This window comes from Streptomyces sp. NPDC088915 (assembly GCF_044749825.1).
In the GTDB taxonomy this organism is placed as follows: Bacteria; Actinomycetota; Actinomycetes; order Streptomycetales; family Streptomycetaceae; genus Streptomyces.
The window spans coordinates 224,412-339,754 of record NZ_JBIVIR010000002.1; the positions used below are offsets into that span (position 1 = coordinate 224,412).

90 protein-coding genes, 1 tRNA gene and 3 pseudogenes (2 of these 94 cut by a window edge) are annotated in these 115,343 nt (G+C 73.4%); 61 read left to right on the forward strand and 33 right to left on the reverse strand.

All coding sequences use genetic code 11. The features are described 5' to 3' along the window. The 4 genes from ACIP5O_RS04665 to ACIP5O_RS04680 all read left to right on the forward strand — a co-directional run. Positions 1-1,075 carry the 3' portion of an ATP/GTP-binding protein gene (locus ACIP5O_RS04665; protein WP_401288566.1) on the forward strand. 185 nt of this gene lie to the left of the window's left edge, so the window shows 1,075 of its 1,260 coding nt (coding positions 186-1,260); the start codon falls outside the window, past its left edge; it ends in the stop codon at positions 1,073-1,075. After that, positions 1,075-1,734, forward strand: a complete 660-nt coding sequence (locus tag ACIP5O_RS04670) for an RloB family protein (protein WP_401288568.1) — start codon at positions 1,075-1,077, stop codon at positions 1,732-1,734. The genes ACIP5O_RS04665 and ACIP5O_RS04670 overlap by 1 nt, the downstream gene beginning before the upstream one ends. Positions 1,735-1,826: 92 nt before the next feature. After that, positions 1,827-4,427: an N-6 DNA methylase gene (locus ACIP5O_RS04675; protein ID WP_401288570.1), complete on the forward strand. Its 2,601-nt coding sequence runs from the start codon at positions 1,827-1,829 to the stop codon at positions 4,425-4,427. Further along, the gene (locus ACIP5O_RS04680; RefSeq protein WP_401288572.1) at positions 4,417-5,631 is read left to right on the forward strand and encodes a restriction endonuclease subunit S; all 1,215 of its coding nucleotides are present in this window, start codon (positions 4,417-4,419) and stop codon (positions 5,629-5,631) included. Before ACIP5O_RS04675 ends, ACIP5O_RS04680 begins: the two co-directional genes overlap by 11 nt. On the opposite strand, the gene ACIP5O_RS04685 is transcribed toward ACIP5O_RS04680, so the two are convergent. Both ACIP5O_RS04685 and ACIP5O_RS04690 read right to left on the reverse strand, forming a co-directional pair. Continuing rightward, a complete protein-coding gene (locus ACIP5O_RS04685; protein ID WP_401288575.1) occupies positions 5,615-5,827 on the reverse strand; it encodes a DUF397 domain-containing protein in 213 nt (70 codons plus the stop codon). The genes ACIP5O_RS04680 and ACIP5O_RS04685 overlap by 17 nt on opposite strands. Further along, complete coding sequence (locus ACIP5O_RS04690) at positions 5,820-6,614, reverse strand: Scr1 family TA system antitoxin-like transcriptional regulator (protein ID WP_401288577.1); 795 nt, start codon at positions 6,612-6,614, stop codon at positions 5,820-5,822. Before ACIP5O_RS04690 ends, ACIP5O_RS04685 begins: the two co-directional genes overlap by 8 nt. A 171-nt stretch (positions 6,615-6,785) precedes the next feature. Between ACIP5O_RS04690 and ACIP5O_RS04695 the strand changes: the two genes are divergently transcribed. The 4 genes from ACIP5O_RS04695 to ACIP5O_RS04710 all read left to right on the forward strand — a co-directional run bounded on the left by ACIP5O_RS04695 (position 6,786) and on the right by ACIP5O_RS04710 (position 11,905). Continuing rightward, positions 6,786-7,139, forward strand: a complete 354-nt coding sequence (locus ACIP5O_RS04695) for a hypothetical protein (RefSeq protein ID WP_401288580.1) — start codon at positions 6,786-6,788, stop codon at positions 7,137-7,139. After that, complete coding sequence (locus ACIP5O_RS04700) at positions 7,136-7,450, forward strand: hypothetical protein (RefSeq protein WP_401288582.1); 315 nt, start codon at positions 7,136-7,138, stop codon at positions 7,448-7,450. Before ACIP5O_RS04695 ends, ACIP5O_RS04700 begins: the two co-directional genes overlap by 4 nt. A gap of 100 nt (positions 7,451-7,550) precedes the next feature. After that, complete coding sequence (locus ACIP5O_RS04705) at positions 7,551-11,114, forward strand: type I restriction endonuclease subunit R (RefSeq protein ID WP_401288585.1); 3,564 nt, start codon at positions 7,551-7,553, stop codon at positions 11,112-11,114. Between the two features lie 5 nt (positions 11,115-11,119). After that, positions 11,120-11,905, forward strand: a complete 786-nt coding sequence (locus tag ACIP5O_RS04710) for a M48 family metallopeptidase (protein ID WP_401288587.1) — start codon at positions 11,120-11,122, stop codon at positions 11,903-11,905. Positions 11,906-11,929: 24 nt separating this feature from the next. On the opposite strand, the gene ACIP5O_RS04715 is transcribed toward ACIP5O_RS04710, so the two are convergent. Continuing rightward, positions 11,930-13,498: a PucR family transcriptional regulator ligand-binding domain-containing protein gene (locus tag ACIP5O_RS04715; RefSeq protein ID WP_401288590.1), complete on the reverse strand. Its 1,569-nt coding sequence runs from the start codon at positions 13,496-13,498 to the stop codon at positions 11,930-11,932. Positions 13,499-13,637: 139 nt separating this feature from the next. Here ACIP5O_RS04715 and speB point away from each other — a divergent pair, with 139 nt between their 5' ends. The 3 genes from speB to ACIP5O_RS04730 all read left to right on the forward strand — a co-directional run bounded on the left by speB (position 13,638) and on the right by ACIP5O_RS04730 (position 16,783). Next, the gene (speB, locus tag ACIP5O_RS04720) at positions 13,638-14,615 is read left to right on the forward strand and encodes an agmatinase (RefSeq protein WP_376231595.1); all 978 of its coding nucleotides are present in this window, start codon (positions 13,638-13,640) and stop codon (positions 14,613-14,615) included. 90 nt (positions 14,616-14,705) lie between these two features. Continuing rightward, positions 14,706-16,388 carry a thiamine pyrophosphate-binding protein gene (locus ACIP5O_RS04725; RefSeq protein WP_401288593.1) on the forward strand — a complete coding sequence of 561 codons (1,683 nt, stop codon included), beginning with the start codon at positions 14,706-14,708 and terminating at the stop codon, positions 16,386-16,388. A 95-nt stretch (positions 16,389-16,483) separates the two neighbouring features. Further along, positions 16,484-16,783 (forward strand): lysine transporter LysE, encoded by a 300-nt coding sequence (locus ACIP5O_RS04730; RefSeq protein WP_401288595.1) that lies wholly within the window; start codon positions 16,484-16,486, stop codon positions 16,781-16,783. A gap of 25 nt (positions 16,784-16,808) precedes the next feature. On the opposite strand, the gene ACIP5O_RS04735 is transcribed toward ACIP5O_RS04730, so the two are convergent. Continuing rightward, positions 16,809-17,180, reverse strand: a complete 372-nt coding sequence (locus ACIP5O_RS04735) for a hypothetical protein (RefSeq protein WP_401288598.1) — start codon at positions 17,178-17,180, stop codon at positions 16,809-16,811. A 214-nt stretch (positions 17,181-17,394) separates the two neighbouring features. Here ACIP5O_RS04735 and ACIP5O_RS04740 point away from each other — a divergent pair, with 214 nt between their 5' ends. The 3 genes from ACIP5O_RS04740 (at position 17,395) to ACIP5O_RS04750 (ending at position 23,242) form a co-directional block, all read left to right on the forward strand. Further along, positions 17,395-21,114 (forward strand): ABC transporter ATP-binding protein, encoded by a 3,720-nt coding sequence (locus ACIP5O_RS04740; protein ID WP_401288600.1) that lies wholly within the window; start codon positions 17,395-17,397, stop codon positions 21,112-21,114. Positions 21,115-21,198: 84 nt separating this feature from the next. Then, entirely contained in the window at positions 21,199-21,621 is a 423-nt protein-coding gene (locus tag ACIP5O_RS04745) for a hypothetical protein (protein WP_401288603.1), read from the forward strand. 139 nt (positions 21,622-21,760) lie between these two features. Next, positions 21,761-23,242 carry an aminopeptidase gene (locus ACIP5O_RS04750; protein ID WP_401288605.1) on the forward strand — a complete coding sequence of 494 codons (1,482 nt, stop codon included), beginning with the start codon at positions 21,761-21,763 and terminating at the stop codon, positions 23,240-23,242. Between the two features lie 57 nt (positions 23,243-23,299). Here the strand turns inward: ACIP5O_RS04750 and ACIP5O_RS04755 are convergent, their stop codons facing one another. Beyond that, entirely contained in the window at positions 23,300-25,162 is a 1,863-nt protein-coding gene (locus tag ACIP5O_RS04755; RefSeq protein ID WP_401288607.1) for a glycoside hydrolase family 3 protein, read from the reverse strand. Between the two features lie 181 nt (positions 25,163-25,343). Beyond that, complete coding sequence (locus ACIP5O_RS04760; RefSeq protein ID WP_125663089.1) at positions 25,344-26,255, reverse strand: LysR family transcriptional regulator; 912 nt, start codon at positions 26,253-26,255, stop codon at positions 25,344-25,346. A gap of 130 nt (positions 26,256-26,385) precedes the next feature. Between ACIP5O_RS04760 and ACIP5O_RS04765 the strand changes: the two genes are divergently transcribed. Continuing rightward, the gene (locus tag ACIP5O_RS04765) at positions 26,386-27,330 is read left to right on the forward strand and encodes an EamA family transporter (RefSeq protein WP_401288609.1); all 945 of its coding nucleotides are present in this window, start codon (positions 26,386-26,388) and stop codon (positions 27,328-27,330) included. 34 nt (positions 27,331-27,364) lie between these two features. Here ACIP5O_RS04765 and ACIP5O_RS04770 read toward each other — a convergent pair whose 3' ends face one another. Next, a complete protein-coding gene (locus tag ACIP5O_RS04770) occupies positions 27,365-28,333 on the reverse strand; it encodes a LuxR C-terminal-related transcriptional regulator (RefSeq protein ID WP_401288611.1) in 969 nt (322 codons plus the stop codon). A 409-nt stretch (positions 28,334-28,742) separates the two neighbouring features. Here ACIP5O_RS04770 and ACIP5O_RS04775 point away from each other — a divergent pair, with 409 nt between their 5' ends. The 14 genes from ACIP5O_RS04775 to ACIP5O_RS04840 all read left to right on the forward strand — a co-directional run bounded on the left by ACIP5O_RS04775 (position 28,743) and on the right by ACIP5O_RS04840 (position 46,554). Further along, on the forward strand, positions 28,743-29,543 hold the full coding sequence (locus ACIP5O_RS04775; RefSeq protein ID WP_356540944.1) for a hypothetical protein: 801 nt from the start codon (positions 28,743-28,745) through the stop codon (positions 29,541-29,543). Between the two features lie 205 nt (positions 29,544-29,748). Further along, the gene (locus tag ACIP5O_RS04780) at positions 29,749-30,336 is read left to right on the forward strand and encodes a GNAT family N-acetyltransferase (protein WP_401288613.1); all 588 of its coding nucleotides are present in this window, start codon (positions 29,749-29,751) and stop codon (positions 30,334-30,336) included. A gap of 244 nt (positions 30,337-30,580) precedes the next feature. Further along, entirely contained in the window at positions 30,581-31,165 is a 585-nt protein-coding gene (locus tag ACIP5O_RS04785; protein ID WP_121828143.1) for a cysteine hydrolase family protein, read from the forward strand. A 29-nt stretch (positions 31,166-31,194) separates the two neighbouring features. After that, a complete protein-coding gene (gene hypE / locus ACIP5O_RS04790; RefSeq protein ID WP_401288615.1) occupies positions 31,195-32,223 on the forward strand; it encodes a hydrogenase expression/formation protein HypE in 1,029 nt (342 codons plus the stop codon). Between the two features lie 31 nt (positions 32,224-32,254). Beyond that, positions 32,255-34,642 carry a carbamoyltransferase HypF gene (gene hypF / locus ACIP5O_RS04795; RefSeq protein ID WP_401288618.1) on the forward strand — a complete coding sequence of 796 codons (2,388 nt, stop codon included), beginning with the start codon at positions 32,255-32,257 and terminating at the stop codon, positions 34,640-34,642. 4 nt (positions 34,643-34,646) lie between these two features. Then, entirely contained in the window at positions 34,647-36,011 is a 1,365-nt protein-coding gene (locus ACIP5O_RS04800; protein WP_401288621.1) for a diaminobutyrate--2-oxoglutarate transaminase family protein, read from the forward strand. Positions 36,012-36,085: 74 nt separating this feature from the next. Then, the gene (locus ACIP5O_RS04805; RefSeq protein WP_401288624.1) at positions 36,086-36,793 is read left to right on the forward strand and encodes a hypothetical protein; all 708 of its coding nucleotides are present in this window, start codon (positions 36,086-36,088) and stop codon (positions 36,791-36,793) included. Then, positions 36,790-38,163, forward strand: a complete 1,374-nt coding sequence (locus tag ACIP5O_RS04810; RefSeq protein WP_401288626.1) for an MFS transporter — start codon at positions 36,790-36,792, stop codon at positions 38,161-38,163. Before ACIP5O_RS04805 ends, ACIP5O_RS04810 begins: the two co-directional genes overlap by 4 nt. A 7-nt stretch (positions 38,164-38,170) precedes the next feature. After that, positions 38,171-39,460: an amidohydrolase gene (locus tag ACIP5O_RS04815; protein WP_401288629.1), complete on the forward strand. Its 1,290-nt coding sequence runs from the start codon at positions 38,171-38,173 to the stop codon at positions 39,458-39,460. After that, positions 39,457-40,707, forward strand: coding sequence for an acetyl-CoA carboxylase biotin carboxylase subunit family protein (locus tag ACIP5O_RS04820; protein ID WP_401288631.1), 1,251 nt, complete (start codon positions 39,457-39,459; stop codon positions 40,705-40,707). Before ACIP5O_RS04815 ends, ACIP5O_RS04820 begins: the two co-directional genes overlap by 4 nt. A gap of 118 nt (positions 40,708-40,825) precedes the next feature. Next, entirely contained in the window at positions 40,826-43,438 is a 2,613-nt protein-coding gene (locus ACIP5O_RS04825; protein WP_401288634.1) for an ATP-grasp domain-containing protein, read from the forward strand. Further along, complete coding sequence (locus ACIP5O_RS04830; protein ID WP_401288637.1) at positions 43,435-44,844, forward strand: MFS transporter; 1,410 nt, start codon at positions 43,435-43,437, stop codon at positions 44,842-44,844. The genes ACIP5O_RS04825 and ACIP5O_RS04830 overlap by 4 nt, the downstream gene beginning before the upstream one ends. After that, on the forward strand, positions 44,841-46,055 hold the full coding sequence (locus tag ACIP5O_RS04835; protein WP_401288639.1) for a PLP-dependent aminotransferase family protein: 1,215 nt from the start codon (positions 44,841-44,843) through the stop codon (positions 46,053-46,055). Before ACIP5O_RS04830 ends, ACIP5O_RS04835 begins: the two co-directional genes overlap by 4 nt. 124 nt (positions 46,056-46,179) lie before the next feature. Then, positions 46,180-46,554, forward strand: coding sequence for a nuclear transport factor 2 family protein (locus ACIP5O_RS04840; RefSeq protein ID WP_121828153.1), 375 nt, complete (start codon positions 46,180-46,182; stop codon positions 46,552-46,554). A gap of 36 nt (positions 46,555-46,590) precedes the next feature. Here the strand turns inward: ACIP5O_RS04840 and ACIP5O_RS04845 are convergent, their stop codons facing one another. The 5 genes from ACIP5O_RS04845 to ACIP5O_RS04865 form a co-directional block, all read right to left on the reverse strand. Then, the gene (locus ACIP5O_RS04845; protein WP_401288642.1) at positions 46,591-47,265 is read right to left on the reverse strand and encodes a response regulator; all 675 of its coding nucleotides are present in this window, start codon (positions 47,263-47,265) and stop codon (positions 46,591-46,593) included. After that, positions 47,262-48,614, reverse strand: a complete 1,353-nt coding sequence (locus ACIP5O_RS04850) for a sensor histidine kinase (RefSeq protein WP_401288645.1) — start codon at positions 48,612-48,614, stop codon at positions 47,262-47,264. The genes ACIP5O_RS04845 and ACIP5O_RS04850 overlap by 4 nt, the downstream gene beginning before the upstream one ends. A 40-nt stretch (positions 48,615-48,654) precedes the next feature. Further along, the gene (locus ACIP5O_RS04855) at positions 48,655-49,797 is read right to left on the reverse strand and encodes an acyltransferase (RefSeq protein WP_401289330.1); all 1,143 of its coding nucleotides are present in this window, start codon (positions 49,795-49,797) and stop codon (positions 48,655-48,657) included. A 43-nt stretch (positions 49,798-49,840) separates the two neighbouring features. After that, on the reverse strand, positions 49,841-50,818 hold the full coding sequence (locus tag ACIP5O_RS04860) for an alpha/beta hydrolase (RefSeq protein ID WP_401288648.1): 978 nt from the start codon (positions 50,816-50,818) through the stop codon (positions 49,841-49,843). Between the two features lie 198 nt (positions 50,819-51,016). After that, a complete protein-coding gene (locus tag ACIP5O_RS04865; protein WP_401288650.1) occupies positions 51,017-52,063 on the reverse strand; it encodes a LacI family DNA-binding transcriptional regulator in 1,047 nt (348 codons plus the stop codon). A 225-nt stretch (positions 52,064-52,288) separates the two neighbouring features. Between ACIP5O_RS04865 and ACIP5O_RS04870 the strand changes: the two genes are divergently transcribed. The 3 genes from ACIP5O_RS04870 (at position 52,289) to ACIP5O_RS04880 (ending at position 55,690) form a co-directional block, all read left to right on the forward strand. Beyond that, on the forward strand, positions 52,289-53,440 hold the full coding sequence (locus ACIP5O_RS04870; protein WP_401288652.1) for a Gfo/Idh/MocA family protein: 1,152 nt from the start codon (positions 52,289-52,291) through the stop codon (positions 53,438-53,440). Between the two features lie 298 nt (positions 53,441-53,738). Next, on the forward strand, positions 53,739-54,890 hold the full coding sequence (locus tag ACIP5O_RS04875; RefSeq protein WP_401288655.1) for a dihydrodipicolinate synthase family protein: 1,152 nt from the start codon (positions 53,739-53,741) through the stop codon (positions 54,888-54,890). A 26-nt stretch (positions 54,891-54,916) separates the two neighbouring features. After that, complete coding sequence (locus ACIP5O_RS04880) at positions 54,917-55,690, forward strand: sugar phosphate isomerase/epimerase family protein (RefSeq protein ID WP_401289333.1); 774 nt, start codon at positions 54,917-54,919, stop codon at positions 55,688-55,690. Positions 55,691-55,728: 38 nt separating this feature from the next. Here the strand turns inward: ACIP5O_RS04880 and ACIP5O_RS04885 are convergent, their stop codons facing one another. Continuing rightward, on the reverse strand, positions 55,729-56,208 hold the full coding sequence (locus ACIP5O_RS04885; RefSeq protein WP_401288657.1) for a DUF937 domain-containing protein: 480 nt from the start codon (positions 56,206-56,208) through the stop codon (positions 55,729-55,731). Between the two features lie 149 nt (positions 56,209-56,357). Here ACIP5O_RS04885 and ACIP5O_RS04890 point away from each other — a divergent pair, with 149 nt between their 5' ends. From ACIP5O_RS04890 to ACIP5O_RS04900, 3 genes are all read left to right on the forward strand, one after another. Beyond that, a complete protein-coding gene (locus ACIP5O_RS04890; protein WP_401288660.1) occupies positions 56,358-56,696 on the forward strand; it encodes a hypothetical protein in 339 nt (112 codons plus the stop codon). A gap of 100 nt (positions 56,697-56,796) precedes the next feature. Then, positions 56,797-59,022, forward strand: a complete 2,226-nt coding sequence (locus ACIP5O_RS04895) for an ATP-dependent RecD-like DNA helicase (RefSeq protein WP_401288663.1) — start codon at positions 56,797-56,799, stop codon at positions 59,020-59,022. Positions 59,023-59,201: 179 nt separating this feature from the next. Then, positions 59,202-60,491 (forward strand): citrate synthase, encoded by a 1,290-nt coding sequence (locus ACIP5O_RS04900; protein ID WP_125666997.1) that lies wholly within the window; start codon positions 59,202-59,204, stop codon positions 60,489-60,491. Positions 60,492-61,171: 680 nt separating this feature from the next. Here ACIP5O_RS04900 and ACIP5O_RS04905 read toward each other — a convergent pair. Together ACIP5O_RS04905 and ACIP5O_RS04910 are read right to left on the reverse strand one after the other, a co-directional pair. Beyond that, a pseudogene (locus ACIP5O_RS04905) lies at positions 61,172-61,306 on the reverse strand (cation transporter); the annotation flags it as partial. A gap of 83 nt (positions 61,307-61,389) precedes the next feature. Beyond that, a complete protein-coding gene (locus tag ACIP5O_RS04910) occupies positions 61,390-61,614 on the reverse strand; it encodes a heavy-metal-associated domain-containing protein (RefSeq protein WP_125666999.1) in 225 nt (74 codons plus the stop codon). Positions 61,615-61,743: 129 nt separating this feature from the next. Here ACIP5O_RS04910 and ACIP5O_RS04915 point away from each other — a divergent pair, with 129 nt between their 5' ends. Further along, positions 61,744-62,970 (forward strand): cation:proton antiporter, encoded by a 1,227-nt coding sequence (locus ACIP5O_RS04915; RefSeq protein ID WP_401288666.1) that lies wholly within the window; start codon positions 61,744-61,746, stop codon positions 62,968-62,970. Here ACIP5O_RS04915 and ACIP5O_RS04920 read toward each other — a convergent pair. Next, a complete protein-coding gene (locus ACIP5O_RS04920; RefSeq protein WP_401288669.1) occupies positions 62,948-63,634 on the reverse strand; it encodes a TetR/AcrR family transcriptional regulator in 687 nt (228 codons plus the stop codon). The two genes, ACIP5O_RS04915 and ACIP5O_RS04920, sit on opposite strands and share 23 nt — an antisense overlap. A 165-nt stretch (positions 63,635-63,799) precedes the next feature. Between ACIP5O_RS04920 and ACIP5O_RS04925 the strand changes: the two genes are divergently transcribed. After that, the gene (locus ACIP5O_RS04925) at positions 63,800-66,151 is read left to right on the forward strand and encodes an MMPL family transporter (RefSeq protein ID WP_401288671.1); all 2,352 of its coding nucleotides are present in this window, start codon (positions 63,800-63,802) and stop codon (positions 66,149-66,151) included. Between the two features lie 72 nt (positions 66,152-66,223). Here the strand turns inward: ACIP5O_RS04925 and ACIP5O_RS04930 are convergent, their stop codons facing one another. Together ACIP5O_RS04930 and ACIP5O_RS04935 are read right to left on the reverse strand one after the other, a co-directional pair. Then, positions 66,224-66,421: an AlpA family transcriptional regulator gene (locus tag ACIP5O_RS04930; RefSeq protein WP_030210480.1), complete on the reverse strand. Its 198-nt coding sequence runs from the start codon at positions 66,419-66,421 to the stop codon at positions 66,224-66,226. A 274-nt stretch (positions 66,422-66,695) separates the two neighbouring features. Then, the gene (locus ACIP5O_RS04935) at positions 66,696-67,646 is read right to left on the reverse strand and encodes a sugar phosphate isomerase/epimerase family protein (protein WP_401288675.1); all 951 of its coding nucleotides are present in this window, start codon (positions 67,644-67,646) and stop codon (positions 66,696-66,698) included. 159 nt (positions 67,647-67,805) lie between these two features. Between ACIP5O_RS04935 and iolC the strand changes: the two genes are divergently transcribed. The 4 genes from iolC (at position 67,806) to mmsA (ending at position 73,105) form a co-directional block, all read left to right on the forward strand. Continuing rightward, on the forward strand, positions 67,806-68,807 hold the full coding sequence (gene iolC, locus ACIP5O_RS04940; RefSeq protein ID WP_401289336.1) for a 5-dehydro-2-deoxygluconokinase: 1,002 nt from the start codon (positions 67,806-67,808) through the stop codon (positions 68,805-68,807). 2 nt (positions 68,808-68,809) lie between these two features. After that, on the forward strand, positions 68,810-69,649 hold the full coding sequence (iolB, locus tag ACIP5O_RS04945; protein ID WP_401288678.1) for a 5-deoxy-glucuronate isomerase: 840 nt from the start codon (positions 68,810-68,812) through the stop codon (positions 69,647-69,649). Positions 69,650-69,713: 64 nt separating this feature from the next. Further along, positions 69,714-71,579, forward strand: a complete 1,866-nt coding sequence (gene iolD, locus ACIP5O_RS04950) for a 3D-(3,5/4)-trihydroxycyclohexane-1,2-dione acylhydrolase (decyclizing) (protein WP_401288680.1) — start codon at positions 69,714-69,716, stop codon at positions 71,577-71,579. Between the two features lie 14 nt (positions 71,580-71,593). Then, positions 71,594-73,105 (forward strand): CoA-acylating methylmalonate-semialdehyde dehydrogenase, encoded by a 1,512-nt coding sequence (mmsA, locus tag ACIP5O_RS04955; protein WP_401288682.1) that lies wholly within the window; start codon positions 71,594-71,596, stop codon positions 73,103-73,105. A gap of 60 nt (positions 73,106-73,165) precedes the next feature. On the opposite strand, the gene ACIP5O_RS04960 is transcribed toward mmsA, so the two are convergent. Beyond that, a complete protein-coding gene (locus ACIP5O_RS04960; protein ID WP_401289338.1) occupies positions 73,166-73,582 on the reverse strand; it encodes a GNAT family N-acetyltransferase in 417 nt (138 codons plus the stop codon). Between the two features lie 130 nt (positions 73,583-73,712). On the opposite strand from ACIP5O_RS04960, the gene ACIP5O_RS04965 reads away from it, so the two are divergent. Continuing rightward, on the forward strand, positions 73,713-76,454 hold the full coding sequence (locus ACIP5O_RS04965; RefSeq protein WP_401288684.1) for an alpha/beta fold hydrolase: 2,742 nt from the start codon (positions 73,713-73,715) through the stop codon (positions 76,452-76,454). Beyond that, positions 76,451-77,347, forward strand: coding sequence for an ABC transporter permease (locus ACIP5O_RS04970; protein WP_401288687.1), 897 nt, complete (start codon positions 76,451-76,453; stop codon positions 77,345-77,347). Before ACIP5O_RS04965 ends, ACIP5O_RS04970 begins: the two co-directional genes overlap by 4 nt. A gap of 15 nt (positions 77,348-77,362) precedes the next feature. Here ACIP5O_RS04970 and ACIP5O_RS04975 read toward each other — a convergent pair whose 3' ends face one another. Continuing rightward, on the reverse strand, positions 77,363-78,088 hold the full coding sequence (locus ACIP5O_RS04975; RefSeq protein ID WP_401288690.1) for a DNA-binding response regulator: 726 nt from the start codon (positions 78,086-78,088) through the stop codon (positions 77,363-77,365). Between the two features lie 215 nt (positions 78,089-78,303). Between ACIP5O_RS04975 and ACIP5O_RS04980 the strand changes: the two genes are divergently transcribed. The 4 genes from ACIP5O_RS04980 to ACIP5O_RS04995 all read left to right on the forward strand — a co-directional run bounded on the left by ACIP5O_RS04980 (position 78,304) and on the right by ACIP5O_RS04995 (position 84,068). Beyond that, entirely contained in the window at positions 78,304-79,914 is a 1,611-nt protein-coding gene (locus tag ACIP5O_RS04980; protein ID WP_401288692.1) for a von Willebrand factor type A domain-containing protein, read from the forward strand. Positions 79,915-80,146: 232 nt separating this feature from the next. Then, complete coding sequence (locus tag ACIP5O_RS04985; protein ID WP_401288695.1) at positions 80,147-80,611, forward strand: DUF1772 domain-containing protein; 465 nt, start codon at positions 80,147-80,149, stop codon at positions 80,609-80,611. Positions 80,612-80,930: 319 nt separating this feature from the next. Beyond that, complete coding sequence (locus tag ACIP5O_RS04990; RefSeq protein ID WP_401288697.1) at positions 80,931-81,812, forward strand: BTAD domain-containing putative transcriptional regulator; 882 nt, start codon at positions 80,931-80,933, stop codon at positions 81,810-81,812. A 225-nt stretch (positions 81,813-82,037) separates the two neighbouring features. Beyond that, on the forward strand, positions 82,038-84,068 hold the full coding sequence (locus ACIP5O_RS04995) for a helix-turn-helix domain-containing protein (protein ID WP_401288700.1): 2,031 nt from the start codon (positions 82,038-82,040) through the stop codon (positions 84,066-84,068). Positions 84,069-84,134: 66 nt separating this feature from the next. Here ACIP5O_RS04995 and ACIP5O_RS05000 read toward each other — a convergent pair whose 3' ends face one another. Together ACIP5O_RS05000 and pucL are read right to left on the reverse strand one after the other, a co-directional pair. Continuing rightward, entirely contained in the window at positions 84,135-85,436 is a 1,302-nt protein-coding gene (locus ACIP5O_RS05000) for an IS701 family transposase (RefSeq protein ID WP_401288703.1), read from the reverse strand. Between the two features lie 351 nt (positions 85,437-85,787). Then, complete coding sequence (pucL, locus tag ACIP5O_RS05005; RefSeq protein WP_401288706.1) at positions 85,788-86,705, reverse strand: factor-independent urate hydroxylase; 918 nt, start codon at positions 86,703-86,705, stop codon at positions 85,788-85,790. A gap of 472 nt (positions 86,706-87,177) precedes the next feature. On the opposite strand from pucL, the gene kdpF reads away from it, so the two are divergent. Genes kdpF through ACIP5O_RS05025 form a run of 4 tightly spaced genes read left to right on the forward strand, consistent with a single transcriptional unit; the run spans position 87,178 to position 91,828 of the window. Then, complete coding sequence (kdpF, locus tag ACIP5O_RS05010; RefSeq protein ID WP_125664953.1) at positions 87,178-87,267, forward strand: K(+)-transporting ATPase subunit F; 90 nt, start codon at positions 87,178-87,180, stop codon at positions 87,265-87,267. Between the two features lie 14 nt (positions 87,268-87,281). After that, complete coding sequence (kdpA, locus tag ACIP5O_RS05015; RefSeq protein WP_401288709.1) at positions 87,282-88,985, forward strand: potassium-transporting ATPase subunit KdpA; 1,704 nt, start codon at positions 87,282-87,284, stop codon at positions 88,983-88,985. Further along, a complete protein-coding gene (kdpB, locus tag ACIP5O_RS05020) occupies positions 88,982-91,150 on the forward strand; it encodes a potassium-transporting ATPase subunit KdpB (RefSeq protein ID WP_401288712.1) in 2,169 nt (722 codons plus the stop codon). The genes kdpA and kdpB overlap by 4 nt, the downstream gene beginning before the upstream one ends. 6 nt (positions 91,151-91,156) lie before the next feature. Continuing rightward, positions 91,157-91,828: a potassium-transporting ATPase subunit C gene (locus ACIP5O_RS05025; RefSeq protein WP_401288714.1), complete on the forward strand. Its 672-nt coding sequence runs from the start codon at positions 91,157-91,159 to the stop codon at positions 91,826-91,828. Positions 91,829-91,841: 13 nt separating this feature from the next. On the opposite strand, the gene ACIP5O_RS05030 is transcribed toward ACIP5O_RS05025, so the two are convergent. Then, positions 91,842-92,990, reverse strand: coding sequence for a winged helix DNA-binding domain-containing protein (locus tag ACIP5O_RS05030; protein ID WP_401288716.1), 1,149 nt, complete (start codon positions 92,988-92,990; stop codon positions 91,842-91,844). A gap of 138 nt (positions 92,991-93,128) precedes the next feature. Here ACIP5O_RS05030 and ACIP5O_RS05035 point away from each other — a divergent pair, with 138 nt between their 5' ends. Then, entirely contained in the window at positions 93,129-93,995 is an 867-nt protein-coding gene (locus ACIP5O_RS05035) for a hypothetical protein (protein ID WP_401288719.1), read from the forward strand. Positions 93,996-94,159: 164 nt separating this feature from the next. Next, positions 94,160-95,509 (forward strand): esterase-like activity of phytase family protein, encoded by a 1,350-nt coding sequence (locus ACIP5O_RS05040; RefSeq protein WP_401288721.1) that lies wholly within the window; start codon positions 94,160-94,162, stop codon positions 95,507-95,509. 21 nt (positions 95,510-95,530) lie between these two features. Here ACIP5O_RS05040 and ACIP5O_RS05045 read toward each other — a convergent pair whose 3' ends face one another. The 4 genes from ACIP5O_RS05045 to ACIP5O_RS05060 all read right to left on the reverse strand — a co-directional run bounded on the left by ACIP5O_RS05045 (position 95,531) and on the right by ACIP5O_RS05060 (position 100,005). After that, on the reverse strand, positions 95,531-96,517 hold the full coding sequence (locus tag ACIP5O_RS05045; RefSeq protein WP_401289341.1) for an RNA polymerase sigma-70 factor: 987 nt from the start codon (positions 96,515-96,517) through the stop codon (positions 95,531-95,533). Positions 96,518-96,587: 70 nt separating this feature from the next. After that, a complete protein-coding gene (locus ACIP5O_RS05050; RefSeq protein ID WP_401288724.1) occupies positions 96,588-97,823 on the reverse strand; it encodes an NAD(P)/FAD-dependent oxidoreductase in 1,236 nt (411 codons plus the stop codon). Positions 97,824-98,008: 185 nt separating this feature from the next. Next, positions 98,009-99,088: an alpha/beta hydrolase family protein gene (locus tag ACIP5O_RS05055; protein WP_401288726.1), complete on the reverse strand. Its 1,080-nt coding sequence runs from the start codon at positions 99,086-99,088 to the stop codon at positions 98,009-98,011. Continuing rightward, positions 99,085-100,005, reverse strand: coding sequence for a zinc-binding dehydrogenase (locus tag ACIP5O_RS05060; protein ID WP_401288729.1), 921 nt, complete (start codon positions 100,003-100,005; stop codon positions 99,085-99,087). The genes ACIP5O_RS05055 and ACIP5O_RS05060 overlap by 4 nt, the downstream gene beginning before the upstream one ends. 88 nt (positions 100,006-100,093) lie before the next feature. Between ACIP5O_RS05060 and ACIP5O_RS05065 the strand changes: the two genes are divergently transcribed. After that, entirely contained in the window at positions 100,094-101,092 is a 999-nt protein-coding gene (locus tag ACIP5O_RS05065; protein WP_401288731.1) for a LysR family transcriptional regulator, read from the forward strand. Between the two features lie 161 nt (positions 101,093-101,253). Here ACIP5O_RS05065 and ACIP5O_RS05070 read toward each other — a convergent pair whose 3' ends face one another. The 5 genes and pseudogenes from ACIP5O_RS05070 to ACIP5O_RS05090 form a co-directional block, all read right to left on the reverse strand. Next, positions 101,254-101,817 (reverse strand): hypothetical protein, encoded by a 564-nt coding sequence (locus tag ACIP5O_RS05070; RefSeq protein WP_401288734.1) that lies wholly within the window; start codon positions 101,815-101,817, stop codon positions 101,254-101,256. Continuing rightward, positions 101,814-104,054 carry a DUF6571 family protein gene (locus tag ACIP5O_RS05075; protein WP_401288736.1) on the reverse strand — a complete coding sequence of 747 codons (2,241 nt, stop codon included), beginning with the start codon at positions 104,052-104,054 and terminating at the stop codon, positions 101,814-101,816. Before ACIP5O_RS05075 ends, ACIP5O_RS05070 begins: the two co-directional genes overlap by 4 nt. A 13-nt stretch (positions 104,055-104,067) precedes the next feature. Continuing rightward, complete coding sequence (locus tag ACIP5O_RS05080; RefSeq protein ID WP_401288739.1) at positions 104,068-104,523, reverse strand: hypothetical protein; 456 nt, start codon at positions 104,521-104,523, stop codon at positions 104,068-104,070. A gap of 452 nt (positions 104,524-104,975) precedes the next feature. Then, a pseudogene (locus tag ACIP5O_RS05085) lies at positions 104,976-105,407 on the reverse strand (exonuclease domain-containing protein); the annotation flags it as partial. 255 nt (positions 105,408-105,662) lie between these two features. Continuing rightward, positions 105,663-105,735, reverse strand: a tRNA-Arg gene (locus ACIP5O_RS05090). Between the two features lie 302 nt (positions 105,736-106,037). On the opposite strand from ACIP5O_RS05090, the gene ACIP5O_RS05095 reads away from it, so the two are divergent. The 7 genes and pseudogenes from ACIP5O_RS05095 (at position 106,038) to ACIP5O_RS05125 (ending at position 115,139) form a co-directional block, all read left to right on the forward strand. After that, positions 106,038-107,648, forward strand: coding sequence for a dynamin family protein (locus tag ACIP5O_RS05095; protein WP_401289343.1), 1,611 nt, complete (start codon positions 106,038-106,040; stop codon positions 107,646-107,648). 148 nt (positions 107,649-107,796) lie between these two features. Further along, positions 107,797-109,569 (forward strand): GTPase, encoded by a 1,773-nt coding sequence (locus tag ACIP5O_RS05100; protein ID WP_401289345.1) that lies wholly within the window; start codon positions 107,797-107,799, stop codon positions 109,567-109,569. 157 nt (positions 109,570-109,726) lie between these two features. Continuing rightward, positions 109,727-110,099, forward strand: a pseudogene (locus tag ACIP5O_RS05105) (single-stranded DNA-binding protein); the annotation flags it as partial. 479 nt (positions 110,100-110,578) lie between these two features. After that, positions 110,579-112,048, forward strand: a complete 1,470-nt coding sequence (locus tag ACIP5O_RS05110) for a Cys-Gln thioester bond-forming surface protein (protein ID WP_401288740.1) — start codon at positions 110,579-110,581, stop codon at positions 112,046-112,048. Between the two features lie 325 nt (positions 112,049-112,373). After that, positions 112,374-114,038: an energy-dependent translational throttle protein EttA gene (ettA, locus tag ACIP5O_RS05115; protein ID WP_125667080.1), complete on the forward strand. Its 1,665-nt coding sequence runs from the start codon at positions 112,374-112,376 to the stop codon at positions 114,036-114,038. A gap of 7 nt (positions 114,039-114,045) precedes the next feature. Continuing rightward, positions 114,046-114,471, forward strand: coding sequence for a thioesterase family protein (locus ACIP5O_RS05120; RefSeq protein ID WP_356541044.1), 426 nt, complete (start codon positions 114,046-114,048; stop codon positions 114,469-114,471). Continuing rightward, positions 114,468-115,139: a hypothetical protein gene (locus ACIP5O_RS05125; RefSeq protein ID WP_401288744.1), complete on the forward strand. Its 672-nt coding sequence runs from the start codon at positions 114,468-114,470 to the stop codon at positions 115,137-115,139. Before ACIP5O_RS05120 ends, ACIP5O_RS05125 begins: the two co-directional genes overlap by 4 nt. A 21-nt stretch (positions 115,140-115,160) precedes the next feature. On the opposite strand, the gene ACIP5O_RS05130 is transcribed toward ACIP5O_RS05125, so the two are convergent. Continuing rightward, a protein-coding gene (locus tag ACIP5O_RS05130) for an ABC transporter ATP-binding protein (protein ID WP_401289347.1) crosses the window boundary here: on the reverse strand, positions 115,161-115,343 show its final stretch. 807 nt of this gene lie beyond the right edge of the window; only the last 183 of its 990 coding nucleotides appear in the window; the start codon falls outside the window, past its right edge; its stop codon occupies positions 115,161-115,163.

A 115,343-nucleotide genomic window follows, 5' to 3' on the forward strand; every position in this document is an offset into this window, starting at 1 on the left:
CGCCGCGATGACGGACATGAGCAGCGCGGTGCAGAACTCCTACGCGCGCTGGGCCTCGTACGACGGCACGGACCGCGTCCCCTTCGCCCTGGACGCCAAGGGGACCGAGGAGTCGAGTTTCTACGAGGTGGACCTCGTCCTCGACGGGATCCGCTGGACGTACGGCTTCGAGCTGGGCTCCGAGCGGGTCGAGGCCGAGTGGCTGCACAGCTACCCCCGCGGTCACCGGCAGGTGTGGCTGGACCGGGATGCCTCTCGGCCCAAGGTCTACGACTGGCCGGGTGCCCGGGTGAAGGACCGCGCCGGCCTGGAGCGGCGCACCCGGCCGAACGCCCTGGTGCTCTCCACGGCCGGCACGGACAACCATCCGCAGCTCACCCCCTTGTTCCACTGGTTCCGCCGGAACCTCTGGCTGATCGACCCCGAGGTCGAGCGCCAGGAACGGGAGACGTTCACGACGCGCCAGCTGTCGGGCGCCCGGGCGCGCCGCATCAACGAACTGCTGCAGGTCGCGGACCTCGGCATCACCGGCGCGGAGACGGTCGAGGGCGGCAAGGGACGTCCGGAGGTACGCCTCACGCACCGGTCCGCCGCGGGGGACGTCTCCCTCGACTGGCGCCACGAGTCGTACGGCACCCGCTCGTGGTTCGCTCTGCTCGGCCCGCTGCTGCTGGCGCTGGACGAAGGCGCTGTACTCCTCGTCGACGAGCTCGACGCCAGCCTGCACCCGCGCTTCGCGGCCGAGGTCGTCAGGCTCTTCCACGACCCCCAGGCCAATCCCAAGGGCGCGCAGCTCGTCTTCACCTCGCACGACCCGTCCGTCCTCACCACACCGAGCGGGGGCCGTCTCCTTGAGCCCGCGCAGGTGTGGCTCACGGAGAAGGACGAGGACGGGGCGACCCAGCTCTACCCGCTGACCGCCGCCTCCCCCGGGGAGGAAGAGGACCTGATGAAGTCCTACCTGGCCGGGGCGTTCGGAGCCGTTCCCGCCTTGCTGGAGGGGCAGATCGCGCGGCGGCTGCTGGCGGCGAACGAGCGGGAACGTGAGTACGAGGCGGAGCGGAGCGGCAGCTGATGGCGCGTACGAGGGGGAAGGACTCGCTGGGGCCCGCGAGCAAGGGGCAGCGGCGGAACAAGATCGTCCACGTCTTCACCGAGGGCCGGGTGACCGAGCCCCAGTACATCGAGATCGTGCGAGACCGGGCCGGTGCGAACGGCATCGAGGTCCGGATTGCCAACGCGACCGCACCCGGTTCGCAGCGCAAGCCCATCACCTTGGTCGACGCGGCGGCGCGGCTGATGCGTGACGAGACACGGGCCGCGAAGAAGGCGAAGCTGGCGGAGAAGTTCTGGCCCGAGGTCTGGTGCCTCTTCGACAGGGATCAACACGAGCAGATTCCTGACGCCTTCAAGCTGGCGAAAGAGGAAGGCGTGCGGATCGCCTTCTCGCACCCCTGCTTCGAGCTCTGGCGACTGCTCCACCACAAGCCGGTCCAGAGCACCTTCGGCGGTGTCTGCGGGGAAGCGGTGAAACTCCTCCCCTTCGCGAACGACGCCGAGAACATCAAGAGCGTCCTGCCCGAGCAGATCCCGAAGGGCAGTTTCGCCCTGGCGAAGAAGCGGGCCCAGGAGATCAACGCCCAGCATCCTGCCCACAAGGCCAAGGACCTGCGAGACCCGTACACGGACGTGTACGAGTTCGTCGAGGAGGGTCTCGGCATCACCGCGTACTGACGGAGGGTGACGGCCCGGGCCCGGGTTATCACCCCGGCCCCGAATCACCGTAGGGTTCCCTGGTCGTATCGGCTCGCAGGGAAGACGGTGACGTGGCCAAGCTCACGCTCGCGCAGTTGGAGCGGCATCTCTTCGCCGCCGCGGACATCCTCCGCGGCACGATGGACGCCTCCGAGTACAAGGACTACATCTTCGGCCTGCTGTTCCTGAAGCGGGCCAACGACGAGTTCGAGGCGGCGCGCGAGCGGATCAAGGAGAACGCTCCGAAGGGCCTGACCGGGGAGCATCTGGAGGGCTGGCTGGAGAAGCCGACCCCTTACATCCTCGACAAAGTCCTCTTCGTCCCGGAGGAGGCCCGCTGGGCCAGGATCTCGTCCGCCACCCACAACATCAACGAGGATTTCCTGCGGCCCGCACTCCAAGCCCTCGAAAGGCAGAACGCCAAGCTCAAGGGCCTCTTCGACCAGCTCGACTTCAACCGCATCGGCGGCGCGGGGGCCACGGCCGGCGCGGCGAAGCTCGCCGACCAGCGGCTGAGGCTGCTGATCGCCCACTTCGGCCGGGTGCGCCTGCGGACGGACGACTTCGAGTTCCCGGACCTGATCGGTGCCGCGTACGAGTACCTGATCAAGGAGTTCGCCGACTCCGCCGGCCGGAAGGGCGGCGAGTTCTACACCCCGCGCGCCGTGGTCCGGATGATGGTCGAGTTGCTCGATCCCAAGGACGGCACGCGGATCTACGACCCCTGCGTCGGCTCGGGCGGCATGCTGATCCACGCCAAGGAGTACGTGGAGGAGCACGGCGGCGACACCACGAACATGTTCTTCGCGGGCCAGGACGCCAACAGTGGCTCCTGGATCATGTCCACGATGAACATGGTGCTGCACGGAGTCGACACCCGCTTCGACCTGCGGACCGGCGACACCCTGTCGGAACCGGCGCACGTCCCAACGTCGGACGACCAGCGTTACGACGGAGTGCTGAGCAATCCGCCGTTCTCCATGGACTACTCGTACGAGAGCTACCCGCACAAGGCGGAGCGGGCGAAGTACGGCGCGACGAGCGAGCGCGGCAAGGCCGACCTGATGTTCCTCCAGCACATGCTCTGGATGACCAAGCAGGAGGGGCCCGGCGGCATGGTCATCACGGTCATGCCGCACGGAGTGCTGTTCCGGGGCGGCGGCGAGCGGGACATCCGAGCCGAGCTGATCGAGAAGGACGCGATCGAGGCGGTCATCGGACTCGCCCCGAACCTCTTCTACGGCACGGGCATCCCCGCCTGCATCCTGGTCCTCCGCCCGCCCGGCAAGAAGGACCGCGACCGGGAGGACCGGGTCCTCTTCATCAACGCGGACCGCGAGTACCACGCGGAGCGGGCGCAGAACGTCCTCCTCCCCGAGCACGCGGAGAAGATCGTCACCACGTTCCGCGCGCGGGAGGACGTGCCCGGCTTCGCCCGGTGGGTCGACCGCGAGGAGCTGCGGGAGAACGATTACAACCTCAACATCCGCCGGTACGTCGACAACACGCCCCCGCCGGAGCCGCAGGACGTGCGGGCCCACCTGACGGGCGGGATGCCGCGCGCCGAGGTCGACGCGAAGCGGGAGCTGCTCGACGCGTACGGGATCCGCCTTGAGGACCTGTTCGCGGAGCGGGACCCGGTGGACCCGGAGTACGTCGACTTCCTCCCGGAGGACGAGCGCCCGGACGCGACCCGGCTGGCGGAGCTGGCGCGCCCCCGCGAGGAGGCCCTGCGGACGGCCTTCGCCAAGTGGTGGGACGAGGAGGCCCGCCACCTGGAGGCCGTCGCCGCCACGGACGAGCGCCTGGCCGGCCTGACCGCCTCGGAGCGCAAGGCGGCGCTCATGGCCGTACGGGGTTCGCTGATCGAGTCCTTCGTGAAGCGGCTCGGCGGGATCGGCCTGCTCGACCGGTACGCGCTCGCGGGCGCGGTGGCCGGCTGGTGGTACGAGGCCAAGTACGACCTGCTGGCCCTCTCGGAGAACGGCTTCGCCGGAGTCCTCGACGGCTGGGTCGAGAACGTCGAGACGATGCTGGCGCCCGAGCAGGACCCGAAGACGCGAAAGCTGCGCAAGCGCACGGCGGCGGAGCGTCGCCAGGCGTACGACCACAAGGTGGTCGCGGCGATCGTCCCCGAGTTCCTGACGGAACTGGCGGAGGCGGACGCCCGCAAGGCTGAGCTGGACGCGCGCTGGAAGGAACTCAACGCGGAGCCGTCGGAGTCGGGGGAGGACGGCGAGACCGAAGGTGACGAGGACGCTGTCACACGGGAGCGGGTCGAGCTGAGCGTGGAGCAGCTGGCGGAGCTGGCGCACGTGAAGAAGGAGCGCACGAAGGCGGCGGCGCGGGTCAAGAAGCTAGAGGCGGAGTTCTGGTTCACCCCGTGGCCGGACCCCGACAAGCTGGCGGAGGACCCGCCGAGGCTGACTGCGGCGCGGCAGCGGTTGGCGGAGGACCCGGAGGGGGAGCGCCGGGTGGTGCTCGAACTACTGCGGGACGATCTGGCGGGGAAGCTGGAGGGGCATGTGGTGCGACGGCGGCGGGAGTTGGTCGACGCGTACGGGGTGTGGGCGGACAAGTACGCGGTTTCGCTACGGGAGATCCGCGCGGAGCGCGAGCGCGCGGCGGCGACGCTGGACGGGTTCCTGAAGGAGCTGGGCTATGTCGGCTGATGCCGAGATCCGCTGGGTTCCCGTACGGGAGGCCGGTGAGGTCCGTATGGGCAAGCAGCTTTCGCCGAGCAGCCGAGAGGCGGCGGAGCAACATCCTTACCTGAGAGTCGCGAACGTCTACGAGGGGCGGATCGACCTGTCTGACGTCAAGACGATGGGCTTTTCGTCGGCGGAGCGTGAGGCATACGGGCTACGTCCGGGGGACATTCTTCTCAATGAAGGCCAGGAGAACCTTCGAATGGTGGGAAGGAGTGCCATCTATACGGGTGAGCCGGGGACGTTCTGTTTTCAGAACACGCTCATTAGGTTCCGTCCTGGTGGTGAGGTTCTTCCAGAGTACGCGCAAGCGGTGTTCGTGCGATGGCGGGCGCAGGGAGTTTTCGCCAGCATTGCGGAGAAGACCAGCATCTCGCACCTTGGCGGAAACCGGTTCGGGTCTCTGTATTTCCCGCTGAGGTCCCTGTCTGAGCAGCGGCGGATCATCGAGGTGATCGACGAGGTTGCGGCACAGGAGCGTGCGATCGAGGCCTCGATCGCGAAGCATCAGGTGGCTCGGGAAGCCACGGCTCAGCAGTACCTCGGTGCTGTTGGGCGGGAGATCCTGCTGGAGAAGGCCCTAGTCTCGCTGGAGGTCGGAGTTGCTTCAGTGGGGCCAGAGGCCATTCCGGCTGCTGGTGAATGGGGCGTTATCAGGCTTGGAGCGGTGACCAGTGGGAAATTCAATTCAATGCAGACGAAAAGACTGCCTGATGGGATTAAATCACGCCCGGAGTATGAGATTCGAAACGAAGACATCCTGATGGTACGCGTCAACGGCTCCGTGGACCTCGTCGGATCGGTATGCGTGGCCGAGAACGTCCCTCCTCGGCTCATGTTGTCGGATCTTGTTTTTCGGCTGACGCCGAAGGCGGACGTTTTCACCGGACGTTACCTGAGCGAAGTGCTGACGGCTCCGTTGGTTCGACGGCGGATTGTAGGCCGTTTTCGGGGTACCAGCGGGCAGTTCCAGCTGCCGAAGTCTGAGCTGAGAACTCTCCCTGTACCCTTTCCGGGTTTGGAGGTCCAGCGGGAGATCTGCCGTGTGCTCGATGGGTTTGACGCCGTGATCGCTCGCGAGGCAGCCGAGCTGGTTAAAACGGGACGGATGAAGCAGGCGCTGGTGGACAAGATGCTCGTGGGGGACGGGGTTACCGTCCGGTCTTGAACGTGGTGATAAAAGAGGACCAGCCAGCCGCAGTGAAGACAAGGACGGGGCCGTGGGGGTTCTTTGAGTCGCGGATCGGAACGCCCGATGGGTAGCCGTCCAGGACCTCGACGCAGCTGCCGCCCTCGGGGCCACTGTGTGACGACTTGCGCCAGCCGTGCAGGGCGGAACTATCGGGGACGGTGTGGTCAGTCACGATCTTCGTAGCCCTTTGCCGTTGCCTTCAGTAGGGCGAGCGATTCCTGGAGCGGAAGCGCGTCGCTCAGCGCAAGATCGTAGGCACCTTGGAGTCGGGTGACCAGCGCGGGTGAGTCGTGGACCGTGCCCACGCTGTTCCCTTCCGAGTACGCAAGGGGCGGCTGGTCCTCGAACCACATCAGGCTCAGCATGCCCTGGAGCAGCTGGTACGCGCCGACGCCGAACGGCAGCACGTGGGCGCGGATGCGCCCCGACTCCACCAGGTCGACCACGTGCGTGATCTGCTCCGCCATGATCTCCCTGCTGCCTACGACCCGCCGCAGCACCGCCTCATCGATCAGCGCCCACACCACCGGTGTTACCGGATCCATCAGCACCTTCGCGCGCTGGAGGCGTGTGACGACGAGCCTGTCACATTCCGCTTCACTCACAGGAGGGTACGACGTGCTCAGAACCGCACGTGCGTACCTATCCGTCTGGAGGATGCCCGGAACGAACGACAAGGCGAACTCGCGGATCACCGTCGCCTGCTGCTCAAGCTCCAGCGCCGCCGCGAAGTAGTCCGCGACCGCTACGTCCTGCTTCGGCAGGAAGCTCTGCAACACATCCCCCGTGTCCAGCGCCCTGTCCAGCCTCCGCGCGTCCTCCGTCGACGGGATCCGGCGACCCGCCTCGATGTGGGCGATGTGCGAGCGCGTCATGATCGCGATGTCGGCCAGCTCCTGCTGCGTGAGGCCGGCCGCCCCGCGCTGCGCCTTCAGCCACTCGCCGTACACGTTGGTCATCGTCAACTCCCTTGTGACAAACACGGCGTCACGCCGAACCCCCTGTTCAGGGTAGCCATGCCGGTCTCACGCTGTGAGGGAATCGCTACAGAGTGCAGTTCCGGCGGGCGGACGAGCCCGGCGGAGCCGCACACGCGAGACCCCCGCGACCGACGCGAACGGTCCGGGGGCGTGGCCCTCAACTACATCGGAGTTGACGACGTGCTGCACGCTATCGCCCGGATGCTCGACCCGCTGCTGCGGCTCCTGTGGCCTCCGCCACCCGGACGCCACCGCCCGCCGCGCGCCCACACCCTCCCCGTACACCCCCTGTCTGAACTCGGACCCAGGCCCGTTCCCATCCCCGAGCCGTATCTCCGGGGAGAGGACAGCCCCCTCGTCCGGCCCTACTTCCTCGCCCACGAGCGCCGCCAGGCTGAGGCCGAGGCCCGGCGGCAGCGAGGCCGCCGCCGGGCGCTCTGGTTCGCCGTGCACGGCGTCGACATCGGCCCCCGCGTCATCCACGGAAGGGAGGTCGCGGCATGATCCGGCACACCACGCAGGCCGCCCGGCTGCTCCCCTGGACCGGTGACGAAGGGAAGCCCTGTTATCTCCTTGGTGACGGGGAGGGCTACGTTTCCCGCGTCGCCGACAACATCGAGAGCGTGCAGCTCGGCATGGCCGCCGACCTCCTCGGGCACGTCGAGGACCTGCTGAGTGACCGGTCGGCGACGCCCGAGCAGCTCCGCTACGTCGTCGCCCGTCTGTCGGAGTCCCTGCGCGAGGTCCACCGCGTCGCCCGGAGCCGAGGAGCCCGTCTGGTCGGGGAAGCGGTTCGCGTCGATCATCCCGAATAGTCGGGACCGCCCGGCGACCTGAACTCTCGCCCGTCCCCAGCCCGTCACGCAGAATGGATCGCCTGCACGGGTGTGGTGGGCGGGCGAGAGGCGTGGGGGAATGGCGACGATGCAGTCCGAGCGGGACGAGGTGGAGCGGCCGACCGTCGCGCAGCTGCGGGCGATGGGCTGGACGCACCTCCCCGGCAAGGACGTCGGCACGCTCGACGTCGACGCGCCGTTCCTCGAAGACCAGCTCACCGAGGCGCTGCGCCGCATCAACGTCCGGGCCGACGACGACCGGCCGTGGATGGACCTGACAGACATCAGGCGGTCGATCTCCGAACTCGCCTTGGTCTCCCTCGGCCACCTCGGCCAGGGTGTCGACAAGGCCAATTTCGCCGCCACCGACCTTCTCCTCAGCGGTCTACTGCTCCCCGGACCGTCCTCCGCGCACGGCGGGCCGTCCGCCACCGTCCAGTACGTCGAGTGGCACGAGGAACGCGCCGACCGGAACGAGTTCACCGTCGTCGACCAGCTCCGTGTACGGAACCGGTCCGGTGACGTGTCGGTCCTCGACGTCGTCCTCTTCGTGAACGGCATTCCGCTCGTCGCCGTCGAGTGCAAGAGCCCCGACCTCGCCGACCCGATCCGCAGCGCGGTCCTCGATCTGCGGCACTACGCCGGATCGCCCCTCCCCGACGACGAGCGGGACCCCGCCGGGCTGCTGCCCGCGGGAGTCCCGGAACTCTTCCGCACGGTGCAGCTGCTCGTGGCCGCGACGGCGGAGACCGCCTACCTCGGCACGATCACCTCCACCCCGGAGCACTTCCACCCGTGGCGGAGCGTCGAGCCGGAGGACCCGGCGGCGCTCATCGCCGAGCTTCCCGACGGCGTCGACCAGCTCAACGAGCGCCACAAGCTGGTGGGCGTCGTCCTGCGCCCGGCGGCGCTGCTCAGGATCGTCCGGCACTACGTCATCCCGATGACCGTCCCGACCGAGTCGGGCGGCGCCCGGACGGTCAAGGCCGTCGCGCGGCACCAGCAGTACCGGGCCGCCGAGAAGGCGGTCCGCAAGCTGCTCACGGGCAAGGCGCGCGGCGGACCGGTGCTCGACGACGAGCGCGGGGGTGTCATCTGGCACACCCAGGGCTCCGGCAAGAGCCTCACCATGACGTTCCTCGTGCGCCGGATGCATCTGCACCACCGGCTCAGCGAGTTCATGGTGGTCGTTGTCACCGACCGGACGCAGTTGCAGGAACAGCTCGCCGCCACCCTGCGGCTGAGCGAGTCCGAGGTGGAGACCGCCAGGAACGCGGCCCAGATGGAGGGGCTGCTGCGGGACGGCGGCCGGCGGGTCGTGTTCGCGATGATCCAGAAGTACGGGGCCGGCGGCTTCACCTTCGCCGGCGAGGCGGAGGAGGACGGCGACGAAAGGGACTTCGCCGCCGAGTACGCCGAGGCGGAGAAGGCCCGGCGGGAGCGGCGCGCGGCGAAACTGCCGCCGGTGCCGAACTTCCCCGAGTGCAACACGTGCCCCAACATCCTCGTCCTCGTCGACGAGGCGCACCGGTCCCACACCAGCTTGCTCCACGCCGCCCTGCGCAAGGCGATCCCCAACGCGGCGAAGATCGGTTTCACCGGCACCCCCATCATGACCGGCAAGGCCGAGGACACCCGCCGGATCTTCAGCGGCGGCCCCGACCGGGGGTTCCTGGACGAGTACCGCATGGCGGACGCCGAGCACGACGGCGTGGTCGTCCGCATCCGCTACGAGGGCCGCACCGGCGAGGGCACGGTTTTCGACCAGGACGGCCTGGACCGGCGCTTCGAGGACCTCATCAAGGACCGCAGCGAGGAGGAGCGGCGCGAGCTGCTCCACCGGTGGCCCACGGAGAGGGACGTCGCCGAGTCGACGCCGATGATCCGTGCCAAGGCCGAGGACATGCTGGAGCACTGGGTGATCACGGTGCTCTCGGGCGGCGGCTTCAAGGCGCAGGTCGCGGCGGTGAGCCGGAAGGCGGCCGTCGAGTACCACCACGCGCTGCGGGCGGCGCGGGACGCCCTGCTGGCCGAGCTGGCCGAGTTCCGTCCGGAGTCGTTCGCCGGGACGCCGATCGAGGAGATGGACCGGCGAACCCGGTACCTCTTCCAGGCGCACCCGTTCCGTTCGCTGCTGCGGCGGATCGACTTCGTGCCGGTCGTCTCGCCCGGCGACGAGCGCAAGCGGCGCGAGTGGCTGCACTGGACGGACTCGGCGCGGCAGGCCGCGTACATCGAGCGGTTCCACAAGGCCTTCCCCGTGCTGCCGTCGGAACCCGACTGGGTCGTCACCACGCCCTTCCACGCCCCGGCGAACGAGAGCCAGGCCCCGGTGGAGACCGGCGGCAACCCGTGGTCGCAGGAGGGCATGGACAAGGCCGGGAAGCCGGCCGCCGAGCCCGACCCCGTGCACCCCGAGAGCCCCATCGCCTTCCTGATCGTCAAGTCCATGCTCCTCACGGGCTTCGACGCCCCGCGCGAGCAGGCGCTCTACCTGGACCGGCCGATCCGGGACGCTGAACTGCTCCAGGCGGTGGCCCGGGTGAACCGGCCCATGCCGGGCAAGGAGATCGGGTACGTCGTCGACTACTACGGAGTCTTCGAGCATCTGACCGAGGCACTTGCCGACTACAAGGCGGCCGACGTCGCCGACACGATGCGCAGCATGTCCGTGGAGGTCGAAGCCCTGAAACCTGAGGCGGAGAAGGTGCGCCGGTACCTCCGCGACCACGCCGGTGTCATCGACGCCGACCTCGTCGACTTCGCCGCCGTGCGGTCCGCCGCCCTGGCCTTCGACGACGAGACCGTCCGCCAGGGCTTCGACCAGGTCCTGCATGAGTTCCTCGCCACGCTGGAGCGGGTCCTTCCGCACGAGCGCGGCCTGGACTACGTGGGCGAGGCCCGCCGCTGGGGGCTGTTGCAGAAGCGGATCCGGACCCTCTACCGCGACGCGGCGGGCGGCGCCTTCACGATGCGCATGTACGGGCGCAAGGTGCGCGCGCTGGTCGCCGAGCACCTGGAAGGCCCGGAGATCGACCAGGTGATCGCCCCCGTGTCGCTGGCGTCGCCGCTGTTCGACGAGAGGGTGCGGGCCATGCCCGCGCGCGAGGCGGCGGCCGAGATGGGCCATGCCCTGCGCTTCCACCTGGAGGAGCGGGTGAAGCGGGAGGACCCGGAGAAGTACGTGAGACTCTCGCAGCGGCTGGAGGAGATCCTGCGGGAGATGCCCGGCCGGTTCGAGGACCAGATCCAGGAGTTCGGGCCGCTCTTCGAGCAGGTGCGCCGGGAAGCCGAGGAGGATCCGAGGCTGGCGGGACTCACTCCGCTGGAGCAGGTGGTGTACCGCCTTCTGGACAAGGACGCGGTGGAGAACCCGGCCATCGACACGAGCAAGGTGGCGGACCTGCGGGACGCAACCCGAGCGGTGTGCGAGACGGCGTCCCGAACCATGGCCAAGGCGTCCTACCAGGAGCAGGATCAGGACGTCCATCTTCTCGCCGGCAAGATCGAGACCACGCTTCTCGACCACGGGATACTGCCGGGCGGTTCGGGATGGGGTCCGTTCAACGCGCTCGCTCAGGGACTCGCGGCGCACGCCAACGACAACCGGGAAAAATTCCTGAAGAGGCTGCGAGGACAATAGGTGGAGTGACCGCCTCCACCGTCGACTCCGCCTCACCGGTCGCCCTCACTGAGGGCGACCGGCTAGCCGTCGACGGCCTCGTGCTGGCCGTACGCGTCAGCCCCCGGCGCAAGCGGTTCGCGCTCACCGTGGAACTGGACGCCGAGGTCACCCTGCACGCACCGCAAGGGCGTCCCGCGGCCGACGCGGCGGACTTCGTCCGGGCACACCGGTCCTGGCTGGTGGGCAAGCAGGCGCTGCGCGAACGTACACGCCCGTTGACTCCGTCCAAGCGGCTCGCCGAAGGGGAGGTGTTCCGGTACCTGGGACGCACCTATCGGCTGACCGTCGACGCCGACCAACCGGACGACGGCACCGTGCGGCTCGTCGCCGGACGCCTGGTCCTCAGTGCCGCACAGGCCGGCGACCCGGCCCGAGGCCGGTCGGCGCTCGTCGGCTGGTACTGCCGGGTCGGCCGCGAGTGGGCCGGTGGGCGCATCCAGCCGTGGGCGGCGCGGATGGGGGTCGCCGAGCCGATGCTGGACGTGGCGGACCTCGGTGGTCGCTGGGGCAGCTACCTTCCGCCAGGAGACGAGGGCGGAGTCGGTCGCATGCGTCTGGGGTGGCCGCTGTTCCAGCTGCCCATGCACCTCGTCGACTACGTGATCGCCCACGAGCTCGCCCACGTGCGGGTGGCCGGACACGGGTCGGACTTCTGGCGACTCCTCGGACGGGCCCTGCCCGAGTACGAGGAGAGGCGGGCCGAGCTGGACGAACTCGGGCGGCGCATGTGGATGGGCGACATCGCGTGACCGGAGACCGTGCGCCAGGTCAGGTCATGGAACACGCAGCGCGAACCACAGCTCCATCCGTACGTCCGGATCGTCCAGGTCCCGGTCGAGGAGCGCCGCGCAGCGGGTGATGCGCTGGCGGACCGTGTTGCGGTGGACGTCCAGGGCCACCGCCGTCCGGTCCCAACTGCCGTGGAGGGAGAGCCAGGCGCGGAGGGTCTCCCTGAGCGGTTCGTTCAGTGGGGCGAGGAGGGTCCGGGCGTGGGCGGCGGCCTCGTCGGGGTCCACGAGGGACGCGAGGCCGCCCGGTCGGTGGCGCACGAGCGGTGACCGGGTGGCCTCCGCGCGGCGCAGGGCCCGGGCCGCCTGTCGGTCGGCGGCGGGGAGGTCTCCGGCCCCGGCCGGGGCGGAGACGCCGAGAAACCAGCCGGATCGGGCGGTGACGGCGGAAGATGCGGGCAGAAGGAGTCGTACGGAGGCGGGGGCCGCCCCGGAGACACGGGCCGCTCCTGCCTCCCCAAGGGCCTTTCCCGGGGCTGCCGTCCCGTCCGTCTCCCCGGTGCCGGTGGCTCCCTCCGTCTCCACCAGCGCCGTCCCCAGCGACGCCGCCAGGTCCGCCGTCGCGAACGGGGTGCCGTCGCCGCCCCGCGCGTGGACCACCGTCCACGGGCCCGGGTCCAGGGCGGCCGCCGCCTCCGCCGGGGAGGCGCCCAGGAGCAGCCGGACCAGGGCCCCGTCCCGGGCCGCCGCGTCCGCGCCCCGGTGCGGGGCCGTCAGGAGCGAGAGCAGGACCACCGCGACGCCCGCGATCGTGTGGTCGCCGGGGTCCCGCCGGTCCGTCGCCACCCCCAGGGTCAGGCCCTCGCCGCCCCCGAGGACGTACGCCGCCAGGCGCAGGCCGCCGCTCTCCCCGCTCGCCGAGGCCGGGCCGCCGGGGCGTGGACCTCCGCCCTCGCTGCCCGCCGACGCCGGGCCGCCGGGGCGCGGGCCCAGGACCCCCGCCAGCTCCCGCAGGGCCCGGGACGCCTCCGGCGGGACCTCGCGGCCGGCCGACGCCGACTCCGTGCCGTCCGGGGCGAGGAGGACCGCCCGGCCGCCGAGCCGGGCGGCGAGCGCGCCGAGGACCGCCGGGACCGGGGCCGGGCGCGCCGCCGCCGTCGCCAGGGACTGCTGGGCCTCCGTCACCCGGCGCAGCTCGTGCAGCCGGGCCTCCGCCATCAGCCGCCACACGGCCCGCGCCACCGCCGTGAACGGGGTCCGCGGCGGCACTTCGAGGAGCGGGAGGCCCCGGCGCGCGCAGGCCTCGACCAGGGCCGCCGGGACCGTGTCGTACACCGGCGTCACCCCGAAGGCGAGCGCCGCCGCCCCCGCCTCCACCACCCGCTCCACGTACCGCGCCGGATCGGCGAGCTGCACGCCCGCCGTCATCAGGAGCTCGCCGCCGAGCAGGTACGGGTACGGGTCGGCCATCTCCGAGGTGTGCACCCAGTGCAGGGAGGCGTCCCCGGGCCCGGCGAGCAGCCGCAGGCCCAGGTCCCGGCGGGCGAGCAGCGCGGCGAGCGAGACCGGCGGGGCCGGGGGAGTGGAGGCGGGGGGCGCGGGGCGCGTCGTCATGGACCCTTCGTACATCATCGGCTCGCGGAGTGGAGGGAACGTACACTTCTGTGGTGCTTTTCCGGCGCCTACCGTCGTGCCGGAGAACCAAGCCGGAGAACCACGCCGGAAAACCCCTCGCCCCCCGGAGGACCCGACCATGAGCAGCAGCGACCAGAACGCCTTCCGCGGCCCGATCGACTCGTCCCGCGTCCCGCGGTACGCCGGTCCCGCGACGTTCGCCCGGCTGCCGCGGCTCGACGAGGTCGGCACCGCCGACGTCGCCGTGGTCGGCGTCCCCTTCGACAGCGGCGTCTCCTACCGGCCCGGCGCCCGCTTCGGCGGCAACGCCATCCGCGAGGCCTCCCGCCTGCTCCGCCCGTACAACCCGGCGCAGGACGCCTCCCCGTTCGCCCTCGCGCAGGTCGCGGACGCCGGTGACATCGCCGCCAACCCGTTCAACATCAACGAGGCCGTCGAGACCGTCGAGGCCGCCGCCGACGAACTCCTCGGCACCGGCGCCCGCATGATGACCCTCGGCGGCGACCACACCATCGCGCTGCCGCTGCTCCGCTCGGTCGCCAAGAAGCACGGCCCGGTCGCCCTGCTCCACTTCGACGCGCACCTCGACACCTGGGACACGTACTTCGGCGCCGAGTACACCCACGGCACCCCGTTCCGCCGGGCCGTCGAGGAGGGCATCCTCGACACCGAGGCGCTGTCGCACGTCGGCACCCGCGGCCCGCTGTACGGCAAGCAGGACCTGACCGACGACGAGAAGATGGGCTTCGGCATCGTCACCTCCGCCGACGTCTACCGGCGCGGCGCCGACGAGGTCGCCGACCAGCTCCGCCAGCGCATCGGGAACCGCCCGCTCTACATCTCCATCGACATCGACTGCCTCGACCCGGCCCACGCGCCCGGCACCGGCACTCCCGAGGCGGGCGGCATGACCTCCCGCGAGCTCCTGGAGATCCTGCGCGGCCTGTCCTCCTGCAACCTGGTCTCCGCCGACGTCGTCGAGGTCGCCCCGGCCTACGACCACGCCGAGATCACCGCCGTCGCCGCCTCCCACACGGCGTACGAGCTGACGACGATCATGTCCCGCCAGATCGCGGCGGGCCGCGCGGCGAAGTGAGCGACGGCTCCGCGCGACACTGGTGACCGCCGGGTGCGGCCGCTCCCGGCCGCACCCGCCCCGCCCCGCCACCGCCCCGAGGGACCCGCCATGACCCACGACCACGACCTGGTCCTGCGCCCCACGCCCGCCCAGATCGAGGCGGCCCTGAACCCGCCCCCGGGGCGGACCGGCGGGGACCTCGTCGTCGAGACCCTCTCCGGGCTCGGCGCGACCACCGTCTTCGGCCTCCCCGGGCAGCACGCGCTCGGGATGTTCGACGCGCTGCGCCGCTCCCCGCTGCGGTACGTGGGCCTGCGCGTCGAGAACAACGCGGGCTTCGCCGCCGACGCGTACGGCCGGATCACCGGCGAGGCGGCGCCGCTGCTGCTCTCCACCGGGCCCGGCGCGCTCCTGTCGCTCGCCGCGCTCCAGGAGGCGGCCGCCGCCTCGGCGCCGGTCGTCGCGATCGCCAGCCAGGTCCCGGCGGCCGGACTCGGCGGCGGCCGGCACGGCCACCTGCACGAGCTGCGCGACCAGCAGGCCTCCTTCCGGGACGTGGTGAAGTCCGTCCACACGGCCCGCACGCCGTCCCAGATCCCCTCCGCGATCGCCGCCGCCTGGGAGTCGGCGCTCACCGCCCCGCACGGGCCCGTCTGGGTGGAGATCCCGCAGGACGTGCTCACGGCGGAGACGACGCTGCCGGTGGTCACCGCGATGGACGCCACCCCCGAGGACGTCGTCCCGCGCCCCGAGCTGACGGCGGTGGCCGCCCACCTCCTCGCGGGCGCCGAGCGGCCGGTGATCATCGCGGGCGGCGGGGTCGTCCGCTCCGACGCGTCCGGAAAGCTGCGGGCCCTGGCCGAGCGGATCGACGCGCCCGTGGTCACCACCTTCGGCGGCAAGGGCGCCTTCCCCTGGAAGCACCCGCTGTCCCTCCAGTCCTGGCTGGAGGACCGGCACACCACCGACTTCCTGGAGGACGCCGACGTCCTCCTCGTCGTCGGCTCCGGGCTCGGCGAGCTGTCCTCGAACTACCACACCTTCGCCCCGCGCGGCCGGGTCGTCCAGATCGAGGCGGACGCGGGGAAGCTGGAGTCCAACCACCCGGCGCTCGGCATCCACGCCGACGCCCGGCTCGCGCTCCAGGCGATCCTGGAGACGGTCGGGGAGCGCACCGACCCGACCGCCCCCGAGCGGGTCGCGGCGGTCCTCGGCCGGGTCCGGGACCGGATCGACGCCCAGGACCTCGACCTGGAGCGGCGGGTCGTCGCCGCCGTGCGCGAGGCGCTCCCGGCCCGGGCGCCGAGCTTCTGGGACATGACGATCCTCGCGTACTGGGCGTGGTCGGCCTTCGACGCCCGGCACCCGAACACCATGCACTCCGCCCAGGGCGCCGGCGGCCTCGGCTACGCCTTCCCCTCCGCCCTCGGCGCGGCCGTCGCGGACCCCTCCCGGCCGGTCCTGGCGGTCTCCGGCGACGGCGGCGCGATGTACTCGCTCGCGGAGCTGGCCACGGCGAAGCAGTACGGGCTCGACGTGACGTGGCTGATCGTGGACGACGGGGGCTACGGCATCCTGCGGGAGTACATGACGGACGCGTACGGCGAGGCCACCGGCACCGAGCTGACCCGCCCGGACTTCGTCGCCCTCGCCGAGTCCTTCGGCGTCCCCGGCGTCCTCACCACCCCCGACACCCTGGCCGCCGACCTCGCGAAGTCCCTCGCCACCCCCGGCCCCTCGGTGGTCGTCCTCCCGGCCCTCCTGAGGATGTTCGAGCCGACGCACCTGTAGGACGGGCCCCGGGGCAACCCTTCCGGCTCCGCGCGGGTCCTTCCCGCCGACGGTCCGTGACGGGTGCGCGAGGGGGAGTCGTGGCGGGAAGGGTCGTGGGGTTCCTGAAGGGAACGGCGGAGGAGATCGTCGAGGCCGTGGGCGAGGTGGTGGTGCAGGCCCTGGCGTGTGCGCTTCTCATCGGCCTGGCGGTCCTCGCCGTGTGGGGCTGGAGCGTGAGCCCCGTCCTGACCGGCGCCGGGGGCGGGCTCTTCGCCCTCTTCACGGGGTACGGCCTCTGGGAGATGTTCCGGGGCTCCGAGCGGCACCGCAAGGGACGCCTGGCGAGCGCCGCCGTCGTCACCGCCGGCTGCGTCCTCCTCTTCGCGTACTTCGCGAGCGGCTGCTCCTGCTGACGCCCCGGCACCCCGCCGTCCCGCCTCAGGGCACCAGCGCGCCCCACTTCTCGCGGTAGAGCCCGATCTGGTGCTCGTACCCCTGCCGGAACTCGCCGATCTCCCGGGGGGTCAGGTTGCTGCCGCGCATCCGCTCCGGGGCCACCAGCCTCGCTATGTCCCCGAAGACCACCGCGGCGGCCCCGGCGTGGGCGCCGCCCCTCTCCCGGGCGAGGAGCAGATGGTCCCCCGCCTTCGCCAGGAGCCGCCTGAAGTTGTTCCGGGGGGTGTCCGTCGTCTCCTTCACCGCCGAGGCCGCCCCGAGGACTGTCCGCCCCTCCGCCAGTCCCTCCAGGACCTGCAACGCCGCGTGCAGCCGCCCCCACCCGTACGGCCTGCCGTCCTCGACCCGTCCCACGCGGTCCCCCTCCGGTCCGTCCACGACGCCGCCGGTACGGCGGCTCCGGGCTTCCCTACCCATCCCGCGCCGCCGCGACCCGTTCACCCGGACGGCCCGGGACCAGGGACCGAGTCCCCCTCCGTCCGCGGTCGGATCTTTGTTGCGGCGGGATGAAATCGCACGTCGGCCGCGTTGGGCCTTCCGGTAGAGCAGGACGTACGGGAGGTCACACGTGGCGGTCGGGGAGAAACAACAGAGCTGGGCGCGCAGGCTCGCCGGGTACGCCTGGCGGTACAAGGCCAACACGCTCCTGGCGCTCGGGTCGTCCCTCCTCGGGATGGGGGTCCTCGCCCTCGTGCCGCTCTTCACCAAGGTGATCATCGACGACGTCATCGGGACGAAGACCCGGGACCTCGCCACCTGGACCGGGCTCCTGATCGGGGCCGCCGTCCTCGTCTACGCCCTCACCTACGTCCGCCGCTACTACGGCGGACGCCTGGCGCTCGACGTGCAGCACGACCTGCGCACCGACATGTACGGCACGATCACCCGGCTCGACGGGCGGCGGCAGGACGAGCTGTCCACCGGGCAGGTCGTCGGGCGGGCCACCAGCGACCTCCAGCTCATCCAGGGCCTGCTCTTCATGCTCCCGATGACCGTCGGGAACGTCCTGCTCTTCCTGATCTCGCTGGGCGTCATGGCGTGGCTCTCCCCGCCGCTGACCCTCGTCGCCCTCGCCGTCGCCCCCGCCCTCTGGTACATCGCCCGGCGCAGCCGCACCCGCCTCCACCCCGCCACCTGGCACGCCCAGCAGCAGGCCGCCCTGGTCGCCGGGGTCGTCGACGGGGCCGTGTCCGGCGTCCGGGTCGTCAAGGGCTTCGGCCAGGAGGACCAGGAGACCGGAAAGATCCGCGAGGCAGGGCGGAAGCTCTTCGCCGGCCGGCTGCGGACGGTCCGGCTCAACGCCAGGTACACCCCCGCCCTCCAGGCCGTGCCCGCCCTCGGGCAGGTCGCCGTCCTCGCCCTCGGCGGCTGGCTCGCCTACCGGGGGCAGATCACCCTCGGCACCTTCGTCGCCTTCTCCTCCTACCTGGCCTCCCTCGTCGGCCCGGTCCGCATGCTCGCCATGGTCCTCACCGTCGGCCAGCAGGCCCGCGCCGGCGTCGAGCGCGTCCTCGACCTCGTCGACACCGAGCCGGTCGTGAAGGACGGCACCAAGGAGCTGCCGGCCGACGCGCCCGCGACCGTCGAGTTCGACGACGTGAGCTTCGGCTACGAGGACGGGCGGCCCGTGCTCGACGGGTTCTCCCTGGAGATCCGGCCCGGCGAGACCGTCGCCGTCGTCGGCGCCTCCGGCTCCGGCAAGTCGACCGTCTCGCTGCTCCTGCCCCGCTTCTACGACGTCTCCCGGGGCGCCGTCCTCGTCGGCGGCCACGACGTGCGCGAGCTGACCCTCGACTCGCTGCGCGCCGCCGTCGGCCTCGTCCCCGAGGACTCCTTCCTCTTCTCCGACACGGTCCGCGCCAACATCGCGTACGGCGTGCCCGACGCCACCGACGAGCAGGTCGAGGCCGCCGCCCGCGCCGCCCGGGCCGACCGGTTCATCGCCGAGCTGCCCGAGGGGTACGGCACCAAGGTCGGCGAGCACGGACTGACCCTCTCCGGCGGCCAGCGCCAGCGCGTCGCGCTCGCCCGCGCGATCCTGGCCGACCCCCGGCTGCTCCTCCTCGACGACGCCACCTCCGCCGTGGACGCCCGCGTCGAGCACGAGATCCACGAGGCCCTGAAGTCGGTGATGGCGGGCCGTACGACCCTGCTCATCGCCCACCGCCGCTCCACCCTCAACCTCGCCGACCGCATCGCCGTCCTCGACGGCGGGCGCCTCGCCGACATCGGCACCCAGGAGGAGCTGGAGGAGCGCTCCCCGCTCTTCCGGCGCCTGCTCACCGACCCCGAGGAGCTGGGCGCCGTCTCGCCCGGCCGCCTGCCCCCGGCCGGGCCCGCCGAGGACGACCGCGCGCTGCGGGACGAGCTGGACGCCGAGTTCGACGCCGAGCGGGGCATCACCCCCGCCCTGTGGGTGCGGGACGGGGACGCGGGCCGGGAGAGCCCCGTGCCCGGGGCCACCCCCGAGCTGCTCGCCGCCGTCGCGGCCCTGCCGCCCGCCACCGACGTCCCCGACGTCGACGAGGCCCGGGCCGTGGCACCCGAGGACTCCTACGGCCTGCGCCGGCTGCTCCGGGGCTTCGGGATCCCCCTGCTCATCAGCCTCGGCCTGGTCGCCCTCGACGCCGGCACCGGCCTCCTGCTGCCCGTCCTGATCCGGCACGGCATCGACGAGGGCGTGAACCGGCTCGCGATCGGCGCCGTCTGGGCGGCCTCCGCGCTCGCCCTGGTCACCGTGCTCGTGCAGTGGGTCGCGCAGACCGCCGAGACCCGGATGACCGGCCGCACCGGCGAGCGGGTCCTCTACGCCCTGCGCCTGAAGATCTTCTCCCAGCTCCAGCGGCTCGGCCTGGACTACTACGAGCGCGAGCTGACCGGCCGGATCATGACCCGGATGACCACGGACGTGGACGCCCTGTCCACCTTCCTCCAGACGGGCCTGGTCACCGCCTTCGTCTCCGTCGTGACCTTCTTCGGGATCATGGTCGCGCTGCTCGTGCTCGACCTCCAGCTCGCCCTGGTGGTCTTCGCGACCCTGCCGGTCCTCGCGGTGGCCACGTACTACTTCCGGCGCTCCAGTGTGAAGGCGTACGAGCTGGCGCGCGAGCGGATCAGCGTCGTCAACGCCGACCTCCAGGAGTCGGTGGCCGGGCTGCGGATCGTGCAGGCCTTCCGCCGCGAGCGCTCCGGCGCCGAGCGGTTCGCGGAGCGCAGCGACTCCTACCGGCAGGCCCGCGTCCGGGGCCAGTGGCTGATCTCGATCTACTTCCCGTTCGTCACGCTGCTCTCCTCGGCCGCCGCCGCGGCCGTCATGGTCGTCGGCGCCAACCGCATCGAGGCCGGGACGCTCACCACCGGCGCCCTCGTCGCCTACCTCCTCTACATCGACCTGTTCTTCGCGCCCGTGCAGCAGCTCTCGCAGGTCTTCGACGGCTACCAGCAGGCCGCCGTCTCCCTGAAGCGGATGCAGGAGCTGCTCCGGGAGCCCACGTCGACGGCCGCCGCCGACGCGCCCCTGGACGTGCTCTCGCTGCGCGGCGAGATCGCCTTCGAGGACGTGTCCTTCGCGTACGGGGGCGAGGAGGAAGCGCTCAGCGGGGTCGACCTGCGGATCCCCGCCGGGCAGACCGTCGCCTTCGTCGGCGAGACCGGCGCCGGGAAGTCCACCCTGGTCAAGCTGGTCGCGCGGTTCTACGACCCCACGGGCGGCCGGGTCACCGCCGACGGCACCGACCTGCGGGACCTCGACCTCACCGCGTACCGGCACCGGCTCGGGGTCGTCCCCCAGGAGGCGTACCTCTTCGCCGGGACGGTCCGCGACGCCATCGCCTACGGGCGGCCCGAGGCGACCGACGCCGAGGTGGAGGCGGCGGCCCGCGCGGTCGGCGCGCACGACATGATCGCCACGCTCGACGGGGGCTACCTGCACGAGGTGGCCGAGCGCGGCCGGAACCTCTCCGCCGGGCAGCGCCAGCTCATCGCCCTGGCCCGCGCCGAACTCGTCGACCCGGACGTCCTGCTCCTGGACGAGGCGACGGCGGCCCTGGACCTGGCCACCGAGGCCCAGGTCAACCAGGCCACCGACCGGATCGCGGGCCGCCGCACCACCCTCGTCGTCGCCCACCGCCTGACCACGGCCGCCCGCGCCGACCGGGTGGTGGTCATGGACCACGGGCGGGTCGCGGAGGACGGCACCCACGACGAGCTGCTCGCCCGGGGCGGCCACTACGCGAAGCTGTGGAGCACCTTCATCGGGGAGGCGGAGCCGGCGCGGGTCGAGGCCTGAGGGAGGGCGGAGGCAACCGTTCGGGGCCCCGGCGCGTCGTAGACCCGTACACCCGTACGGCGCATCACCCGGGAGGGGACCCGCATGGCCACGGACGACACGACGACCGCCCGGGGCGGTCGGCGGGCCTTCGCCCGTGTCCTCGTACCGTTCCTCACCGCCCTCGCGCTGCTCCTGCTGCCCTTCCCCGGCGGGCCGGGCGCCGGGACCGCCGACGCCGTCTCCGTCTGCCGGGGGCGGCCCGCCCGGACGATCGCCTTCTCCACCGGTGAGCTGCGCCTCTACCGGACCCGGCAGTACGTCTGCGCCGTCACCGTCGCCAAGGGCCCGGCGGGCCGCAGGACCATGTCCGTCTCCCTCCAGCCGCGCGGCGGCCGGCCCGCCGTCAGGACCGGCAGGTTCGACCGCCAGGCCGGGCCCCTCACCGTCCACGCCCTCCACCGCTGCGTCCGGGCGTCGGGCGCGGTGGCCGGGAAGGGGACGTCCACCGGCTGGATCCTGTGCTGACCGGTCGGATTCCGTGCTGACGGGCCGGATCCTGTGCTGACGCACAGGAAAGTCCAAGGGTAAGGACCAACTGGGTCTGGCGGTCCACACGTTGCCCCCGCTAGGTTCACGACACCGTTGTGAATCATGGGGAGGGTGCATGCGCACGTCGCTCAGGCTGCTGCTGTCGCTCTCGGTGCTCATAGGCACCGTGGGCTCGACCGGCGTGGCCACCGCCGCGGACACGGACACCGACAGCGCGTCCGTCGCCGACTCGCGGGGCGAGACCGCCGGCAAGGGCGCCGACAAGGCCGCCGCCGAGGACATCAAGGACCGTCTCCTGGCGATCCCGGGAATGACCCTGATCGAGGAGAAGCCCTACGCCGGCTACCGCTTCTTCGTCCTGAACTACGAACAGCCGATCGACCACGCGCGCCCGTGGAAGGGCACGTTCCAGCAGCGGATCTCCGTCCTGCACAAGGACACGGACCGCCCCACCGTCTTCCGCACCAGCGGATACAACCTGAGCACCACGCCGAGCCGGGCCGAGCCGACCCGGATCGTCGACGGCAACCAGATCTCCATGGAGTACCGCTTCTTCACCCCGTCCCGGCCGCAGCCGGCCGACTGGTCGAAGCTGGACATCTGGCAGGCCGCCAGCGACCAGCACCGGATCTTCGCCGCCCTGAAGAGGATCTACGGCAAGAAGTGGCTCTCCACCGGCGCCTCCAAGGGCGGCATGACCGCCACCTACTACGAGCGCTTCTACCCGCGCGACATGGACGGCGTCGTCGCCTACGTCGCCCCGAACGACGTGGTGAACGACGAGGACTCGGCCTACGACCGCTTCTTCGCCACCGTCGGGACCAAGGAGTGCCGCGACCGCCTGAACGACCTCCAGCGCGAGGCGCTCCTGCGGCGCGGGCCCCTGGAGGCCAAGTACAAGGCGTGGGCCGAGGCCGAGGGCGCCACCTTCAACACGGTCGGCACGCTCGACAAGGCCTTCGAGGCCGTCGTCCTCGACTTCGTGTGGGGCTTCTGGCAGTACTACGGCCAGGACGTCTGCGACCAGATCCCGGTCGCGAAGACGGCGACCGACGACGAGGTGTACGACACGATCGACGCCTACTCCGGCTGGTCCGCCTACACCGACCAGGGCCTGGAGACCTACACGCCGTACTACTACCAGGCGGCGACCCAGCTCGGCTCGCCCTCCATCAAGCAGCCGCACCTCAAGGGCCTCAGCCGCTACGGCTACCAGCCCGCCCGCAACTTCGTGCCCCGCGAGATCCCGATGAAGTTCGACCCGCGGGCCATGAAGGACGTGGACGGCTGGGTCCGCAACAACGCGAACCACATGCTGTTCGTCTACGGCGGCAACGACCCGTGGGGCTCCGAGAAGTTCCGCCTGGGCAGGGGCGCGCGCGACAGCTACGTGTACGTGGCCCCGGGCGCCAACCACGGCGCGAACGTGGAGGGCCTGGTCGAGGCCGAGCGCACGAAGGCCACCGCCCGCATCCTCGCCTGGGCGGGCGTCCCCGCCCCGGCCGAGCGGGCGGCGCAGCCGCTGGCCCGCTTCGACGCCCGCCTGGACCGGGCGGTCGACGAGGAGGCGACGCGGGAGCACGGCCTGCGGCCGTAGTCCGCGGCGAAGCGGGAGGGGGCGCGTCCGGGCGGGCGCGCCCCCTCTCCGCGTCCGTCAGCGGTACGAGAGGCCGTACCCGACCGGGTACAGCACCCGGTCCGGGTCGTCGGCGCTCTGCACCGGGACCGGGAGCCGGCCCCGGGGCTCCGCCCGCCCGGCCAGGACCCGGACGGCGGCCCGGAGTTCGACGTCGGTCCAGGAGTACGCGGCGAGGGTCGCCCGCTGGCCCGTCAGGTGCGCGACGTCGTACGGGTTGCGGATCGCGATCGTCACCACGGGCACCCCGGTCGCCGCGAGCCGCGCCACCAGGGTGCGCTGGGTGCTGGTCGCGGTGACGTTGTACGTGCCGACGACCACCACGTCCCTGCCGGCCGCGGCGGCCACCGCCTCCTCGATCCTCGCGGCCGTCGGGGCGGTCCCGGTGGAGAGCGCCGTCGCGCCGAACCCCAGCTCCCGCAGGGCCGTCGCCAGGGTGGCGGTGGGCGGGCCGGTGGTGCCGGACGGGGAGGCGGGGTCGGCGCCGACGACCAGGACCGAGCGGTGGCGGGAGGGGCGCAGGGGCAGGAACCCGCCCTCGTCGAGGAGCAGGGTCGTGGTCCCCTCGGCGATCCGGTCGGCCTGCGCGAGGTGGGCCTCCGAGCCGACCACCCGCTCGACGCCCGCCCGGGTCACGTACGCCTGCCGGAACAGGCCCAGCTTCGCCTTCAGCCGCAGGACGCGCAGGATCGATTCGTCGAGCCGGGCCTCCGTCAGCTCGCCGTCGCGGACGGCCTTCAGGACCGCGTTCCAGGCGACGTCGAGCTTCGGCGGGTTGAGGAGCTGGTCCACGCCGGCCCGGAGCGCGAGGACCGGGACGCGCTCGTCGCCGTACTTGGTGCGCACGCCCTCCATGCCGAGCGCGTCGGTGACCACCACGCCGTCGTAGCCGAGCCGTTCGCGCAGGATGCCGGTGAGGATGGGCCGGGAGAGGGTCGCCGGGTCCTCGCTGGGGTCGAGGGCCGGGACCACGATGTGCGCGGTCATGATCGAGTCGATCCCGGCGGCGATCGCGGCCCGGAACGGCGGGGCGTCCAGCTCCTCCCACTGCTCCCGGGTGTGGGTGATCGTCGGCAGGCCGTAGTGGCTGTCCACGGCGGTGTCGCCGTGGCCCGGGAAGTGCTTGGAGGTGGCCGCGACCCCGGCCCGCCGGTACCCCTCCACCTGGGCGGTGACCAGGCCGGCGACCGCGCGCGGGTCGGAGCCGAAGGAGCGGACGCCGATGACCGGGTTGGCCGGGTTGACGTTGACGTCGGCGACCGGGGCGTAGTTCTGGCGGATGCCGAGCGCGGCGAGTTCGGCGCCCGCGATCCGGGCGGCCCGGCGGGCGTCGGCGTGCGAGCGGCCGGCGCCGAGGGCCATCGCGCCGGGCAGCAGGGTGGCGGGCTCGCCGACCCGGCAGACGATGCCGTGCTCCTGGTCGGTGGAGATGAGCACCGGGACCGGGTTGGGCCGGGCGAGGGCCGCCCGCTGGATGCCGTTGGAGAGGTCGGCGATCTGCTGCGGGTCGCGGGTGTTGTGGGCCCAGGAGAAGTAGATGATCCCGCCGACGTGGTAGCGCGCGATCAGCTCGGCGGCCGTGCGGACCCCGATCTCGGCGAGGTTGGCGTCGACGTCGGCCTGGTCCGGGGCGGTCGCGGAGTGCCCGTACACCCGCATCACGAAGAGCTGGCCGACCTTCTCCTCCAGGGACATGCGGTCGACGATCCGCCGGAGCTGCCGGTCGTCGTACCGCTCGGGCGCGGCCTGGGCGGGGGCGCCCGTCCCGGTGACGGCGGCGACCGCGGCGGCGGCGGTCACCGCGAGGAGGGTGCGGCGGGAGGGGGAAGGGGAGGGGACGGGGGAGGGGGTGGGAGCGGAGGCGGGGGCGCGGTGGTGCACTGGTGCTCCTTCCGGCCGTGCGGGGATGAAGGAAACTTCCAAGGGGACACGGATAGCCGGAAAGTAACTGCCAGGTCAAGGACCCGCGCGGGAATCGCCCGGCGGCGGGGCCGGGTGGAGGTGCGGCGGCGCCCGGCGTCGGGACCGGTCCGGGGCGGGGCCGTGACGGGGCGGCGGCGGGTCAGACCGAGGACGCTATGGCCGGCCAGAGGTCCTGGAGGGTGCGGACCGTCTCGCGGATCGCCGGGCGGCGGGCCGCGCCCGTGCGCCACATCGCGTGCAGCAGGCGCTTCGGCATCGGGTCCAGGCGGATCGGCGCCACCTCGGGCGGCAGCGCCCCGCGCCCCAGACGGGGGACCAGGGCGATGCCCAGACCGGCCGCCACCAGCGCCACCTGCGTGTGGTTCTCGCCCGCCTGATGGACGATCAGCGGCTCGTACCCCGTCGCCCGCAGCGTCCGTACGAGCCAGTCGTGGCAGACCGACCCCGGCGGCTGCGAGATCCACCGCTCGCCCGCCAGCTCCTCCCGGCGCACCGAGTCCCGGGCCGCCAGCGGATGGTCCCGGGGGACGAGGATGTCGCACAGGTCGGCGCCGATGACCACCTGCTCGACCCCCGGCGGTGCCGGCAGCGGCGCGATGTCCCAGTCGTGCGCCACGGCCAGGTCGATCACGCCCCGCGCCACCAGGTCGATCGACAGGTGCGTGTCCACCTCCGAGAGCCGGGCGTCCAGGTCGGGGTGGCGCCGGGTCAGCTCCGCGAGCGCCCGGGGCATCAGGCCGCGCGCCGCGCTCGGGAAGCAGCCGATCGTGAGCCGCCCGGAGGGCTTGCCTCGCCGCTCCTCCAGACGCACCTCCGCCTCCTCCATCAGGGCGAGGAGCCGGCTCGTCGTGGCGGCGAGCTGGTGGGCCTCGTCGGTGAGCCGGATGCCCCGGCCCTGCCGTTCGAGCAGGGTGGTGCCGGTCTCCCGCTCCAGCTTGGTGATCTGCTGGGAGATCGCGGACGGGGTGTACCCGAGGGCCTCGGCGGCGGCGCCCACCGTCTTGTGGACGGAGACGGCGTGCAGGGCCCGCAGCCGGCCGATGTCCAGCACGGTGACCACCTCGGAGGCTTCGGAGGAGCGGGGGAGCGAGCGGCAGGGCGTAAGGAATGAAGCGTCGCTACATCCAATCATGTAGCAATCCGTGCTGGTGCTACACGGTCGCCGCGGGGATCCTCGGAGCATGCGCCCCGCACACATCGCCCTGGCAGCGCTGGTCGCCGCTGTCTGGGGAGTCAATTTCGTCGTCATCGAGATCGGCCTCGGCCACTTCCCGCCGCTCCTCTTCTCGGCCCTCCGGTTCCTCGCCGCCGCCCTGCCCGCCGTCTTCTTCGTCGGCCGCCCCAAGGTGGCCTGGAAGTGGATCGTGGGCGTCGGACTCGCCCTGGGCGTGGCCAAGTTCGGCCTGCTCTTCGTCGGCATGGACCTGGGGGCCCCGGCCGGGCTCTCCTCGCTGGTCCTCCAGATCCAGGCGGTCTTCACGGCCCTGTTCGCCTTCGTCGCCCTCGGCGAGCGGCCGGGCCGCGTCAAGGTGGCCGGCATGGCGGTCGCCCTCGCGGGCATCGCGGTCGCGGCGGTCGACGAGGGCACCTCGGGGCCCCTGGTCGGCTTCCTCCTGGTGATCGGCGCGGCGGTCTGCTGGGGCGTCTCCAACGTCCTGACCCGCAAGGCCTCCCCGCCCGACGCGCTCAACTTCATGGTCTGGGTCAGCACCGTGCCCGTCCTGCCGCTGCTCGCCCTCTCGCTCCTCGTGGAGGGGCCCGAGCGGGACCTCGCCGCGCTGCGCGCCCTCGACCGGACCGGCATCGCCGTCATCGTCTACGTCGCCTGGGTCGTCACCATCTTCGGCTTCGGCGCGTGGGGCTGGCTCCTGCGCCGCTACCCGGCCTCCTCCGTGGCGCCGTTCTCCCTCCTCGTCCCGGTCTTCGGGATGTCCTCGGCGGCGCTGTTCCTGGGGGAGGGCGTGAGCGGGCTGCGCTGGTGCGCTGCGGCGCTGCTCGTCGGCGGCGTGGCGCTGACGTCGCTGTGGCGGGGGACGCCGCCCCCCGCGCCGCGGGCGGTGGTGCCCGCGGAACGGGAGACGGCCTCCCCGGACCCGCTGCTCAGCGGCAGCCCGTCCAGGGGGTGAACCGGCCCTCGGGGCCCGTCCGCCGGACGGGCCCTCAATGACCGCCGAACGGCTCCTTGCTCAGCAGGTAACCGGCGTGCAGCCGGTTACGGGCGCCGATGCTTTTCATGATGTGGGAGATGTGCCGTTGGCAATTCCGCAGGGAAATTCCCACGACCTGGGCTATTCGTTTGTCCGATTCCCCCTGGGTGAGCAGCGAGATAATGGCGTGCTGAATCTCGGACGTGGCCGCCACCCGGTCGGACCTGCGCTCCTCGGGAGAGAGATCGGAAGCGATGGTCCAGACCCGGTCGAAGGCCTCCGCCACGAAAGCGACGACCTGCGGGTCCCGTACGATCACGGCTCCTTTCGAGTCGTCCGGGAGCGGCAGGATGCCGATCTTCCGGTCGAATATGATGCAGCGCGGAAATCCGCCCGCGAGCGTACGCACCTGGGCGCCGAGGGGGGTCACCCGGTCGACGTACGAGAGGGTCGCGGGGCTGAAGCGCGCGGTGTGCTGGTAGAGGGTCCGCATCCTGACCCCGCGGCCGAGCAGCCTGGTCGTACGGTCCATACTGTCGACGAGCACCTCCTCCACGCGGGCACCGCCGGGCTGCGAGGAGAGCGCCTCGTCGCAGCACTCGTCGGCGAAGCCGGTGATCAGCCGGCGCACGTCGGACAGCTCGTGGACGACCTCCAGCGAGCAGTGGGCGTGCTGGGAGCGCGGAGTGCGCAGTTCCAGCTGGTCCAGGCTGCTCCGGAGCTCGTCGACGAGCGCCTGGGAGTGGTTCACCTGCCGCTGGAGCGGGTTGAGGACCTTCACGCGGGCGAAGTCCACGGGATGCGGGACCAGCGGTTCCGAGCCGGTGGCACCGGGGTCGTCGGCGTCGGCGGCACGGGTGCCGTCGACGGCGCAGGTGCCGGTCGTGCCGGTCGTGCCAACCGTGCCGGTCGTGCCGGCCGTGCTCAGGAGTCCCAGTTCGCGCAGGTCCCGCACGGCCTCCCCGGCCTCCCTCCGGTCCATGCCCAGAGCCCCCGCCGCGGTTTCGACGGTGCACCTGGGCGATTCCGAAACGAATCGGTACAAACGGTCCGCCGATTCGCGGAGCGGCGGCGGGTTAATCGCACCGCTTCTGCCGTTTTCATCCAATGTATCCCCCTGTCATGTTTCCGCCAGGAGCAACATGATCCCAGAGGGGACTGGTCTAGAAACGGCTTTCCGCCGGAGGATGAGCGAAGCGCTGACGACCTCAACGCTCATCCGAAAGGTAGGGGTTTTCCATGGCACGTGCAGCGAGAAACATTCTCGCCATCACGGCTTCCGCGGCTCTGTCCTTCCTTCTCGTCCAGGGGACCGGTGCCCAGGAAGAGCGCGCATTCCTCGCCGGAACCGGCCAGAGCAAAGTGATCAACGACCTCGGGTGGGGATGACCATGCCTCGTAGCAAGTCGTACAACACGTACTCCAGCCTCCAGCGTCCTGAGTTCCGCAAGCGCGTGGACGAGCTCCTCCTGAAGTTCGAGCGTGACTTCTACGAGAAGAGCAAGGGCGCGGAGGGCATGCTCGACGCGAACAAGTTCGACCTGGAGCTCTACAAGCGCCACAACGTGGAGACCATGATCCGGATCGGTCTCAAGCGCGCCGTGGACCCGCTGGTCGCCAACTACTGGGCCACCCGCGACCCCCAGCTCTCCAAGGAGTGGGGCCTGTACGGCGCCGAGGAGGGCCGCCACGACCGCATGTTCGCCGGCGACCTGCACAAGGTGGGCATGACGGACGAGGAGATCTACGCGATCCGTCCGACCTTCGCCACCGAGCTGCTCAACGGCTACTTCTACTACACGCTCGCCACCGAGGGCCCCCTCGCCTCGATGATCAGCGGCTTCTACCTCGAGTACATCGCGGGCAAGACCCAGCCCGACTGGCTCGACATCATGGAGCAGCACGTCGGCGCCAACAACACCAAGGGCGCCCGCGCGCACCTCGCCCTCGACGAGGACGACGACCACGTCGACATGGTCTGGAACATGATCATGCGGGTGATCAAGACCGAGGAGGACGAGGAGCGCTTCGTCGAGCACCTCACGAAGATCAACTCCCTCTTCGTCTCCTACTTCGTCGAGGTCTACGCCGCCACGGTCCTGGGCCTCGGGTCCGACCCGTCGCAGCTCACGCAGGCCTCGCCCGCCGCCGCGGTGCAGACCAACCTGCAGGCCCGGGTCGCCGCGGTCTGACGCTCCGGGTCCCGGCCCCGGGAGCGGCGACGCCCCGGAGCGCGCCGCGGACCCCTCCGGCACCCGAACACCCCCCTGGCGACACCGGACACCGCGTACCCACACCCCCGCCCCACGCCGCCCGCCGCGGCGCCGGGCGGCGCGGGCGGCGGTGTCCGGTGTCCCTGCGGGCTGCCCACCGTCCGGCAAACCCACAGGAAGACCCATGCGATACGAATGGCCGCGCGAACTGTCCGAGAAGGACATGCGCGAAATGATCGAGCTGATGGACGCCGTCGCGGTCAAGGAACAGACCCTCGGCTTCTACGAGCCCGTCGGCCCGGAGAAGGGCCTGCCGCTGATGCGGGCCTTCGACGCCGACCTGCGCAAGGGCGCGATCGACGTCCTCGCGGTCCGCGACGAGGAGGACGACCGGATCGTCGGCATGGTGACCCTCGCCCGGGCCCCGCTGCCGGCCCGCCGCCACATCGTCGACATGCGGCGCTGCGTCATCGCCCCCGACCGCCGGGGCCAGTTCCTCCTGGAGGGCTGGTCCGAGGCCCTGCACAAGGCGCGCGACATGGGCTGCGAGGTCATCACCCTCGAAGTCCGCAGCGACGGCCCCGTGGGCCTCTGGGAGCGGCTCGGCTTCCGCGAGTACGGGCGGCTGCCCGACTACGCCCGCCTCGACGGGCGCGAGGCCGTCACCGGCCACTACCTCTACGCGCGGATCGCCGACGTCCTGGCCCACTTCGAGGCCACCGGCACCTGGCTGCACGAGCCGCAGCAGGAGAGCGCCGCCCTCGCGGGCTGACCCCGCGCTCCCGCACCACCCGCACCACCCTTCTTCCCGTACCGCCGCCCCCGTCCCTCCGGACGCCCCCCGGCGCGTACGCCCCACCTCCCTCCCGGACCCGCCCGCGTCCCGCGGGCCGGCCCCGCCGTGCCCGCACCCGGGCCGGCGCGCCGCCGTGCGTCCCGGAGCGCCCTCCCGCCGGCGCGCCCTTCCGCGCGCCCGGCGCCCACACACCCGCACGGCCACACCGAAGGGCACACCCATGTCCAAGATCGCCGTCCTCACCAACGACCTCCAGTACGAGCTCGTGGAGAAGAACCCCGAGCGCGTCGCGGCCGTCGCCGCCGCCACCCCGCACTTCACCGGCTTCCTCGACGAGATCCGCCGCCGCGGCCACCACGTCTTCCACCTCCAGCTCGTCAACGACCCCGACGACCCGAACGCCGAGCGCTACGACGGTCACCTCCCGGTCCAGCGCGGCACCCGCGGCGCCGAGATCCTGGAGGAGTTCCTCGCCCCCGAGGACGTCGTCATGGAGAAGAGCAAGGACTCCGGCTTCTACGAGACGGACCTGCACGAGCGCCTCCAGGCCCTCGGCGTCGACACCGTCCTCATCACCGGCATGCAGACCCAGATCTGCGTCCAGACCACCGCCGCCGACGCCTTCTTCCGCGGCTACAACATCTGGGTCCCCTCCGACTGCGTCGTCTCCGCCCGCCAGGAGGACAAGGACCGCGCCCTGGAGTGGCTGGACGGCTACTGCGCCACCGTCTCCGACTCCGCCGAGGTCATCAGCGTCCTCGACGCCGAGGGCACCCTGCCCCGCAAGAACATCAAGACCCCGTGACCGCGACCCTCCCCGACCCAGGAGCAGCCATGACCGCGAGCACGGCCGGCAGCAGCGACGAGATCCTGCTCGACCACGGCACCGGGGCGAAGCTGAGCCAGGAACTGGTCCAGCTGATCGCCGAGACCCTCGGCGACGTCTACGTCGGCATCATGGAGGACAGCGCGATCCTCCCGGTCGAGACCGGACGCATCGCCATGACGACGGACTCCTTCGTCGTCGACCCGCCCTTCTTCGGCAACGGCGACATCGGCAAGATCGCCGTCTGCGGCACGGTCAACGACCTCGCCGTGGCCGGATCCCGCCCCAAGTACCTCACCCTGGGCCTGATCCTGGAGACCGGCCTGCCGATCGACCGCCTCAAGCAGGTCCTCGTGTCGATCCGCGAGACGGCCCGCGAGGCCGGCGTGCAGATCGTCGGCGGCGACACCAAGGTGGTCCGCAAGGGCGAGGCCGACCAGCTCTACCTCAACACCGCGGGCGTCGGCGTCTTCGAGCGCGAGCCGCTCTCCATGACCGACGTGCGCCCCGGCGACAAGGTGATCCTCAGCGGCCCCATCGGCAACCACACCGTCCACCTGCTCTCCATCCGCGAGGGCCTCGGCTTCGAGCAGCGCGTGGACAGCGACTGCGCCCCGCTGAACAACCTGATCGACGGGGTCCTCGACCGGGTGCCGGCCGGTGCCGTCCGCTCGATGCGCGACGTCACCCGCGGCGGCCTGACCGCCGTCCTCCACGAGTACGCCGGGAAGCTCGGCCGCACGATCCGGGTCGACACCCCCAGCCTGCCGATCCAGCACGAGACCGCCATGGCGGCCGACATGCTCGGCATCAACCCGCTGCACTGCGCCAACGAGGGCTGCCTCGCCGTCTTCGTGGACCCCGCCGCCGAGGCGGACGTCCTGGCGGCGCTGCGCTCGCTCCAGTACGGCGAGCACGCCGTCACCATCGGCGAGATCTCCGAGGACCCCGAGGCCCTGGTGCTGCTGCGGGACGCCGACGGCCGGGAGACGCAGCTGGAAGAACTCCTCGGGGCCGAGCTGCCCCGGCTCTGCTGAGGACCCGACCCAGGAAACGAGGGGGATCACCATGAGCACCGTGACGTCTCCACCGGCCACCGCGACCTCCCCGCCCGGCACCGAAGGGTGGCGGCTGCGGGTCACCGGAGTGGTGCAGGGCGTCGGCTACCGGCCGTTCGTCTACAAGCTGGCCCGTGAACTGGGCCTCTCCGGCTGGGTCCGCAACGACCCCGAAGGGGTCCTCGTGGAGGCGTCCGGACCGGACGCCGCCCTGGCCGCGTTCGCCGCCGGTCTGCAGGACCGCGCGCCCGAACTCGCCCGCGTCGACGGTGTCGTGGTGACCCGGGGGCTCCCCGCGGGCAGCGTGCCCGCGGGCCCCTTCACCATCGTCCACAGCGCGCACTCCGGCATCCGCACCGCCCTGCTCCCCGCCGACACCCACGTCTGCGGCGACTGCCAGGGCGAGCTGCGGGACCCGAACGACCGGCGCCACCGCTACCCGTTCATCAACTGCACCAACTGCGGGCCGCGCTACTCCATCATCCAGGACCTGCCCTACGACCGGCCGGCCACCACCATGGCGTCCTTCACCATGTGCGCCGCCTGCAAGGCCGAGTACGAGGACCCGCTCGACCGGCGCTACCACGCCCAGCCCAACGCCTGTCCCGACTGCGGGCCCCGGCTCCTCCTCACCGACCGGGAGGGCCGCACCACCGAGGGCGACACCGCCCTGCGCGGCGCCGCCGAGGTCCTCGCCGACGGCGGGATCGTCGCCGTCAAGAGCGTCGGCGGCTTCCACCTCGCCGTGGACGCCACCCAGCCCGAGGCCGTCGCCCTGCTGCGCCGCCGCAAGCGCCGCGACTCCAAGCCGTTCGCGGTGATGGTCCGCGACCTGGCCACCGCCCAGCGCCTCGCCGTCCTCTCCGAGGACGAGATCGACGTCCTGCGCTCCCCGGCCCGCCCCATCCTGCTCGCCCGCAAGCAGCCCGACGCCCTGCCCGAGTCGGTCGCGCCCCGCAACCCCAACCTCGGGATCATGCTGCCCTCGGCGCCCCACCACCACCTGCTCCTGGACGAACCCGGCCTGGAAGCACTGGTGATGACCAGCGGCAACATCTCCGGCTACCCCATCGCGTACCGCAACGAAGAGGCCCTGGAACAGCTCTTCGAGATCGCGGACGTCATCCTCTACCACGACCGCGACATCGAGATCCGCGTCGACGACTCCGTCGTCCGCCTCTCCGTCCACGACGAACTCGACGCGCCCCTGCTCCAGTTCATCAGGCGGGCCCGCGGCTACGCCCCGTACCCCGTGGACGTGGGCCGCGAGGTGGCGCCCGCCGTCGCGCTCGGCGCCGAGCTGAAGACCACGGTCGCCCTGTCGCACGGCAGCAAGGTCTTCCTCAGCCAGCACATCGGCGACCTCAAGAACGACGAGACCTTCGCCTCCCACCGGCGCACCGCCCGCCACCTCGCCCGGCTCTACGCCCTGGAGCCGCGCCTGACCGCGCACGACCTGCACCCGCAGTTCCGCTCCACCCGGGCGGCGCTCGACGAGGACGGAGAAGGGGCCGGCGCCGGCCGGACCGTCGTCGAGGTGCAGCACCACCACGCCCACATGGCCTCCTGCATGGCCGAGAACCACGTCACCGGCACCACCCTCGGCGTGATCTTCGACGGCTTCGGCTACGGCGAGGACGGCACCGTCTGGGGCGGCGAGTTCCTCCTCGGCGACTACGCCGCCTACCGGCGCGTCGGACGCCTCCGCAGGCTGCCCCTCATCGGCGGCGACCAGGCCGTCCGCGAACCCGTCCGCACCGGCTACGCCCTCGCCCTCGACGCCTTCGACGGCGACCGGGAGAAGGCAGTCGCCGCCTTCCCCGCCCTCGCGGAACTCGACGAGCAGCAGCGGCACGTGTACGCCACCATGGCCGCCCGGGGCATCAACTCCCCGGCCACCTCCAGCATGGGCCGCCTCTTCGACGGCGCCGCCGCGCTCGCCGGGGTCTGCTCCCGGGCCGAGTACGAGGCCCAGGGCCCCATCGAGCTGGAGGGCCTGCTCGCCCGCGACTCCGCCCCGGAGACCGCCTACCGCTTCGACGCCCACGCGCCCGACGCGGACGGCCCCGTCGAGGTCGACCCCCGGCCCGTGATCCGGGCCATGGCCGCCGACCTCGCGGCCGGCCTGTCCGCCGACCGCATCAGCCGCCGCTTCCACACCGCCGTCGTGGAGATGGTCCGCGACCGCTGCCGGGCCTTCCGCGAGGAGACCGGCGTGCGGCAGGTCGTCCTCTCCGGCGGCGTGTTCCTCAACGAGTTCCTGCTGCTCAACTGTCTGACCGGGCTGACCGCCGACGGTTTCGACACCTACGTCCACCGACAGGTCCCGACCAACGACGGGGGCATCGCCCTCGGCCAGGTCATGGTCGCGGACGCCCGTACATCCCCTGGGAAGTGATGACGTGACCACCCGCGCGACCGCCCCCACACCGGACACCGCCCCCACACCGGACGAGATCTACGCGTACGTCCGGGCCCGCGAATCCGGCGCCCGCACCTACGCCACCGCTTTCGGCCAGGTCCTCCAGGACGGGCACGGCGCCCGCGTCCGCGACGGCCACGGCACCGAGTACCTCGACTGCCTGGCCGCCGCCGGCACCCTCGCCCTCGGCCACAACCACCCCGAGATCCTGCGCCGGGTGGGCGAGTACCTGGAATCCGGCCAGGTGCAGCAGGCCCTCGACCTGACCACCCCCGCCAAGTACGCCTTCCTGTCGGCGCTCTACGCGCACCTGCCCGGCACGATGGCGGACACCTTCCGCACCCAGTTCTGCGGGCCCGCCGGGGCGGACGCCACCGAGGCCGCGATCAAGCTCTTCAAGACCGCCACCGGCCGCCGCACGGTCCTCTCCTTCCACGGCGCCTACCACGGCATGACGGCCGGCTCGCTGGCCCTCACCGGCAACCTGGGCGCCAAGGAGGCCGTGCCCTCCCTCATGCCGGACGTGCACCACCTGCCGTACCCCTACGACTACCGCTGCCCCTTCGGGCTCGGCGGCGACCAGGGCGTCCGGGTCGGCCTCACCTACATCGAGCGGCTGCTCACCGACCCCGAGAGCGGCATCACCAAGCCCGCCGCCGTCTTCGTGGAGGCCGTGCAGGGCGAGGGCGGCGTGATCGCCGCGCCCCCCGAGTGGCTGCGCGGGCTGCGCGAGATCACCGCCCGCCTCGACATCCCGCTCGTCCTCGACGAGATCCAGGCCGGCTGGGGCCGCACCGGCACCATGTGGGCCTTCGAGGGGTCCGGCATCGAACCCGACGCCGTCCTCGTCTCCAAGGCGGTCGGCGGCGGCTTCCCGCTCGCCCTGATGCTTTACCACGGCAAGTACGACGCCTGGCGGCCCGGCGCCCACGCGGGCACCTTCCGCGGCAACCAGATCGCCCTGGTGGCGGGCGCCGCCGCCCTGGAGGTCTTGGCCGAAGAAGGACTCGTGGAGAAGGCCGCCGTCAAGGGAGAGTTGCTCGGCGGCCTGCTGCGGCGCCTCGCCCTCACCCGTCCGGAGATCGGCGACGTCCGCGGCAGGGGCCTGATGTGGGGCGTCGAGCTCGTCGACCCGGACGGCGAGGCCGACGCCCTGGGCGCCCGGCCCGCCGACGGCGACCGCGCCCGCCGCGTCAAGAAGGCCTGCCTGGAACACGGACTGCTCCTGGAGAGCGGCGGTCGGCACGGCGCCGTGCTCCGGCTCCTTCCGCCCCTCACCATCACGGAGGAAGAGATCCACGAGGTGGTCGGCGCCCTGGAGAAGGCCCTCATCGACTGCGCCTGAGGGCGCGCCCGAGGGCCCGCTCCCGGGAGCGGGGCACCTCGCGAACAACGCGACGACGTGAAGGAACGAAGCACATGACGACGGCAACCGGTGCCGGGCAGTGGCGGGTCGACTTCGACGCCGAGGTGGTCTTCAGCAACGGCGGCTCCCTGCGGACCGAGGGCTTCCGCCTCGACATCCCCGGTGACGACATCGACGACGCCGCCCTGGGCGAACTCCTCGTGCGCCACCTGGGGCTGCTGATGGTCGGCGGCACCACCATCAGCCGCAAGGAGCTGATCCGGGAGCCGCACAAGGGCTCGCGGAACACCGGGACGGAGGACGGCGCCCCCGTCCGCCGCACGGTCGACCTGACCGGGCCCGGCACCCTCCTCGACCGGCCCGCCGGGGCGCCGGAGGGCATCGAGGGCCTGGTCGACCTGCCCGTCGCCCTGGTCCGGCTCGTGGGCGTCGCCGAACCGGTCGCCGACCGGCTCGCGCTCGCCCCCTTCGAGCCGGCCGGGCACGCCGTCGTCGTCCACACCGGCCGCCCGGACGGTCCCTTCCTCACCCCGGACGCCGTCGCGCTCCTCGCCGGGCGCGGCGCCGCCCTGGTCGCCACCGACAGCGCCGAGCGCGACGACCCGGCGGCCAAGGCCCTCGCCGAGGCCGGCATCCCGGTCCTCACGGGCCTGACCGGCCTGGCGGACCTCCCGGCCGTCGGCGCCCGCCTGCACGCGGTCCCGCACCCGGCCGGACACGGCGACGGGGACGGCGTACGGGCGTACGGGGTGGCCGAATGAGCACCTCGGAGATAGGCACGGGGGCGGTGCCCCCGGCCGGGACGACGGTCCCGGCGGCACCGGCCGAAGGCACCGCCCCCGCACCCGGCACCACCCCCGCCCGCAAGCCCCGCCGCGAGCTGCTCGCCGCCAGTGTCGGGTCCGTCGTGGAGGCGTACGACTGGACGATCTACGGCGTGCTCGCGCCGTACTTCGCCGAGCAGTTGTTCCCCGGCTCCTCGCCCACCGCCCGGCTGATCGCCGCCTACCTCGGCTTCGCGCTCGGCTTCCTCGTGCGCCCGCTCGGCAGCGTCGTCATCGGGCGGCTCACCGACACCCGGGGGCGCCGCTTCGGACTCACCCTCACCGTCGGCCTGATCGCGGCCGGTTCGCTGCTCCTGGCGGTGATTCCCGGCCACGCGTCGATCGGCCTCGCGGCCCCGCTCCTCGTGGTCGCCGCCCGGCTCGTGCAGGGCCTGTCCGTCGGGGCCGAGAACCCGAGCGCCGCCGCGTACGTCACCGAGACGGCCCCCGGCCGCAGCCGGTACTTCTACAGCGCCGTCTCCTACGGCGGCGTGGTCCTCGGCAGCGCCCTGTCGTTCGTCGTGCTCAGCGTCCTGCTCGGCGTGTTCGGGGAGGCGGGCGTCGAGGACGGCGCCTGGCGCCTCGCCTTCGTCTTCGGCGCCCTGCTCGGCCTGACGGCCCTGTGGATCCGGCGCGGCGCGGCCGAGAGCGAGGTCTTCACCCAGGACGCCCGCGAACGGAAGCGCGCGCCCGCCGCCGCGAGCCCCTGGCCCGTCCTGCGGGCCCACCTCGGGCCGCTCTCCGTCGTGTTCGCGATCACCTCCGGCGCCACCACCGTCTTCTACTTCCTCACGGTCGACTTCCCGGCGTACGCCGCCGACGCGGGCGCCGCCACCAAGGAGGAGGCCTCCGGGGCCCTGCTCCTCGGCATGGTGGCCCTCCTCGCCGGCATGCTCGCCGCCGGGAGGGCGGCCGACCGGTTCGGGGCCCTGCCCGTCCTGCGCACCGGCTTCGCCGGGCTCGCGCTCGGCTCCGTACCGCTGCTCGCCGGCATGGTCGCGGGCCGCGTGCCCGTCCCGGTCGTCACGGTGGTGCTGCTCTTCCTGCTCGCCCTGCCCCTCGCCGTCAGCAACGTCTTCGCGGGGCAGCTCTTCCCGCCCGCCGTCCGCGCGGTCGCCGTCGGCCTGCCCGCCGCCCTCGCGATCAGCCTCTTCGGCGGCACCTTCCCGGCCCTCGCCGAGTGGCTGCGCTCCACCGGCCACGGCGGCTGGGTGCCGTGGTGGCCGGCGGTCACCTGCGCGGCGGCGCTGCTCGCCTCCTGGGGCGTGCGCGAGCACCCCCTTCCCGACACCCCCGTCTCCGAGTGAGGACGCCATGGACTCCCTGACCGCAGTGCTCGACGCGCTGGAACCGCTGTTCCCCGCCCTGGAGGCCGACTACCAGGACCTGCACGCCCACCCCGAGCTCGCCTTCCAGGAGAAGCGGACGGCGGCCCTGGTCGCGGAGCGGCTCGCGGCGCAGGGCGGCTGGGAGGTCACCACCGGCGTGGGCCGCACCGGCGTGGTCGCCGTCCTGCGCAACGGCGAGGGCCCCGTGGTCATGCTCCGCGCCGACATGGACGCCCTGCCGGTCAAGGAGGCCACGGGCCTGCCGTACGCGAGCACCGCGACCGCCACCGACGACTCCGGCGCCGAGGTCCCGGTGATGCACGCCTGCGGCCACGACCTGCACGTGGCCGCCCTGCTCGGGGCGTGCGCGCTGCTCTCCTCCCGCACGGACCACTGGAAGGGCACGGTCGTGGCCGTCTTCCAGCCCGGCGAGGAGAGCGGCTACGGCGCCCGCTCGATGGTCGACGACGGCCTGTTCGAGCGCTTCCCGAAGCCGGACGTCATCCTCGGCCAGCACGTGGGCCCCGGCCCCGTCGGGCTCATCGCCACCTGCCCCGGCACCGTCATGGGCGCCACGGACTCGATCACGGTCAAGCTCTTCGGGCGCGGCGGCCACGGCTCCAAGCCGGAGTCGGCCGTGGACCCGGTCCTCATGGCCGCCTCCCTGGTCCTGCGGCTCCAGACCATCGTGTCCCGCGAGACCCCCGCCCAGGAACCGGTGGTGGTCACCGTCGGCAAGCTCCACGCGGGCACCACGGCCGCGGTCATCCCGGACACGGCCGAGCTCGGCATCAACGTCCGCACCAGCTCGGCCCCCGTCCGCGACAAGGTCCTCGCCGCCATCGAGCGCCTGGCCAAGGCGGAGTCCGACGCGGCCGGCGCGACCGCAGAGCCGGAGATCACCTCCGTCTACCACCTGCCGATGACGGTCAACGACACGGCCGCCGCCGAGCGGGTCGCCGACGCGCACCGGAAGGCCTTCGGCGACGGGGCCGTGATGACGATGGGCCCGACCACGGCCAGCGAGGACTTCGGCATCCTGGCCACGGCGGCGCGGGTGCCGTCCGTGTACTGGTTCTGGGGCGGCCTCGACCCGGAGGTGTTCACGGCCGCGTTCGCCGCCGGCCGCCTGGACGAGGACATCCCGCAGAACCACGCCCCCACCTTCGCCCCGCAGTCCGGGCCCGCCCTGCTCGTCGGCGTCCGCTCGATGGTGGCCGCCGCCCTGTCCTGGCTGTCCGGCACCCCGGCGGACGCGGAGGGGACGGAGTCATGACCAGGACCCGCCCGCACGTGACGGTCCTGCACCGCTGGCGGGACACCCACGCGCTCTACGCCGACTACGTCGACCACGGCACCCACCGGGTCACGTACATCAGCACCGAACTCGGCCGGACCTCCGTGCCCGGGGACGCCGAGGCCGTCGTCACCGTCGGCCTCACCGACGACCTGCCCGCCGTACGGGCGGCCCTCACCGTGCTGATCGAGCGGTACGGCCCGCCGGAGGCGCTGCTCGCCCTCAACGAGGGCGACCTCGACACGGCGGCCCTGGTCCGCGAGGAGTTCGGGATCGCCGGGCAGACCCCGGAGGAGCTGGCGGTCTTCCGCGACAAGCTCCTGATGTGCACGACGGTGGCCGCCGCCGGCATCCCGGTGCCGGAGCTCGCCCACGTCCCCGACACCGACGCCGTACGGGAGTTCGGGCGGGCGCACGGCTGGCCGCTGGTCTGCAAGCCCCACCGGGGCACCGCCAGCAGGGGAGTGGTCCGGCTCGACTCCGGGGCCGACCTGGACGCGCACCCGGAGCTGGCCGCCGACCTCGCGGCCGAGCCGTTCCTCGCCCAGGCGTACGTCGACGCCCCGATCCTGCACATCGACGGCCTCTGGGAGGGCGACCGGCTCGGCGGCTGGACCGCCTCCCGCTACGTGGGCGGCACCTGCGCCGACTTCACCCAGGGCAACTGGCTGGGCTCGGTCGAGGAGGACGACCCGGTGCTGCTCGCCGCCGTGGAGCCGTTCGCCGCCGCCGTCGGGGCCGCCCTCGGCGGGGGCCGGCCGTGGGTCTTCCACCTGGAGGCGTTCGTCACCCGGGGCGCGGACGGCGGACCCGCCCTGGTCTTCCTGGAGTGCGGGGCCCGGGTCGGTGGCGGCGAGATCCCCTTCACCTGGCGGGACGTCCACGGTGCCGACCTGATGGCCGCGGCGGCCGACATCCAGCTCGGCCGGGTGCCGGTCCTGCCCGCCCTGAAGACCGGCGAGGTCGGGGGCTACCTGCTCCTGCCGCTGCCCGTCCCCGCGCCCTGCCTCGTCGAGCGCGCCGACTGGACCGCGCCGCCCGCCGAGGAGCGCAAGCCGTACGCGGTGCTGCACGTGCCCGTCGGCCAGCGGGTGCCCCCGATCAGCGGATACGAGCACGTCGGCACCCGCTTCCGCTTCCGCGGCCCGTCCACCGCCGCCGTGGAGGACGCCATCGAGACCTCCGCGAACGGCTTCCGGCTCACCTGCACCCCTCTGGACACGTAACCGGCCCGAGTCCCAGCACCGGTCCGCACCCGCACTCGCACCACCGGGGTCCCAGCACCACCCGCACCGCCTGCCCCACCCCGCACCGCATCGGAAAGGAACACCCACCGTGTCCGTCATGACCACCGAACGCCCGCGCGTCATCCTGGTCGGCAGCCGCATCCGCCAGTACCGGGAGTACGCGCTCGCCTCCCTCGCCGCGCGGTACGAGGTCACCCTGATCGCCCCCGAGGCGCCCAGCTGGCAGGCGAAGTACGTCGACACCCACCGGATCGCCGACACGACGGACGCGCACAAGCTGTTCCCCTCCGTCGCCGACCTGCGCGGCGAGGTCGCCGAGGCCGCGATCGTCACCTGGGACGAGTGGTCGCTCGCCGCCGTCTCCTCGGTGGCCGCGCGCCTCGGCCTGCGGGCCATGGACCCGGCCGCCGCCAGGATCTGCCGCGACAAGTACGCCACCCGCCAGGCCCTGGAGGCCGCCGGGATGGCGGCCGTCCGCCACGCCCCGGCCGCCAGCGAGGACGAGGCCGTCGCCGCCGCCGAGGCCATCGGCTTCCCCGTCGTCGTCAAGCCCCGCACCCTCGGCGGCAGCTTCGGCGTCATGGTGGCCCGCGACGCCGACGGCCTGCGCCAGGCCTACCGGCTCGCCGCCGCCAGCCGCCTCCAGGGCGCCGGCACCGCCGACACCGTCCTCGTCGAGGAGTACGTCGAGGGCCCCGAACTGAGCGTCGACAGCACCGTCGTGGACGGCGTCGTCACCCCCGTCTGCGTCGCCCGCAAGCGCCTCGGCCCCCAGCCGTACTTCGAGGAGGTCGGCCACCTGGTCACCGGCTGGAAGGACGAGCCCTGGGCCGAGGCCGTCGTCGAGCTGGTCAGGGACTCCCACCGGGCCGTCGGCGTCGACTACGGCGTCACCCACACCGAGCTGCGCGTCAGCGCCGACGGGCCGCGCCTGATCGAGCTGAACGGACGCCTGGGCGGCGACCTCATCCCGCACGTCCACCGGCTCGCCACCGGCATCGACCTGGCGGTCGCCGCCGCCGAGATCGCCTTCGAGCGCGTCCCCGACCTCACCCCGACCCGCGCGCTCAGCGGCGAGATCCGCTTCCTCTACCCCTCGTACGACGGCACCATCGACCGGGTCGTCCTGCCCGACCCCTCCGAGGTCGACGGCCTGGTCGAGGCCGTGGCCCTCGTCGAGCCCGGCGACGAGCTCCAGCTCCCGCCGCGCGGCCTCACCCCGCGCTCGGCCGCCCTCATCGCCGTCGGCGAGGACCCGGTCGAGACCCGCCGCGCCCTGGACCGGGCCGAGGGCCTCTCCCGCACCGAGGTGACCGGCGCGAGCACCCACAAGCTCGGCGCCCGCGTCGAGAACGCCGTCACCCGCCGCTTCTTCGACCACGAGCGCACCGCCGCCCGCATGACGGTCTCCGGCGTCCGGGGCGTCGAGTGGTTCCGCTACGGCGCCGGCGGCGGCGAGGGCCTCAACCGCCCCGTCTTCCTCAGCGCCGAGGACGTCGCCGGCCTCGAACACGACCTCAACGGCCTCTTCGAGCTCCTGAAGTCCGTCCCCGAGCGCCTCTTCGGCGGCGACCTGCGCGCCTTCGCCAAGGCCGTCGGCATGAGCGACACCCAGGCCGACCTGGTCCTGCGCGGCGCGGTCGACGAGATCCCGCCGCTGTCCCGCGCCGACCTCTACCGCGAGACCGGCGGCTTCCGCCTCATGGAGCTGAACACCGGCACCTCGCTCGGCGGCTGGCAGATGGGCGAGTTCGCCCGCGCCCTGATCAAGGACGAGGAGTTCGCGGCCTTCGCCGCCGCCGAGGACCTGGTCTACCCCGACCCGCTGGCCCGCATCACCGACGTGCTGCGCCGCCAGGCCCCCTCCCTCGCCGGGACCGAGCGCCCGCTGCTCGCCATCACCGACTGGCCCGACGGCTTCGAGAAGTCCAAGTGCTGGATGGAGTTCGTCGTCCCCGCCTTCAAGGACCTCGGCTTCGAACCGGTCGTCTGCCACCTCGGGGACTTCACCTACGAGGAAGGCAAGGTCGTGTACGACGGGCGGCGCGTCGACGTCGTCTACCGCCTGTTCCTGCCCGGCGAGATGCCGGACGAGCCGCGCACGTACGACCTCGTCAACCCGCTCCTGGACGCCGCCGAGGCCGGGCAGGTCGAGCTGTTCGCCTCGCTCGACTGCGAGCTGTACGGCAACAAGGGCAGCCTCGCGATGCTCAGCGACGAGCGCAACCGGGCCGCCCTCACCGAGGAGGAGCGCGCCCTCGTCGACCGGATCCTGCCCTGGACCCGCTTCGTGCGCGACGAGAAGGTCACCTTCGAGGGCGAGAAGATCGACCTCCTGCCGTACGCCGTCGCCAACAAGGACCTCCTGGTCCTCAAGCCCACGCTGCTCTACGGCGGCGTCGGCGTCACCCCCGGCTGGACCACCGACCAGAAGGAGTGGGTGGAGAAGCTCCACCAGGCCGTCGGCGGCCCCTTCGTCCTCCAGCGCCGCCTGCTCCCGACCACCGAGCGCTTCCTCTCCGAGGACGGCGTCACCACCGAGGACATGGCCGTCGCCTACGGCACCCTCATGGTCGACGGGAAGTACGCCGGAACCCTGGCCCGGGGCGTCACCGACCCGGCCGTCGGCATCGTCAGCATGCTGCGCGGCGCCCAGATCGGCTGCGCCTTCCACGTGGCCGACCCGGCCTCCGGCGAGGGGGAAGCGTGACCGGGTCGACCGACTCGCACGACCCGAACGGCTCGCACGGCCCGACGGAACCGGCCGACCCCACCGGGTCGGCCGGCCCGGCGGCCCCCGGCGACGGCGCACCCGCCGCCGCCGGGGGCCGCGAGCGCGGCGCGCTGTGGCGCGACGCCGAGTTCATGAAGTTCTGGACGGGCGAGGGCATCTCCCAGATCGGCGCCCAGGTCACCACCCTGGCGCTGCCCCTGACCGCGGTGCTCACCCTGGACGCGTCCTCCTCCCAGGTCGGCCTGGTGAACGCCGCCTCCTACGCCCCGTTCCTGCTCGTCACCCTGCTCGTCGGGGTCTGGGTCGACCGCGTCCGCCGCCGCCCGCTGATGATCACGGCGAACGTGGGACGCGCGCTGCTCGTCACGGCGGTCCCCCTGCTCGCCGTGACGGACCTGCTGCGCATCGAGTTCGTGTACGTGGCCGCGCTCCTCATCGGGGTGCTCACCGTCGTCTTCGACGTCGCCTACCAGTCGTACCTGCCGACCCTCATCGGCAAGGAACACCTGGTGGAGGGCAACAGCAAGCTCCAGGGCACCAGTTCCCTCGCGCAGATCGGCGGCCCCGGCCTCGCCGGTCTGCTCATCGGCTGGGTCACGGCGCCGTACGCCCTGCTCATCAACGGCGCCTCGTACCTGGTCTCGGTGGCCACGCTGCTCGCGGTCCGCCGGCCCGAGCCGCCGCCGGTCGTGCCCGAGCGGCCCGCCGGCCTGTGGAAGAGCGTCGGCGACGGCATCCGCATCATCTGGCACAACGCCCACCTGCGGGCCTGCGCCCTCCAGTCCGGGCTCTACAACTTCTGCTGGATGTCGCTCCAGACCGTCTTCGTGCTCTACGCGGCCCGGCGCCTGGACCTCTCCCCGGGGACGATCGGCCTGCTGCTCGGCACCGGCGCGGTCGGCTCGCTCGGCGGCTCCCTGGTGGCCCGGAGCCTGAAGCGGACGATGGGGCTCGGCCCCGCGATCCTGACGGCGCTCGTGCTGTGCTGCGCCGCCCCGGTGATCATCCCGCTGGCCCCGGCGAACGACGGGATCCTCACCCTCGTCCTGTTCGTCGCCGCGTTCGCGCTGATCGGCGCGGGCGGCACGATGGCCAACATCCACATCATCAGCCTGCGCCAGTCCATCACCCCGGACGAGCTGCTCGGCCGGATGAACGCCGGCTACCGCTTCGTGTCCTGGGGGATGCTCCCGCTCGGCGCGCTCGTCGGCGGCCGGCTCGGCGACCTGATCGGGCTGCGCGAGACGCTCTTCGTGACCGCCGGGGCCTTCCTCTCGGCGGTCCTCGTGGTGCTGCTCTCCCCGGTCTGGCGGCTGAAGGAGTTCCCGCCGCAGATCGGCGCGGAGCCGGGGGCGACGGAGAAGACGGCGGTGACGTCATGACGGAAGACTCCTCCGGGGACTTCTCCGGCCTCCTGGCCCGGCGCACCTCCTGGGGCCGCTCGGACGCCATCGACCGCATCCTGTCGGCCGCGAACGCGCCGGGCGTCCTGTCGATGGCCGGGGGCATCCCGGCCCCCGACAGCTTCCCCGTCGCCCGCCTCGCCGAGGTGACGGACCGGGTCCTCTCCCGGTCGGGCGCCTCGGCCCTCCAGTACGCCCCGACGGCCGGCACCGCGCCGATGCGCGAGGCGGTGGCCCGGCGCGCGGGCGAGACCGGCGCGGCGGTCGGCCCGGAGCGGGCGATGGTCACCGGCGGCAGCCAGCAGGGCCTGGACCTGGTGGCCCGGACCCTCCTCGACGAGGGCGACCTGGTGGCCCTGGACGACCCCAGCTACCTGGGCGCCGTCCAGTCCTTCCGGGGCGCCGGGGCCCGGCTCCTGCCGCTCCCCACGGACCGCGACGGGATGCGCGTCGACGTCCTCGCGGAGCGGCTCGCCACCGGCGCCCGGCCCAAACTGGTCTACGTCGTCCCGCACTTCCACAACCCCACCGGCGGCGTGCTCACCACGGAGCGCCGCCGGGAGCTGGCGGCCCTGGCCGACCGGTACGGCTTCCTGATCGTCGAGGACGACCCGTACGGCGACCTGGCGTTCGACGGGGAGCGGCTGCCGTCCACGGACGTGCACGGCGACCGGGTGATCCGGCTGATGAGCCTGTCGAAGACGCTCTGCCCGGGGTTCCGGGTGGCCGGCCTGACCGCCCCGGCGGGCCTGCTCGGCGAACTGGTGGCGGCCAAGCAGAGCAGCGACCTCCAGACGAACACCTTCGGGCAGCACGTCCTCGCCGAACTCCTCGGCGACCCGGCGTTCCTGCCCGCCCACCTCGCCCGGCTGCGCACCCTGTACGGGGACAAGGCGCGGGCGACGGCGGCGCTGCTGCGCGAGCGGCTGCCGTGGCTCGTCTTCGACGACCCGCGCGGCGGCCTGTTCTTCTGGTGCTCCGTGGACGACCCCCGGGTCACCTCGGACCTGCTGTACGCACACGCCCTGGCCCAGGGGCTCGCGCTCGTGCCCGGAGCGCCGTTCTGCATCGAGCAGGACGGCTCCCGGCTGCTGCGGCTCTCCTTCGCGACCCTCGACGAGGAGCAGCGGAGGGAGGGCGTCTCCCGCCTTGCGACGGCCTTCGACAAGGCCAGGGCCGACGCGTACTGAACCACCCCTTCCCGAGGGCCGCACCCGCCCCACCGCACCCGCCCCACCGGTGCGCGCCGAACCACCCTCCCGGCGCGCACCGCCCCGCCCTTCCGACGACGACACGCAACGAAGGAGCACGGTCATGACGGCACGCACACACCCCCCGGTGACCGCCGACTCGCTGGTGGCCCGGCTGTTCCAGGTGGTCGACTCCCGCTCGTGGGACGACCTCGGCGAGGTCTTCGCCGACGACGCGGTCTACGAGCGCCCGGGCTACCCGGCCCTGGAGGGCCTGGACCGGATCCGCCACTTCTACGAGCACGAGCGGATCATCGCCTCGGGCGCCCACGAGGTCGACCAGGTCACCGGCGGCCTCGCCGCGGCGGCCTGCTGGGGCCGCTTCCGGGGCGCGAGCCGCGACGGCACCGCCCTGGACGAGGGCTTCGCCGACACGTACCTGGTCCGGGACGGCAAGATCGCGTACCGGAGGACGTACTTCTACCGCGCGGCGATCTGACGCGGGGCCGGGCCCCGGACGTGGCCCGGGGCCCGGTCACCGTCCGCCGGGGCGGACCAGGCCGCTCTCGTACGCGTGGACGGCGGCCTGGGTCCGGTCGCGCAGGGACAGCTTGGTGAGGATGCGGCTCACGTAGGTCTTCACCGTCTGCTCGGCGACGACGATCCGGTCCGCGATCTCGGCGTTGGACAACCCCTGCGCGATGAGCGCCAGGACCTCGGTCTCGCGCTCCGACAGACCGCCCAGGCGCTCCGCGGGCCGCACGTGCGGGGCGGGGCTGAGCCGGGCGAACTCCGCGATCAGCCGCTTGGTCAGCCGGGGCGCGAGCAGGGCGTCGCCGCGCGCCACGACCCGTATCGCCTCGGCGAGTTCCTCGGCCGACGCGTCCTTGAGGAGGAAGCCGGACGCACCGGCGCGCAGCGCCTCGTACACGTACTCGTCCAGGTCGAAGGTGGTCAGCACGAGCACCTTGACGGTGGCGTCGGCGGGGGCGGTGAGCAGCCGGGTGGCCTCGATGCCGCCGGTGCCGGGCATCCGGACGTCCATGAGGACGACGTCGGGGGCGAGCGCCGCGACCTGGGCGACGGCGTCGGCGCCGTCGACGGCCTGGCCGACCACCTCGATGCCGGGTTCGGCGTTCAGCAGGACGGTGAAGCCCTGCCGCACCATGACCTGGTCGTCCGCGACGAGGACCCTGATGACGTCGTTCATGAACCGTCCTTCGTGGAGGTGGGCCCGGCCCCCGGGGCGTCGGCGGGCAGGACGGCCGTGACCTCCCAGCCGCCGTCGGCGGTGGGTCCCACGGCGAGTTCGCCGCCCAGCATGGCGGTGCGCTCCCGCATGCCGAGCAGTCCGTGACCGGGCTCCCGGGCGGGACCGGCGGGCGCGCGGCCGGCCGGCCGGGCGGCGGCGGTGTTGGTGACCCGGACGGTCAGCCCGGCCGGGTGGTGGTGGACCGACACCGAGACCCGGGCGCCGGGCGCGTGCCGCACGGCGTTGCTCAGCGCCTCCTGGACGATGCGGTACGCGGACAGCTCGGTGCCCGGGGAGAGCGGCCGGGGCGTGCCCCGGGTCCCGGCGGCGACGTCGAGCCCGGCGGCCCGGACGTTGGCGAGGAGGTCGTCCAGCCGGTCGAGCGTGGGCTGCGGGGCGTGCCGCACCCCGGCGGCGGCGTCGCCCGGGTCGCCGTCGCCGCGCAGGACGCCGAGGACGCGCCGGAGTTCGGTGAGGGCGTCCACGGCGTTCTGCCGGATGCCCGCCAGGTTCTCGCGGAGCTCGGGGGAGGGGTCGGCCACCAGGTGCGGGGCGACCTGGGCCTGGATCGAGATGACGGACATGTGGTGGGCGACGACGTCGTGGAGCTCGCGGGCGATGCGCCCGCGCTCCTCCAGGAGGGCGCGCCGGGCCCGTTCCCCGGCGGTCAGCTCCTCCTGCTCGACGAGGCGGCTGCGGGAGACGCGGGTCGCGCGCAGCGAGGTCCCGAGGACGACGGCGAGGGCGAGGGCGACGGCGCCCTGCACGAGGGTGTGGGGCCCCGGGACGTGGTGCGGGGCCGCGGCGCCGATCCCGGTCAGCAGGGAGACTCCGAGGGCGGCGGCGGAGGCGGCGGGGCGCACGCGGAGGGCGAGCAGGAGCAGCACGAGGGTGTGCAGCGCGATGCCCGGGGCGCTCCAGGGCCACGCGGCGCCGAAGACCGCCGAGGTCAGGGTGGCGAGGAGGGTGAGCGCGGCGACGGAGACCCACAGGGCGGCGGCGGGCCGGGAGAGGGCCAGGACGGGCGCGGCGCTCTGCAGGACGACGAGCAGCGGGACGGCGCCGGTGACGGGCTGCATGAAGCTCTCGTGGAGGTTCGCGTTCCAGACGCCCATGAGCACGCAGAACAGCACGACGTGCCCGTGGGCCAGCCGGCCGAGGTGGCGGTGGCGGGGCAGCGGGTCGCGGCGCCCCGGCCGCAGGTCGGCGCGCAGGACGCCCGGGACCGCGCGCAGGACGTCCGGGATTGCGCGCCGGGCATCCGGAACCGCGCGCAGCGCGCCCTCCCGCCGTGCCGTGTCCCCCAACGCGCTTCCCCCGCCCGTCCGTTCGTTCCTCCGCCACAGCCTATGCACGGGGTGCCTCCGTCGTGGTGCCGGGCCGCCGCGCGGGGGCCGGGGCGGTGCGTTCGTACGCGTGGAAGGCGGCGCCGCAGACCAGCAGCGCGCCCGCGAAGAGGGGGAGCCGGCCGAGCCGGGCGAGGACCCAGGCGTGGCCGTCGGGGACGGTGTGCAGACCGGCGAGCGGTCCGTGGCCGAGCAGGTCCGCGGTGAGGAGGCCGCCGGCGGTGACGGCGATCATCGCGGTCTGGTGCCAGAGGAAGACCGTCATGGCGCCGAGGTTGAGCAGGGCCACGGCCGTCCAGGCGGCGGGCCGGCGCAGGGCGCGCCGGAGCGGCCCGAGGAGCAGGAGCGCGCCGCCGCACTGGGCGAGGCCGAAGGTGACGGCGGCGAGCGTGGGCGGGTCGAGGTTCGAGACCGGCGCGCCGGGGACGCCCACCATGGAGGCCGGGTAGCCGGCGAGGGCGACGAGCAGGCCGGTCGCGGCCCCGCCGCCGAGGAGCAGCGTCCAGGCGGTGGCCGGGGCGAGCGGGCCGCGGCGGGCGAGGAGCGCGCCGAGGCAGTACGGGACGAGCCAGCCCGCGGGCAGGTTGAGCCAGCCGGTCGCGCCGGGCCCGTCGAGGCCGAAGCGGACCAGGTCGACGTGGAGGACGACGGCGAACGGCCACAGCGGGTGGACGCGCGCGACCAGCGGGGTGGCGGCGGTGAGGGCCGCCAGGACCAGGAGGAACCACAGCGGGGAGAGCACGAGCTTCCCGAGCGCCTGGACCGTCCGCCAGGGGACGCCGCAGGCGAGCATCCCGGCCGTGGCGGCGAGCCAGACCGCGAGCAGCGGGACGACGGGCCGGAACAGCCGGCGCAGCCGGGCGGCGGTCCAGCGTCCGCTGCCCTCGCCGCGGGCGCGGGCGGCGGCGTGGCCGCGGGCGGCGACGTACCCGCCGACCAGGAAGAACACCGCGAGGGTCTGGAACGCCCAGGAGACCGGGGTGAATTCGGGCAGGTGGCTCAGGGGGCTCTCGACGCGCAGGGTGCCGCTGTCGGCGACGAGGGCGGTGACGAGCCAGTGGCCGAGGACCACGCCGAGGACGGCGAGGGCGCGGTCGCGCTCGGGCGGGGTGGCGGCGACGGTCCGGCGGACGAGCGCCCGCACGGCCCCCCTCGGTCCGGTGGTCGGAGTGGTCACGGGGGTGGTCTCAGGCACGGTCCGGCTCCCTTCCGTCGACGATCCGGGCGAGGTTGCGCAGGGGTACGGAGCCGGGGACCAGGTAGTCGCTGTGGCCGCCGTCGCCGGCGGCGAACCGGCGGGCCCCGAACCCCGGCTCCACGGGATCGGCCCCGAAGCCGAGTTCGCCGCCCGCGGGGAGGGGGACGCGCCGGTGGGGCACGTCGGCGATCCAGTCGCCGTCGGCCCGCCCGGCCCAGACGATGGCGTCCGTGCGCAGGTCGGCGGCGCGGTCGGAGCCGGTGCCCGGGCTCCCGTAGAGGACGAGGGCGGCGACGGGCAGCCCGGCGGCGGCGCGGGCGCACACCACGGAGCCGTACGAGTGCCCGAGCAGGGTGATCCGGGCGCCGGGCCGCAGCCGCGCCAGCTCCCCGACGAACGAGCGGAGGGCGGGCGCCGCCCGGTCGGCGCGGCCGGGGGTGAGGGAGGCGGCGCTGCCGGTGGCGGGGGTGCGGTAGCCGAGCCAGGCGACGACGGCGGCCCGGGCGCCGAACTCCTCCCGGAGGGTGCGCCGGAGGGCGACGGCGCCGGCCCGGAAGCGCGCGTAGGCGTCGAGGCCGGTGTCGGCGCCGGGCACGAGGACCGCGATCCGCTCGGCCCGCGCGAGGTCCCCGACCACCTCCGCGCTCCGCCCGCCGTCCCGCCCGTCGAACTCCAGGAACCGCCGGTCCGCCCCGGCCATCGCCCGCAGCGACGCGGCCCTCAGCCGCGCCCCGTGCTCCTCCGCCGTCCGCGCGGCCTCCCCCAGCGCCGTCCGCTCCGCCGCGTAACGCGCTTCGAGCGCCGCGGCGAGCGCGTCCGGCCCGCCGTCCGCCCGCAGCGGCGCGACGGCGGGAGGCACGGGGGCCGGCACGTCGGCGGGCCGCGCGGCCCCGGCGACCGGCAGGGCGACGGCGGTGGTGACGACCGCGGCGAGCAGGGCGCGACGGAGGCGGGGGAGGGGCGCCATGGGGGTCCTTCCGTACGGGGGTGCGTTCCGTTACGGAAGGTAGGGAGCCGCCGCTGTGGTCGGCGTCCCGCCAGGGAGCCGACTCGGGTTGTAGCTCTCGGGTATGACGGGGATACGGGGCGGGGCACGGGGCCCGCGCCGGGCGGGTGCGCTGCCGGAGGGGGTGCGCTGCCGGAGGGGGCGGCCCCGCCGGCGGCCCTACCCCCGTACCGCCCCCGTCGACCCCCGCACCACCAGCTCCGCCGGGATCGTCGTGAGGCCGCCCGGCGGGGGGTCCTCCGAGGACGTCGCCAGGCGGCCCGCGCGGGCGCCCGTCTCGTGCAGCGGGAGGTGGACGGTCGTCAGGGCCGGGACCGCGTCCAGGGCGGACGGCAGGTCGTCGAAGCCCGCCACGGACACGTCGCCGGGGACGTCCAGACCGCGTTCCCTGAGGGCGGCGCAGACGCCGAGGGCCACCGTGTCGTTGCAGGCGACGACCGCGGTCAGGTCCGGGTCGCGGGCGAGGAGTCCGGCCACCGCGGCCTGCCCGGAGGCCCGTTCGTACGGGCCGTGGACCGTCGGCCCCTCCGCGACGCCCGCCGCCGCGAGCGCCTCCCGGTGCCCCTCCAGGCGGTGCCGGGTCGTGGTCCGGTCGGCCGGCCCCGCCACGTAACCGATCCGCCGGTGGCCGAGGCCGAGCAGGTGCTCGGTGAGGCGGCGCGCGCCGGTCCGGTGGTCGAAGACGAGGGCCGCCGCGTGCGCGTCCCCCTCCACCGGCGGCCGCCCGCACAGCACGACCCGGGTTCCCGCGTCCGCCAGCCTGGACAGTTTGGCGGCCGTCGCCGCCAGCCGCTTCCGGTCCTCCAGGGAGCCGCCCATGAGGATGACGGCGGCGGCCCGCTGTTGCTGGAGCAGCGTGAGGTAGGTCAGCTCGCGCTCGGGGGAGCCGCCCGTGTTGCAGACGACGGCGAGCTTCTCGCCCCCGCCCCGCCCGGACGCGCCCGCGCCGATCGCGGTCTGCGCCGCGCTCGCCATGATCCCGAAGAAGGGGTCCGCGATGTCGTTGACCAGCACGCCGACCAGATCGGACGTGGCGGCGGCGAGGGAGCTGGCGGGGCCGTTGAGGACGTAGTCGAGGTCGGCCACGGCCCGCAGCACCCGCTCCCGGGTGGACTCGGCCACCGGGTAGTTGCCGTTGAGGACGCGGGAGACGGTGGCGGGGGAGACCCGAGCGCGGGCGGCCACGTCCGCCAGGGTGACGGTCATCGCGTGCGTACCTCCGGGGCCTTGTGGGGGGCGTTGTCCGCAGGCTAGCGTTCCCACGTGTAGAAAGCGCTTTCTATCGCGCGTGAGGAACCGGGGAGACCGCGCGCGGAGCACCAGGGCAATCGCACACAGAGCACCAGGGCAATCACGCGCGGAGCACCCGGGCAATCGCACGCGGAGCACCCGGGCGACCGCGCGCGGGGCCCCGAGGGAGAGGAACCTTCCGTGACACGCAGGACCGTCCGCATCGCCATGAACGGCGTCACCGGCCGCATGGGCCACCGCCAGCACCTGGTCCGCTCGATCCTCGCCCTGCGCGAGCAGGGCGGCCTCGACCTCGGGAACGGCGAGACCCTCTGGCCCGAGCCCGTCCTCGTCGGCCGCCGCGAGCCCGCCCTGCGCGCCCTCGCCGAGCGCCACGGCCTCACCGAGTGGTCCACCGACCTCGACGCGGTCCTCGCGGACGGGACGGTCGACGTCTACTTCGACGCGCAGGTCACCTCGGCCCGCGCCGACGCGATCCGCCGGGCCGTGGCGGCGGGCAAGCACGTCTACACCGAGAAGCCGACGGCCGGGGACCTCGCCGAAGCCCTCGACCTCGCCCGGCTCGCCACCGAGCGGGGGATCAAGCACGGCGTCGTCCAGGACAAGCTGTTCCTGCCGGGCCTGCTCAAGCTCAAGCGCCTGATCGACGGCGGCTTCTTCGGCGAGATCCTGTCCGTACGGGGGGAGTTCGGCTACTGGGTCTTCGAGGGCGACTGGCAGGAGGCCCAGCGCCCGAGCTGGAACTACCGCGCGCAGGACGGCGGCGGGATCGTCGTCGACATGTTCCCGCACTGGGAGTACGTGCTCCACGAGCTCTTCGGCCGGGTCACCTCCGTCAGCGCCCACGTCGCCACCCACGTCCCGCGCCGCTGGGACGAGCACGGCAAGCCCTACGAGGCCACCGCCGACGACGCCGCGTACGGGATCTTCGAGCTGGAGGGCGGGGCCGTCGCCCAGATCAACTCGTCCTGGGCGGTCCGCGTCCACCGCGACGAACTGGTGGAGTTCCAGGTCGACGGCACGCACGGCTCGGCCGTCGCCGGGCTGCGCGGCTGCCGCGTCCAGCACCGCTCGGCCACCCCGAAGCCGGTCTGGAACCCCGACGTCCCCGTGACCGAGCCCTTCCGCGACCAGTGGCAGGAGGTCCCGGACAACGCCGACTTCGACAACGGCTTCAAGGCCCAGTGGGAGCTGTTCCTGCGCCACGTCGTCCTCGACGAGCCCTACCACTGGGACCTCCTCGCGGGCGCCCGCGGCGTCCAGCTCGCGGAACTGGGCCTGCGCTCGGCGACGGAGGGCCGCCGCCTGGAGGTCCCGGAGGTGACGCCGTGACGACGGCGCGGCACCGGGCGAACCGCCCCTCCGGACCCACCCCCGGGACCACCGGCGGTCCCGCCACCCCGGAGGGCCCGGCACCGACCCGCGGTCCCGCCATCCCGGAGGGCCCGGCACCGACCCGCGGTCCCGCCATCCCGGAGGGCCCTGCGCGAGCCCACCACCCCGCCACCCCGGAGGGCCCTGCGCGAGCCCACCACCCCGCCACCCCGGAGGGCCCTGCGCGGACCCGCCCCATCAACCCCCAGGAGGACCCCGTGCCGACCCACCGCCCCGCCGCCCCGGAGCCCACCCCGTGACGATCCGCCTCCCCACCCCCGACGGCGGAGTACGGCAGTACGAGCCCCGCACCGACCCCCTGGCGCTCGCTCCGGCCGGCCCCCCTGCCTCCCGTACCGTCTTCTCCGCCGCGCACGTCGTCGCCGACCCGTACGCCGACACCACCCCCGACGGCCCCGCAGCCGTCGACTGGGACGCCACCCTCGCCTTCCGCCGCCACCTCTGGTCCCACGGCCTCGGGGTCGCCGAGGCCATGGACACCGCCCAGCGCGGCATGGGCCTCGACTGGGCGGGCGCGGCCGAACTGATCCGGCGCTCGGCCGCCGAGGCGAGGGCCGTCGGCGGCCGGATCGCCTGCGGCGCGGGCACCGACCACCTGCCCCAGGGCACGCTGCCGCGGATCCGCGCCGCGTACGAGGAACAGCTCGCGGTGGTCGAGGAGTCGGGCGCGCAGGCGATCCTGATGGCGTCCCGCGCCCTCGCGGCCGCCGCGACGGGCCCCGACGACTACCTCGACGTCTACGGCCACCTCCTGCGCCAGGCGAGCGAGCCGGTGATCCTGCACTGGCTGGGCCCGATGTTCGACCCGGCGCTCGACGGCTACTGGGGCTCGGCCGACCTCGACGCGGCGACGGAGACCTTCCTCGCCGTGATCGCGGCCCACCCGGACAAGGTCGAAGGCGTCAAGGTCTCCCTCCTGGACGCCCGGCGCGAGGTGGAGCTGCGCCGCCGCCTCCCCAAGGGCGTCCGCTGCTACACGGGCGACGACTTCCACTACCCGGAGCTGATCGAGGGCGACGAACAGGGCTTCAGCCACGCCCTGCTCGGCGTCTTCGACCCGCTGGGCCCGCTGGCGGCGGAAGCGGTCCGCACCCTGGACACGGGCGACACAACGACCTTCCGCAAGCTCCTGGACCCCACGGTGGACCTCTCCCGCCACCTCTTCCAGCCACCCACCCGCTACTACAAAACAGGCGTCGTCCTCCTGGCCTGGCTGGCCGGCCACCAGGACCACTTCACGATGGTCGGCGGCCTCCAGTCCGCCCGCTCCCTCCCGCACCTCGCGCGCGCGTACGAACTGGCCGACGGACTCGGCCTGTTCCCCGACCCGTCCCTGGCGGAGTCCCGGATGAAGTCCCTCCTCACGGTCCACGGAGTCCCGCGGTGAACCCCGAGCGCTTCTCGATCAACCAGATGACGGTCAGGCAGCTCCCCCTCCCCGACCTCGTCGCCCACTGCGTCCGCCTGGGGATCCGGGGCGTCGGCCTGTGGCGCGAACCCGTCCGGGAGTACGGGGTGGAGGCGGCGGCCCGGCTCGTACGGGAGGCGGGCCTGGCGGTCACCACCCTCTGCCGGGGCGGCTTCTTCACCTCGGACGACCGGCTCGCCTCCAACCGCGCGGCGGTCGACGAGGCGGCGGCCCTCGGCACGGACACCCTGGTCCTGGTCTCCGGCGGCCTCACCCCCGCCTTCCCGGACCTCCCGGCCGCCCGCGCCCGCATCGCCGACGCGATCGGCGAACTGGCCCCGTACGCCGCGGAACACGGCGTCCGCCTCGCCGTCGAACCCCTCCACCCGATGTACGCGGCGGACCGCTGCGCGGTCTCCACCTTGGACCAGGCCCTGGAGATCGCCGAGCGCTTCCCGCCTTCGCAGGTGGGCGTGGTGGTCGACACGTACCACCTCTGGTGGGACGACCGGGCCCCGGCGGCGGTGGAACGCGCGGCCGCGACCGGCCGCGTCCACTCCTTCCAGCTCGCCGACTGGACCACCCCCCTCCCGGCCGGCGTCCTCAACGGCCGCGGCCAACTGGGCACGGGCACGATCGACCTCCGCGCCTGGACGACCCTCCTGGAGAAGGCCGGCTACACGGGCCCGGTGGAGGTGGAACTCTTCAACGACGAACTGTGGACCCGGGACGGCGCGGAACTCCTGGAGGAGACGCTGGAACGCTTCGTGGCGATCTGAGAACCGCTTCCCGGCGATCCGAGGACCGCTTCCCGGCGCTACCGCTTCGGACCGCCCAGCAGATCCCCGAGCCCACCCCCCGCTCCGCCCTTCTTCGCGGCGCGCTTGGTGAGGGCCGCGACGACGACGGGGACGAGGAGTTCGACCGCGCGGTTCGCGGTGGCCGGCGGGATGCCGGTGCGCTTCGCGACGGCGTTCGCCGCCGGCTTCGCCAGCTTGGCGAGCACCCCGGCCATCAGGCCGCCGCTCACCAGGCCGCCGAAGGCGGCGACGCCCTGGAGTGGAGGTTCGGGGGAGGCGACTTCGTCGACGGCGGCGCGCACCTCGTCCGCGCTGCCGGGCTCGGCGGCGGCCTGCCGCAGCCCGCCGGAGAGCTCCGCCACCGAGCTGCCCACGACCTCCTGGGCCCCGGCCGTGTCCGTACCGAGCAGCCCGGCGATCTCGTGGAGCCGGTCGGCGCCCAGCTCGTTCAGGACATCGTCCTGGAAGGAAGGATCCTGGAAGGAAGGTTCACTCATGCCGGAAACGCTAGGGTCCGGGCCCTGGATCGGCATGTCGGAAACGCCGATCGGTGTCCGGCGTCCCGCTCCTGGTCGTCGAGCGGCTGTGTGTGCCGGTCCGCCCTCATGCCGCTTGTCCGCCGCTGCTCTATCGCCTGCCGTAGGCCGTGAGCGACAATGCCCGCACGACCGGTGGCGGAGGCAGTGTGGATCGGGTTGCCGCACGTGTGTGGTGGGAAGGGCTTGCTCGGCGGGTGACTGTCGCCGTGCTGGTGTCGGTCGTGCTCTCGCTCCTCATCTCGGCCTTTCTCTTCGGCCTTCCTCATGGCTGGAATACGGCCCTGTCCTTGGCCGACATCACACTGCGCACGTCATGGATCGCCGGTTTCCTCGTCCCGGCCACCATCGTCACGCACCTGGCGGTCCACGTCGGTCGCCGCAGGCGGTCGCGCCCCCACGGCCGCTACCGGCCCCGGTCCTTCGAGAAGGGCGGTCGGCACCGCTGACCCGGCACCGAGGCCGGCGGCCGCGACCCGCGACGGCCCGGCCACGATTACAGGCACCCGCTGTGAGCGTCCTGTCCGACCCCTTCGCTACGGTCGACACATGTCCAACGAGGGTCGCGGTCCGGCAGTGGTCGAAGGGGTCCTGGAGCGGATCACCTACGCCAACGAGGAGACGGGGTACACGGTCGCCCGGGTCGACACCGGGCGCGGTGCCGGTGACCTCCTGACGGTGGTCGGCGCGCTGCTCGGCGCCCAGCCGGGGGAGTCGCTGCGGATGGAGGGCCGCTGGGGGTCCCACCCCCAGTACGGCAAGCAGTTCACCGTCGAGAACTACACGACCGTCCTGCCCGCCACCATCCAGGGCATCCGCCGCTACCTCGGCTCCGGCCTGGTCAAGGGCATCGGCCCGGTCTTCGCCGACCGCATCACGCAGCACTTCGGGCTCGACACCCTCGACATCCTCGAAGACGCCCCGGGGCGGCTGATCGAGGTCCCGGGGCTCGGGCCCAAGCGGACCAGGAACATCACCGCCGCCTGGGAGGAGCAGAAGGCGATCAAGGAGGTGATGGTCTTCCTCCAGGAGGTCGGCGTCTCCACCTCCATCGCGGTGCGGATCTACAAGCAGTACGGGGACGCCTCGATCTCCGTCGTGAGGAACCAGCCGTACCGGCTCGCCTCCGACGTGTGGGGCATCGGCTTCCTCACCGCCGACCGGATCGCGCAGTCCGTCGGCATCCCGCACGACAGCCCCGACCGGGTGAAGGCCGGCCTCCAGTACGCCCTGTCGCAGTCCAGCGACCAGGGGCACTGCTTCCTGCCCGAGGAGCGGCTGATCGCGGACTCGGTGAAGCTCCTCCAGGTCGACACCGGGCTCGTCATCGAGTGCCTGGGCGAGCTGGCCGAGGACCCCGAGGGGGTCGTGCGGGAGACCGTGCCGGGGCCCGAGGGGACGCCCGTCACCGCCGTGTACCTCATCCCGTTCCACCGGGCCGAGCTGTCCCTCGCCGGGCAGCTCCGGCGGCTGCTGCGGGCCGAGGAGGACCGGATGCCGGCCTTCCGCGACGTGCCCTGGGACAAGGCCCTGGCCTGGCTCGCCACCCGCACCGGGGCCTCGCTCGCGCCCGAGCAGGAGGAGGCCGTGCGGCTCGCCCTGACCCGCAAGGTCGCGGTCCTCACCGGCGGCCCCGGCTGCGGCAAGTCCTTCACGGTCCGCTCCATCGTGGAGCTGGCCCGCGCCAAGAAGGCCAAGGTGGTGCTCGCCGCCCCCACCGGCCGGGCCGCCAAGCGGCTCGCGGAGCTGACCGGCGCCGAGGCGTCCACCGTCCACCGGCTCCTGGAGCTCAAGCCCGGCGGGGACGCCGCCTACGACCGGGACCGGCCCCTGGACGCGGACCTGGTCGTCGTCGACGAGGCCTCCATGCTGGACCTGCTCCTGGCGAACAAGCTGGTGAAGGCGGTGGCCCCGGGCGCCCACCTGCTGCTCGTGGGGGACGTGGACCAGCTCCCCTCGGTCGGCGCGGGCGAGGTCCTCGGCGACCTGCTCGCCCCGGGCAGCCCCGTGCCGGCGGTCCGGCTGACCCGGATCTTCCGGCAGGCCCAGCAGTCCGGCGTGGTGGTCAACGCACACCGGATCAACGCCGGCACGCCCCCGCGCACGGACGGCCTGCCGGACTTCTTCCTCTTCGCCGAGGAGGAGACCGAGGACGCGGCCCGGGTCGCCGTGGAGGTCGCGGCCCGCCGCATCCCGGCCAAGTTCGGCCTCGACCCGCGCCGGGACGTGCAGGTCCTGGCCCCGATGCACCGGGGCCCGGCGGGCGCGGGCGCGCTCAACGGACTGCTCCAGCAGGCCATCACCCCGGCCCGCCCCGACCTCCCGGAGAAGCGGTTCGGCGGGCGCGTCTTCCGGGTGGGTGACAAAGTGACCCAGATCCGTAACAACTACGACAAGGGGGCCAACGGCGTCTTCAACGGCACCGTCGGCGTCGTCACCGCCCTGGACCCCGTCGAGCAGCGCCTGACCGTGCGGACGGACGAGGACGAGGAGGTGCCGTACGACTTCGACGAGCTGGACGAACTCGCCCACGCGTACGCGGTCACCATCCACCGCTCGCAGGGCAGCGAGTATCCGGCGGTGGTGATCCCGGTCACCATGAGCGCCTGGATGATGCTCCAGCGGAACCTGCTCTACACGGCCGTCACCCGGGCCCGGAAGCTGGTCGTCCTGGTCGGCTCCCGCCGGGCCATCGCCCAGGCGGTCCGCACGGTCTCGGCGGGCCGCCGCTTTACCGCACTCGCCCACCGGCTCACAGGGTCCGCCCTCGTGTGAAAGATCACGGAGGGGTACCGGAACCGGGGCGAAGGGGGCAGGATATGAAGGTTGGCGGCACTCAGTGCCGCCGATTGGCCCAATGGTCGACCCCGAGTGCACTCTCCTGAGCCAAATGGGGGATGGTAGAGACAGTCAGGGCACCTCGAAGAAGAGGCACTACGTCGGTGAGGGATGACGTGAGCGACAACTCTGTAGTACTGCGGTACGCGGACGGTGAATACACCTACCCGGTGGTCGAGAGCACCGTCGGTGACAAGGGCTTCGACATCGGGAAACTCCGAGCCCAGACCGGTCTGGTCACCCTGGACAGCGGATACGGCAACACCGCCGCCTACAAATCCGCGATCACCTACCTCGACGGTGAGCAGGGCATTCTGCGGTACCGCGGCTACCCCATCGAGCAGCTGGCGGAGCGCTCCACCTTCCTCGAGGTGGCGTACCTGCTGATCAACGGTGAGCTGCCCAAGGTCGACGAGCTCGCGACCTTCAAGAACGAGATCACGCAGCACACGCTGGTCCACGAGGACGTCAAGAACTTCTTCCGCGGCTTCCCGCGGGACGCCCACCCGATGGCGATGCTGTCCTCGGTGGTCTCCGCGCTGTCCACCTTCTACCAGGACAGCCACAACCCGTTCGACGAGGAGCAGCGGCACCTCTCCACGATCCGGCTGCTCGCCAAGCTGCCGACGATCGCGGCGTACGCGTACAAGAAGTCGATCGGCCACCCGTTCGTCTACCCGCGCAACGACCTCGGGTACGTCGAGAACTTCCTGCGCATGACCTTCTCGGTCCCGGCCCAGGAGTACGAGCTCGACCCGGTCGTCGTCTCGGCGCTCGACAAGCTGCTCATCCTGCACGCGGACCACGAGCAGAACTGCTCGACCTCCACCGTGCGCCTGGTCGGCTCCTCGCAGGCGAACATGTTCGCCTCGATCTCCGCCGGCATCTCGGCCCTGTGGGGCCCCCTGCACGGCGGCGCCAACCAGTCGGTCCTGGAGATGCTGGAGGGCATCAAGGCCAACGGCGGCGACGTCGACTCCTTCATCCGCAAGGTGAAGAACAAGGAGGACGGCGTCCGCCTGATGGGCTTCGGCCACCGGGTGTACAAGTCCTTCGACCCGCGCGCCAAGATCATCAAGGCGGCGGCGCACGACGTCCTCTCCGCGCTCGGCAAGTCCGACGAGCTCCTGGACATCGCGCTCAAGCTGGAGGAGCACGCGCTCTCGGACGACTACTTCGTCTCGCGCAACCTCTACCCGAACGTGGACTTCTACACGGGTCTGATCTACCGCGCGATGGGCTTCCCGACCGAGATGTTCACCGTGCTCTTCGCGCTCGGCCGCCTTCCCGGCTGGATCGCCCAGTGGCACGAGATGATCAAGGAGCCGGGTTCCCGCATCGGCCGCCCGCGCCAGATCTACACGGGCGAGGTCCTGCGCGACTTCGTCCCGGTCGAGGGCCGCTGAGCCGGGACCCCGCCGGGTCCGTACGAAAGCGAGAAGCGCCCCGCCGCCGATCCCCCCACGGGTCGGCGAGCGGGGCGCTTCCCATATCCCCGGTGCGGATTCCCCCCACGGGATCCGGGCCGGGCGTCTGCCGGCGCCAGCCGGTGGCTGCGCGGATCGGGCGCGACGCGGTATGCCGGGGTACGCGTACGGGAGGGCCGCTCAAAGCTCCCCGGTGCACGTGCCCCGGCCAAACGCTTGCCTGGAACGTCCCCCAAGACATCCCATGAACGTCCCCCAAGACGTTCTCGGCATCGCCCACTTAGACTCACGAACAGCCCAGATGGTTACCCCACAATATCTGTGATCTAGGTCTCGGTGTGAAGGTCCTGTGCATCACGTGTAGGTGAACTCACGTGAACCGTCGGAGCCGCAGGCTGTTGGACACGACGAACACGGACGAAAAGGCCATCGCGAGCCCCGCGATCATCGGATCGAGCAGTCCGGCCGCCGCGAGCGGCAGCGCGGCCACGTCGGAGCCGAAGGCCCGGCCGAGGTTCCCCCTGATCGTGGCCGGGGCCCTCGGGCGCCTCTTCCGCGCGCACGGGCTCGGGGTGCGGGGGCGGAGGCTCCCCGGCGGTGCGGCCGGCCCTGACGACGGTGGCGATCAGTGCGTCGACCGGGAGGTCCGACGGGTGCTCGACCCGTGCCTTCTCGGTGGCGTGGTCGACCGTCGCGGTCACCCCGTCCATCCGGTTGGGCTTCCTCTCGACGCGGGCGGCGCGGGAGGCGCAGGTCATGCCATCGATCGTCGGCTCGGTGATCGTGGACGTCATCGGCGGTTCCGAACGGGAGCGGGGCCGTACCCGGTAACGGTACGACCCCGCGAGGTGCCGACGGTTCGGACGGCGTCCGGCGGTCAGACCAGCTCGTAACCGGCCTCGTCCACGGCGGCGCGCACGGCCTCGCGGTCGAGCGGGGCCCCGGAGACGACGGTGACCTCGCCGGTCTTGGCGACGGCCGTGACGGAGGTGACGCCGGGGAGTGCGGAGATCTCGCCGGAGACGGCGCCCTCGCAGTGCCCGCAGGTCATGCCCTTGACCTGGTAGACGGTGGTGAGTTCGGTCTGCGTCTCTGCGGCCATGGCGTTCTCCTCTTGGGTTGCGAAGCCTTACGGAGATCGAGCTTATACCCCTGGGGGGTATGAATTCCAGTCGCGGCCGCGCCGCGCCGAATGAGGGATCCGGGCCACGGCCCATGGTAGATACCCGACATGTCACCTTCGGGGAGCTCCCTGATCCTCATCATGACGATCGCCGTCCTGGCGCCCCTGCTCGCCTACGCCGTGGGCCGCAGGCTCCCGGTCCCGCTCGTCGTCTTCGAGATCCTGCTCGGCGTCCTCGTCGGCCCCGACGTCCTCGACTGGGCCCGTACGGACGCCCTGGTCGACGGCCTCTCCCAGCTCGGCCTCACCATGCTGATCTTCCTCGCGGGGTACGAGATCGAGTTCGGCGAGGTCCGCGGCGACACCCTCCGGCGCGCCCTGTGGGCCTGGGTCGCCGCCCTCGCCCTCGGCCTCGGCGCCGGGGTCCTGCTCGGCGGCGGTTACGCCAAGGGGGTCTTCATCGGGGTGGCCCTGACCAGCACGGCCCTCGGCACCGTCCTGCCGGTGCTGCGGGACGCGGGCGACCTCCACGGGCGGTTCGGCTCGGTCGTCATGGCCTTCGGCTCGGTCGGCGAGTTCGGGCCGGTCATCGCGATGGCCCTGCTGCTCAGCGGGCGGGGCGCGGGCGAGTCCACGGTGCTCCTCGCGGTCTTCGCGGCGCTCACGGCCCTGGCCGTCCTGTGGGCGCTCCGTCCGCGCCCGCCGTGGTTCTCGCGGGTCGTCGTCAGGACCCTGGACACCAGCGGCCAGTTCGCGGTCCGCTTCGTCTTCCTGCTGCTCGCCCTGATGCTGGGGGCCTCGCAGGCGCTCGGGCTCGACGTGCTGCTCGGCGCCTTCGCGGCCGGACTGATCACCCGGCTCGTGCTGGCCGGGGTCGCGCCCGAGTCCGGCCCGCGGATCCTGGAGAAGGTCGAGGGCGTCGGGTTCGGCTTCCTCGTCCCGGTCTTCTTCGTCGTCACCGGGATCGAGTTCGACCTGTCCGCGCTCCTCGACGGCGGCCGGAACCTGCTCCTGCTGCCGGTCTTCCTGCTGCTCTTCCTGGTCGTGCGCGGCGGACCCGTGTGGTTCCTCGCCCCGCGCGACCTCGGCCGCGGGGACCGGCGGGGCCTCGTGCTCTACAGCTCCACGGCGCTGCCGCTCATCGTCGCGATCACCGCCATCGGCGTGGAGGGCGGCGAGCTGGCGGCGGGCGAGTCGGCGGCGCTGGTCGGGGCCGGCATGGTCTCGGTGCTCGTCCTCCCGCTGCTCGCGACGCGGCTGCGGGGGCGGGGGCGGGGGAGGGCCGGGGGGAAGGCGCCGTCCTCCGACCCGGTCAGCGGCTCGGAGACGTGGTGACCGGGGCCTCCGCCGACTTTCCCCGGCCCTCCGCCGACTCCTCGACCAGCGGGGAGAGGTAGCGCAGGAGGAGGGTCTTCAGCTCGGCGACCGTGGCGTCCCGCTCGGGGCCCTCGGGCGCGGCGAGGACGAGGTCCAGGCCCCCCTTGAAGGCGGCGAAGGTCATCCCGGAGGTCCGGCTCCGGTCGGCGGCGGACAACGCGGGCGCGTAGTGGGCGATGACCTCCTCCACCCGGGTGAGCAGGGTCGCGTGCAGCTCGTCGTGCTCCTCGGCGATCCGGCCGGGGACGTCGGAGCCGTGCATCAGGGCGAGGAAGGCCGGGTTGGCGCAGTTGAACTCGATCAGCGGGTCCACGACGGCGTCGAGCAGCTCGGGCAGGGGCAGGGCGAGGTTCTCCGCCGTGAACGCCTGGCCGTGCGCCTCCCGCATGTCGTGCAGCAGGCGCTCGCCCAGCTCGATCGCGATGGCCTCCTTGTTCGGGAAGTACTGGTAGAGCGTGCCGGGCGAGACGTGCGCCTCGCGGGCGATCGCGTTGGTGCTGGTCGCCGTGTAGCCGTTCGCGCAGAAGACGTTCGCGGCGGCCTGGAGCAACTGCGCGATGCGGCGCTCGCCCCGGGCCTGGCGGCGGCGCGGCTTCGGTTCTTCGGACGTGTCTCCGGACATGACTGTCCCCAGCTCTTCTCGACCCGTTTGACAAACACGAGAGGTCGCTCGCATTCTTGGAAAACGCGAGTGATCGCTCGTGTTTGCCAGTCTATGGCAATGGGTGACCCGCGCGTCCTGCCGGGAAGCGTGTGCGCACGGGTCAGGTGAAGGGGACACCGCGTCATGGCCGAAGTCAAGAAAACAACCCCCGGCGCGGCCGGCACCGGGGGAGGAACCCCAGGTGGGGGCGGGGGCGGCGGGGGGCCGGCGGCCCGGCGCGGGGCCGGGAGCGGCAGGGAGCCGGGCGTCGGCGTCGGGTCCCGGGTCGGAGGCTGGACGCGGTTCGTGACCGCGCGGCCCCGGCTCACCCTGCTCGTGGCCCTCGTGCTCACCGCCCTCGCCGTCCTGGCCGGCGGCGGGGTCGCGGACCGCATGGGCAGCGGCGGCTGGGAGGACCCGGCCGCCGAGTCCACGTACGCCTCCGAGGCCCTGGAGCGGCACTTCCCGGGCTCCCGGCCGAACCTGCTCCTCCTCGTCGACTCCGGCACCGCCGGGACCGACGCCCCGGCCGTCGCCGCCGAGGCCCGCCGCCTCGCCGAGCGGCTCGACGCCGAACCGGGCGTCGAGGGCGTCGGCTCCTACTGGTCCACCGGCTCGCCCGCCCTCCGCTCCGAGGACGGCCGCAAGGCCGTGATCGCCGCCCGGATCACCGGTGAGGAGAAGGAGGCCGCGGCCGTCCTCGACCGGATCGCCCCCGCCTACCGGGGCGCCCACGGCCCCGTGGAGGTCTCGCTCGGCGGCGAGCTCGCCGTCCGCCACGAGATGCAGACGCTCATCGAGGAGGACCTGCTGCGGGCCGAGCTCATCGCCCTGCCCCTCACCCTCGTCCTGCTCGTCATGGTCTTCGGCAGCGCCGTCGCCGCCCTGCTGCCCCTCGGCGTCGGCATCGTCGCCATCCTCGGCACCAACGCGATCCTGCGCGGCCTCACCGAGTTCACCGACGTCTCCGTCTTCGCGCAGAACCTGACCACCGCGCTCGGCCTCGGACTCGCCATCGACTACGCCCTGTTCGTCGTCCGCCGCTACCGCGAGGAGCTCGCCGCCGGCGCCGACACGCACACCGCCGTCCGCACCACCCTGCGCACCGCCGGGCGGACCGTGCTCTTCTCCGCCCTGACCGTCGCCGTCTCGCTCGCCGCGATGCTGGTCTTCCCGCAGTACTTCCTGCGCTCCTTCGCGTACGCCGGGATCGCGGTCGTCCTGCTCGCCGCCACCGCCGCCCTCACCCTGCTCCCCGCGGCCCTCGTGCTGCTCGGCCACCGGGTCAACGCCCTGGACCTGCGGCGCCCGGTCCGGCGCGGCCGGGAGCCCCGGAAGGACGCCTCCGGCGCGGGCTGGGCGCGCGCCGCCGGCCTGGTGATGCGCAGGGCGCCCGTCTTCGCCGTCCTCACCACCGCCGGACTCGTCCTCCTCGGACTTCCCTTCCTCGGTGTGGAGTTCGGTACGGCGGACGACCGCCAGCTCCCCGTCACCGCCTCCTCGCGGATCGTCCAGGACGAGCTGCGGGACGGCTTCCCGGGCGACCCCGGCGGCGGGATCACCGTCCTCGCCGAGGGACCGGCCACCCCCGAGCAGTACGCGGCCTACCGCGAGCGGATCGAGGCCCTCGACGGCGTCGGCCGGGCCGACGGGCCGGTCACCGCGGGCGGCGGCGCCCCCGCCTACTTCACCGTCGTGCCCGACGGCGAGGCCGTCGGCGCCGGGGCCCAGCGGGTCGTCGGCGAACTGCGCGCCGCCGAGGCCCCCTTCGACACCTCCGTCACCGGACCGGCCGCCGTCCTGGTCGACTCCAAGGACGCCATAGGCGAGCGGCTGCCCCGGGCGGCGGGGATCATCGTCCTCGTCACCCTGCTCCTGGTCTTCCTGCTCACCGGCAGCGTCCTCGTCCCGATCCAGGCCGTCGTCCTCAACGCCCTGAGCCTCACCGCCATGTTCGGCGCCGTCGTGTGGGTCTTCCAGGAGGGCCACCTCTCCGGCCTCCTCGGCTTCACCCCCACCGGCGACATCGAGACCACCCTGCCCGTGCTCATGTTCTGCGTGGCCTTCGGACTCTCCATGGACTACGGGGTGTTCCTGCTCTCCCGGATCAAGGAGGAGTACGACGCCACCGGCGACCACGAGCACTCCGTCCGCTTCGGCCTGAGCCGCACCGGCGGCCTGATCACCGCCGCGGCCGTCATCCTCGCCGTCGTCATGGTCGCCATCGGCACCGCCCGCGTCACCAACACCAAGATGCTCGGCCTCGGGGTCGCCCTCGCCGTCCTCATGGACGCGATGGTGGTCCGCAGCCTCCTCGTCCCCGCCGTGATGAAGCTGACCGGCCGCCTCACCTGGTGGGCCCCGGGACCGCTGCGCCGCTTCCACGACCGCTTCGGCGTCAGCGAGTCGGACGCCCCGGCCCGGCCCCCGGCCGCCCCCGCCGCCGCGGAGGAGACCGCCGACGGCAGGGACAAGGAGTACAGCGCCGCCCGCTGACCCCGTCACGACAGGACGCCGGGTCCCGGAGGGGATCCGGGACCCGGCGTCGGGCGTGTGCGGGGGACGGGGTCAGTCGCGGCGGGCCCGGTTGCCGGGGCGGCTCGCGACCCAGGCGCGGATCGTGTCCGCGTACCAGAAGGGCTTGCCCGACTCGACGTGGTCGGGTGGCGGGAGCAGCCCGTGCTTCCGGTAGGAGCGGACGGTGTCCGGCTGCACCCGGATGTGCGCCGCGATGTCCTTGTACGACCAGAGCCTCTTGTCCGTCATGCCTGGTACCTCCCTGCGCACCGCGCAGCGGCGGCGGGGGTGCCGTTCGGGGGCGCTGCGGGTGGGCGTTGGCGATCACTGAGCCTGTGCCCCCTGCAACGACCCCTTCAGACGGAAGGGGAGCGGCTGTCACGCGCCTGTGACGGGAAACCCGCGTAACGGAGAAGAGCGTGACGAGGACGGGACGCACGTGACGGAAGTGACGCATCGGGCCGCCGGTGTGTCCCCGTGCGCCACCCCGGGCCGAGGCGGTAGGGGAGCGGTACGGACCCGGTCACACCCCGCAGGAGCGCAGGAAGCCCCGGGTCCGCAGCGCGATCGGGTACGGGACGTCCGGGTCGCACGGGTACATGTCCTGCTCGACGATCGCGAAGAGGTCCACGTCCAGGGCGCGGGCGGCGGCGAGCACCGGCTCCAGGGCGGGCACCCCGGACGGCGGCTCGCACATCACGCCCCGCGCCACCGCGGGACCGAACGGCGTCCCCTCGGCGACCACCTCCGCCAGGACCGCCGGATCGACCTGCTTCAGGTGCAGATAGCCGATCCGCTCCCCGTAGGCCTCGATCAGCCCGACGCTGTCCCCGCCGGCGTACGCGTAGTGCCCGGTGTCCAGACAGAGCGCGACGGCCTCCGGGTCGGTGGCGTCGAGGAAGCGCGTCACGCTCTCCTCGCCGTCCAGGTGCGTGTCGGCGTGCGGGTGGACCACGATCCGCAGCCCGTACCGCTCGCGCACCTCCCGCCCCAGACGCTCCGTCAGGCGGGTCAGGTCCCGCCACTGACCGGCGGTCAGGACCGGGTCCTCCAGGACCTCGCCCGTCCGGTCGTCCCGCCAGAACGACGGGATGACGACCAGGTGGCCCGCCCCCATCGCCTGCGCCAGGGCCGCGTTCTCGGCGACGTGCGCCCAGGTCCGCTCCCAGACGTCCGGGCCGTGGTGCAGGCCGGTGAAGACCGTCCCCGCCGAGACCCGCAGGCCGCGCCGGGCGGTCTCCTCCGCGAGGACCGCCGGATCGGTGGGCAGATAGCCGTACGGACCGAGCTCGATCCACTCGTACCCCGCGCCCGCCACCTCGTCGAGGAAGCGCTGCCAGGGCACCTGCCGGGGATCGTCGGGGAACCACACGCCCCACGAGTCCGGGGCGGAACCGACGCGGATCCTGGACGGCGCCGACGGTATCGAGGGCGTGGAGTTCGGGGACGACGACTGCGGGGACGGCTTCGTCATGACAGCCACCCTGACCCCGGCCGGGAGCACCGTCAAGCGCGCCGCTGGTCCGTATGTCCGGACATGTCGTTGACACCCCCAGGGTAGGGAGTTAGACCTGAGGACGGGGCCGAGGGCGAAAGGTGGCACGTGGAGACGGAGCCGTACGACCTGATCACCATGGGGCGCCTCGGCGTGGACCTCTACCCGCTCCAGACCGGCGTCGGGCTCGACCGGGTCGAGAGCTTCGGCAAGTTCCTCGGCGGCTCCCCGGCCAACGTCGCCGTCGCCGCCGCCCGGCTCGGCCGCCGCACCGCGCTCGTCTCCCGCACCGGCGCCGACCCCTTCGGCACCTTCCTGCACCGGGAGCTGAAGGGCTTCGGCGTGGACGACCGCTGGGTGACGGAGGCCGCCGCGCACCCCACCCCCGTCACCTTCTGCGAGGTCTTCCCGCCCGACGACTTCCCGCTCTACTTCTACCGGCTGCCCAAGGCCCCCGACCTGGAGATCCACCCGCACGAGCTGGACCTCGACGCGATCCGCGCCGCCCGGGTCTTCTGGGCCACCGGCACCGGCCTGTGCGCCGAGCCGAGCCGCACCGCGACCCTGGAGGCGCTGCGGGCCAGGTCGGGCCACGGGGGTGGAGGCGGGGACGGCGGGACCGGCCGGGAGGCCACCGTCTTCGACCTGGACTGGCGGCCGATGTTCTGGACGGACCCGGCCGAGGCCCGCCCGTACTACGCCGAGGCCCTGCGCCACGCCACCGTCGCCGTCGGCAACCTCGACGAGTGCGAGGTCGCGACCGGGGAGCGCGATCCGGAGGCCGCCGCCCGCGCCCTGCTCGCCTCCGACGGCGGCGCCGTCCGGCTCGCCGTCGTCAAGCAGGGCCCGAAGGGCGTCCTGGCGCTCGCCGCCGACGGCACCCGCGCCGAGGTGCCACCGCTGCCGGTGGAGGTCGTCAACGGCCTGGGCGCGGGCGACGCGTTCGGCGGGGCGCTCGTCCACGGCCTCCTCGCCGGCTGGGACCTCGAACGGACCCTGCGCCACGCCAACGCCGCCGGCGCGATCGTCGCGGGCCGGCTCGCCTGCTCCTCCGCCATGCCGGACCCGGCGGAGATCGCGGAGGCCCTGGCCGGGGGCACGGGAACGATCCGTACGGGAACGCCTCCGGAAAGGGGGTAGGCATGACCGTCATGAGCCCGCGTCCCGATCACCCCGCATCCCTCCACCTCCCCGCCGGGACCGCCGCCCGGGGGCCGTACGCGGTCGACGTCGACCCCGCGCGGGCCGGATGGACGTACTCCGCGCTCCGCGTCCTCACCCTCGGGCCGGGGGAGACCCACTCCTTCGGGAGCGGGGATTCCGAATGGACCGTGCTTCCCCTCGCCGGTGCCTGTAGCGTGCGCGTCGACGGCGAGGTCTTCGAACTCCGGGGCCGCGCGAGCGTGTTCGACGGGGTGACCGACTTCGCCTACGTACCGCGCGACGCCCACGCCCAGATCGCCTCCGGCGCGGGGGGCCGCTTCGCTTTGGCAGGAGCGAAGTGCGAGCGACGACTCCCCGCCCGCTACGGTCCCGCGCCGGAGGTTCCCGTCGAGACCCGGGGCAGCGGCGACCGCGCCCGCGAGGTGCGGAACTTCGCCTCCGCCGACGCCTTCGCCTGCGACCGGCTCATCGCCGTCGAGGTCGTCACGCCCGGCGGCCACTGGTCCTCCTACCCGCCGCACAAGCACGACGAGCACCGCCCCGGCGCCGAGGCCGTCCTGGAGGAGATCTACTACTACGAGGTCCAGGGCCCGCACGGCCTCGCCTACCAGCGGATCTCGCCCTCCCGGCCCGGCGGCGCCGACCTGCTCGCCGAGGTCCGCGACGGCGACGCGGTCCTCGTCCCCGACGGCTGGCACGGCCCCTCGATCGCCCAGCCGGACCACGACCTCTACTACCTCAACGTCATGGCGGGCCCCGGACCCGAACGCGAGTGGAGGATCAGCTTCCACCCGGACCACACGGAGGGGTACGCGTGAACAAAGACGAAGGCGCACGCATGAGCGATCCCCGGCCGTCCCCGGAACACTCGCGGAGGCCCGCATGAGCACCGTCCGCCTCACCACCGCCCAGGCCCTCGTCCGCTTCCTCGCCGCCCAGTACACCGAGCGCGACGGCGAGCGCCACCGCCTGATCGCCGCCACCTGGGGGATCTTCGGCCACGGGAACGTCGCCGGGATCGGGCAGGCGCTCGTCGAGCACCCGGCGCTCATGCCCTTCCACCAGGGCCGCAACGAACAGGCCATGGTCCACGCCGCCGTCGGCTACGCCCGCCAGTCCCGCCGCCTCTCCGCGCACGCCGTCACCACCTCCATCGGCCCCGGCGCCACCAACCTCGTCACCGGCGCCGCCCTCGCCACGATCAACCACCTGCCCGTCCTGCTCCTCCCCGGCGACACCTTCGCGACCCGGCCCGCCGACCCCGTCCTCCAGCAGCTCCAGCTCCCGTACGCGGGGGACGTGTCCGTCAACGACTGCCTGCGGCCCGTCTCCGTGTACTTCGACCGGGTCGGCCGCCCCGAGGCCCTGGTCCCGGCCGCCCTGGAAGCCGTACGGGTCCTCGCCGACCCCGCCGCGACCGGCGCCGTGACCCTCGCCCTGCCCCAGGACGTGCAGGCGGAGGCGTACGACTGGCCGGAGGAGTTCTTCGCCGAGCGGACCTGGCGCGTCCGCCGCCCCCGCCCCGACCGGGACGAACTCGACGCCGCCGTGCGGGCCGTGCGCTCCGCCGAACGGCCCCTGGTCGTCGCGGGCGGCGGGGTGCGGCACAGCGGCGCCGAGGACGCCCTGCGGACCTTCGCCGAGCGGACCGGCCTGCCCGTCGCCACCACCCAGGCCGGCAAGGGCGTCCTGCCGTACGACCACCCCTGCGACGTGGGCGGCGTCGGCCACACCGGTACGGAGACCGCCGCCGCCCTGGCCCGCGCCGCCGACCTCGTCATCGGCGTCGGCACCCGCTACACCGACTTCACCACCGCCTCCGGCACGCTCTTCCCCGAGGGCGCCCGCTTCCTCAACCTCAACGTCACCGGCTTCGACGCCCACAAGCAGGCCGCGCTTCCGCTCGTCGCCGACGCCCGCGAGGGGCTGACCGCGCTCACCGGCGCCCTCGACGGCCACCGGTCGCGGGACCCGGAGGAGTGGGCCGCCGCCAAGCGGGACCGGGAGCGCCGGGTCGACACCGCGTACGCCGTCCCCGACGAGGACGCCCGCCCCACCCAGACCCAGGTCCTCGGCGCACTCGACACCCTGGTCGACGCGAGCGACATCCTGATCAACGCGGCCGGGTCGCTCCCGGGCGACCTCCACAAGCTGTGGCGGCCCCGCTCGGCCGACCAGTACCACGTCGAGTACGGCTACTCCTGCATGGGATACGAGATCCCCGCCGCGATCGGCGTCCTCCTCGCCGCCCCCGGCCGGCCCGTCTGGGCGCTCGTCGGGGACGGGACGTACCTGATGAATCCCACCGAGATCGTCACCGCCGTGCAGGAGCGCCTGCCGCTGCGGCTCGTCGTCCTCCAGAACCACGGGTACGCCTCCATCGGCGGCCTCTCGGAGGCCGTCGGGGCCGAGCGGTACGGCACCGACTACCGGTACCGGGACGCGGACGGCGGCTTCACCGGACCGCCGCTCCCCGTCGACCTCGGCGCCAACGCCGCCTCCCTCGGCATGCGGGTGCTGCGCCCCCGCACCGTCCGTGACCTGCGAGAAGCCCTCGGGGAGGCGCGGGCGGCGACGGTTCCCACATGTGTCTACGTCGAGACCGAAACGCCCGACACAGTGTCGGGCCCGCCCCCGGCCCCGGCGTGGTGGGATGTGCCCGTGGCCGAGACCGCGACCCGCGAGGCGGCGGTCGAGGCCCGGGAGGAGTACGACCGGCACGTCACCGCCCGACGCCGCCATCTCTGAAGGAGCATTTCGTCATGACGAACACCGTCAAGACCGTCGACCACTGGATCGGTGGCAAGACCGTCGAGGGCACGTCGGGCAATTGGGGTCCGGTCACCGACCCGGCCACCGGCGCCGTGACCACCCGGGTCGCGCTCGCCTCCGTCGAGGAGGTCGACGCGGCGGTGGCCGCCGCCAAGGCCGCCTTCGCCACCTGGGGCACCTCCTCGCTGGCCCAGCGCACCACGATCCTCTTCAAGTTCCGCGCGCTGCTCGACGCGAACCGCGACGCCATCGCCGAGCTGATCGTCGCCGAGCACGGCAAGGTGCACTCGGACGCGCTCGGCGAGGTCGCCCGCGGCCTGGAGATCGTCGACCTGGCCTGCGGCATCACCACCCAGCTCAAGGGCGAGCTCTCCACCCAGGTGTCGAACCGCGTGGACGTGGCGTCCATCCGCCAGCCCGTCGGCGTCGTCGCCGGCATCACGCCCTTCAACTTCCCGGCCATGGTGCCGATGTGGATGTTCCCGATCGCCATCGCGACCGGCAACACCTTCATCCTCAAGCCGAGCGAGAAGGACCCCTCCCCGTCCCTGAAGATCGCCGAACTGCTCGCCGAGGCCGGTCTGCCGGACGGCGTCTTCAACGTCCTGCACGGCGACAAGGTGTCCGTGGACCGGCTCCTGGAGCACCCGGACGTGGCGGCGATCTCCTTCGTGGGCTCGACCCCGATCGCGCGGCACATCCACACCACCGCCTCCGCCAACGGCAAGCGCGTCCAGGCGCTCGGCGGCGCCAAGAACCACATGCTGGTCCTCCCGGACGCCGACCTCGACGCGGCGGCCGACGCGGCCGTCTCGGCGGCGTACGGCTCCGCGGGCGAGCGCTGCATGGCGATCTCGGCGGTCGTCGCCGTCGGCTCCATCGGCGACGAGCTGGTGGACAAGATCCGCGAGCGCGCCGAGAAGATCAAGATCGGCCCCGGCAACGACCCGACCTCCGAGATGGGCCCGCTCATCACGGCCGTCCACCGCGACAAGGTCGCCTCCTACGTCCACGGCGCGGCGGACGAGGGCTGCGAGGTCGTCCTCGACGGCACCGGCCACACGGTGGAGGGCCACGAGGACGGGCACTGGATCGGCCTCTCCCTCCTCGACCGCGTCCCCACCACGGCCAAGGCCTACCAGGACGAGATCTTCGGCCCGGTCCTGTGCGTGCTGCGCGCCGAGACGTACGAGGAGGGCCTCGCCCTCATCAACGCCTCGCCGTTCGGCAACGGCACCGCGATCTTCACCCGCGACGGCGGCGCGGCCCGCCGCTTCCAGCTGGAGGTCGAGGCCGGCATGGTCGGCGTCAACGTCCCGATCCCGGTCCCGGTGGGCTACCACTCCTTCGGCGGCTGGAAGGACTCCCTCTTCGGCGACCACCACGTCTACGGCAACGACGGCGTGCACTTCTACACCCGCGGCAAGGTCGTCACCACCCGCTGGCCCGACCCCTCCGACGCCCCGGCCGGCGTCGACCTGGGCTTCCCGCGCAACCACTGACGCGGACGGACGCCCGGGGCCCCGGAGCGCGGCAACCGCGCTCCGGGGCCCCGGGCCTCCTCACTCCGGGAGCTCCCAGCCCAGCATCGCGAACACCCCCTCGTCCGCCGCCCCCGCCGCGCGGTAGGTCGCGAGGGCGGGGGCGTTGTCCGTGTCCGCGCCCACCCAGGCGCCGTGGCAGCCGCGGTCCCGGGCGGCCGTGAGGAGGGCCTCCGTCAGGGCGCGGCCCGTGCCGCGGCGGCGGTGCGCCTCGTCCACGGACAGTTCGTAGAGGCACATCTCGGTGCCCTTGTCCGGGTGGGTCATCTCGACCCCGGACACGAAGCCGGCCGGGAAGCCGTCCTCCGTGTAGGCGATCAGCATCAGGTGCCCCGGCGCCGCCAGGAAGCGGGCCGCCCACTCCTCCCGCGCCGGGCCGTCGTAGAGGTGCTCCGCCGCGACCAGCTCGGCCACCGTCGTCGCCCGCCGGACCTCGATCACGTTTCCTCCCCGGATCCTCGTACCGCGCCCGCGGTACGCGGACCGTACTCCGTACGACCCCAGGAGGTGCGGGACCTCCGCCTTTCGGGAGCCGTGGTCCGCGGCGGGCCCGCTTAGGCTCGGGGCCATGCGACTCCGACTTCCCCGGTGGGCCGCGGTCACCGCCGCGCTCACCGTCCTCGCGGGTGCCGGCACCTGGACCGCCGTCGCCTCGGACGATCCACCGCCCGTGCACCGCGCGGACCGGACGCTCGACGTCGACGGCGTACGGCTCGACACCTCGTACTTCACCGGCGACGGCGACGGGCGCAGGCCCGCCGTCCTGCTCGGCCACGGCTTCGGCGGCTCCAAGGACGACGTCCGCGCCCAGGCCGAGGGCCTCGCCCGCGACGGGTACGCCGTCCTCACCTGGTCCGCCCGCGGCTTCGGCGCCTCCACCGGGGAGATCGGCCTCAACGACCCCGACCGCGAGGTGAAGGACGTCAGCCGGCTGATCGACTGGCTCGCCGGCCGGCCCGAGGTCCTCCTCGACGGGGCGGGCGACCCGCGCGTCGGCGTCAGCGGCGCCTCCTACGGCGGCGCGATCTCCCTGCTCGCCGCCGGACACGACCCGCGCGTCGACGCGATCGCCCCCCGGATCACGTACTGGAACCTCGCCGACGCCCTCTTCCCGGACGGCGTCTTCAAGAAGCTCTGGGCCGGGATCTTCTTCTCCGCCGGCAACGGGGTCGGGAACGGGGCGGGGAACGGGGCGGGGGACGGGCCGGCCACCGGAGAGGTCCCGGCCGCCGGGGCCGGGAAGGCCGCCGCCGGGAAGGCCCCCGCCTGCGGGCGTTTCAGCGCCGAGCTGTGCGCGCTCTACCAGCGCGTCGCCGTCTCCGGGAAGCCCGACGCCGCCGCCCGCGCGCTCCTCGAAGCCCGCAGCCCCTCGGCCGTCGGCGGCCGGATCAAGGTGCCCGCGCTCCTCGTGCAGGGCCAGTCCGACTCGCTGTTCACCCTGGCCCAGTCCGACGCCACGGCCCGGACCCTCGCCGCCAACGGCGCCCCCGTCGCCGTCGACTGGACCTCCGGCGGCCACGACGGCGGCGACCAGGAGACCGAGCGCGTCGAGCGGCGCGTCGGCGCCTGGTTCGACCGCTGGCTGAAGCGGGACGCCTCCGCCGACACCGGCCCCGCCTTCCGCGTCAGCCGCACCGGCGGCGTCGACTCCACCAACGGCCGGGCGACCCTGCGCGCCGCGACCGCCGACCGCTACCCGGGCCTCGCCTCCGGCACCACGGCCCTGGCCCTCGGCGGCGCCCCGCAGACCTTCGCCAACCCGCCGGGCGGCGCCCCGCCCGCCGTCTCCGCCGTCCCCGGCCTCGGCGGCGGCCTCTCCGGCCTCTCCTCCCTCGGCGTCGGCCTCTCCCTCGACTTCCCCGGCCAGCACGCCCGCTTCGACGCGAAGCCGCAGACCGGGGCGCTGCGGATCACCGGCGCGCCGACCGTCCGCGTCAAGGTCACCTCGACCGCCGCCGACGGCTCCGCCGTCCTCTTCGCCAAGGTGTACGACGTCGGCCCCGACGGCCGGCAGCAGGTGCTGCCCGCCCAGCTCGTCGCCCCCGTCCGCGTCGAGGACGCCCGGGCGGGCCGCGACGTCACCCTGACGCTGCCCGCGATCGACCACGAGGTGGAGGCCGGGCACCGGCTGCGGCTCGTCGTCGCCGCCACCGACCTCGGCTACGCCTCCCCGGCCGCCCCCGCCGCCTACACCGTCGCCGTGCAGGGGCCGCTGACCGTCCCCACCGCGCCCGGCCTCGCCACCCAGGGCGCCGCCCTGCCCTGGTGGGTGTGGGGCCTGCCGCTGATCGGCCTGGCCGTCGCCGCCGCCCTGCTGCTCACGGCCCGCCGCAGGACCGCCGCGCCCGCGCCGGACCCCGGGCTCGTCTCCGTACCGCTCCGGATCACCGGCCTGTCCAAGAAGTACAAGGGCGGCGAGCGGTACAGCGTCAAGGACCTCTCCTTCCAGGTCGAACAGGGCCAGGTCCTCGGCCTCCTCGGCCCGAACGGCGCCGGCAAGACCACCACCCTGCGCATGCTGATGGGCCTCATCGCCCCCGACGAGGGCGAGATCCGGGTCTTCGGCCAGGCCATCCGGCCCGGCGCCCCGGTCCTCTCCCGCGTCGGCGCCTTCGTCGAGGGCGCCGGGTTCCTGCCGCACCTGTCGGGCCGGGAGAACCTCGACCTGTACTGGAAGGCCACCGGCCGCCCCGCCGAGGACGCCCACGTCGACGAGGCCCTGCGGATCGCGAACCTGGGCGGCGCCCTGGAACGCGCCGTGCGCACCTACTCGCAGGGCATGCGCCAGCGCCTCGCCCTCGCCCAGGCCATGCTCGGCCTGCCGGACCTGCTGATCCTCGACGAGCCGACCAACGGCCTCGACCCGCCGCAGATCCGCGAGATGCGCGAGGTGATGATCCGGTACGCGGCCGAGGGCCGCACCGTCATCGTCTCCAGCCACCTCCTGGCGGAGGTCGAGCAGTCCTGCACCCACCTCGTCGTCATGGACCGGGGGCAGCTGGTGCAGGCCGGGCCGGTCGCGGAGATCACCGGCTCCGGCGACACCCTCCTCGTCACCCTCGCCGAACGCACCCCCGACGGCACCCCCGTCCCGCCCGTCCCCGACGCCCTCGTCGAGAAGATCGGCGCCCTGCCGGGCGTCGGCTCGGCCGCCCGCACCGACGGCGGACTCCTGGTCCGGCTCGACGGCGCCGACGCGACCGCCCTCATCGGCGAACTCGTCCGCCTGGACGTGCCGCTGACCGGGGTCGGGCCGCACCGGCGCCTGGAGGACGCGTTCCTGACCCTGATCGGAGGAGGAGCCGCATGAGCAGCACCACCCCCAGCACCCTGCCGTCCGAGGGGCCCGCCGGCGTGCCGGAGTCCGCCCCCGGCTACCGCCCGGGACGCACCCTGCCCCTGCGCGTCGAGGCCCTGCGCCAGTGGAAGCGGCGCCGCACCCTGGTGATGGGCGGCATCCTGGTCGCCCTGCCGTTCGTCCTGATCGCGGCCTTCGCGATCGGCGGCACCGGGGACGGCGACCGCGAGGGCCGCGTCACCCTGATCGACACGGCGACGACCTCGGGCGCCAACTTCGCGGCCACCTGCCTCTTCGTCTCGGCCGGCTTCCTCCTCGTCGTCCCCGTGGCGCTGTTCTGCGGGGACACGGTCGCCTCCGAGGCGAGCTGGTCCTCGCTGCGGTACCTGCTCGCCGCGCCCGTGCCCCGCTCCCGGCTCCTCGCCTCCAAGCTGGCGGTCGCGCTCGCCTACAGCGCGGCCGCGATGGTCCTCCTCCCGCTGGTGGCCCTGGCGGCGGGCACGGTCGCCTACGGCTGGGGGCCGCTCCAGCTGCCGACCGGCGGCTCGGTGCCGGCCGGAGAAGCCCTGCTCAGGATCGGGATCGCCACCGCCTTCGTCTTCGCCTCCCAACTGGTCACCGCCGGGCTCGCCTTCTGGCTGTCCACCCGCACCGACGCCCCGCTCGGCGCGGTGGGCGGCGCCGTCGGCCTCACCATCGTCGGCAACGTCCTGGACGCCGTCACCGCCCTCGGCGCCTGGCGCGACTTCCTGCCCGCGCACTGGCAGTTCGCCTGGATCGACGCCCTCCAGCCCCAGCTGGAATGGGGCGGCATGGTGAAGGGCACGGCGGTCTCCCTGACGTACGCCCTGGTCCTCTTCGCCCTCGCCTTCCGGGGCTTCGCCCGCAAGGACATCGTGTCCTGACCGGGTGAACGGCCCTCACAACCACCCCCTTCGAGCCGCTTCCGCGCCCGCGCGGAAGCGGCTCGTCGTGCCGAGGGCCGCCATCAGCTCGCCGACCCGGCGGCTGTAGGTCCGCGCGGACATGCCGAGCCGGGCCGCCGCCGTCTCGTCCGTGAGCCCCGCGACGAGGGCGTCGAGCACCGGCCGCAGGAGGGGCGGCAGGTCGTCCGGCGGCGGGGACGGGGACGGCACCGTGTACGCCGCCGGGTCCTCGGCCAGCGCCCAGCAGACCTGGTGGGCCCGGACGAGGGCCTGGACCACCACCGGGTCCCGGATCAGCAGCAGCCCGTTGTAGAGCAGCTCCAGGTCGAGCGGGACCGCCGCCACCGTCCGGTCGACCAGGATCATCTTGAACGGGATCGACTCCGCCAGGCGGGCCTGGCCGGGGACCCGGAGCCCGCCCTCGATCCGGGGCAGCGCGTGTCTCGGGACGATCCTGCGCACCTCGTCGGCCCGCTCCGCCGCGGCCCGCATGCACGCTTCCGCCAGCTCCAGGAACGGCTCGGGGATCGCGTAGCCCGCGGACGCGACCGGGTCGTCGAAGGTCAGCAGCTCGTGCCGGGTGGAGGCGGCCAGCCCGGCGAGCGCGGCACTGATGCGCCGCGCTCCCCGGACCGGACGCCCCGCGGGCCGCTGTCCCTCGGTCACGGCCCGGTTCATCGCCGAACGGGCGAGCATCACGGAGCCCGCGCTCTCTGCCACCGCTGACCACCCCCGCCGATCGATGTCCACTCCATGTACGCATGTGACTGCACACGGTGACAACCCCTGTTGAGAAGGATGGCGAATCCATGCCACCGGGGTTCACCCGTGTCGCCGTTGCCGCATCGAGATCCATCCGCAACCACTCCGACCGCTCTTTCCGGCGCCCCCGTTCGTCACATTCACAAGTGCCGTACGAAGAGGGGGAGATGGACATGGAACGACGAGAGACGGGCGGGGCCCGGCCCCGCAGGACCCGGCTTCCGGCCGTGATCGCGGGGTTGCTCGCCGCCGGGATCGCCCTCAGCGGCTGTGGCGCGTCCGGCGACGGGGGCAGCGCCGACCGGAGCACGAAGGAGGGCCGCCCCACCGCGCCGGCCCTCCCCGACGGCGGGCGCGGCGGGACGGCGCACCCCGAGGGGGGCGAGCAGCGGTCCCCGTCGCCCGCGCCCGACTACCTGTCCACCTTCGCCCTGGACGTGGACACCGCCTCGTACGGATACGCCCGCCGCGCCCTCGCCGAGGGACGGCTGCCCGATCCGGCGACCGTGCGCCCCGAAGAGTTCGTCAACAGCTTCCGCCCGGACTACGAGCGCCCCGCCGACGACGGCTTCGGCGTCACCCTCGACGGCGCCCGCACCGGGCGGGACGGCTGGTCCCTGGTCCGGGTCGGGCTCGCCACCCGGGGCGCGGACCGGGGCGGCGAACGCCCGCCCGCCGCGCTCACCTTCGTCGTCGACGTCTCGGGCTCCATGGGCGAGCCGGGGCGGCTCGACCTCGTCAAGGAGTCCCTCGGGCTGCTCGTCGGCGAGCTCCGCGACGACGACTCGATCGCGCTCGTCACCTTCAGCTCCGAGGCCGAGACCCGGCTGCCCATGACCCGCGTCGGGGAGGCCCGGAACCGGATCCGCGACGTGGTGGACTCCCTGGCGACCGCCGCGTCCACCAACGTCGAGGCGGGTGTCCGCACCGGCTACGACGTCGCCGTCGAGGGACACCGCGCGGACGCCACCAACCGGGTCGTCCTGCTCTCCGACGCCCTCGCCAACACCGGCTCCACCGAGGCGGAGACGATCCTCGCCCGCATCGAGGAGGAGCGCCGGGAGTACGGCATCACCCTCTTCGGCGTCGGTGTCGGCAGCGAGTTCGGCGACGCGTTCATGGAGAAGCTCGCCGACAGGGGCGACGGCCAGACGACGTACGTCTCCAACGCCGCGCAGGCCCGCAAGGTCTTCGTCGACCAGCTCCCCGCCCACGTCGAACTGCGCGCCCGCGACGCCAGGGCGCAGGTCGCCTTCGACCGGCGGACCGTCGAGAAGTTCCGGCTGATCGGGTACGAGAACCGGGAGGTCGCCGACGAGGACTTCCGGAACGACCGGGTGGACGGCGGCGAGATCGGGGCCGGCCACACGGTCACCGCGCTGTACGCGGTCAGGACCAGACCCGGGGCGACCGGGACCGTCGCCACCGCCACCGTCCGCTGGCTCGACCCCGCCACCCGGGCCCCGCGCGAGCGCTCCGGCACCGTCGCGACCGGCGCACTGACCGCCGACGTCTGGGGCGGCGGCCACGACAGCCTCCAACTGACCGCGATCGCGGCCTACTTCGCGGACGTCCTGCGAGGCGGCTCGCTGCCGGGGACACCGGCGCTCGGGACGCTCGCGCGGCACGCCGACGCGATCGCCGAGCGCTCCGGCTCGGCGGTGGTGCGGGAGCTCGCCGAGGCGGTGCGGCGGGCGGAGACCCTGCGCGGCCCGGCGGACGACCCGTCGGAGCCGGGCCGGACGGGGGAGGGGGAGCTGCGCTCGGGCGACCCGTACAGCTGACGGCGCCCGCACCGGCTCCGTACGACCGGCGCGCCCGCCCACTCCGCACGACCTGCGTGCCCGCCCACTCCGTGCACCCGGCGCCCGCGCCCGCCCCGTACGACCGACGCGCCCGCCCCGTACGACCGCCGCGCACGACCCGTACGACCGCCGCGCCCGCCCCGTACGGCCGACGCGCACACCTGACGCGTACGCCTCACGCGTGGGGCGGGCAGCGGGACAGAATGGCCGCATGGCCACCCTGCTGCTCGCCCTCGCCGTCGTCTGCACCGGCCTCTACGCCGGTTTCATGCTGATCTTCCTGACCGGGGTCATGCCCGCGCTCGCCCGCCTGACGGACGCGGAGTTCGTCACGGCGATGCGCCGGATCAACGAGTGCGTGCCGAGGGCCGTGTTCCTCACCGTCTTCCTCGGCGTCGTCGCCCTCCCCGCCGCCGCGCTCCTCGTCCCCGTCGACGGGCGCACGGACGCGCGGACGTGGCTCCTCCTCGCGGGGCTCGTGTGCGCGGTCCTCAACCACCTGGTCACCCTCGGCGGCAACATCCCCCTCAACAACGCCCTGGCGAGCGCCCCCGCGGGCGACCCCGCGCCGGTCCGGGCCGCCTTCGAGGCGCGCTGGAACGCCTTCCACCGCGCCCGCACGGCCCTGATCACGGTCTCCTTCGGCCTGCTCACCGCCGCCGCCGTGCTCCGCTGACGCCCCGCGGCTCCGCCGGGAACCGTACCGGGCCGTCTGTTTGTGGCGTGAAGTCGAGGGTCGAAGCCCCTCCGCACCCTCCGGAGGACCCCCGAAAGCGTACCCCCGAGTCCGGAAACAGTCTTTCGCCACGGGTGCGATCTCGGCCAGTGACGAAAATCAGACGCCCCAATAGCACGACAAAGGGGGTGAATCACCCCGATATCCCGGGAGGTGATTCCATACCCTCCGGTTTCTTATTGACATGCCTACGGGGGTCTTTTCTAATCATCGAGAGTCATCCCGCGCGCAGACACCGCACAGGCACTGAGGGGGCAAGGTGGACGTCCGGATCCTGGGGGGACTGTCGGTACGTGAGAACGGGATGTCGATCACCCCGACGGCGGCAGCCCCCCGGCAGCTGCTCGCCCTGCTCACGGCCAGCGCCGACCAGGTCGTCCCCGTGACGGTCCTGACCGAGGAGCTGTGGCCGTCCGGCGCGCCGCGCGGCGCCCGCGCGGAGCTCCAGGCCCACATAGCCGGGCTGCGCGCCCTCGTCGCGGACGCCCTGCGCGCCACCGGCCCCGCCGACCCGCGGACCGGCTGGTCCGACCGGCGCACCGCCGACGCGGTCCTCGTCGCCCAGCCCGGCGGCTACCGGCTCGACACCGGCGGCGGCGCCCACGACGTATGGCAGTTCGAGCGCGCGGCCGGCGCCGGCTACCGCGCCATGGAGGCCGGCGACCTCTCCCGTGCCGCGCTCCGCCTCGGCGAGGCCCTCGCCCTGTGGCGCGGCGACCCCTACGCGGGCGTCGCCGCCGGACCCCGCCTCCGCAAGGAGATCGAGCGCCTCGAAACCTCCCGGCTCAGCGTCCTCGACCAGTGGCTCGAAGCACAACTCGGCCTCGGCCGGCACGCCGAACTCGTCCCGGAACTCACCGGACTCGTCGCCCGTTACCGCACCAACGAGCCCCTCCACGCCCACCTCATGGCCGCCCTGCTGCGCTGCGGCCGGCACGACGAGGCCCTCACCGTGTACGAGCGGCTGCGCCTCGCCCTCGCGGCGGAGAGCGGCATGGAGCCCTCGGCCCGACTGCGGCGCCTCCAGCGCTCGGTCCTCGCCGTGCGGCACACCGGCGGCCGCCCCGGCCTCGGCCTCCGCGTCCCCGCCCAGTACGCCCCGCCCCGCCCCCGCCTCGTCCCGGCCGGCTCCTTCGGCTGACGGACGACCGGGCCGGTGCGGCGGATCACGGCCACGACCGGGCCCGCCCGGCGGGCCACGACCGAGCACCGGAACGGACCGCCACCCGGCCCCTCCCGGCTCCCCGAGGGGAATGAAGTGCGGCAACTCACCGTTGACCGGCTTCCGAAGCCGAATTAGTTTCGGCGGACAGGACGGGTTTCCTCCGAGGTGCCCGATTTCGCTCGACATACGGGAGCTTCGACCATGACCACGCACGGCGCGGACGGAGCCGGTGGTGCCGACCCGCTGCTCACGGTCCTCGAACTCCTCGCCCGCCAGGCCCCGCCCGCCCGCTTCGACGCCCTCCTCGACGAGGCCCGCCGCGGCGGCCTCGGCCGCGCGGACCTCGACCGCCTGGAGCGCGCCGCCGTCCTCGCCGGCCGGATCAACGCCGAACGCGCCCACGACGCGCGCCGCGAGGCCGGGCTCGACGCCCTCACCGACACCGCCCGCGACCTGACCCTCTCCTACGACCTCGACGGCCTGCTGCACGTCATCACCCGCCGCGCCCGCCGGCTCCTCGGCCTCGACCTGGCGTACGTCACCCTGCGCGGCCCGCACGGCGCCTGCTACGTCCACACCACCGAGGGCACCCGCCCCGGCCGCACCGGGGGACCGCGCCTCGCCCCCGGCCTCCGGATCGCCGAGGGGTACGGACTCGGCGGCGCCGTCCAGCTCCACGGCGTGCCCGTCTGGACCCCGGACTACCTCGCCGACGAGCGGTTCGCCCCCTCCGGCTCCCTCGACGCGGGCGTCCACGCCCCCGCCTTCGACGAGGACGCCGAGGCCGCCCTGCGCGCCGAGGGGCTCCACGCGATCGTGGCCGCGCCGCTGCGCAGCGGCGAGACCGTCATCGGCACCCTGTTCGGCGCGGACCGGCGCGTCCGCCACCACACCTCCGAGGAGATCGGGCTCCTCGCCGGGCTCGCGGACCTGGCCGCCCTCGCCGTCGAGAAGGCCGGCCTCCTCGACCGGACCCGGGCCGAGGTCTCCGAACTGGAGCGGGACAGCGCCCGGGTGCGCACCCGCCTCACCCGGATGCGGCACGTCAGCGAGGCCCACGGCCGCATCATGAACCTCGTCCTCGCGGGCGGCGACCTGCGCAACGTGGCCAAGGCCGCCGCCGACGCCCTCGACGCGAGCGTCCTGATCCGCGACCCCGGCGGCCGGTCGCTCGCCGCCGTCGGCGACGTCCCCGGCCTCGACGAGGAGGCCGTCGAGGAAGCCGTCGAGAAGGCCGCGCTCGACGCCCACGCCCGCCGCCGCCCGGTCCTCGCCGCCGACGACATCTGGGTCGCGCCCGTCATCGCGGGCTCCGAGGACCTCGGCGGCCTCGTCGTCCACGCCGACGGCGGACTCACCGGCGAGGACGAACGGCTCCTCGAACTCGCCGCCCAGTCCGTCGCCTTCCTCCTCCTCATGCGGCGCTCCACCGCCGTCGCCGAGGGGCCCGTCCGCGACGAACTCCTCGACGACCTCATCGCGGACCCGCCGCACGCGCCGCAGCAGATCGCCCAGCGGGCCGGCCGCCTCGGCGTCGACCTGCGCCGGCCGCACGTCCTCGTGCTCGCCCGGCCCGAGGGCGGCGAGCAGGGCCGGGCGGTCGTGTGGGCGTCCTCGTACGCGTACCGCCTCTCCGGTCTGAAGACCGTGCAGGGCGGCTGCATCGTGCTGCTGCTGCCGGGGGACGACGCCTCGGCCGCCGCCAGGGCCGTCGCCGCCGAACTCTCCCCGCTGCTCGGCCACCCCGTCTCCGTCGCCTCCGCCGGACCCGGCTGGAGCCCGGACGCCGTCGGGCGGATGCACCGGGAGGCCTGGCGCTGCCTCGACGCGATGAGCGCCCTCGGCGGCACCGGCTCCGCGGCCTCCGTGCGGGACCTGGGCTTCCTGGGGCTGCTGCTCTCCGACGACAACGACGTGGACGGCTTCGTGGAGTCGGCGATCGGGCCCGTGCTCGCCTACGACGCCGAGCGGTTCACCGACCTCACGCACACCCTGGAGGCGTACTTCGCCTCGGGCGGCAGCCCGACGAACGCGGCCGAGGCGCTGCACGTCCACCCCAACACGGTCTCCCGCCGCCTGGAGCGGATCGGCGAACTCCTCGGCCCCGAGTGGCAGAAGCCCGGCCAGGTCCTGGAGGTCCAGCTCGCGCTCCGGCTCCAGCGCACCCGGGAGGCCCTGGCCCGCGGCCGCGTCGCCCCCGAACCGCCCCGCCCGCCGGAGCGCGGGGCCTGACGGGACGGAGCGTCCGACGCGGGGCGCGGCACGGCGCCCGATCCGGGGCCGACCGGCCGGAGGACCTCAGCTCGCCGAGCGCCGCGAACCGTAGCCGGAGCCGTACCCCTGCGCCGCGCCCGGGCCGTACCCCCGCGCCGAGCCGTGTCCCGACTCCCACTGGGAGGCCAGGACCGTCGCCGCGTGGGCCGCCGAGGCCAGGGTGATGTGCCGGTGCCAGCCGCGGAACGAGCGGCCCACGAAGTCCCGCAGGCCCGCGCCCTCCCCGACCTCCACGAAGTCCCGCTCCACCCGGCGGGCGAGCTTGGTCAGCCGCAGCAGGGTGCCCACCGGCGAACCGGTCAGGTCGCTGATCCACACCCGGGCCGGGGCCCGCCGCGGGTCGTCCCACTCGCCGAGCAGCACCAGCGGACGCATCCGCTCCCCGCCCGGCGTCGGCAGCGCCACCCGGACGGCCGTGGCGAGCGAGGTCCGCGAGGTCCGCACGCCCCCCACCGTGTCCACCCAGCTCACCGGCCTGCGCAGTCCCTTGAGGGACTCCAGTATCTGCACGGCGGACAGCGGACCCGCCCCGAAGCCGGGCAGCGAGCGGTCCGCGATCGCGAGCCGGGAGCCCGGCCCGATCCGGGCCACGACCGGCACCCCGGCCCCGGCGAGCCGGGTGAGGGCCGCGCGGCCCGCGCCGCCCCGGATGTCGATGAGCACCGGCTTGCGGGCGACGTCGGACCAGCGGGCGGTGTCCAGCGCCGCCGCGACCGCGCACTCCTCCAGGGTCTCCTCGCCGGCCTCCTCGGGAACCTCCGCGCGGTCGCGCCGCGTGCGGTCGTTCACCCAGGGGTCCGGCAGGAACAGGCGCCAGTTGACCGGGACGCTCAGCTCCTCGCCCGCGAACCACACGCCGAAGGCCTGCTGTCCGTGGAAGACCTGGCCGCGCTCCGGGTCGAAGCGCCGGTCCACGCCCACCGAGTGCTCCCCGGCCTTGGGGATCGGCATGGGCCGCACCACCCAGGCCTGCGGGCAGCCGTTGCGCTCCAGGTACCGGCCGAGCGCCGCGCGCATCGGCTGCCAGTCCCAGGTGGAGCTGGAGACGAAGTGGTGCAGGCTCTGCTCGGCCGCCGGACCGCCGATCTGCGCGGCGATGTTGCGGATCGACTTGCGGCCCTGCGCGGTGAGCAGACCGTGCAGGTACTGCTCGGCCTTCAGGCGCTGGTCGCGGCGGGCGAAGCCGGAGAAGAGCGCGGCACACAGCTCGGCGTAGACGTCCTCGCGCGCACCGGCCGCGCCGACGGACCTGACGGTGGCCAGGGGGACGGCCGGGGCGACGGCCCCCGCGGTGGCCCTGCGCCTGGTTGCGACGGATGTACTCACGAGACTCCTGCCCGAAGGGTGCGCAGCTCCTTCCCGCTGCACCACCACCGTCTCCCGGCACCGCCCCCGGGGACGAGGTGTACCCGGCACCCGAATCGGCCCCCGGATGGTGGCCGGACCACCTCCCCCGCCTTCCGCGCAGGTCACGGCCCCCTCCACCACCCCGCGGCAGACCCCCGCGCGGCCCTCCGGAACGCCCCGCGGGGATCTGACGGACTCACCGGACGGGCTTTGACCCGTCGCCCTGCGTGGCCGGACCATCGCGGAGCGGGGCGTCACGGGCCGGGCCGGTCAAGGCCCCGGGCCGGGAACCGGGCCCGTGCGCCCCGCCTTCCGCCACAAGCCCTCGGCTCAGGCGGTGATCCAGTCGCCGGTCGCGATCACCGGCTGGACGCCCTGGCGGTGGACGGTGCCCTCGATCAGGCCGTACATCCGGTCGGCCGCGAAGTACACCTCGTTGTCGTTCTTCAGGCCGAACGGCTCCAGGTCCACCAGGAAGTGGTGCTTGTTCGGCAGGTTCAGCCGCACCTCGTTGACCGTGGAGACGTGGTCCAGGACCCGGTCCGCCATCGCGTGCAGGGTCTGCTGGAGCGAGTAGCTGTACGTCTCCGCGAAGGCCTCCAGCATGTGCCGGCGCACCTTCTCGTACGAGCGGTCCCAGTCGTGCTCCGGGTCGGCCGCCGCCGTGGCCGAATGCGCCCAGCGGGCGGTGACCTTGGTGGCGAGGATCCGGTCGTACGCCTCCTGGAGCGTCGTGTACTCGTCCTTGACGAAGCCGTGGAACTCGGAGTTGGTCGAGTTCATCACCGTCAGCTCCTTCAGGCCCGACAGGACCTGGAGTCCGGTGGTCTCCGAGTGCGTGACCTGCGCGGTGCGGACCTCCTGGCCCTTGCGGACGAAGGAGTGCTGCTCCTTGCGCGTCGGGACCGGGATCCGCTCCCAGGCGAACTCCTCGACCCGGACCTGCGCCTCGTGGATGACCGGCTGGGAGGTCACGAAGTGCCGGGCGAGGTGGATCGCGAAGGCCTCGGGGGAGGCGACGCCGTGCTCCTTGGCGAAGGCGTACACCGTGTTCTTGGTGGTGTCGGTCGGCAGGCAGTTGCCGTTGTCGCCGGTCAGGTGCACGTCGCGGTACTCGCCGCGCAGCGCCACCGACACGTTCAGGTCGCGGATCTCGTGCCAGGCCCCGTCGTCGCCCTTGCGGGTCACGGTGACGATCCGGTTCTCGGCCTTGCCGTACTGGTTCTGTGCCAGGACGTGCTTGCTCATGTGCTGCTCAGCTCCCGCGGGTACGTGGATACGGATATCCCGTACGCCCGGCGTCCAGCGCCCCCGTCGTCCCGAGGGTCCGCTCCCCGCCGTCCGGCCCGTGAACGGCGGACCGCCCCGGGACTGACGAGCATCCCGGTCCGTAGGTGTGGCCTCGAAGATAGGTGCACTTCCGGCACCTGGCAATGGGTGCGGCGGGCGCGGGGCCGGTGCGCCGGGAGGCGTACGGGGCACGTCAAGGGACGTACGGGAAGCGTCAAGAAGGACGCGTACGGCGTCAGAGGGGCGTCAACGGGAGCGGCGGGCGGCCCCGGGCGGGGGTTTCCTCGTCTCGTCCGAAAACCTCCGTCCCGCGCCCCGCGGCCGGGACCCTCTCCATCCGGGAGTCCACGATGGCCGACGCGGCCCTCGTCGCCACCACGATCGCGCTCTTCGCGCTGGTGGCCCTCGTCGCCAGGGGGGTGGCCAAGCAGTGAGCACCGAGAACATCGTCGGTCTCCTGGTGGCCGCCGGTCTCCTGGGCTACCTCGTCCTCGCCCTCGTCAAGCCCGACCGGTTCTGAGGCGAGGGAAGAACATGAGCCCCGTCCTCGCGGCATCCCTCCAGTTCCTGGCCCTGGCCGTCGCCCTCGGCCTGTCCCACCGCCCGCTGGGCGATCACATGGCCCGCGTCTACTCCTCGGAGCGGCACCTCGCCCCCGAGCGGTGGATCTACCGGGCGATCGGCGCCGACCCCGACACGGGGATGCGGTGGCCCGCCTACCTGCGCTGCGTCCTCGCCTTCTCCGCCGTCGGCGTCCTCCTCCTCTATCTGCTCCAGCGGGTCCAGGGCGTGCTGCCGGGCTCGCTCGGCTTCGCGTCGATCGACCCGGACCAGGCGTTCAACACGGCGGCCTCGTTCGTCACCAACACCAACTGGCAGTCGTACTACGGCGAACAGGCCATGGGCCACGTCGTGCAGACCGGCGGCCTCGCCGTGCAGAACTTCGTGTCGGCGGCGGTCGGCATGGCGGTGGCCGTCGCCCTCGTCCGGGGTTTCACGATCCCCCGAGCTCTCGGCTCCGCTCGAGCAGGGGGCGCCCCCATCCGCACCGGTGAACTCGGCAACTTCTGGGCCGACCTGGTCCGGGGCACGCTCCGGATCCTGCTGCCGCTCTCCGTCGTCGCCGCCCTGGTCCTGGTCGCGTGCGGCGCGATCCAGAACTTCTCCGGCATCCACGAGGTGGGACAGTTCTCCGGCGGCACCCAGCAGTGGAACGGCGGCGCGGTCGCCTCCCAGGAGGCCGTCAAGGTCCTCGGCACCAACGGCGGCGGCTACTTCAACGCCAACTCCGCCCACCCCTTCGAGAACCCGAACGCCCTCTCCAACCTCTTCCAGATCTATCTGATCCTCCTGATCCCCACCGCCCTGACCCGCACCTTCGGCCGGATGACCGGCTCCCCGAAGCAGGGGTACGCGATCCTCGGCACCATGGCCGCGATCTGGGCCGGCTTCACCGCCCTCATGATGTGGACCGAGTTCCACCACGGCGGCCCGGCGTTCGACCTCGCGGGCGGGGCCGCCGAGGGCAAGGAGACCCGGTTCGGGATCGGCGGCTCGGCGCTCTTCGCGGTGGCGACCACGCTGACCTCGACCGGCGCCGTGAACTCCTTCCACTCCTCGTACACCGGCTTCGGCGGCGGGATCACCCTGCTCGGGATGCAGCTGGGCGAGATCGCGCCCGGCGGCGTCGGCTCCGGCCTGTACGGCATGCTGGTCATGGCCGTGATCGCGGTGTTCGTCGCCGGCCTCATGGTCGGCCGCACCCCCGAGTACCTGGGGAAGCGGATCGGCGTCCGCGAGATCACGCACGCCGCCTGCTACCTCCTGGTCACCCCGGCGCTCGTCCTGGGCCTCACCGCCGTCGCGATGGCCCTGCCCACGCCACCGGAGTCGATGGCCAACTCCGGCGCGCACGGCTTCTCCGAGGTCCTCTACGCGTACACCTCGGCGGCCAACAACAACGGCTCCGCGTTCGCCGGACTGAACGCCGACACCCCCTGGTTCAACACCACGCTCGGCATCGCGATGCTCCTCGGCCGCTTCCTGCCGATGGTGTTCGTCCTGGCCCTGGCCGGCTCGCTCGCCGGACAGACCCCCGTGCCCCGCACCGCGGGCACCCTGCGCACCGAGAAGCCGCTGTTCAGCGGTCTCCTCCTCGGCACGATCGCGATCGTCGCCGGACTCACCTACTTCCCGGCGCTCGCGCTGGGACCGCTCGCCGAAGGGCTCGCAGCATGAGCACCACCGCACCCGCCCGGCCCCCACGGGCCGGCGCCCCCGGGGAACGGCGCCCGGACACCCGGTCCGGCCGCGTCGGCGGGGGCCTGTTCGCCCCGGGGCAACTGGCCGCCGCCCTCCCGGACGCGCTCCGGAAGCTCGACCCCCGGGCCATGGTCGGGTCCCCCGTCATGTTCGTGGTGTGGGTCGGCTCCGTGGTCACCACCGGGCTCGCGCTCGCGCACCCCGGCGACCGGTTCGGCTGGGCGATCAGCGCCTGGCTGTGGCTCACCACGGTCTTCGCCAACCTGGCGGAGGCGGTCGCCGAGGGCCGGGGCAAGGCGCAGGCGGACACCCTGCGCAGGGCCAGGACGGGGACGGTCGCCCGCCGGGTCGCCGGGAACGGTGGGGCCAGTGGGACCAGCGGGTCCGCCGGGACCGGGGAGGAACTGGTCCCCGGCACCGAACTGCGCGTCGGCGACCTGGTGGTCTGCGAGACCGGCGACGTCATACCCGGCGACGGCGACGTCGTCGAGGGGGTCGCCTCCGTGGACGAGTCCGCGATCACGGGCGAGTCCGCCCCGGTCGTCCGCGAGTCCGGCGGCGACCGGTGCGCGGTGACCGGCGGCACGAAGGTGCTCTCCGACCGGATCGTCGTCAGGATCACCACGAAGCCCGGCGACACCTTCATCGACCGGATGATCGGCCTGGTCGAGGGGGCCGACCGCAGGAAGACCCCCAACGAGGTCGCCCTGAACATCCTGCTCGCCTCGCTGACGATCGTCTTCCTCCTCGCCGTCGTCACCCTCAAGCCCTTCGCGGTCTACGCGGGCGCCGACGCGCAGACCTCCCTCGTCGTCCTGACGGCCCTGCTCGTCTGCCTGATCCCGACGACGATCGGCGCGCTGCTCTCCGCGATCGGCATCGCGGGCATGGACCGGCTCGTCCAGCGGAACGTCCTCGCGATGTCGGGGCGCGCGGTCGAGGCCGCGGGCGACGTCAGCACCCTGCTGCTCGACAAGACGGGCACGATCACCCTCGGCAACCGGCGGGCCTGCGCGTTCGTGCCGGTGGAGGGTGTCACGGAGGCCGAACTCGCCGGGGCGGCCCGGCTCTCCTCGCTCGCCGACGAGACGCCCGAGGGCCGCTCGATCGTGGACCTCGCGGAGGGGAGGCGGGAAGGGGGTGGCGCACCCCTTCCGGGCACCCCGCCCCTCCCGGACGCCCCGGCGGACGCCGAGTGGGTCGCCTTCACCGCCCGGAGCCGCATGTCCGGCGTGGACGCCGGCGGCCGCAGGATCCGCAAGGGCGCGAGCGGCGCGGTCGCCTCCTGGGTGGAGGAGCGCGGCGGCCGGGTCCCCGGGGACGCGCGGGAGCTCGCGGACGGGATCGCCCGGGCCGGCGGCACACCGCTGCTCGTGGCCGTGGAGGACGACGGGGGCGCCCGCGTCCTGGGCGTCGTCCACCTGAAGGACGTCGTCAAGGAGGGCATGCGGGAACGGTTCGCCGAACTGCGCCGCATGGGCATCCGTACGGTCATGATCACCGGCGACAACCCGCTGACCGCGAAGGCCGTCGCGGAGGAGGCCGGGGTCGACGACTTCCTCGCCGAGGCCACCCCCGAGGACAAGCTCGCCCTCATCCGGCGGGAGCAGGCGGGCGGGAAGCTGGTCGCGATGACCGGCGACGGGACGAACGACGCCCCGGCCCTGGCCCGGGCGGACGTCGGCGTCGCCATGAACACGGGCACGTCGGCCGCGAAGGAGGCCGGCAACATGGTCGACCTCGACTCCGACCCCACCAAGCTCATCGAGATCGTCGCGATCGGCAAGCAGCTCCTCATCACCCGGGGAGCGCTGACGACCTTCTCGATCGCCAACGACGTGGCGAAGTACTTCGCGATCATCCCCGCCATGTTCACGGTGGCCCATCCGGGCCTGGACGCGCTCAACGTCATGGGCCTGGCCTCGCCGGAGTCCGCGATCCTCTCCGCCGTGATCTTCAACGCGCTGATCATCGTCGCCCTCGTCCCGCTCGCCCTGCGGGGCGTGCGCTACCGGCCGGCCGGCGCCGACGCGATGCTCCGGCGCAACCTCGCGGTCTACGGACTCGGCGGCCTGGTCGCCCCGTTCGCCGGCATCAAGCTCGTCGACCTGCTCCTCTCCCTCCTCCCCGGAATCGGCTGACCGACCATGAACAACTCCGCCAGAAGGACCGGACGCCTGCTCGGGGCGGGCCTGCGCGCCCTCCTCGTCCTCACCGTCGTGTGCGGCGTCCTCTACCCCCTCGCCGTCACCGCCGTCGCCCAACTGGCCTTCCCGGAACGGGCGAACGGCTCCGAGGTACGGGACGGCAGCGGCCGGGTCGTCGGCTCCTCGCTCGTCGGGCAGCGCTACGACCTGCCGGCGAAGGACGGCGGGGAGGCCCCGGCCCCCGACCTCCGCTGGTTCCAGCCGCGCCCCTCGAACGGCCTGGGCGTCAACTCCGTCAACACCCGGTACTCCCTGCTCCTCTCCGGCGCGACCAACCGGTCCGGCGACGACGCCGAGTTGGTCCGGTGGGTGAAGGAGGCCAGGGCGGCCGTCGTACGGGACAACTCGACGGCCTCGTACGAGGTGAGGCCCTCGGACGTGCCGCCCGACGCCGTCACCTCCTCCGGCTCCGGCCTGGACCCGCACATCTCCCCGGAGTACGCGAGGCTCCAGGTCCACCGGGTCGCCGAGCGCAACGGCCTGCCCCTCGCGGCCGTCGCCGGGCTCGTCGCCGACCGCACGGAGGGCCGCGCCCTCGGCTTCGTGGGGGAGCCCCGGGTCAACGTCCTCGCGCTCAACACGGCCCTGCGGGAGCTGGTGGCGAGGGGATGACGGCCGCTGCCGGTCACCCGGCCGGCAGCACCCGCGTCTCCACCGCCGGGAAGCCCTTGGCCCACCAGTGGTCGTAGCGGCGGTAGACCAGCGGGTCCCGGGCCGTCAGGAAGCCGCCGAGCGCCGAGGCCTCGGCGGCCAGGCCCTCCCAGGCCCCGGCGGACAGCGGGTGGAAGGCCGAGACCTCGATCCCGCCCCCGACCGGCCGCCAGACCCCGGCGACGTACCCGTCCACGAGGAGCGCCGGCAGCGTGTCGCCGTTCACCCGGATCACGTGCCCGCGGTAGGCGGGCGGGATGATCCGGGAGCGGTCCGCGTACGCGAGGAGGACGCTGTCCCACATGGCGAGGAGGCGCGGCGGGGCCGGGGTCTCCGCGTCGGGGAGCGGCGCCCCCGGGACGTCGTACAGGACCGTGCCGTCGGCCCCCTCCAGCCGTACCAGTCCTTCTTCCAGGGTCCGCACCGCCTCGCGCACCAGGCGCCGGGGCGCCGTCGTGAACTGCGCCATGTTCGCCACGGACGCGGGCCCGAACCCCTCCAGGTAGCGCCGGAGCAGGACGGCCAGACCGGCGGCGGACGCCTCCGGGTCGGCGAGCGCGGGCCGTTCGGCGGCGGCGACGAAGGACTGCGCGCTCCCGAACGCCCACGGCGGGCCCGTCGGCACGTGCCACAGCGGCGCGTACTGGCGCACCATCCGCCAGACCACGGGCGCCACCGGCCCGCTCCGGCCCCGCTCGACCAGCTCCCGCAGCTCGGCCCCGGTCCGCGCCTCCGCGGCGTGGGCGAGCAGGCCGGGCAGGAGCGCGTCGGCGTCGGCGGCCGTGAACCCGGCCGCCGTGAACCGGGGGTCGTGGAGCCGTCCGCCGCGCAGCGTCGGCTCCATGGCCTCCCGGAAGGCCCGGTAGTCGTCGGCGTGCACCTGGTGGAGGGTGAGCCGCATCAGCGTCGACCGGACCACCCGGAACCCGTTCAGGGCCTCGTCGAACCGCTCCGGCTCGAAGCCCGCGATCCGGTTCCACAGGGCCACGTACGGAGAGCCCGGCCGCTGCGCCTGGAGGGCCACCACCCGCCGCACGGCGTCCTCGACGCCGATCGGCTCGCGGGCGAGGAGCAACTGCCGGGCGAGGGTGGAGCGGTTGAGGACGCGCGGGGTGATCACCATGGCGCGATTCTCCCTTCCGGGACGGACGATCGAATGTGCTTCCGCGTACGGGGCGGCGGGCCTCCGGTCGCCACCGGTTCACCCGGGGCACGCCCCGGCGCCACGCGCTCCTCACCCGGCCTCGTGAGGATCGGCCGCATGACCCTCACCTCGCGGGCCCCGCGCCCCGCCGCAGCCGCCTCCGCCGCCGTCCTCGCCGCCGCCGTCGCGCTCCTCGCCCCGGGCACGCCCGCGCACGCCGCGGCCAACGCCGTCCCGACGTACGAGGTGAAGATCAACCTCACGGCGGCGGCCCTCGACGCCTCCCACGCGCCGAGCGCGGCGGTGAAGTCGGCGTTCGGCATCACCGGTTCCGCCAAGTCCCGTTCGTACGCCTACTACGACACCGACGGCCTCGCCCTCGACGCCGAGGGGTGGAGCGTCCGGCTGCGCCACAAGGACGGGTCCTCGTTCGAGGAGACGTACAAGAAGCGCTTCCCCGTCGCGAACGGCGACCTGAAGGCCGCGCTCGACGCGGCGAACGCGGCCGGTTTCGACAGCGGCGACACCACCTACAAGGCCGAGGTCGACTGGGGCTACGCGAAGCAGACGCTGAGCTTCAGCAACGAGAAGAGCCGCAGCGCCAAGGGGTACGCGGGCACCGCGCTCCCGGCGAGCGCCACCGGCCGCGACTGGCTGGCCGCCGACGTCCCCGGCAAGCTCGCCACGTGGGGCGGCACCGGCTGGGGCAAGGGCCTCCTCCAGCAGTCCCGCGCCCACGGACCGGTCACCGCCACGGTGTACGAGGGGGAGTGGGGCGCCTCCGACGACGCGAGCGTCGAGGTGCTGCCGGTGGTCGGCGCGGGCGGGACCGGCACGGAGTACGTCGTCGAACTGTCCCTCAAGACCGACTCCGCAGCCGACGCGGCCGAGCTGCACGAGGACGCGGTGGCCCTGGCCGAGTCGAAGGGGTGGCTGTACCACGGCGACGTCCTGAAGACGCGTCTCATCCTGGACCGTTACTAGGGGGTGTCGGGCGTTCGGGGCGATCCCCGGCGTTCACCCAGGGATCGCCCCGGCGTCGCGCCCGCGTCGCTCCGCGTTGTGGCCGGAAACAGACCATGGGGCCGCCTCCACCGGAACCGTTCCACGCATCCGCCCTTCCTCATGCTCCAAGGGAGTTCACCCAGATGATTCCGCGCCTCCTGCGCCGCCGGCCCGCCGCCGTGGTCCTGCCGCTGTCCGCCGCGCTCGCCCTCACGGTGGTCGGGGGGACGGCGGACGGGGCGCCGGCGCACCGCGGCCACGACGGCTCCGCCGGCCGCGTCGTCGCCACCTCGACCCTGCCCGACCTCCCGCTGGCCGCGTTCAGCAACGGCATGATCCCGGGCAGCGTCGCGGACGACCGGGGCGTCGACCTGGGCGGCATCGGCAGCGACCTGTTCCCGGCGGAGCGGCGCGGCGAGTACTGGACCGTCACCGACCGCGGCCCCAACGGCCAGATCGAGATCGGCAAGGACAAGCGCCGCACCTTCCCCGTGCCCGGCTTCGACCCGGCCATCGTGAAGGTCCGCGCGGTCGGCGGCCGGATCCAGGTCCTGAGGACCATCCCGCTCACCACCTCGCACGGCGCCCCCGTGACCGGTCTGTCCAACCAGCCCGGCCGCGACGAGGCCCCGTACACGTACGACGCCTCGACCCCCCTCCCGTACAACCCCAACGGCCTGGACACCGAGGGCATCGTGCGGGACCGGGACGGCGGCTTCTGGCTGGTCGACGAGTACGGTCCCTCCCTCGTCCACGTCTCCGCGAAGGGCCGGGTCCTCGCCCGCCACGTGCCGAAGGGCCTGAAGCTGACCGGCGCCGACTACCCGGTGGTCGAGTCGCTGCCCGCGGTCTTCCTCCGGCGCAAGGTCAACCGGGGCTTCGAGGGCCTCGCGCTCCTCCCCGACGGCGACCTCGTCCTCGGCCTCCAGAGCCCGCTGCTCAACCCGGACGAGGCCGCGGGCAAGGACTCCCGCACCACCCGGCTGCTGCGCTTCTCGCCGCGCGAGAACCGGGTCACCGCCGAGTACGCCTACCGCTTCGACCCGGTCGGCACCGTCGAGCCCGGCCAGACCAAGACCTCCGAGCTGAAGCTCTCCGCGCTCGTCGCGCTCGGCGGCGACCGCCTCCTGGTCCAGGAGCGCACCGACAAGGGCGCCCGCCTCCACGAGGTCCGCCTCCGCCGCTCCGAAGACATCCTGGGCTCCGCCTGGGACACCGGCGCGCAGCCCACCCTGGAGCAGCTCGACGACCCGGCGGCGGCGGGCGTGCCGGTCCTGCGGAAGAGGCTGGTCGTCGACCTCAACACGGTGAAGGGCGTCCCCGGCAAGATCGAGGGCGTCGCCGTCGAGGGCTCCTCGACCGTCGTCCTCCTCAACGACAACGACTTCGGCATGACGGACGGCCCCGGCGCCTTCGACGCGCGGGGCCGCCTGGTCGACAGCGGCGTGGAGACCACCCTGGTCACGGTGCGCCTCGACCGCCCGGTCCGCTGATCCCTCCGGCCCTCCTCGCCCTCACCGCAGGGTGAGGGGGGTCTCCGCCGTGACGCGGGTCAGCTTCTCGGGGTTGCGGACGTAGTACAGGCCGGTGATGCGGCCGTCCTCGACCCGGAGCGCCATGACGCCGTCGAACTCACCGTCCAGGCGCACGGCGAGCGCCGGGTCGCCGTTGACCGAAGTGGGCTCGCAGGTGACCGCGAACCCGGCCCTGGCGGAGCCGCCGAGGTAGAAGCGGGCCACCTTCCCGGCCCCGACGACCGGCCGCACCGCGGCCCGCTTGACGCCGCCGCCGTCGCTCACCAGGACGACGTCGGGGGCGAGCACGTCGAGGAGCCCCTGGAGGTCCCGGGCCTCCAGGGCCCGCCGGAACGCCTCCAGGGCCGTCCTGGCCTCGGACGGGGAGACCACCCGGCGGGGGCGGCGGGCGTCGACGTGCCGGCGGGCGCGGTGGGCGATCTGGCGGACGGCGGCGGGGGTCTTGTCGACGGCCGCCGCGATCTCGTCGTACCCGACGCCGAAGGCCTCGCGCAGCACGAAGACGGCGCGCTCGGTCGGCGACAGCGTTTCGAGGACGAGCATCATCGCCATCGACACGCTCTCGGCGAGCTCGACGTCCTCGGCCACGTCCGGCGCGGTCAGCAGCGGCTCGGGCAGCCACTGGCCGACGTACGCCTCCCGGCGGCGGCTCGCCGCGCGCAGCCGGTTGAGCGCCTGCCGGGTCGTGATCCGGACCAGGTAGGCGCGCCGGTCGCGCACCTGCTCCAGATCGACCTCGATCCAGCGCAGCCAGGTCTCCTGGAGGACGTCCTCGGCGTCGGCGGCGGAGCCGAGCATCTCGTACGCGACGGTGAAGAGCAGGTTGCGGTGGGCGACGAACGCGTGGGTGGCGGGGTCGTTACGGCTCGGGTTGGTGCCGGTCGGGTCGGTACGGTTCCGGTCGGTGCCGCTCGGACCGGTACGGCTCTGATCGGCACCGCTCCGGTCGGCTCCGGGCTCGTTCACGTGGGGCTCTCCCGTCTCGGGCTCTCTCGCGTCGGGCTGCGTCACGTCGGGCTGCGTCACGTCGGCTCCCTCAGGACCGGGGGAGGGCTTCCGGGGCGCTCGTGGTGCTGGTGGTCCTCAAGGCAGGAGCCTCCCCCGTGCGCCCCGCCCGCGCCAGCCGCCGGCGCCGCGTGCTGCCCGGGATGCGGTGCAGACGGTACGAACCGGGGGCGCCGGCCTCGCCCGCCAGGTGCCCGACGATGCCCGCGCAGACCTTCTCCTTGAGCTTCGCGCCGGCGCGCCCGTCGACGTGGAACCGGACGGCGGTGTCGCGGCGGGCGAACTGGAAGATGCCCTCCTGCCGCCCGAGGCTGATGCACTGGCCCGCGAAGGACTCGTTGAGGGGCTCGGGCCGTTCCCCCGCGATCCGGGCGAGCACGGTGTCGGCGGCCCGCGCGCCCAGCGGGATCGCGGCCTGGCAGCTCATCCGCAGCGGCAGGCCCGAGGGCGCGGCCGAGTCCCCGGCCGCGACGACGTGCTCGTCGTCCACGCTGGTCAGCGTCTCGTCGGTGAGGAGGCGGCCCAGGGCGTCGGTGCTCAGTCCGCTGCGCGCGGCCAGGTCGGGCACGCCGAACCCGGCCGTCCAGATCGTCACCGCGCTCGGCAGCTCGCGGCCGTCGGCGAGGCGTACGGCCTCGCGGGTCACTTCGGTGACCTTCGTGCCGGGGCCGTCGAGGACGGTGACCCCGAGCCGGGCCATGCGCCGGGCGACCGAGCGCCGGCCCCGGGCGTGCAGGTACGGGCCGAGCACGCCGCCGCAGACCAGGGTCACGGCACGGCCGGCCTCCGCCAGCTCGGCGGCGGTCTCGATGCCGGTCGGACCGGCCCCGACGACCGTCACCGGCGCCGTCGCGGGCACGGCGTCGAGCGCCGGGCGCAGCCGCTCGGCCTCCTCCAGGGAGGCGATCGGGCGGGCGAACTCGGCGGCCCCCGGGACGTCCGGGTCGGCGCTCCCGCTGCCCACCGCGTAGACCAGGTAGTCGTAACCGAGCGTGCCGCCGTCGGCCAGCGTCACGCGGCGCCCGGCGGTGTCGATCCGCTCGACGCTGCCGACCGTCAGCCGGACGCGCCCGCCGAGCACCTCGGGGAAGCCGACGACCGCCTCGCCGGTCCCGCCGACCAGCTGGTGCAGCCGGACCCGGTGGACGAACGTCGGACGCGGATTGACCAGCGTCACCGTCACGTCGTCGCGCCGGGTCAGCCGGTTGGCCGCCATGACACCGGCGTACCCGCCGCCGATCACGATCACCTCGGTGTTCTCGGTCATGGTGTTTCCTCCGCTCAGGGATCCGCCTCAAGAGGTCCCTACAAGGGATCCCTACAAGGGATCCGTACAAGGGATCCGTACAAGGGATCCGTACAAGGGATCCGCCCTCTTCGAGTGCGAGGGGTTCGACCTCAAGACACCGCGCGCCCGTCTTCTGTGACACCTTCCGCGCCGTGTGACGCGGATCACCCCGCGCGAGCGGCCGAAGCGGCCTGCGTCCACGCTCCCGTCAGCGCGTGCGCGAGGTGGTCCGCGAGGCGGGGCAGCCAGTCGGGCCGCGCGTTCCCGAGAAGGTGGTCGCCGTGTGGGACGGACAGGCGGGTGCCGTGCGGCGCCGACCGGGCCAGCGGCCCGCCGTCCGTCACGCCGGGGATGACGTCCCGCCCGCCGTCCACGACGAGGAGCGGCGCCGTGATGCGGGGCGCCAGGCCGGTGAGGTCCACGTGCCGGGCGAACTCCCGGGCCGCGTCGGCCCCTCCCGTACGCCGGGCCATGATGTCCCTTACCGGCGGCGGGAGTTCGTCCCAGTCCAGGCGGAACGGGCCGCTGACGGTGGCGACGGCCGCCACGCGCGGTTCGAGCGCCGCCGTCCGGGCGGCGAAGTAGCCGCCCAGGCTGAGGCCGACGAGACCGACGCGCGCGAGGCCGAGGGCGTCGACGACCCGGCCCACGACCTCCTCGTACTCCGGCACGAGGGTGGAGGACGCCGCGAGCACGCCCTGCCCGGGCCCGTCCATCGCGAACACCGCGAGGCCCCGGGCGAGGAGCGCGGACGCCAGGTCGAGGAACTCCTCCTTGGCCGAGTCGAGCCCGGGGACGACGATCACGGTCCCGGCCGCGCCGTCGTCGCGTACGGGGGCGGGGGGAACGCGCAACCACCCCGTGAACCCCTCGCCGCTCACCCGCCGTGCCCCCGGTTCGAGGACCGCGAGCGCCCTGCCCAGGGCCTCGTCCGCCGCGGCCGCGGCACGCCCCGCCTCCGCGTACGGCGCCAGCGTCGCGAGGTGGAACCACCGGGCCGCCGTCAGCAGGTGCGCACCCGCCGAGACGGACGATCCGGCGTTTCCGGCGCCCCCGGCTTCCTCGGCACGCCGCACGTGCTCCCGCCCCGTGCGCACGAAGGCCGGCCCCCAGCCGGCGACGGAGCCGAGGCCGTCGGTGACGCGCCGGTACTCGTGCGGGTCGACGCCCGCGCCGGTGGCGCGCGTCCACTGCGCGGCGGCGAAGCCGGCGACGTCGCCGGCGAGGTCGTCGGAGGGGCTCATCGGGCTTCTCCCGTCAGCAGGACGGCCTTGCCGCGGATACGGCGTTCCCGCAGGTCGACCAGGGTGTCGGCGGTCAGCTCCCAGGGGGCGACCCGGCCGATCTCCGGGTGCAGCCGGCCCTGGTCCACCAGGCGCACCAGTGTCGCGAGATCGGGGCCGTACGGGGCGCCGGCGTAGTGGAAGTGCCGGATCGTGACGCGCTCGGGCCCGCCGAGCAGTGCGAAGAAGTCGAGGGTCGCGGGGGTGCGGCTCGCCTGGCCGAACCAGACGAGCGTGCCGCCCGGCCGCACCTTCGCGAGGGCGAGGGGCAGGTCGGGCCCGCCCGTGGACTCCAGGACGACGTCGAACGGCCCCGCCGCCTCCGCGACGCCGTGCACCACGCGCGCGCCCAGCTCCGCGAGCCGCGCACCGCGCTCCGGAGCGGCGGTCACCGCGGTCACCTCGGCCCCGGCCGCGACGGCCAGCTCGGTGACGTAGTGCCCGACCCCGCCGGAGGCGCCGGTGAGCAGCAGCCGCAGGCCGGCCGGCGCACCGGCCGTGCGCAGCAGCCGCAGGGCCGTGATCCCGGCCAGGGGCAGGGCCGCGGCCCGTACGCCGTCGACGCCGTCCGGGAGCACCGCGAGGGAGTGGGTGGGCACGGCGGCGTACTCGGCCCAGCCGCCCCGCGCCGGATGTCCGACCACACGGGTGCCGGCGGCGGGCCCCGAGCCGTCCGCCGCCTCCTGTACGACGAGCCCGGCGACGTCCTTGCCGGGCAGGAACCCCGGCGCGGGGTCTTCGAGGAGGAACGTCTCGCCCCGGTTCGGCGCGAACGCCTCCACCTTGATCAACGCCTCCCCCGGCTCCGGCACGGGCTGGGGGACCTCGGCGAAGGCGACCGGACGCGCCGCCTCCCCGGTGGGAATCAGTCTCTGCACGCGACCATGCGAACCCGGGGACCCGCCGCCGGTCCAACAAGGAACGGGAGCCACCGACAACCACCGGTTGTCGCCTACGGTGGGGACCGTGGATCTCGACGTGGCACAGGTGCGCGCCTTCGTGCGCACCGCCGAGGAACTGCACTTCGGGCGGGCGGCCGCGACGCTCGGCATCTCCCAGCAGGCCCTGTCCAAGCGGATCGCGCGGCTCGAATCCCTCCTCGGCGTCCCGCTGTTCCTGCGCGACGGCCGGGGAGTGCGCCTCACGGAGGCCGGACGGAGCTTCCTGCGCCCGGCCCGGCGGACGGTGGGGGCCGCCGACGCGGCGGTCGCGTCGGTGACCCGCGAGGAACGCCCGCTGCGCGTGGACGTCTGGGGCCACTTGTACGCCCCGACCCGCACGCTGGCCCAAGTGGCGGGGCAGGCGGGGGAATGGGTGCCGGGCCATGGACGCGACCTGCCGTCGGTGACGGAGGCGCTCCTCGACGGCGGGGTGGACGTGGCCTTCGGCCGGGTCCACCCCCCGCTGCACGCGGGCCTGACCCACCGCCTGGTCCGGCTGGAGCCGGTGGACGCCGTACTGGGCGCCGACCACCCCCTCGCGTCCGAACCGTCCGTCCGCCCGGAGCAGTTGGGCTCCGGCGTGCTGTGGGCGCCCGGCGCGCTGGACCGGCTGGACTTCCTCCACCGGTTCGCGGACCGGTTCGGCGTGCGCGAGAGGGCGGCGAGCGTCAACCTGGGCCTCGCCCACTTCCTCGCCGGGATCGCGGAGGACCCGCGCCGCTTCTCCCTGCTGCCCGCCGACGTCCCCCTGCCGGAGGTCCCCGACCTCCGCTCCGTACCCCTGGTCGACCCCACCCCGCTGTACGCCTGGTCCCTCCTGTGGCGCACCGGCGACGTCCATCCCGGCCGGGACCGCCTCACCGCCGCCTGCGCGGCCGAGGCGCGGCGGAGCCGGTGGCTGGAGTACGACCCCGCCCGCGACTGGCTCCCGGAACCACCGACGCCCCCCTCCCCAGGGAGTACCGCACAGGTTTACCCGGCATCAACTCACCGCGGGACGCGCGCGGACGCGCCCGGACCCTAACGTCTTCCCTGTCCATGACCGACCTGTGCGGCATGGAGGGCGGGGTCCCACGGTGACAGGGCCGCCGGAACCACCGGCGGCTCCCGTTACGCCCCGCGTGCGCGGTACGGGGGTCCACGCACGCGGGGCTCCTCCCGCCCCCTCCTCGTACGGTTCCCGCCTCAGCAGCCCAGGTTCCGGGCGAGGTTCGTCACGACCTCCCGCAAGACCGTGGAACTGTTGCGGACGGCCGTCTCCCGGTCCACGACGTTCCTCTTCTCCGCCTGGAAGGGCACGTCGAGCTCCACGGTCACGTGGGGCGCGGTCGAACCCGCCTTGGCGGCGCAGCCCGCCGGGAGTTGGGCCTCGGCCCGGTCGCGGAGCACCCAGCCGGTGAAGCCGTCGCCGAGCGGCACGGAGCCCTTCGGCCTCCCGACGGCGCTCTTCGCATCCTGCATCACGATCGAGTAGGTGGTCCGGGTGCCGTCACCGCCCGGGTTGTCGCGCCGGGCGATGCACGACCGGAAGAAGGCGAAGCCCCCCTCCCCCTTCCGCTCGAACTCGTCCATGTCGATCCGCCCGCCCGGTCCGTCGTCGAGGAGCGCGGCGGTCCGCTCGCCGACCGTCCCGAAGCACAGCGACCGCGGAGGCGCGGGCTTCTCGTCGCGCGGCCACAGCGCGAACGCGAGGACCGCGCCGACGGCGACGACCAGCGCCGCCGACAGCGCGAGGCGCTTGGCGCTCACCGCTCGCCCATCTTCATGTCCGCGTCCTTGATGCCCGACTGGTACCACTGGTCGGCGAGCGGCTGGAGTCCGTCCTCGTACTCCCCGGGGCTCCGGTCCAGCTCGGTCTCGTCGAGCCCTCTCGCCAGGGCCGTCTCGCGCAACATGGCGTGCATCTGCTTCTGACCCTCGTCGTAGTGGTTGACCATGTTGTTGCGGGTCTCCGCGTCGACCTTGGCGTTGAGGTCGTTCATGTACGCGGCCGTGCCCACGTCGACCGCGCGCTGCATCACGTCGCCGGCGATGGGGACGGCCGTCAGGGGCGCGCCGTAGATGTGGTAGTTCATCATCTTGTTCCAGCCGTTGGCGTCCTTCTCCGCCTGGCCGAGGTCGTAGATGATGTCGCCGCGCACGCCGTCCAGGTGGCCCAGGACCGAGGACGACTGCTTCACCCAGGCGTGCAGGTCCTCGTTCTTCGTGCGGAACGCGTCCTCGGGGAAGTGCGTGAGCCCCTCGGAGATGACCGCGGTCTGCGACTGGTGGATGATCCCGAACGCCTTGGGGTCCTCGGAGACGCCGCGGATGAGACGGGTGAGGTCGCCCCGGTCGACGGTGAGGTTGTTGAAGTCGGTGGGGCCGTCCATGCTCTTGCCGAGGATCTGGTGCACGTCCGAGCCGTAGTCGCCGATCATGCCGCCCATGCTGGTGCGCATGGAGACGGGCACGGAGGTCTGGTTCTTCTGCGCGTCCTCGCCGGTGTACTCCTTGACCATCCGCTCGAAGATCGCGGTCTCCGCCCTGTCGTGGTGGGCGGGGACGGGATGCAGCGGGCTGCCGGGCTCGCGGCCGGTGGCGGCAGCCTCCAGCGCGGCGCCGAACTCGGCGCGGGCCGAGGAGCGCTGCGTGTCCTCGGGCATCTTCTCCTGGACGGAGGCGCCCGGCCACTCGCGGTCCTCCAGGAAGTACTTCAGGTTGTCCGTGGAGTTCGGGTCGAAGTAGTGGGTCGCGGCGGACGGGTTGCGGCTCATGGCGTTCAGCAGGCCCTTCATCGGGTCCTCCTGCGTGCCCTGCCAGTTCTTCATGTAGCCGTCGTACGGATCGTCCGTGGTGGTCTCCCAGTCACGGATCGCGTCGGCGACGTCGGTGAGGAAGGCCTCGCTGTAGCGGGGGTCGCCCTTGTCCTTGTCGTACGGGGAGGACTTCTGGTCGTTCGCGTCGTACGCCTTGTCGCCGGCGTCGGCGGCCATCAGCCGGGTCAGGTCGTTGAAGCCGGTGGAACCGCCCGGGAGCGCGCCCGGGTGGTGCTGGGTCAGACCGTTGCCGTTGCGGGCGATCGAGATGAGCTTGTCCGTCCAGGCCGAGGTGACGCCGCCGGACGAGCCGAGCGGGGAGTCGGGGCCGGTGGCGGTGGCGAGGCTCCCGGAGAGCGCCTTGTAGAGCCGGGCGTCCGTCGAGGAGAGCTGGCCGTCGCGGCCTCCGGTCTCCAGGCCGCCGGCGAGCAGGAGCAGCGCCTCCTGGTCCTCGCGGCCGCGGTAGCTGAGGTTCGTCATGAGTTCGGCGGCGAACGCGGGCGAGTTCTGGCCGCCCTCGACGAGCTGGAGCAGCCGGTCGCGCTCCTTGTCGTCGAGGTGCTCCCAGCGGGCGTAGAGCTTGGCCGCCTCGCGGCCGTTCTCGGTCTGCTGCTTCTCCTCGGCGCGCATGTCCTTCGCCTCGGCGATGCCGTTGAGGTCGGTGCTGCCGAAGTCGCTGGGGTGGTTGCGGATCAGGGCCCGCAGCCCCCAGGCGCACAGTTCGTCGGCCTCATTGGCGCGCTTCAGGATGCCTTCGATCTTCTCGCGAAGGGCGTCGAACTGGGCTTCGGTAGCGACCGGTTCGGTGCTGTCCTTGGAGCGGCGGTCCGGGTGGACCCGGTTGCTGAGGACGCCGTTCGGGTAGATGGTGATGCCCGGCGGCGGGTTCTCGTACGTGTTCTTGAGGTCGGTCTGGGCGGTCTTGAGGAGGGTGTGGGCGTCCTTGATGAGGTCGCGCACGGACTCGGCCTCGACGACGGCGTCGCTGAACTCCTTCGTCGTCTTGGTGACGAACTCCTTGGTGATCGAGGCGTTCTCGCCCCGCCAGGTGGACTTGTCGGCCTTGGACTTCATGGCCGACGCCTGGGCCTTGAGGGTGTTCAGCTTGCCGATCATCTCCTCCCACTGTGTGGCGGCGGTGTCCAGTGGGGCGAGCTTGGCGTTGAGGAGCTGCTCGAACGTGGGCACGGGAACGGGCTCCTTAACGGAAGAGGTCGTTGATCTTCGAGGCGGGCACGGTGGGGTTGACGCCCGGCGGGGCGGGGGCGGCGGACAGCAACTGGGCGTGGATCCAGTCGTCGTCGGCCTTGGCGGACTTCTTCGTGTAATCGAGGTGGTTGGAAATGTGCGCACAGGCCTGGAGCAGGGTCTTCACCTGCCGCTCCCAGGTCTCGTTCACCTCCGACAGGGCCGCGCCGCAGTCGAACCCGTCGCCCTTCAGGCTGGTGCCGGCGGTCTCGCTCCCCGCGACGGCGTGCTTGCCGCCCGTTTCGAGGCCGTTGAACAGACCGAAGGCGACATGGCCGATCTCCCCCAGGTCGTCGTCCTCCACCACGTAGTCGGCCGATCCCTTCGCGGGCGCCGATCCTCCGTCCACCTGGTTCAGACGCATGGTGACCGCCGCCTTCTCCGCGGCCCATTCGTCGTCGAACGCCATCGTCAACACCCCCGTGTTCATTCGAAAGAGCTGGTCCGCCGCGCCACGCTACCCACGCGGCCCCCGGGATGCCACACGTGATCGATCACGTGTGCACATCGTTCACCGGGAAGGGGATGCCGCGTGCGGCCGCGGCGAGGCGGACCGAGGGTGACAACCGCGACACCGAGGGAGGAAAGCCATCACGAATGCGGGGAACCGCCCTCCGGCCTCCGACGGCGCCGCGTTCGCGTACGTCCGAGGGCGTTCGCGAGCAGAAACGGGGAAGCCCCGCCCGCTCCGGCAGCAGCCGCTCCAGCACGAACCGCGTCTCCGGACCGGGGCCGCCGAACAGCGACTGGACTCCGTGGCGGCGACTCGACAACTCGACGCGAAGCGTCTCCGCCGGATGCCGCGCGCCCTGCGGACAGCGGTGCGGCGTCCTCCCCGACGCCGTACGAGCGCACGAACACGAGGTCCGCGGCGGGCGGCTCCACGCGCCGGTTCAGGGTCAGGGTGCACAAGCGCTGGGAGACCGGCAGGTAGAGCCGGGCGCGGGTGAACTCATGGGCCAGGAAGCCGTAGTCGAACTGTGCGTTGTGGGCCACCATGACGCGGTCCTGCAGGAGTGCGCCGATCCGCCCGGCCACCTGTTCGAAGGTCGGGGCGCCGCTCAGCCGTTCCGCGGTCAGGCCGTGGACGTGCACGGGGCCGGGGTCGCAGCCCGGGTTCAGCAGGGTGGAGTACTCGCCGTTCTGGACCCCGTCCGGCCCGAAGGTGAGCACCGCGATCGAGAGGACCCGATCGCGCCGGGCGACCAGGCCGGACGTCTCGATGTCGACCAGGGCCCAGTCGTACGCGTAGTCGGGCAGGCGGGACACGTCGAGCGTGGTGAGGAGGGACACGGCAGCAAGGATGATCCGGACGCGATCGCCGCTTCAACCAGAATGCCGTTTTGCCTCTTTTGTCTCACTGGAAGCCACCCCTGGACTCGGGGCCGTTTTCGGGAGGAGCACTTGACGGAAGGTGTCCGCGCCCGGTCGCCACCGAACGGTTCCGGCCTCCCCACCCCTCCGCCCGGCCGTTCCGCCGATGGCTGGAAGACGTTCTTGACCAGCAAAAAGACCCTCCCGAAGGAGGGTCCGGTCGTACGGGAAAAGCGCCCCCGGCAGGACTCGAACCTGCGGCCAAGTGCTTAGAAGGCACCTGCTCTATCCACTGAGCTACGGGGGCCGGGTGGTGGTCGTGTGGCCAGGAGCCCCTGGTGGGTGGGGTGTGGCCTGCCGGGACAAGGATAGGGCTCCGATCGCCTTGGCCCGGTTGCTTCACCTGCGTGGCACGTTGTGTAGGTTCGGTGAAGCGGAACGATAATCGCAGGCAGGTGCGATTCGCGCAGCGCTTTTCGCATCGCTCGGGGCGGGTGTTGTGCACTCGTTATGCCCCGTCTTCCGGTCACCGCCCTTTTCTTCGGCGCGCAGGGCCCCCATACGCTTCAAAAACACTCATAAATTGGGCATTCTTCGCATGTGGTGACCTTGGACGAACGGCCTCAGCTGATCGACGCACTCTCCGCCCTGCGCGACCGTGTCGCCGCCGTGCGCCTCCCCCTCCCGCTCCCCGGCGCGGACCGCGCCCGCCAGAACCGGGTCGAGCTGCTCGCCCAGCTCGACGACTACCTGGTGCCACGGCTGAAGGACCCCGACGCCCCGCTCCTCGCCGTCGTCGGCGGCTCCACCGGGGCCGGGAAGTCCACGCTCGTCAACTCCCTTGTGGGACGGCGCGTCAGCGAGGCCGGTGTGCTCAGGCCCACCACCCGCACGCCCGTCCTCGTGTGCCACCCCGAGGACCACCACTGGTTCGCCGGCATGCGCGTCCTCCGGCAGCTCACCCGCGTCTGGCTGCCCCAGGCCGACGAGGACCAGCCCGCCGACGAACCCGACCCCGGCGAGAACGCCCTCCGCGTCGAGACCGCCTCCTCCCTGCCCCGGGGCCTCGCCCTGCTCGACTCCCCCGACATCGACTCCCTCGTCGTCGAGAACCGCCTCCTCGCCGCCGAGTTGATCTGCGCCGCCGACATCTGGGTCATGGTCACCACCGCCTCCCGGTACGCCGACGCCGTCCCCTGGCACCTCCTCCGTACCGCCAAGGAGTACGACGCCGCCCTCGTCACCGTCCTCGACCGCGTCCCCCACCAGGTCATCGGGGAGATCTCCCGCCAGTACGGCGCGCTGCTCGACAGGGCCGGGCTCGGCGACGTGCCCCGCTTCACCATCCCCGAACTGCCCGAGTCGACCGGCGGCGGCAGCGGACTGCTCCCCGACAGCGCCGTCGCCGCCCTCCGCGGCTGGCTCGCCCACCGCGCCCAGGACCCGGCCGCCCACCAGCAGGCCGCCGACCGGACCGCCTTCGGCGTCATCGACTCCCTCGACACCCGGCTGCCCGAGCTGGCCGGCGCGGTCTCCGCCCAGTACGCCGCCGCCGTACGCCTCGGCGGCGTCGTCGAGGCCGCCTACCACGAGCAGGGCAGACGGGTCCGCAAGCAGCTCGGCCGCGGCGCCGTCCTCGCCGGCGACGCCCGCGCCCGCTGGCGCGCCTACCCCCGCGACAGCACCGCCGACGAACTCCTCGACGCCCTCGCCGAGTCCCTCGCCGCCCTCCTCCACTGCGCGGTCTCCGCCGCCGAGGAGCGGGTGCGGGACGGCTGGCGCCACGAGCCCGCCGCCGAGGCCCTCGGCCCGGTGCCGACCTGCGCCGACCGGGAGACCGGCGAGCGGATCGGCGTCGAAGTGCGCCGCTGGCGCCGCGTGCTCGAAGAGCTGGCCGACGAGGAGGTACGGGCCGTCGAGCGCCCCGCCGGCTCCCGCGGCCCCCTCCCCGAGGCCGACACCGTCGCCGCCCTCCTCGCCGCCTCCCTCCTCGGCGGCCGCCGCACCCGGCCCGCCGGCGAACGCCTCGCCGAACTCCTCGGCGCCCAGGTCGCCCTGCGGCTGCGCGACAAGGGCGGCGAGCTGGTCGTCTCGTACGTCGACCGCGTCCTGCACGCCGAACGCGACCGCCGCCTCGCCCCCCTCGACGCGCTCGACGTGACCCCCGAGCCGCAGGCGGAGCTGATCGCCGCGCTCTCCGTACTGCAGAAGGAGAAGTGACGTGCAGCTGGAAGACGGGCGCAAGCGGGTCCTCGGACGCGATCACGGCCTCGACCACGACCACGACCACGACCACGACCACGGCCTCGACCGCGACCTCGGACGGGATCGCGACCCCGACCGTGACCAGGGGCGCTGGGACGACGGGCTGATCGCACGCCGCGCGGGCGAACGCGCCACCGCCCTCAAGGAGGAGCCCGCGAAGGGCCCCGGGGGAGACGGCGGTGCGGACCCCGACGAGGACGCGGCCTCCTCCTTCGGCGGGCACTACGGCAGCCCCCTCCGCCACCGCCTCGACGCCCTCCACGAGCTCGTCGGCCTCTCACGCGCGCGCGTGGAGAGCGACGCCCTCGCCGAGGCCGGGCGCGTCCTCGACGAGGCCGCCGCCCGCCAGCGGCTCTCCTCCCGGCACACCGTCATCGCCCTCGCGGGACCCACCGGAAGCGGCAAGTCCACGCTCTTCAACGCCCTCGCCGGCGTCGCCGTCTCCGAGACCGGCCTGCGCCGCCCCACCACCGCCGCGCCCATCGCGCTGAGCTGGTCCGAGGGCGCCGCCGGACTCCTCGACCGGCTCGCCATCCCCAACCGGCTGCGCCGCCGGCCCCTCGCGGGCGGCACCGGCGACACCGGACTCCAGGGTCTCGTCCTCGTCGACCTCCCCGACCACGACTCGGCCGTCACCGCCCACCGCGACCAGGTCGACCGGGTCCTCGGCCTCGTCGACGCCGTCATCTGGGTCGTCGACCCCGAGAAGTACGCCGACGCCGCCCTCCACGAGCGCTACCTCCGCCCCCTCGCCGGGCACGCCGAGGTCACCTTCGTCGTCCTCAACCAGATCGACCGGCTCGGCACCGACGCCGCCGACCTCGTCCTCGACGACCTGCGCCGCCTCCTCGACGAGGACGGCGTGGCCCTCGGCGAGCACGGCGAACCCGGCGCCACCGTCCTCGCCCTCTCCGCCCTCACCGGCGAGGGCGTCCCCGAACTGCGCGAACTGATCGCCCGTTTCGTCCAGGAGAAGACCGCCCCCGAGCGCCGCCTCTCCGCCGACATCGACGCCGCCGCCGCCGGGCTGCGCCCCGCGTACGTCGCCGAGGGCCGCGCCGGCCTCGACGAGCGCGCCCGGGACGCCTTCACGGACCGCCTGGCCACCGCCGTCGGCGCCCAGGCCGCCGGCGAGGCCGCCGAGCGGGTCTGGCGCCGGGGCGCCATCCGCGCCTGCGGCACCCCCTGGCTGCGGCTCTACCGCTGGTACGAGCGCAAGCGCGCCCACGGTTCCGCCGACCCGCACCCCACGCCCCCGGCCGAGGAGGAGCTGACGGCACGCCAGCGCGTGGAGCAGGCCGTGCGGATCGTCGCCGACGACGCCTCGCGCGGACTCCCGGCCCCGTGGGCGCAGGCCGTGCGCGAGGCGGCGACGCGCGGGGCGGACGGCCTTCCCGAGGCCCTCGACGAACTGACCGCCTCCCTCGGCGACCCGGCCGCCCGGCCGCCCCGGCCCGCCTGGTGGCCCGCGGCCGTCCTCGCCCAGGTCGTGATGACGCTCCTCCAGGTCTTCGGCGCGCTCTGGCTGGTGGGGCAGATCCTGGGCGTCCTGGAGCCCGGGCTGCTCCCGCCGGTCCTGGTGATGCTCGCCGGCATCGTGGGCGGCCCGCTCGTCGAATGGGCCTGCGAGGGCGCGGCGAAGGGTCCGGCGCGCCGGTACGGGCAGGAGGCCGAACGCCGGCTGCGCGAGGCGGCCGCCGCCTGCGGCCGGGCCCGGGTGCTCGACCCGGTGGCGGCCGAGCTGGTGCGCTACCGCGAGGTGCGCGAGCAGTACGCGACGGTGGTCGGCAGCCGCACGCCGGTCCGCGTCGTGGGCGGACACCGCCCCGGCACGAGGCGCCTGGGCGCCACCCGCGCGGGAGCGCGGGGGAGGTAGTGGGGTTCCTTCGCCGTTCTCACCCTTCCGGGTGAGGGAGTCGTCCACCGGTACGGGGTTCTCCACAGGCTCCGGCGGGATCTTCCGGTCCACCCCACCATGAGGACGAAAGGGCGCCCGGCCGAAGGGCGCTCCGCGGAGACGTAGGGGGCGGACCATGAACGACACGACCGTGACGCTCGTCGGCAACGTGGCGACGGCGGTGGAGTACCGGGAGACGGTGACGGGCGGGGTGGCCCGCTTCCGGTTCGCGGTGACCGCGCGCCGCTGGGACCGGGAGCGGAACCTCTGGTCCGACGGGAGCACCAGCTTCTACACGGTGTCGGCCTGGCGCTCCCTGGGCGCCAACCTCGCGGCCTCGGTCTCGGTCGGTGAACCGCTCGTGGTGCACGGCCGGTTGAGGGTGCGGGAGGACGAGCGCGACGGACAGCGCAAGACCTTCGTGGACGTGGACGCGCTGGCCGTGGGCCACGACCTGACCCGGGGGACGGCGGCCTTCCGGCGCGCGGCCCGGACCGAGTCCCGGGCACGGACGGACGGGACGCGGACGGACGGGATGCGGACGGACGGGGAGCCGCACGCCGGTTCCGGTTCCGGTTCCTTGCTCGGACCGGCGCCGGAAGCGGACCCGTGGACGGAGGCGGTGACGGGGGCGGTGACGGGGGCGGTGGCGGAGGCCGGGGCGGAGGCGCGAGGGGCGGCGGAAACGGTGCCTTCCGGGGAGGAAAGCGGGGGAAAGGACGGCGAAAGGAGCGTGGAACATCGGCTGGTGACCGCTTCCTGACCATACGTCATGGCGATTTGTCGACCAACTCGCCCCGCGTGATAACGATTCCGAGTCGGAACGGTTGTCTGACCGTATGGCTGGGCAGCGAGGGCCTTAGCGTCCCTAGGATTTCCGGGTACTCATGTGGCGCGGGAGCCCATCGAGTCGGTGAGTCTGTCGGCGTGCACTCCCCCCACAGGGAACAACGCTGTCCGCGGAGTGGCCCGCCCGGAGGGGAATCCAATGTTTTCAGTTCGTGGGCGGGGCGCCGCGCGCCGCCTCGTCGCCGCCGCACTGGTCTCGGGGCTCGTCGCCGCCGGCGCGATAGGTGCCGCGGGATCGGCTGCGGCTGAAGAGGGCCCGGGGGACAACGGCGGCGCGGCCGCCACGCTCGGCCGGCTGAAGATCTCCGACAAGGTGAGGATCACCGAGAAGGTCAACGGCCGGGACCAGGTCCGGGAAGAGAGCGGTGGCCTCTTCGAGATGAAGGTCGAGAACGGCGGCAACCTGCAGACGTACTGCATCGACCTCCGGACCGGCGCCCGTGAGGGCAAGAAGTACAAGGAGGTCGGCTGGGACCAGTCGTCCCTCCACGACAACCCCGACGCGGGCAAGATCCTCTGGATCCTGGAGAACTCCTACCCCAACGTCTCGGTCGGCGCCCTCGCGGACAAGGCCGGCGTCCAGGGCCTGACCCAGGAGACCGCCGCCGCCGCCACGCAGGCCGCGATCTGGCGCTACTCGGACAAGGTCGACGCGACGCCGGCCGACGAGAAGGCGCAGGAGCTCACCGAGTACCTGTACGGCCACGCCACCCGGGTCAAGGAGCCCGAGCCCTCCCTCAGCCTGTCCTCGTCCTCCGTCGCCGGCAGGCTCGGCGACAGGCTCGGCCCGATCAAGGTCGGCACCAACGCCCCCGGGGCCGCCCTCTCCGTGGTCCCCGGCGCCCCGGCCGGCGTCGCCGTCGTCGACGAGGACGGCAAGGCGGTCACCACGGCCAAGGACGGCGACGAGGTCTTCGTCGACGTGCCGAAGGGCACTGCCGACGGCACTGCCGAGATCAAGGCCGAGGCCACCACGAAGGTGCCGCTCGGACGCGCCTTCGTCAGCGTCCAGGGCAAGAGCCAGACCATGATCCTGGCCGGCTCCAGCAACTCCACCGTCACCGCCTCCGCCACCGCCGCCTGGGCCAAGAAGGGCGTCATCCCGGCCGTCACGGTCGCCAAGGACTGCGCCGGGGGCGGCCTCGAGGTCATCGCCTCCAACGAGGGCGACGAGGACTGGACCTTCGACCTGAAGGGCACCTCCTACACCGTCGCCGGCGGCGGGACCAGGACCATCCCGCTCCAGCTCGCCGAGGACGAGGCGTACAACTTCACCGTCACCGGCCCGAACGGCTTCGAGCAGACCTTCGAGGGCGTCCTGGACTGCGAGACGGCCACCCCCGGTCCGGCGCCTTCCGAGGCCACCCTCACCACGGAGCCCTCCGCCCCGGCCTCGCCCTCCCCGTCCCTCGCGGGCGGCACCGCCGGCGGTGACACCACCGGTGGCACGACCGGTGACACCGCGGGCGGCACCACCGGCGGCGGCGACCTCGCCGCGACCGGCAGCTCCCACGCCACCCCGGTGATCGCCGGCATCGCCGTCGCGCTCGTCGTGGTCGGCGGCGGCGCGGTGTTCTTCCTCCGCAAGAAGAAGACCACCGACCGCTGAGCCCGGACCCCGGCACCGGATCCCGCGTCCGGCACCGGACCCGGACCCGGACCCGGGCCCGACCCCGGCCCTGACCCCGAGCCCGGCCCTGCGGAGTGATGCGCGTCACACGACGCCCTCCCCGTGACCCCGTACGACCCCGGACCGCACCCAGGTCCGGGGTCGTCGCACGTCCGGGCCCCGAAGATCCCCCGCGCCGCCCCTCCGGCGCCGCCCTCCCGGCCCCGCGCAAGCGGCCCGCGGCCCCAACCGGTTTCCGCCCGGGGGTGGCGGTCAGGCAAGATGGGGTGTATCTGCCCACTCACTCCTTGCCGGACGGTTTCTCTTGGCTGAGTACATCTACACCATGCGCAAGACGCGCAAGGCGCACGGCGACAAGGTCATCCTCGATGACGTGACGCTGAGCTTCCTGCCCGGTGCGAAGATCGGTGTGGTCGGCCCGAACGGCGCCGGTAAGTCCACCGTGCTGAAGATCATGGCCGGCCTGGAGCAGCCCTCCAACGGCGACGCCTTCCTGTCGCCCGGGTACTCCGTCGGCATCCTCATGCAGGAGCCGAAGCTCGACGAGTCCAAGACGGTCCTGGAGAACGTCGAGGACGGCGTCGCCGAGATCAAGGGCAAGCTCAACCGGTTCAACGCGATCGCCGAGGAGATGGCGACGAACTACACCGACGAGCTCATGGAGGAGATGGGCAAGCTCCAGGACGACCTGGACCACGCCAACGCGTGGGACCTCGACGCCCAGCTGGAGCAGGCCATGGACGCCCTGGGCTGCCCGCCCGGCGACTGGCCGGTCAACAACCTCTCCGGTGGCGAGAAGCGCCGCGTCGCGCTCTGCAAGCTGCTCCTGGAGGCCCCCGACCTCCTGCTGCTCGACGAGCCCACCAACCACCTCGACGCCGAGTCCGTGAACTGGCTGGAGCAGCACCTCGCCCAGTACAAGGGCACCGTCGTGGCCATCACCCACGACCGGTACTTCCTCGACAACGTCGCCGAGTGGATCCTGGAGCTCGACCGCGGCCGCGCCCACCCGTACGAGGGCAACTACTCGACCTACCTCCAGAAGAAGGCCGAGCGCCTCAAGGTCGAGGGCCGCAAGGACGAGAAGCGCCAGAAGCGCCTCAAGGAAGAGCTGGAGTGGGTCCGCTCCAACGCCAAGGGCCGCCAGGCCAAGTCCAAGGCCCGCCTCGCCCGCTACGAGGAGATGGCCGCCGAGGCCGACAAGATGCGGAAGCTGGACTTCGAGGAGATCCAGATCCCGCCGGGTCCGCGCCTGGGCTCCGTCGTCGTCGAGGTCAACAACCTCTCCAAGGCCTTCGGCGACAAGGTCCTCATCGACGACCTCAGCTTCACCCTGCCGCGCAACGGCATCGTCGGCATCATCGGCCCGAACGGCGCCGGCAAGACCACGCTCTTCAAGATGATCCAGGGCTTCGAGAAGCCCGACGCCGGCGACATCAAGATCGGCGAGACCGTCAAGATCTCGTACGTCGACCAGGGCCGCTCCAACATCGACCCCAAGAAGACGCTGTGGGCCGTCGTCTCCGACGAGCTGGACTACATCAACGTCGGCCAGGTCGAGATGCCGTCCCGCGCCTACGTCTCCGCGTTCGGCTTCAAGGGCCCGGACCAGCAGAAGCCGGCCGGCGTGCTCTCCGGCGGTGAGCGCAACCGCCTCAACCTCGCGCTCACCCTCAAGCAGGGCGGCAACCTGCTGCTCCTCGACGAGCCCACCAACGACCTCGACGTCGAGACCCTGTCCTCCCTGGAGAACGCGCTCCTCGACTTCCCCGGCTGCGCCGTGGTCGTCTCCCACGACCGCTGGTTCCTCGACCGGGTCGCCACGCACATCCTGGCGTACGAGGGCGACTCCAAGTGGTTCTGGTTCGAGGGCAACTTCGAGGCGTACGAGAAGAACAAGATCGAGCGGCTCGGCCCGGACGCGACCCGTCCGCACCGCGCCACCCACAAGAAGCTGACCCGGGGCTGACGGTCCCATGGCGAGGCACATCTACAGCTGTCCCCTGCGCTGGTCGGACATGGACGCCTTCGGGCACGTCAACAACGTCGTCTTCCTGCGGTACCTGGAAGAGGCGCGGATCGACTTCATGTTCCGCCTGGCGCCGGGGGACGGCTCCCCCTCGTTCTCCGGCGGGTCCGTCGTGGCCCGGCACGAGATCGACTACGTGCGGCCGCTGGTCCACCGGCACGAGCCGGTGACCGTCGAGTCGTGGGTCACGAAGATAGGCGCGGCGTCGCTGACGATCGCGTACGAGATCAAGGACCCCGACACCGTGTACGTACGGGCGTCCACGGTCGTCGTGCCCTTCGACCTGGAGGCGCAGCGGCCCCGGCGGATCAGCGCCGAGGAGCGCTCCTTCCTGGAGGAGTACGTGGACGACGGGATGACCTCCGCCGCATGACCGTCCTCGCGCCGCTGCACTTCGCCGACGCCCGGGAGGCGGCGGCCCTCGCCGCCTTCCTCACCCGGCTCGTCCACTACGACCGGGCCGCCGCCGTCCGCCTCCAGGCGGGCGGCGGGGCGCTGGCCGTCTTCGGGCGGCCGCCGTCGTTCGAGGTGCTCGCGATCCGCACGGCCCGGCTCGTCGACGCCGTGGACCTCGACGTCACCGTCTCCGCCGGCGAACTCCTCGACGGCATCGAGGAGACGGCGGGCAAGGCGGTCGTCCCCGACGCCGTGACCGGGCCGCCCTGGGCGGGCGTCCTGCCGCCGCGCTCCGGCTGGCGGCCGGTCGCGGGCCTGCCGGGCGCCGCCGAGATGCGGGGCGCGGTCGCGGCGGCCGTCGCCGAGTTCCGTACGCGGGACGAGGAACTGCCCGAGGAGCGGCGCACCCGCGCCGAGCGCGAGCGGATCGGCCGCGAGATCTGGTCCAGGACCCTCGGCGCCACCGGACTGCCCCTGCGGGCCGTCCACGCCGCCCAGTCCCTCGGCTTCCTGCCGCCCGCCGGGGCGGAGGAGGGCCCGGTCGCGCTGTTCGCCTCGGGCCCGTGGCTGCGCCTGCGCACCCCGTACGGCTCCGTCGCCCTCCGCACGGTCCCGATGACGCTGCCGGTGACCCCGGGGCGCTGACCGCCCCCGGGCCCCGGCCCCTCAGCGCTCCGCGTCGTCCGGCCAGACCCCGATGTGGTCCTGCTCCAGTTCCAGGGCCACCCGGTGTTCCATGCCGAGCGCCCTGGTGTACTCCGCCGGGAGCTGGAGCCGGCCCGCGCGGTCGAGCATCGCGTACTCACGGGCCACCAGCGACTCCTGGCCCTGGTCGTCGACCTCCGTGCG

Coding starts and splice junctions, on each gene's coding strand:
- ACIP5O_RS04670 (WP_401288568.1), top strand. CDS start 1,075: ATGGCGCGTACGAGGGGGAAGGACTCGCTGGGGCCCGCGAGCAAGGGG.
- ACIP5O_RS04680 (WP_401288572.1), top strand. CDS start 4,417: ATGTCGGCTGATGCCGAGATCCGCTGGGTTCCCGTACGGGAGGCCGGT.
- ACIP5O_RS04690 (WP_401288577.1), bottom strand. CDS start 6,614: ATGACCAACGTGTACGGCGAGTGGCTGAAGGCGCAGCGCGGGGCGGCC.
- ACIP5O_RS04700 (WP_401288582.1), top strand. CDS start 7,136: ATGATCCGGCACACCACGCAGGCCGCCCGGCTGCTCCCCTGGACCGGT.
- ACIP5O_RS04705 (WP_401288585.1), top strand. CDS start 7,551: ATGGCGACGATGCAGTCCGAGCGGGACGAGGTGGAGCGGCCGACCGTC.
- ACIP5O_RS04715 (WP_401288590.1), bottom strand. CDS start 13,498: ATGACGACGCGCCCCGCGCCCCCCGCCTCCACTCCCCCGGCCCCGCCG.
- speB (WP_376231595.1), top strand. CDS start 13,638: ATGAGCAGCAGCGACCAGAACGCCTTCCGCGGCCCGATCGACTCGTCC.
- ACIP5O_RS04725 (WP_401288593.1), top strand. CDS start 14,706: ATGACCCACGACCACGACCTGGTCCTGCGCCCCACGCCCGCCCAGATC.
- ACIP5O_RS04745 (WP_401288603.1), top strand. CDS start 21,199: ATGGCCACGGACGACACGACGACCGCCCGGGGCGGTCGGCGGGCCTTC.
- ACIP5O_RS04750 (WP_401288605.1), top strand. CDS start 21,761: ATGCGCACGTCGCTCAGGCTGCTGCTGTCGCTCTCGGTGCTCATAGGC.
- ACIP5O_RS04765 (WP_401288609.1), top strand. CDS start 26,386: ATGCGCCCCGCACACATCGCCCTGGCAGCGCTGGTCGCCGCTGTCTGG.
- ACIP5O_RS04770 (WP_401288611.1), bottom strand. CDS start 28,333: ATGGACCGGAGGGAGGCCGGGGAGGCCGTGCGGGACCTGCGCGAACTG.
- ACIP5O_RS04775 (WP_356540944.1), top strand. CDS start 28,743: ATGCCTCGTAGCAAGTCGTACAACACGTACTCCAGCCTCCAGCGTCCT.
- ACIP5O_RS04780 (WP_401288613.1), top strand. CDS start 29,749: ATGCGATACGAATGGCCGCGCGAACTGTCCGAGAAGGACATGCGCGAA.
- ACIP5O_RS04785 (WP_121828143.1), top strand. CDS start 30,581: ATGTCCAAGATCGCCGTCCTCACCAACGACCTCCAGTACGAGCTCGTG.
- hypE (WP_401288615.1), top strand. CDS start 31,195: ATGACCGCGAGCACGGCCGGCAGCAGCGACGAGATCCTGCTCGACCAC.
- hypF (WP_401288618.1), top strand. CDS start 32,255: ATGAGCACCGTGACGTCTCCACCGGCCACCGCGACCTCCCCGCCCGGC.
- ACIP5O_RS04805 (WP_401288624.1), top strand. CDS start 36,086: ATGACGACGGCAACCGGTGCCGGGCAGTGGCGGGTCGACTTCGACGCC.
- ACIP5O_RS04810 (WP_401288626.1), top strand. CDS start 36,790: ATGAGCACCTCGGAGATAGGCACGGGGGCGGTGCCCCCGGCCGGGACG.
- ACIP5O_RS04815 (WP_401288629.1), top strand. CDS start 38,171: ATGGACTCCCTGACCGCAGTGCTCGACGCGCTGGAACCGCTGTTCCCC.
- ACIP5O_RS04820 (WP_401288631.1), top strand. CDS start 39,457: ATGACCAGGACCCGCCCGCACGTGACGGTCCTGCACCGCTGGCGGGAC.
- ACIP5O_RS04825 (WP_401288634.1), top strand. CDS start 40,826: ATGACCACCGAACGCCCGCGCGTCATCCTGGTCGGCAGCCGCATCCGC.
- ACIP5O_RS04835 (WP_401288639.1), top strand. CDS start 44,841: ATGACGGAAGACTCCTCCGGGGACTTCTCCGGCCTCCTGGCCCGGCGC.
- ACIP5O_RS04840 (WP_121828153.1), top strand. CDS start 46,180: ATGACGGCACGCACACACCCCCCGGTGACCGCCGACTCGCTGGTGGCC.
- ACIP5O_RS04845 (WP_401288642.1), bottom strand. CDS start 47,265: ATGAACGACGTCATCAGGGTCCTCGTCGCGGACGACCAGGTCATGGTG.
- ACIP5O_RS04860 (WP_401288648.1), bottom strand. CDS start 50,818: ATGGCGCCCCTCCCCCGCCTCCGTCGCGCCCTGCTCGCCGCGGTCGTC.
- ACIP5O_RS04865 (WP_401288650.1), bottom strand. CDS start 52,063: ATGACCGTCACCCTGGCGGACGTGGCCGCCCGCGCTCGGGTCTCCCCC.
- ACIP5O_RS04880 (WP_401289333.1), top strand. CDS start 54,917: ATGACGGTCAGGCAGCTCCCCCTCCCCGACCTCGTCGCCCACTGCGTC.
- ACIP5O_RS04885 (WP_401288657.1), bottom strand. CDS start 56,208: ATGAGTGAACCTTCCTTCCAGGATCCTTCCTTCCAGGACGATGTCCTG.
- ACIP5O_RS04895 (WP_401288663.1), top strand. CDS start 56,797: ATGTCCAACGAGGGTCGCGGTCCGGCAGTGGTCGAAGGGGTCCTGGAG.
- ACIP5O_RS04910 (WP_125666999.1), bottom strand. CDS start 61,614: ATGGCCGCAGAGACGCAGACCGAACTCACCACCGTCTACCAGGTCAAG.
- ACIP5O_RS04915 (WP_401288666.1), top strand. CDS start 61,744: ATGTCACCTTCGGGGAGCTCCCTGATCCTCATCATGACGATCGCCGTC.
- ACIP5O_RS04920 (WP_401288669.1), bottom strand. CDS start 63,634: ATGTCCGGAGACACGTCCGAAGAACCGAAGCCGCGCCGCCGCCAGGCC.
- ACIP5O_RS04925 (WP_401288671.1), top strand. CDS start 63,800: ATGGCCGAAGTCAAGAAAACAACCCCCGGCGCGGCCGGCACCGGGGGA.
- ACIP5O_RS04930 (WP_030210480.1), bottom strand. CDS start 66,421: ATGACGGACAAGAGGCTCTGGTCGTACAAGGACATCGCGGCGCACATC.
- ACIP5O_RS04935 (WP_401288675.1), bottom strand. CDS start 67,646: ATGACGAAGCCGTCCCCGCAGTCGTCGTCCCCGAACTCCACGCCCTCG.
- iolC (WP_401289336.1), top strand. CDS start 67,806: ATGGGGCGCCTCGGCGTGGACCTCTACCCGCTCCAGACCGGCGTCGGG.
- iolB (WP_401288678.1), top strand. CDS start 68,810: ATGACCGTCATGAGCCCGCGTCCCGATCACCCCGCATCCCTCCACCTC.
- iolD (WP_401288680.1), top strand. CDS start 69,714: ATGAGCACCGTCCGCCTCACCACCGCCCAGGCCCTCGTCCGCTTCCTC.
- mmsA (WP_401288682.1), top strand. CDS start 71,594: ATGACGAACACCGTCAAGACCGTCGACCACTGGATCGGTGGCAAGACC.
- ACIP5O_RS04965 (WP_401288684.1), top strand. CDS start 73,713: ATGCGACTCCGACTTCCCCGGTGGGCCGCGGTCACCGCCGCGCTCACC.
- ACIP5O_RS04970 (WP_401288687.1), top strand. CDS start 76,451: ATGAGCAGCACCACCCCCAGCACCCTGCCGTCCGAGGGGCCCGCCGGC.
- ACIP5O_RS04980 (WP_401288692.1), top strand. CDS start 78,304: ATGGAACGACGAGAGACGGGCGGGGCCCGGCCCCGCAGGACCCGGCTT.
- ACIP5O_RS04985 (WP_401288695.1), top strand. CDS start 80,147: ATGGCCACCCTGCTGCTCGCCCTCGCCGTCGTCTGCACCGGCCTCTAC.
- ACIP5O_RS04995 (WP_401288700.1), top strand. CDS start 82,038: ATGACCACGCACGGCGCGGACGGAGCCGGTGGTGCCGACCCGCTGCTC.
- pucL (WP_401288706.1), bottom strand. CDS start 86,705: ATGAGCAAGCACGTCCTGGCACAGAACCAGTACGGCAAGGCCGAGAAC.
- kdpA (WP_401288709.1), top strand. CDS start 87,282: ATGAGCCCCGTCCTCGCGGCATCCCTCCAGTTCCTGGCCCTGGCCGTC.
- kdpB (WP_401288712.1), top strand. CDS start 88,982: ATGAGCACCACCGCACCCGCCCGGCCCCCACGGGCCGGCGCCCCCGGG.
- ACIP5O_RS05025 (WP_401288714.1), top strand. CDS start 91,157: ATGAACAACTCCGCCAGAAGGACCGGACGCCTGCTCGGGGCGGGCCTG.
- ACIP5O_RS05030 (WP_401288716.1), bottom strand. CDS start 92,990: ATGGTGATCACCCCGCGCGTCCTCAACCGCTCCACCCTCGCCCGGCAG.
- ACIP5O_RS05035 (WP_401288719.1), top strand. CDS start 93,129: ATGACCCTCACCTCGCGGGCCCCGCGCCCCGCCGCAGCCGCCTCCGCC.
- ACIP5O_RS05040 (WP_401288721.1), top strand. CDS start 94,160: ATGATTCCGCGCCTCCTGCGCCGCCGGCCCGCCGCCGTGGTCCTGCCG.
- ACIP5O_RS05050 (WP_401288724.1), bottom strand. CDS start 97,823: ATGACCGAGAACACCGAGGTGATCGTGATCGGCGGCGGGTACGCCGGT.
- ACIP5O_RS05055 (WP_401288726.1), bottom strand. CDS start 99,088: ATGAGCCCCTCCGACGACCTCGCCGGCGACGTCGCCGGCTTCGCCGCC.
- ACIP5O_RS05080 (WP_401288739.1), bottom strand. CDS start 104,523: ATGGCGTTCGACGACGAATGGGCCGCGGAGAAGGCGGCGGTCACCATG.
- ACIP5O_RS05110 (WP_401288740.1), top strand. CDS start 110,579: ATGTTTTCAGTTCGTGGGCGGGGCGCCGCGCGCCGCCTCGTCGCCGCC.
- ACIP5O_RS05120 (WP_356541044.1), top strand. CDS start 114,046: ATGGCGAGGCACATCTACAGCTGTCCCCTGCGCTGGTCGGACATGGAC.
- ACIP5O_RS05125 (WP_401288744.1), top strand. CDS start 114,468: ATGACCGTCCTCGCGCCGCTGCACTTCGCCGACGCCCGGGAGGCGGCG.